97 protein-coding genes, 6 pseudogenes and 1 riboswitch are annotated in these 115,343 nt (G+C 58.6%); of the genes and pseudogenes, 43 read left to right on the top strand and 60 right to left on the bottom strand.

The window, feature by feature from the left end:
- Window positions 1–18 precede the first annotated feature (18 nt).
- The 5 genes and pseudogenes from IB244_RS14075 to IB244_RS32195 form a co-directional block, all read right to left on the bottom strand.
- Window positions 19–162 (bottom strand): annotated as a pseudogene (locus tag IB244_RS14075) (SPW repeat protein); the annotation flags it as partial.
- Between the two features lie 226 nt (window positions 163–388).
- A complete protein-coding gene (locus IB244_RS14070) occupies window positions 389–670 on the bottom strand; it encodes a hypothetical protein (RefSeq protein ID WP_060585934.1) in 282 nt (93 codons plus the stop codon).
- Between the two features lie 9 nt (window positions 671–679).
- On the bottom strand, window positions 680–979 hold the full coding sequence (locus IB244_RS14065) for a DUF982 domain-containing protein (protein ID WP_192304633.1): 300 nt from the start codon (window positions 977–979) through the stop codon (window positions 680–682).
- Between the two features lie 69 nt (window positions 980–1,048).
- Window positions 1,049–1,525, bottom strand: coding sequence for an Hsp20 family protein (locus IB244_RS14060; RefSeq protein WP_169680740.1), 477 nt, complete (start codon window positions 1,523–1,525; stop codon window positions 1,049–1,051).
- 150 nt (window positions 1,526–1,675) lie between these two features.
- Window positions 1,676–1,789 (bottom strand): annotated as a pseudogene (locus tag IB244_RS32195) (protein usg); the annotation flags it as partial.
- 86 nt (window positions 1,790–1,875) lie between these two features.
- Here IB244_RS32195 and gatC point away from each other — a divergent pair.
- The gene (gene gatC / locus IB244_RS14050; protein WP_060585941.1) at window positions 1,876–2,163 is read left to right on the top strand and encodes an Asp-tRNA(Asn)/Glu-tRNA(Gln) amidotransferase subunit GatC; all 288 of its coding nucleotides are present in this window, start codon (window positions 1,876–1,878) and stop codon (window positions 2,161–2,163) included.
- A 381-nt stretch (window positions 2,164–2,544) separates the two neighbouring features.
- On the opposite strand, the gene IB244_RS14045 is transcribed toward gatC, so the two are convergent.
- Window positions 2,545–2,907, bottom strand: coding sequence for an SPW repeat protein (locus tag IB244_RS14045; protein ID WP_169680742.1), 363 nt, complete (start codon window positions 2,905–2,907; stop codon window positions 2,545–2,547).
- A 402-nt stretch (window positions 2,908–3,309) separates the two neighbouring features.
- Between IB244_RS14045 and IB244_RS14040 the strand changes: the two genes are divergently transcribed.
- Window positions 3,310–3,612: a DUF982 domain-containing protein gene (locus IB244_RS14040; protein WP_169680744.1), complete on the top strand. Its 303-nt coding sequence runs from the start codon at window positions 3,310–3,312 to the stop codon at window positions 3,610–3,612.
- Window positions 3,613–3,693: 81 nt separating this feature from the next.
- On the opposite strand, the pseudogene IB244_RS32190 reads toward IB244_RS14040, so the two are convergent.
- Both IB244_RS32190 and IB244_RS14035 read right to left on the bottom strand, forming a co-directional pair.
- Window positions 3,694–3,895 (bottom strand): annotated as a pseudogene (locus tag IB244_RS32190) (hypothetical protein); the annotation flags it as partial.
- Between the two features lie 342 nt (window positions 3,896–4,237).
- Complete coding sequence (locus IB244_RS14035) at window positions 4,238–4,540, bottom strand: DUF982 domain-containing protein (protein ID WP_246733610.1); 303 nt, start codon at window positions 4,538–4,540, stop codon at window positions 4,238–4,240.
- 258 nt (window positions 4,541–4,798) lie between these two features.
- Here IB244_RS14035 and IB244_RS14030 point away from each other — a divergent pair.
- The 5 genes and pseudogenes from IB244_RS14030 to IB244_RS14010 all read left to right on the top strand — a co-directional run.
- Window positions 4,799–4,906 (top strand): annotated as a pseudogene (locus IB244_RS14030) (response regulator); the annotation flags it as partial.
- 23 nt (window positions 4,907–4,929) lie between these two features.
- Window positions 4,930–5,225, top strand: a pseudogene (locus IB244_RS32185) (ATP-binding protein); the annotation flags it as partial.
- Between the two features lie 1,033 nt (window positions 5,226–6,258).
- Window positions 6,259–6,693, top strand: coding sequence for an Hsp20/alpha crystallin family protein (locus tag IB244_RS14020; RefSeq protein ID WP_169680748.1), 435 nt, complete (start codon window positions 6,259–6,261; stop codon window positions 6,691–6,693).
- A gap of 10 nt (window positions 6,694–6,703) precedes the next feature.
- Complete coding sequence (locus tag IB244_RS14015) at window positions 6,704–7,108, top strand: Hsp20/alpha crystallin family protein (protein ID WP_169680751.1); 405 nt, start codon at window positions 6,704–6,706, stop codon at window positions 7,106–7,108.
- A 25-nt stretch (window positions 7,109–7,133) separates the two neighbouring features.
- The gene (locus tag IB244_RS14010) at window positions 7,134–7,634 is read left to right on the top strand and encodes an Hsp20/alpha crystallin family protein (RefSeq protein WP_169680753.1); all 501 of its coding nucleotides are present in this window, start codon (window positions 7,134–7,136) and stop codon (window positions 7,632–7,634) included.
- Between the two features lie 55 nt (window positions 7,635–7,689).
- Here IB244_RS14010 and IB244_RS14005 read toward each other — a convergent pair whose 3' ends face one another.
- From IB244_RS14005 to IB244_RS13995, 3 genes are all read right to left on the bottom strand, one after another.
- Window positions 7,690–7,953 carry a hypothetical protein gene (locus tag IB244_RS14005; RefSeq protein ID WP_113515276.1) on the bottom strand — a complete coding sequence of 88 codons (264 nt, stop codon included), beginning with the start codon at window positions 7,951–7,953 and terminating at the stop codon, window positions 7,690–7,692.
- Between the two features lie 234 nt (window positions 7,954–8,187).
- Window positions 8,188–8,337, bottom strand: a complete 150-nt coding sequence (locus IB244_RS14000) for a hypothetical protein (RefSeq protein ID WP_169680755.1) — start codon at window positions 8,335–8,337, stop codon at window positions 8,188–8,190.
- Window positions 8,338–8,661: 324 nt separating this feature from the next.
- Window positions 8,662–9,264, bottom strand: a complete 603-nt coding sequence (locus IB244_RS13995) for a recombinase family protein (protein WP_169680996.1) — start codon at window positions 9,262–9,264, stop codon at window positions 8,662–8,664.
- Between the two features lie 164 nt (window positions 9,265–9,428).
- Here IB244_RS13995 and IB244_RS13990 point away from each other — a divergent pair, with 164 nt between their 5' ends.
- The 3 genes from IB244_RS13990 to IB244_RS33090 all read left to right on the top strand — a co-directional run bounded on the left by IB244_RS13990 (window position 9,429) and on the right by IB244_RS33090 (window position 13,864).
- Entirely contained in the window at window positions 9,429–12,395 is a 2,967-nt protein-coding gene (locus tag IB244_RS13990) for a Tn3 family transposase (RefSeq protein ID WP_169680757.1), read from the top strand.
- A 225-nt stretch (window positions 12,396–12,620) separates the two neighbouring features.
- Complete coding sequence (locus IB244_RS13985) at window positions 12,621–13,016, top strand: hypothetical protein (RefSeq protein ID WP_192304631.1); 396 nt, start codon at window positions 12,621–12,623, stop codon at window positions 13,014–13,016.
- A gap of 740 nt (window positions 13,017–13,756) precedes the next feature.
- The gene (locus tag IB244_RS33090) at window positions 13,757–13,864 is read left to right on the top strand and encodes a GNAT family N-acetyltransferase (protein ID WP_409564065.1); all 108 of its coding nucleotides are present in this window, start codon (window positions 13,757–13,759) and stop codon (window positions 13,862–13,864) included.
- Between the two features lie 643 nt (window positions 13,865–14,507).
- On the opposite strand, the gene yghU is transcribed toward IB244_RS33090, so the two are convergent.
- Window positions 14,508–15,398 carry a glutathione-dependent disulfide-bond oxidoreductase gene (yghU, locus tag IB244_RS13975; RefSeq protein ID WP_169680763.1) on the bottom strand — a complete coding sequence of 297 codons (891 nt, stop codon included), beginning with the start codon at window positions 15,396–15,398 and terminating at the stop codon, window positions 14,508–14,510.
- An 894-nt stretch (window positions 15,399–16,292) separates the two neighbouring features.
- Between yghU and IB244_RS13970 the strand changes: the two genes are divergently transcribed.
- The gene (locus tag IB244_RS13970; RefSeq protein ID WP_246734412.1) at window positions 16,293–18,443 is read left to right on the top strand and encodes a glycosyltransferase; all 2,151 of its coding nucleotides are present in this window, start codon (window positions 16,293–16,295) and stop codon (window positions 18,441–18,443) included.
- A gap of 521 nt (window positions 18,444–18,964) precedes the next feature.
- On the opposite strand, the gene IB244_RS13965 is transcribed toward IB244_RS13970, so the two are convergent.
- The gene (locus tag IB244_RS13965; RefSeq protein ID WP_192304629.1) at window positions 18,965–21,109 is read right to left on the bottom strand and encodes a caspase family protein; all 2,145 of its coding nucleotides are present in this window, start codon (window positions 21,107–21,109) and stop codon (window positions 18,965–18,967) included.
- Between the two features lie 391 nt (window positions 21,110–21,500).
- Here IB244_RS13965 and IB244_RS13960 point away from each other — a divergent pair, with 391 nt between their 5' ends.
- The 3 genes from IB244_RS13960 to IB244_RS13950 are packed head-to-tail and all read left to right on the top strand — an operon-like array spanning window position 21,501 to window position 24,591.
- A complete protein-coding gene (locus tag IB244_RS13960) occupies window positions 21,501–23,807 on the top strand; it encodes a type VI secretion system Vgr family protein (RefSeq protein WP_192304627.1) in 2,307 nt (768 codons plus the stop codon).
- Between the two features lie 11 nt (window positions 23,808–23,818).
- Window positions 23,819–24,244 (top strand): DUF6484 domain-containing protein, encoded by a 426-nt coding sequence (locus tag IB244_RS13955; protein ID WP_025659198.1) that lies wholly within the window; start codon window positions 23,819–23,821, stop codon window positions 24,242–24,244.
- Window positions 24,244–24,591, top strand: coding sequence for a hypothetical protein (locus IB244_RS13950; RefSeq protein ID WP_192304625.1), 348 nt, complete (start codon window positions 24,244–24,246; stop codon window positions 24,589–24,591). Before IB244_RS13955 ends, IB244_RS13950 begins: the two co-directional genes overlap by 1 nt.
- 27 nt (window positions 24,592–24,618) lie before the next feature.
- Here the strand turns inward: IB244_RS13950 and IB244_RS13945 are convergent, their stop codons facing one another.
- The 18 genes from IB244_RS13945 to IB244_RS13860 all read right to left on the bottom strand — a co-directional run bounded on the left by IB244_RS13945 (window position 24,619) and on the right by IB244_RS13860 (window position 46,608).
- Window positions 24,619–25,551 (bottom strand): hypothetical protein, encoded by a 933-nt coding sequence (locus IB244_RS13945; protein WP_025659196.1) that lies wholly within the window; start codon window positions 25,549–25,551, stop codon window positions 24,619–24,621.
- Window positions 25,551–26,507, bottom strand: a complete 957-nt coding sequence (locus tag IB244_RS13940) for a DUF4150 domain-containing protein (RefSeq protein WP_025659195.1) — start codon at window positions 26,505–26,507, stop codon at window positions 25,551–25,553. The genes IB244_RS13945 and IB244_RS13940 overlap by 1 nt, the downstream gene beginning before the upstream one ends.
- Window positions 26,508–27,530: a 3-oxoacyl-ACP synthase gene (locus IB244_RS13935; protein ID WP_192240455.1), complete on the bottom strand. Its 1,023-nt coding sequence runs from the start codon at window positions 27,528–27,530 to the stop codon at window positions 26,508–26,510.
- Window positions 27,527–28,627, bottom strand: a complete 1,101-nt coding sequence (locus IB244_RS13930; protein WP_025659193.1) for a DUF2169 domain-containing protein — start codon at window positions 28,625–28,627, stop codon at window positions 27,527–27,529. Before IB244_RS13930 ends, IB244_RS13935 begins: the two co-directional genes overlap by 4 nt.
- Window positions 28,627–29,172: a type VI secretion system-associated protein TagF gene (gene tagF / locus IB244_RS13925; protein WP_192304623.1), complete on the bottom strand. Its 546-nt coding sequence runs from the start codon at window positions 29,170–29,172 to the stop codon at window positions 28,627–28,629. Before tagF ends, IB244_RS13930 begins: the two co-directional genes overlap by 1 nt.
- Window positions 29,154–32,681 carry a type VI secretion system membrane subunit TssM gene (gene tssM, locus IB244_RS13920; RefSeq protein WP_192304621.1) on the bottom strand — a complete coding sequence of 1,176 codons (3,528 nt, stop codon included), beginning with the start codon at window positions 32,679–32,681 and terminating at the stop codon, window positions 29,154–29,156. Before tssM ends, tagF begins: the two co-directional genes overlap by 19 nt.
- Before the next feature lies 1 nt (window position 32,682).
- On the bottom strand, window positions 32,683–34,005 hold the full coding sequence (gene icmH, locus IB244_RS13915; protein WP_025659190.1) for a type IVB secretion system protein IcmH/DotU: 1,323 nt from the start codon (window positions 34,003–34,005) through the stop codon (window positions 32,683–32,685).
- A gap of 4 nt (window positions 34,006–34,009) precedes the next feature.
- Complete coding sequence (gene tssK / locus IB244_RS13910) at window positions 34,010–35,344, bottom strand: type VI secretion system baseplate subunit TssK (RefSeq protein ID WP_169680781.1); 1,335 nt, start codon at window positions 35,342–35,344, stop codon at window positions 34,010–34,012.
- A 16-nt stretch (window positions 35,345–35,360) separates the two neighbouring features.
- Complete coding sequence (gene tssJ / locus IB244_RS13905) at window positions 35,361–35,822, bottom strand: type VI secretion system lipoprotein TssJ (RefSeq protein WP_192304619.1); 462 nt, start codon at window positions 35,820–35,822, stop codon at window positions 35,361–35,363.
- A complete protein-coding gene (tagH, locus tag IB244_RS13900) occupies window positions 35,822–37,084 on the bottom strand; it encodes a type VI secretion system-associated FHA domain protein TagH (RefSeq protein WP_192304617.1) in 1,263 nt (420 codons plus the stop codon). The genes tssJ and tagH overlap by 1 nt, the downstream gene beginning before the upstream one ends.
- Entirely contained in the window at window positions 37,081–38,142 is a 1,062-nt protein-coding gene (gene tssG / locus IB244_RS13895) for a type VI secretion system baseplate subunit TssG (protein ID WP_192304615.1), read from the bottom strand. Before tssG ends, tagH begins: the two co-directional genes overlap by 4 nt.
- Complete coding sequence (gene tssF, locus IB244_RS13890; protein WP_169680788.1) at window positions 38,106–39,980, bottom strand: type VI secretion system baseplate subunit TssF; 1,875 nt, start codon at window positions 39,978–39,980, stop codon at window positions 38,106–38,108. Before tssF ends, tssG begins: the two co-directional genes overlap by 37 nt.
- A gap of 2 nt (window positions 39,981–39,982) precedes the next feature.
- Window positions 39,983–40,744: a type VI secretion system baseplate subunit TssE gene (gene tssE / locus IB244_RS13885; RefSeq protein ID WP_192240531.1), complete on the bottom strand. Its 762-nt coding sequence runs from the start codon at window positions 40,742–40,744 to the stop codon at window positions 39,983–39,985.
- The gene (locus IB244_RS13880) at window positions 40,731–41,180 is read right to left on the bottom strand and encodes an Hcp family type VI secretion system effector (RefSeq protein WP_025659184.1); all 450 of its coding nucleotides are present in this window, start codon (window positions 41,178–41,180) and stop codon (window positions 40,731–40,733) included. The genes tssE and IB244_RS13880 overlap by 14 nt, the downstream gene beginning before the upstream one ends.
- Before the next feature lie 28 nt (window positions 41,181–41,208).
- On the bottom strand, window positions 41,209–42,717 hold the full coding sequence (gene tssC / locus IB244_RS13875; RefSeq protein ID WP_018856377.1) for a type VI secretion system contractile sheath large subunit: 1,509 nt from the start codon (window positions 42,715–42,717) through the stop codon (window positions 41,209–41,211).
- Window positions 42,718–42,720: 3 nt separating this feature from the next.
- Window positions 42,721–43,257 (bottom strand): type VI secretion system contractile sheath small subunit, encoded by a 537-nt coding sequence (gene tssB, locus IB244_RS13870; protein WP_018856378.1) that lies wholly within the window; start codon window positions 43,255–43,257, stop codon window positions 42,721–42,723.
- The gene (locus IB244_RS13865) at window positions 43,254–44,417 is read right to left on the bottom strand and encodes an ImpA family type VI secretion system protein (protein ID WP_025659183.1); all 1,164 of its coding nucleotides are present in this window, start codon (window positions 44,415–44,417) and stop codon (window positions 43,254–43,256) included. The genes tssB and IB244_RS13865 overlap by 4 nt, the downstream gene beginning before the upstream one ends.
- A 94-nt stretch (window positions 44,418–44,511) precedes the next feature.
- Window positions 44,512–46,608, bottom strand: a complete 2,097-nt coding sequence (locus IB244_RS13860; protein WP_192304612.1) for a serine/threonine protein kinase — start codon at window positions 46,606–46,608, stop codon at window positions 44,512–44,514.
- Between the two features lie 164 nt (window positions 46,609–46,772).
- Between IB244_RS13860 and tssH the strand changes: the two genes are divergently transcribed.
- Complete coding sequence (gene tssH, locus IB244_RS13855) at window positions 46,773–49,499, top strand: type VI secretion system ATPase TssH (protein WP_192304610.1); 2,727 nt, start codon at window positions 46,773–46,775, stop codon at window positions 49,497–49,499.
- A gap of 31 nt (window positions 49,500–49,530) precedes the next feature.
- On the opposite strand, the gene IB244_RS13850 is transcribed toward tssH, so the two are convergent.
- Window positions 49,531–50,289 (bottom strand): OmpA family protein, encoded by a 759-nt coding sequence (locus IB244_RS13850; protein WP_169680800.1) that lies wholly within the window; start codon window positions 50,287–50,289, stop codon window positions 49,531–49,533.
- Window positions 50,290–50,405: 116 nt separating this feature from the next.
- Here IB244_RS13850 and IB244_RS13845 point away from each other — a divergent pair, with 116 nt between their 5' ends.
- From IB244_RS13845 to IB244_RS13835, 3 genes are read left to right on the top strand one after another with little or no spacing between them, the layout of a single operon-like run.
- Complete coding sequence (locus IB244_RS13845; protein ID WP_025659179.1) at window positions 50,406–51,164, top strand: PP2C family protein-serine/threonine phosphatase; 759 nt, start codon at window positions 50,406–50,408, stop codon at window positions 51,162–51,164.
- Complete coding sequence (locus IB244_RS13840; RefSeq protein ID WP_025659178.1) at window positions 51,161–52,069, top strand: M15 family metallopeptidase; 909 nt, start codon at window positions 51,161–51,163, stop codon at window positions 52,067–52,069. The genes IB244_RS13845 and IB244_RS13840 overlap by 4 nt, the downstream gene beginning before the upstream one ends.
- Window positions 52,070–52,113: 44 nt before the next feature.
- On the top strand, window positions 52,114–54,618 hold the full coding sequence (locus IB244_RS13835) for an ImcF-related family protein (RefSeq protein WP_192304607.1): 2,505 nt from the start codon (window positions 52,114–52,116) through the stop codon (window positions 54,616–54,618).
- Window positions 54,619–54,733: 115 nt separating this feature from the next.
- Here IB244_RS13835 and IB244_RS13830 read toward each other — a convergent pair whose 3' ends face one another.
- Window positions 54,734–55,627, bottom strand: coding sequence for a helix-turn-helix domain-containing protein (locus IB244_RS13830; RefSeq protein WP_192304605.1), 894 nt, complete (start codon window positions 55,625–55,627; stop codon window positions 54,734–54,736).
- Window positions 55,628–55,728: 101 nt separating this feature from the next.
- On the opposite strand from IB244_RS13830, the gene IB244_RS13825 reads away from it, so the two are divergent.
- The 9 genes from IB244_RS13825 to IB244_RS13785 all read left to right on the top strand — a co-directional run bounded on the left by IB244_RS13825 (window position 55,729) and on the right by IB244_RS13785 (window position 65,380).
- Window positions 55,729–57,042: an alpha-glucosidase/alpha-galactosidase gene (locus IB244_RS13825; protein ID WP_192304603.1), complete on the top strand. Its 1,314-nt coding sequence runs from the start codon at window positions 55,729–55,731 to the stop codon at window positions 57,040–57,042.
- Window positions 57,043–57,187: 145 nt separating this feature from the next.
- Window positions 57,188–57,985 carry a DeoR/GlpR family DNA-binding transcription regulator gene (locus IB244_RS13820; protein WP_025659174.1) on the top strand — a complete coding sequence of 266 codons (798 nt, stop codon included), beginning with the start codon at window positions 57,188–57,190 and terminating at the stop codon, window positions 57,983–57,985.
- Entirely contained in the window at window positions 57,978–58,976 is a 999-nt protein-coding gene (locus tag IB244_RS13815) for an N-acetylglucosamine kinase (protein WP_192304601.1), read from the top strand. Before IB244_RS13820 ends, IB244_RS13815 begins: the two co-directional genes overlap by 8 nt.
- On the top strand, window positions 58,969–60,225 hold the full coding sequence (locus tag IB244_RS13810; protein ID WP_192240440.1) for an ABC transporter substrate-binding protein: 1,257 nt from the start codon (window positions 58,969–58,971) through the stop codon (window positions 60,223–60,225). The genes IB244_RS13815 and IB244_RS13810 overlap by 8 nt, the downstream gene beginning before the upstream one ends.
- Window positions 60,222–61,139, top strand: a complete 918-nt coding sequence (locus tag IB244_RS13805) for a carbohydrate ABC transporter permease (RefSeq protein WP_025659171.1) — start codon at window positions 60,222–60,224, stop codon at window positions 61,137–61,139. Before IB244_RS13810 ends, IB244_RS13805 begins: the two co-directional genes overlap by 4 nt.
- Window positions 61,139–61,996, top strand: coding sequence for a carbohydrate ABC transporter permease (locus tag IB244_RS13800; protein ID WP_037215255.1), 858 nt, complete (start codon window positions 61,139–61,141; stop codon window positions 61,994–61,996). Before IB244_RS13805 ends, IB244_RS13800 begins: the two co-directional genes overlap by 1 nt.
- A gap of 12 nt (window positions 61,997–62,008) precedes the next feature.
- Window positions 62,009–62,962 (top strand): SIS domain-containing protein, encoded by a 954-nt coding sequence (locus IB244_RS13795; protein WP_192304600.1) that lies wholly within the window; start codon window positions 62,009–62,011, stop codon window positions 62,960–62,962.
- The gene (locus tag IB244_RS13790) at window positions 62,959–64,251 is read left to right on the top strand and encodes a D-tagatose-bisphosphate aldolase, class II, non-catalytic subunit (RefSeq protein WP_192304598.1); all 1,293 of its coding nucleotides are present in this window, start codon (window positions 62,959–62,961) and stop codon (window positions 64,249–64,251) included. Before IB244_RS13795 ends, IB244_RS13790 begins: the two co-directional genes overlap by 4 nt.
- Before the next feature lie 61 nt (window positions 64,252–64,312).
- On the top strand, window positions 64,313–65,380 hold the full coding sequence (locus IB244_RS13785) for an ABC transporter ATP-binding protein (RefSeq protein WP_192304596.1): 1,068 nt from the start codon (window positions 64,313–64,315) through the stop codon (window positions 65,378–65,380).
- Window positions 65,381–65,589: 209 nt separating this feature from the next.
- On the opposite strand, the gene IB244_RS13780 is transcribed toward IB244_RS13785, so the two are convergent.
- From IB244_RS13780 to IB244_RS13740, 8 genes are all read right to left on the bottom strand, one after another.
- Window positions 65,590–66,603, bottom strand: a complete 1,014-nt coding sequence (locus tag IB244_RS13780) for a LacI family DNA-binding transcriptional regulator (protein WP_025659166.1) — start codon at window positions 66,601–66,603, stop codon at window positions 65,590–65,592.
- Between the two features lie 114 nt (window positions 66,604–66,717).
- Complete coding sequence (locus IB244_RS13775; RefSeq protein ID WP_025659165.1) at window positions 66,718–67,998, bottom strand: D-tagatose-bisphosphate aldolase, class II, non-catalytic subunit; 1,281 nt, start codon at window positions 67,996–67,998, stop codon at window positions 66,718–66,720.
- A gap of 1 nt (window position 67,999) precedes the next feature.
- Window positions 68,000–68,944: a sugar kinase gene (locus IB244_RS13770; RefSeq protein WP_192304594.1), complete on the bottom strand. Its 945-nt coding sequence runs from the start codon at window positions 68,942–68,944 to the stop codon at window positions 68,000–68,002.
- A gap of 19 nt (window positions 68,945–68,963) precedes the next feature.
- On the bottom strand, window positions 68,964–69,926 hold the full coding sequence (locus IB244_RS13765) for an ABC transporter permease (RefSeq protein WP_025659163.1): 963 nt from the start codon (window positions 69,924–69,926) through the stop codon (window positions 68,964–68,966).
- Window positions 69,923–71,440, bottom strand: a complete 1,518-nt coding sequence (locus IB244_RS13760; protein WP_192240528.1) for a sugar ABC transporter ATP-binding protein — start codon at window positions 71,438–71,440, stop codon at window positions 69,923–69,925. Before IB244_RS13760 ends, IB244_RS13765 begins: the two co-directional genes overlap by 4 nt.
- A 105-nt stretch (window positions 71,441–71,545) precedes the next feature.
- Entirely contained in the window at window positions 71,546–72,436 is an 891-nt protein-coding gene (locus IB244_RS13755; protein WP_169680818.1) for a substrate-binding domain-containing protein, read from the bottom strand.
- A gap of 579 nt (window positions 72,437–73,015) precedes the next feature.
- Window positions 73,016–74,305, bottom strand: a complete 1,290-nt coding sequence (locus tag IB244_RS13745; RefSeq protein ID WP_192304592.1) for a DUF882 domain-containing protein — start codon at window positions 74,303–74,305, stop codon at window positions 73,016–73,018.
- A gap of 167 nt (window positions 74,306–74,472) precedes the next feature.
- Window positions 74,473–75,186, bottom strand: a complete 714-nt coding sequence (locus tag IB244_RS13740; RefSeq protein WP_192304590.1) for a 3'-5' exonuclease — start codon at window positions 75,184–75,186, stop codon at window positions 74,473–74,475.
- A 330-nt stretch (window positions 75,187–75,516) separates the two neighbouring features.
- Between IB244_RS13740 and IB244_RS13735 the strand changes: the two genes are divergently transcribed.
- Window positions 75,517–76,140, top strand: coding sequence for an acyl-homoserine-lactone synthase (locus tag IB244_RS13735; protein ID WP_025659158.1), 624 nt, complete (start codon window positions 75,517–75,519; stop codon window positions 76,138–76,140).
- A gap of 120 nt (window positions 76,141–76,260) precedes the next feature.
- Here the strand turns inward: IB244_RS13735 and IB244_RS13730 are convergent, their stop codons facing one another.
- A complete protein-coding gene (locus tag IB244_RS13730) occupies window positions 76,261–76,977 on the bottom strand; it encodes an autoinducer binding domain-containing protein (protein ID WP_018856392.1) in 717 nt (238 codons plus the stop codon).
- 219 nt (window positions 76,978–77,196) lie between these two features.
- Window positions 77,197–77,829: a response regulator transcription factor gene (locus IB244_RS13725; RefSeq protein WP_192304588.1), complete on the bottom strand. Its 633-nt coding sequence runs from the start codon at window positions 77,827–77,829 to the stop codon at window positions 77,197–77,199.
- A gap of 791 nt (window positions 77,830–78,620) precedes the next feature.
- On the opposite strand from IB244_RS13725, the gene IB244_RS13720 reads away from it, so the two are divergent.
- Both IB244_RS13720 and IB244_RS13715 read left to right on the top strand, forming a co-directional pair.
- Window positions 78,621–79,319 (top strand): winged-helix domain-containing protein, encoded by a 699-nt coding sequence (locus IB244_RS13720; protein WP_192304586.1) that lies wholly within the window; start codon window positions 78,621–78,623, stop codon window positions 79,317–79,319.
- The gene (locus tag IB244_RS13715; protein WP_192304584.1) at window positions 79,301–80,671 is read left to right on the top strand and encodes an amidohydrolase family protein; all 1,371 of its coding nucleotides are present in this window, start codon (window positions 79,301–79,303) and stop codon (window positions 80,669–80,671) included. Before IB244_RS13720 ends, IB244_RS13715 begins: the two co-directional genes overlap by 19 nt.
- A gap of 66 nt (window positions 80,672–80,737) precedes the next feature.
- On the opposite strand, the gene IB244_RS13710 is transcribed toward IB244_RS13715, so the two are convergent.
- The 9 genes from IB244_RS13710 to IB244_RS13670 form a co-directional block, all read right to left on the bottom strand.
- Complete coding sequence (locus IB244_RS13710; RefSeq protein ID WP_192304582.1) at window positions 80,738–82,093, bottom strand: MmgE/PrpD family protein; 1,356 nt, start codon at window positions 82,091–82,093, stop codon at window positions 80,738–80,740.
- A gap of 18 nt (window positions 82,094–82,111) precedes the next feature.
- Window positions 82,112–83,194 (bottom strand): ornithine cyclodeaminase, encoded by a 1,083-nt coding sequence (locus tag IB244_RS13705; protein ID WP_192304580.1) that lies wholly within the window; start codon window positions 83,192–83,194, stop codon window positions 82,112–82,114.
- A gap of 111 nt (window positions 83,195–83,305) precedes the next feature.
- Window positions 83,306–84,160 (bottom strand): carbon-nitrogen hydrolase family protein, encoded by an 855-nt coding sequence (locus IB244_RS13700; RefSeq protein ID WP_192304578.1) that lies wholly within the window; start codon window positions 84,158–84,160, stop codon window positions 83,306–83,308.
- Window positions 84,157–84,810: an RraA family protein gene (locus IB244_RS13695; protein ID WP_025659150.1), complete on the bottom strand. Its 654-nt coding sequence runs from the start codon at window positions 84,808–84,810 to the stop codon at window positions 84,157–84,159. Before IB244_RS13695 ends, IB244_RS13700 begins: the two co-directional genes overlap by 4 nt.
- Window positions 84,811–84,832: 22 nt before the next feature.
- On the bottom strand, window positions 84,833–85,699 hold the full coding sequence (locus IB244_RS13690) for a TauD/TfdA dioxygenase family protein (RefSeq protein WP_192304576.1): 867 nt from the start codon (window positions 85,697–85,699) through the stop codon (window positions 84,833–84,835).
- Between the two features lie 115 nt (window positions 85,700–85,814).
- Complete coding sequence (locus IB244_RS13685; protein ID WP_192304574.1) at window positions 85,815–86,894, bottom strand: ABC transporter ATP-binding protein; 1,080 nt, start codon at window positions 86,892–86,894, stop codon at window positions 85,815–85,817.
- Window positions 86,891–87,694 (bottom strand): ABC transporter permease, encoded by an 804-nt coding sequence (locus IB244_RS13680; RefSeq protein WP_192304572.1) that lies wholly within the window; start codon window positions 87,692–87,694, stop codon window positions 86,891–86,893. The genes IB244_RS13685 and IB244_RS13680 overlap by 4 nt, the downstream gene beginning before the upstream one ends.
- Window positions 87,691–88,569, bottom strand: a complete 879-nt coding sequence (locus IB244_RS13675) for an ABC transporter permease (protein WP_246734418.1) — start codon at window positions 88,567–88,569, stop codon at window positions 87,691–87,693. Before IB244_RS13675 ends, IB244_RS13680 begins: the two co-directional genes overlap by 4 nt.
- A 29-nt stretch (window positions 88,570–88,598) precedes the next feature.
- Window positions 88,599–89,645 (bottom strand): ABC transporter substrate-binding protein, encoded by a 1,047-nt coding sequence (locus tag IB244_RS13670; RefSeq protein ID WP_192304568.1) that lies wholly within the window; start codon window positions 89,643–89,645, stop codon window positions 88,599–88,601.
- A gap of 376 nt (window positions 89,646–90,021) precedes the next feature.
- Between IB244_RS13670 and trbB the strand changes: the two genes are divergently transcribed.
- The 10 genes from trbB to trbI are packed head-to-tail and all read left to right on the top strand — an operon-like array spanning window position 90,022 to window position 99,369.
- Window positions 90,022–91,005 carry a P-type conjugative transfer ATPase TrbB gene (gene trbB, locus IB244_RS13665; RefSeq protein ID WP_192304566.1) on the top strand — a complete coding sequence of 328 codons (984 nt, stop codon included), beginning with the start codon at window positions 90,022–90,024 and terminating at the stop codon, window positions 91,003–91,005.
- A complete protein-coding gene (locus IB244_RS13660) occupies window positions 90,995–91,378 on the top strand; it encodes a TrbC/VirB2 family protein (protein WP_192304564.1) in 384 nt (127 codons plus the stop codon). The genes trbB and IB244_RS13660 overlap by 11 nt, the downstream gene beginning before the upstream one ends.
- Window positions 91,371–91,670 carry a conjugal transfer protein TrbD gene (locus IB244_RS13655; RefSeq protein WP_112646409.1) on the top strand — a complete coding sequence of 100 codons (300 nt, stop codon included), beginning with the start codon at window positions 91,371–91,373 and terminating at the stop codon, window positions 91,668–91,670. The genes IB244_RS13660 and IB244_RS13655 overlap by 8 nt, the downstream gene beginning before the upstream one ends.
- Window positions 91,671–91,681: 11 nt before the next feature.
- Complete coding sequence (locus IB244_RS13650; protein ID WP_192304562.1) at window positions 91,682–94,135, top strand: conjugal transfer protein TrbE; 2,454 nt, start codon at window positions 91,682–91,684, stop codon at window positions 94,133–94,135.
- On the top strand, window positions 94,107–94,910 hold the full coding sequence (gene trbJ / locus IB244_RS13645; protein WP_192304560.1) for a P-type conjugative transfer protein TrbJ: 804 nt from the start codon (window positions 94,107–94,109) through the stop codon (window positions 94,908–94,910). The genes IB244_RS13650 and trbJ overlap by 29 nt, the downstream gene beginning before the upstream one ends.
- A gap of 4 nt (window positions 94,911–94,914) precedes the next feature.
- Window positions 94,915–96,096, top strand: a complete 1,182-nt coding sequence (trbL, locus tag IB244_RS13640; RefSeq protein WP_192304558.1) for a P-type conjugative transfer protein TrbL — start codon at window positions 94,915–94,917, stop codon at window positions 96,094–96,096.
- A 19-nt stretch (window positions 96,097–96,115) separates the two neighbouring features.
- A complete protein-coding gene (locus tag IB244_RS13635; protein WP_192304556.1) occupies window positions 96,116–96,778 on the top strand; it encodes a conjugal transfer protein TrbF in 663 nt (220 codons plus the stop codon).
- An 18-nt stretch (window positions 96,779–96,796) separates the two neighbouring features.
- Window positions 96,797–97,609: a P-type conjugative transfer protein TrbG gene (gene trbG / locus IB244_RS13630; protein ID WP_192304554.1), complete on the top strand. Its 813-nt coding sequence runs from the start codon at window positions 96,797–96,799 to the stop codon at window positions 97,607–97,609.
- 3 nt (window positions 97,610–97,612) lie between these two features.
- A complete protein-coding gene (gene trbH, locus IB244_RS13625; RefSeq protein WP_192304552.1) occupies window positions 97,613–98,056 on the top strand; it encodes a conjugal transfer protein TrbH in 444 nt (147 codons plus the stop codon).
- Between the two features lie 11 nt (window positions 98,057–98,067).
- Entirely contained in the window at window positions 98,068–99,369 is a 1,302-nt protein-coding gene (gene trbI / locus IB244_RS13620) for an IncP-type conjugal transfer protein TrbI (RefSeq protein WP_192304550.1), read from the top strand.
- Window positions 99,370–99,766: 397 nt separating this feature from the next.
- Here the strand turns inward: trbI and IB244_RS13615 are convergent, their stop codons facing one another.
- From IB244_RS13615 to IB244_RS13605, 3 genes are all read right to left on the bottom strand, one after another.
- Entirely contained in the window at window positions 99,767–100,438 is a 672-nt protein-coding gene (locus tag IB244_RS13615; protein ID WP_192304548.1) for a DUF938 domain-containing protein, read from the bottom strand.
- Window positions 100,439–100,787: 349 nt separating this feature from the next.
- Window positions 100,788–101,162, bottom strand: coding sequence for a fluoride efflux transporter CrcB (gene crcB, locus IB244_RS13610; protein WP_192304546.1), 375 nt, complete (start codon window positions 101,160–101,162; stop codon window positions 100,788–100,790).
- 30 nt (window positions 101,163–101,192) lie between these two features.
- Window positions 101,193–101,253: riboswitch (Fluoride riboswitch) on the bottom strand.
- A 209-nt stretch (window positions 101,254–101,462) separates the two neighbouring features.
- Window positions 101,463–101,795 carry a hypothetical protein gene (locus IB244_RS13605; RefSeq protein ID WP_192304544.1) on the bottom strand — a complete coding sequence of 111 codons (333 nt, stop codon included), beginning with the start codon at window positions 101,793–101,795 and terminating at the stop codon, window positions 101,463–101,465.
- Between the two features lie 457 nt (window positions 101,796–102,252).
- On the opposite strand from IB244_RS13605, the gene IB244_RS13600 reads away from it, so the two are divergent.
- Genes IB244_RS13600 through IB244_RS13590 form a run of 3 tightly spaced genes read left to right on the top strand, consistent with a single transcriptional unit; the run spans window position 102,253 to window position 108,479 of the window.
- Complete coding sequence (locus IB244_RS13600) at window positions 102,253–104,019, top strand: peptide ABC transporter substrate-binding protein (RefSeq protein WP_192304542.1); 1,767 nt, start codon at window positions 102,253–102,255, stop codon at window positions 104,017–104,019.
- 17 nt (window positions 104,020–104,036) lie between these two features.
- On the top strand, window positions 104,037–105,764 hold the full coding sequence (locus IB244_RS13595) for a peptide ABC transporter substrate-binding protein (RefSeq protein ID WP_246734411.1): 1,728 nt from the start codon (window positions 104,037–104,039) through the stop codon (window positions 105,762–105,764).
- Window positions 105,765–105,782: 18 nt separating this feature from the next.
- Window positions 105,783–108,479, top strand: a complete 2,697-nt coding sequence (locus IB244_RS13590) for an adenylate/guanylate cyclase domain-containing protein (RefSeq protein WP_192304538.1) — start codon at window positions 105,783–105,785, stop codon at window positions 108,477–108,479.
- Window positions 108,480–108,871: 392 nt separating this feature from the next.
- Here IB244_RS13590 and IB244_RS13585 read toward each other — a convergent pair.
- From IB244_RS13585 to dinB, 5 genes and pseudogenes are all read right to left on the bottom strand, one after another.
- Window positions 108,872–109,236 (bottom strand): annotated as a pseudogene (locus tag IB244_RS13585) (DUF779 domain-containing protein).
- Between the two features lie 63 nt (window positions 109,237–109,299).
- On the bottom strand, window positions 109,300–110,817 hold the full coding sequence (gene adh, locus IB244_RS13580) for an aldehyde dehydrogenase (RefSeq protein ID WP_192304536.1): 1,518 nt from the start codon (window positions 110,815–110,817) through the stop codon (window positions 109,300–109,302).
- Between the two features lie 136 nt (window positions 110,818–110,953).
- Window positions 110,954–111,922 carry a helix-turn-helix domain-containing protein gene (locus IB244_RS13575; protein WP_192304534.1) on the bottom strand — a complete coding sequence of 323 codons (969 nt, stop codon included), beginning with the start codon at window positions 111,920–111,922 and terminating at the stop codon, window positions 110,954–110,956.
- A gap of 241 nt (window positions 111,923–112,163) precedes the next feature.
- Window positions 112,164–112,937 (bottom strand): SOS response-associated peptidase, encoded by a 774-nt coding sequence (locus tag IB244_RS13570; RefSeq protein WP_192304532.1) that lies wholly within the window; start codon window positions 112,935–112,937, stop codon window positions 112,164–112,166.
- A gap of 1,066 nt (window positions 112,938–114,003) precedes the next feature.
- Window positions 114,004–115,104, bottom strand: a complete 1,101-nt coding sequence (dinB, locus tag IB244_RS13565; protein WP_192304530.1) for a DNA polymerase IV — start codon at window positions 115,102–115,104, stop codon at window positions 114,004–114,006.
- Window positions 115,105–115,343 lie beyond the last annotated feature (239 nt).

The following is a 115,343-nucleotide window of genomic DNA, read 5'->3' as shown; positions in this document are numbered from 1 at the left end:
GTGCTCTCCTTTTCTCGATCATACATGTGCATGCGAGTTCCGCCGATAGTCCCAGAGTGCCCAGGCTGACACGGCGGTGACGAGCACGCCGAGGACCACATGGGTCCACATCGCGTTCATGTTCGCCGCGAATTGAAGCAGCCAGGGCGAGACCATCAGCCAGGAGAAGGTGCGGCTCAACCGCACCACAGCCTACCGCTCCTCCAGGCCTAAAAGCGGCCGCCGGAACAATAATGAAAAGCGAAAGCTGGCACCGTGCCGTCTGAAGAAGGCATTCTCTCAATGTGAACTGAATTCCCAGTCCGTATATCTTTGACGGGCCGCCTCATATGAGAACCGCCCGTCGGAAAGCTGGCAAGGCTTTGAAGCAGGCGCCCAGATAACTCCGTCAGATATCGTACCGCGAATCGAGCTCTCGCAGGGCAGACCGAACCTCATCGATTGAAACCGGCTCAGGCGTTCCTGGCATATGACGGAGAGCTGGCTTCGAATCTATCGCGTAAAAGTCCGAAGCCCACGCGGCGAGAATGGCCCGTTTATCATCGACAGAAAGTGCAGGAGCCTTCACCACATCCATTGGACGTCGAAACGGCGACCAGTGAGATGCTAGAACTTCCGGTCCGATGTTCACGGCAGTTGCGGCAATCTGCTTAAACATATCGTCCATCATCGGTTCACCTCAGCTTACGTGTGGATCCCGACTCCACCTCGGATAAGTCGCCGTTACCGGGTCAGTTTCCGGCGCCAGCAGATCGTGTTTTTCCGCGAAGGCGGCAAACAACCCACGTGCGGTCTCAGCTTCGATCTCGCCGCGCAAGGCGGCGCGGCACGCCTTGAGCGCAACCGAATGCGGACCATCCCTGAGTGATATCGGCCACTCGACCAGATGGCGGTAAGCGTCCATCACGTTTCTCACTTCCGTCGGAAATCCAAGGCCGACGAGAATACGCACAGGGTTCTCGAACATATCGGGTTTCATAACTCTCTCCTTTCCAACCCGCGATGTTGCAGCACGCCACTACAGCGTCGCCCTCCGGTGGAAACTTGCTCAAGCGGCGCTCTGGGCTTCGATCTGCGGCGCGGCGTCCGGCCGTCCGAGAGCGGAACCGCTTTGAATGCTGACCTTGCGCGGTTTCAATGCCTCCGGAATCTCCCGGACGAGATCGATGGTCAGCAGACCATTGTTCAATCCCGCTCCACTCACCCTGACATGGTCGGCAAGCTCGAAACGATGTTCGAACGGGCGGCCGGCGATGCCTCGGTGCAGGTAGGCTTCGGACGGAGAACCCTGCTTCTTGCCAATAACGGTGAGAAGATTGGTCTGGAACGTTATGTCGAGGTCGCCTTCGGCGAAGCCGGCAACCGCAATCGAGATGCGGTAGCTGTCGTCACCCGTCTTGACAATGTCATAGGGCGGCCAATCGCTGATCGAACGGTCGCGCTGGGCGTTTTCCAGAAGATTGAAGAGCCGGTCGAAGCCAACGCTCGATCGGAAGAGAGGTGTGTAGTCGTAAGATGTTGCCATAGCCATATCCTCCTGAAAGCAACATGGGTATGGAGCGCCGAAAGACGGCGCTTCCAGCATTGCCGGCCCTGTTGTCAGCGGCTGGCGGCAGATGATCTGGTATTTGTGAAATCCGGCTTCAAGTGCCGCCTTGGAGAATTTTCGCAAATCTCAGTGCAGCTTGAACTCACCTTCAATACGGCGCCATTCGTTCGGCCGGATCAGGCACTGATGCGTATAGCGAACGGAATGCAGCGGGCCGTCGAGATTGACTTGCCAGATTTCTGGTAGGCAGTCAGTGTTAGCGGCAGAAGGCTCAGATCGGCAAAATCTTGCGCAAGCGACGGAAGCCATCAAATCGGACGGAGCCTATGTCGATAGATATCGCGACCATTAGACGTATTGCCCGCCTTGCCCGTCTCGCACTCAGCGAAGACGAGGCTGAAAAAATGTGTGGCGAGCTGAACGAAATTCTGACCTTCATCGAGCAACTTTTGGAGGTTGATGTCGAAGGCATCCCTCCGATGACCTCGGTTGTGCCAACAACTATGAAAATGCGCCAGGACGTGGTGACCGAAGGCAATCATGCCGAAGAGATCGTGGCGAATGCACCTCTCAGTGAGCGCAACTTCTTCCTGGTCCCCAAGATTCTCGAGTAAGCACAGACAGCCTCGGGCCTTGGAGCATTTCACGGCCGGCGATCGCCAAACGATGCGCCCCTTTGCGTGGCGCGTGTTAGCGGCTTGAGATTTCCGGCCCACATCCGATGCTTCGAAAGCTTGCCGATCTCGTTTGTGATCGAATGATGTGTCATGGCGAAGGTCCTGTCGTTTTGCACTTAATCAGGTTCTTCCTCTGACCAGGGCCCCGAACCCAAGCCCCGCCTGAGCAAACGTCATGCGCCCCGCGACGACACATACAAGCCGCCGCAATCCACTCGACAGCGCAAACCCCAAAACAAAAACCCGCCGAAAATATCGACGGGTTTGTCAGCAGTCTGAGCCCGCCGCTGAGACGGCGGGCCGTACTCCAATTCTCGATCATGCGTGGGCATGCGGGTTCTGCCGATTGTCCCAAAGCGCCCAGGCCGACACGGCGGCGACGAACGCTCCAAGGACCACGTGGGTCCACATCGCGTTCATGTTCGCCGCGAATTGAAGCAGCCAGGGCGAGACGATCAGCCAAACCCCGAGCACCAGGCTCAACCACTCTTCCCACTCAGCAAACGCCGACAGAGCGGCGACCGCCAGAGCGGCGAGCAAGATTCCGACAATCCATGCGTTCCACGCCGGTATGGTTTCGCTGGCGAAGCCGAGCACCCAAGGTGAAACGAACAGGGCGACTGCGAGAACCAGATTGAGCCAATCCTGTGCTTTCTTGCTTTCCATCAGTCCATTTTCCATGACAACCTCCACGAATGAAGCTTGATCGACGGTGTTCTCGCGTGCTGTGCACGCTGCGCGAAACGATGTAATTTTGCGAAATACGATCTTCAAGAGCCCGATTATCTCCGTGGGCTGCAGCTACCACGACTAAGGCGATTGTGATCGACTGTCTCGGCAGATCGACGATCTTTGCGTAGGCGAATAGTGGCGGAACACCCTTGGAGGAAAGCCCGCGACGAAAGAGCGCGGCCATGCTCTCGAACCCGCGGTCCGCCCCGGACCTTTGAGTTTGCATATAAGCGTGGATGCATAATGCACGCTCCACCCCTTGAACTCGCCAAGCCGCGAGAATAAATCTTTGACGGGCGCCATCCAAAAGCGCTTTCCTTGTTGAAAACCAACGAATTCAGTGAGGTGGAAATGCACACGAAGATGTTTGACCGACCAGTTTACCTGCGTGAAAGGAAGGATCTGATCCTCGAAATCACAAACCTGGACGACGCGATCGATTTCCTCGAGGAGTGGTCCAAAGGAGATCGCGATATCATTCATGACGCGACGCTGAAGACCTGCTACCTGGCACATGACGGCCACAAACCAGTTCAGGTGGCGCGCGACGCGCTCCGCTCCTTTGCGCACAAGAAGGGCATCCTTGTGAAAGCTCCTGCGGTGTTGCCGTGGATGATCAAGGCCAAGCCGGGCGGCGGTCGAGTACACCCGTAAACCGGCTTTCTGGAGTGGGGGGCCGCGCTCGCGGCCTCTCTAGCTAAGCTAGCGCGGTAAGCAGCGCTTGTTGCGTGGTTTTCAAGGTAGGCTGGCGCGGGCGGCAGTGAGCCCGCCTCCGAAACCGCCTTCCTCCCGTGGAAGCCATCGATAGCGCAGAGCTTCAACCAGTAGCAGCAGCGCGAAGGCAGGCGATGCCAAGCGGCGGCTCGGATAGTAGAGGTGATCTCCAGGACGAGGGACACCAGTCCGCTAGTGCCTGGATCAACCGTCCTTTCTTCACGAGCGGACCCAGGTGGTCGCACGGCAGGCAGGTAGGCCGCACCCGTCGAGGGCGGCGTCGAAACGACGTATTTTTGCGGAAACTGATCTTCAAGAGCCCGATTGTCACTGTGATGGGGCAGCCAACCATGAGTGACGAGATCTACGCCCCGCACCCTCCGTCCGCACGGTGGCCCAGGGGCCGTAAAGGCGAACGTGGGCCTGACACGATCAACCGAAATGCCCGGACATCGCGTCTGGCGGCTCTATCAGAACGCTTTAAGGGTGATGGCGAATTGCTCCGGTGCGCCGGAGCGAATGCTCGAAAGGCTGGGGCACTAAGAAGTGCCCCAGCCCAGCCATTCTAGGTAAGCGAGCGTTGACCGCCGGTACCTGTTTTCGCCCCGGGCGGTCCATCCGCGCCTATCGACATGCCCGCGTCTCGGCAGGCGTCCATAAACGCTTCGCGCGCGATGGCGACTGGCGTCATTCGGTTTAGAGCACGGCGGCACGTTTGAACCGCCCGATTGTATTTTCTGCCGCGATAGATGGCCCAATCCCCTTCGAGGAAATCGAGCACGTCGTTGACAGAAGCGAAGACCTGGGACGCCCCGTCCTTCATGTGAACGGTGACGGGAGTCATCCAAACCAATTCCGGGTTGAGCATGATGTCCTCCTTTCGCATTCAAGCCGGATGAAAAGGAAGTAAAAAAATATCGGCGCAGACAGAGCAGATTTCAAGTCTTCCAACCCACCACTTGTCGACGTCGATTAACGATCCGAGCGAACAGATCGCCGTCTGCCCCCCTCAACACACCCGGTTCACGGTGTAGGCACGGGGTATCCTTGCCTGCGCCTTGACAGTCGACGATCTTCGCACAGAGGAACCGATCGGGACGAACCCTGACGAAGGAAGCCCACCATGGCCACCACGGACGATCAGCGCGAAATCCAACGTTGCTATGATCTTGGCGCAAACGTCTACATCACCAAGCCCGTCGACTACGACGGTTTCGCCCATGCGATCCGCTAGCTCGGCTTGTTCTTTTCGGTGATGCAGATTCCAAGGCCGTCTCGCTTGGTGTTGTTGTGACCGAACTTGTGACCAACGCATTCAAGTATGCCTACGAATCGCGAGCCGTTGGCGAAATCGGGTTCGCCTCGTTCGAAGGGAGGACATCGCCGTGCTGGTCGTCGAGGACGACGGGATAGGCTGGAATGGCGAAGGAGATGCGAAGGGGACCGGCCTGGGCAGCAAGATCGTTCGCGCGATGGCGACGAATCTTGGAAGCATCGTGCGCTACGAGCCCTTATCCGCTGGCACGCGCGCAAGCCTTGACTTTTCCCCGTGATTGATCTCGTTCCGGGGTAGGCTCGACCCCGGCACGCGTCTCGCTGACACGTCTTCACACGGCATGACGGCCATATTTGTTGGAGGCTGGCATCACGACAGGGAACCGGTCTTCAAGTGGACCGTCTGCTCTTCCAAGCCCCTCGCGGCTCCTGTGACTTTCGATGCCGTCATGGATGCGCTTCGCCGGCTCGATGAATTCTGCGCCCCAAGGCCTCGACCGGCCTCTTTCAAACGAGAAGGGTCGATAACGGAGCTGCTGACACAAAACGAGGAGACGAACCTTAGCCGGTTGAATTGCTGGCTGGCTGCGAACGCCAACCTTCCGATGAGGTTTCCCGCCAATCGGGCATCGCTGAGCGGGCGAATTTCGGCACGAATTTTCCGGCTTGGCGCTCCGTCATGACTTCGGCACGCGTCGGCAACCGAGGGTTGGTGTTTGAACGCACCCTTCATTGGTGGGCTACACAGGAGGGGATCATCATACGTCCAGGTCGAGCTTAAATTTCCCTGACGGGAGGCGCCCATAGCCTTCGCCGAGAGGCAAGAGCCCGAACTGCGCATCCACCAGAACTGCCTTGCCCGAGCGCTCGAACACGTCTCCGCGAGCCACGGAGAAGCTGGTCCAGGCACCGGCCAGGAAGCGATCAAAGCGCAAAAAGCCAGGCCGCTCGTTTCAGTGAGATCAGAGGCCGACCGAGCAAAGATTGATCCACTCTCAAGCAACGTCGGCCCTTGAAACGCGCGTTTTGCTCACCTACCTCATTCTTGCCGGATGCCCCTCTCGGATCCTGGCACGGGAACGATGGTCCACTCATGCGTTGGACCGGGTTCGGTTCATATCGCTTCGCAAGGAGGATATGGTCCGGCGTCTGCCCGACCCCCCACCTACTTGCGTAGCGCGCTGTGCGCTCGACCGTCTCGGTCTTCTCATCGTCTCGTCCCGACAGCCTCCGATCCATTCGGCCCCCGGCCTGCACGTGCTTGGCACGTCGCAAGCAACATCGCTGATTAGGAAACGAAGGAGGAAGCACATGCTGGTATCGGATTTTGGCCGCATCGGGTTCGACCCGTTTCTGGAAATGCGGCGCATGCAGCAGGAAATGAATCAGCGCTTGTCCGACATGACAGCCAAAGCCGCCCAGGAGTTTCCACCCGTCAACCTCTGGATGGGTGAGGACAGCGTGGCGGTGACTGCTGAATTGCCTGGGATCGCGCCTGACGATGTCGATCTCACGGTTCGCGAGAACACCTTGACATTGACGGGCGAACGCGGATCGCCGGCAGAGGACGAGAAATCCGTTTGGCACCGGCGCGAGCGAGTATACGGAAACTTCTCTCGAACGGTGCAATTGCCTTTCCGCGTCGATCCGGAACAGGTCGAGGCGCGTTTCGCCAACGGGCTACTCGAAGTTGAACTGCACCGGCCTGAGACGGATCGGCCGAAGAAGATCCAGATCAAAGGATAAGGAGGCAAACATGGCTCAGGAACTGAAAACGACCGAGCGCCGGGTCCCAAGCAAGCTTGACGGTGGCGAACCGACCCGTTCGCGCCCGGTGTTTGTCCCGCGCACCGATATCTATGAGACAGAGGACAATGTCGTTGTTCTCGTCGACATGCCCGGCGTCGCCTCGGAGGGTGTCGACATCACCCTCGAGAAGCGGACGCTGGCGATTCGCGGCTACGCGACGGACCAGCAGCATGACAACTATCGCCAAATTTACGCCGAATATGGCGCGGGCAATTATGAGCGCGTCTTCACGCTGTCCGAGGATATCGATCGGGACAGTATCGAGGCATCGCAGAAGAACGGCGTCCTGCGGCTGGTCCTCCCGAAGGCCGCGCCGGCCAAGGCGAGAAAGATCCAGTTGAAGATGGCGTAGTTCGTCCGGAGAAAGGAGGTTGACCATGCAGATTAGAGATCTGATCCCCTGGGGCAACAACAAGGGAAGCGAAATTGCGAAGTCAGACGATGGAAACCCCGTCTTTTCTTTGCAGCGCGATGTGAACCGTATCTTCGAGGACTTCTGGAAGCGGTTCGATCAACCGTTCGGCGCTTTCGGGCGCTGGGATACCGGTGGGCCGCGAACGGACATCGCCGAAACCGAGAGTGCGCTCGAGGTTTCGGTGGAACTTCCTGGAATCGATCAGAAGGACGTCGATGTCTCCCTGACGGACAGCGCGCTCACGATCAAGGGAGAAAAAAAGAGTGAGCAGGAAGAGAGCAAGAAGGGGTATCACTTGTTGGAACGCTCATACGGGTCGTTCTACCGCTCGATCCCGCTCCCGTCGGGCGTCGATACGGACAAGGCCGCCGCGCAATTCAAGAATGGTGTCCTGACTGTGACGCTCCCAAAAACGGAGGAAGCGCTGTCGCGCGTGAGGAAGATCGAGGTGAAGGCGACCTGACATCGACTTCACGGTCGTGAGATGCGGCGGACGAAATCCGTCGCATCTCTTACGATTACTGGATGCGTCTCGTCCGGGGATACGCCATGAGCGAAGCGCGGGCGCGGGCGAGATCTTCGCGGGCGACGGTCAGCATCGCGTCTGCCGTATCCAGAGCCGCGAAAGCAGCCGCAGTCGGATTGGGCCGTTCCGCAGTGATGCGAACCCAGGCGCGATCGATTTCAGCAAGAGCCGCGCGAACATTCGCGATCGCTCGTTCAATGGCATCGTAGAGAGCAATCTCCTCTTCGGAGACTATTCGCGAATTGTCCCCGGTCATCGATCTTTTTCCGGCCACACCGGTCCATTGTGCATGCTCGAATGGCAAAACTACCACCAAGAGCGCTCATTTTAAACAGTCAGCGTGGCAACGATAGGATCGAAAATGGGTGAGAAACGCCGAACCGGTGGGCGCCGATGGACGTGTGCTAGAGGCATCAAGGGTGATAGTCGCGGCCATGGAAACGGCTCATGAACGGTGGTTCACTGCCAATTCTCCCCTCTGCCTTCAACATCAGTTTTCCTGAACGGACACGCCATTCTGGTCAAGCGGGACTTCAACGCCGGCCGGCTTCGTTTCCTCGCGATAGAGGTAGACGCCGAGGACTATGACGGCGACAACCAGGCCGCCGATGATCAGGTCGAGGGTGTTGTTTTGCTGCATGAGAGCAATTTTGCCTCTAATAGGTGAAGGGAGGAGCGGTTAGCCGCCTGTGAGAACGGCCGAGTTTCGCAGTTCATAATTGCAGCTAACGGAATAATACCCGAAAAAACCAGCATGCGCGGGCATGAGACGCCTTAGCGGTAAGCCTACGCTGCGGCGTCAGTTCGGAGGTGCCGTCTCAGGGGATCCGCAAAAATAGCGCGATCGTTCTTCCGGCCCGGATCAGGCGACAGTCCGCTCCGGGTCATGCCCGGCAAATGGAGGCGGCAACATCGTCAGTTTTCCACCCTTCTGCGACGCTGCGCTCGCCGTGCTTGCCGAGGCTCACTCCACTTCTATTCTGCTCGCTCCATTTGTCTTCTGAATTTCACATAGTTTCTCGGCTTTGAGCGCTTCGTAGAGCGCTGTCTTGCCGATCTTTACGCGAGCGGCAGCTTCGCGAACATTGAGACCGGCCGCCAGATGCTGTTGGGCCTTTGCGAGTTTTTCCGGCGTTACCACCGCTTGTCGGCCGCCGCGCCGGCTCCGCTCCTCTGCGGCTTGAAGGCCGGCGCGGGTTCGTTCCCGGATCAGATCACGCTCGAACTGAGCCAGCGCCCCGAACAGATGGAAGACAAGGCGACCGCCGGATGTCGTGGTGTCGATATTCTCGGTGATGGATCGGAAACCGACGTCCTTGGCTTCCAGTTCGGTGATGATCTCGATGAGGTGCTTCATCGATCGGCCGAGGCGGTCGAGCTTCCAGACCGTGAGCGTATCGCCGTCCCGAACATAGCGAATCGCTTCGGCCAGCCCCGGACGGTCGGTCTTCACGCCCGACGCCCTGTCTTCGAACAGCTTCTCGCAACCAGCCTTGCGCAAAGCGTCGAGTTGCAGTGCCGTATCCTGATCCCCGGTTGAGACCCTCGCGTAGCCGATAGCGGTCATGTAGGTGATTTGTCCGTTTTGTCGTTGGATCCGGACAATGTCCGATTTGCCGTCGCAGAGCAAGGTTTGCGGACAAAATCTGTGGAAGCCGCGAAACGGTCGTTTGTCGGACATGCATTTTCCAGTTCGGTGCAGCTACCGCAACGAAATTGGAGGATCAAGGAATGGCACGAAGGGCACTGCTGAGCGAGGCATGGTGGCAACAAGCGACAACCATCCCGGATGACGAAAGGGAGATCGCCAAACATTACACGCTTGACCGGCAGGACCTCGATCTGATCATGCGACAGAACAAGGCATCCAACCGGCTGGGACTTGCCTGTGTTCTGGCCATGCTGCGATATCCGGGGCGACCGCTTGCGGATGGCGAAGTTCTGCCGCTTGGCCTCTCGCGTTTTCTGGCGCGGCAAATCGGCGTCGATCACCGCGAGATAGATCGCTATTTCGAGCGTCCGCAGACACGACGCGAGCATCTCACCCTGCTTTTCGACAGGATGAAGATTCGCCCGTTCGCGCCTTCGGATGTGCGGGCGCTGACCGGCTGGCTGACGCCTGCCGCCCAAACCCTGCGCCAGGCCGATGCGTTAGCGGACATGGTGGTGGAGGAATTACGACGCCGATGTATCCTTATGCCGGCGCGCGCGGCACTCGAAGCCATCACGCATGTGGCGATAAGGCGCGGTGTTCGCATCGCTCACCGGGCCCTGGCTGGCGGACTGTCAGAGGTCCAGAAGGTCGAACTGGATAAACTTCTCGACCCGCGTGAGGGGACGGGTGTGACAGTTCTTGCCTGGGCGAGGTCACCAGCATTGTCGCCAGCCGCCGTCAACCTCGACAGGATCGCCGAGCGCATTCGCCTTCTTCGGTCGTTGGCCCTGCCGGTGACGTTGATGGAGCGCATTCCGGTCAAGGTCTTCAATGAATTCGCCGCAGAGGGGATGCGGATGAGCGCGCAGCATCTGCGCGACCTCAACACCGAACGCCGGCATGCCGTCCTGGCCGCGACGGTGTTGCACCTTTCCCGCCATCTGACCGACTGCGCCATCGACATGTTCAAAAAACTCATAGGCATCCTGACTCGGCGAGCCGACAACCAGGCAGCCGCTCGCGTCACCCGATCTGTCCGGGAGGTGCAGAAGCCGCTGAAGGACGTCTCGAAAGCTTGCCATGCGATCATCGAGGCCAGGGAGAAAGGCGAAGATATCGCCAAAGCGCTTGAACAGGTCATTCAATGGCCGGTCTTCGCGACCAGTGTCCGGGCGGTCGATACGCTGATCGCGCCGGATGTCATCGACGGTAAAATCGAAATGCTCCAGCGCTATCCGACGATCCGGAAAATGGCGCCGGAATTTCTCTCGACCCTCGTGTTCCGCGGTCACGCCGTGGCGGCGAATCTCTTGCGGGCGCTCTCCGTGGTCGCGGATCTCTATCGTACCGGCAAACGGACGATACCGGACAACGCTCCCATTTCCTTCGCACCGAAAGGCTGGATGACCCTTGTTCTGCAGGATGGCAAGATCGATCGCAGGGCTTACGAACTCTGCCTGTTCAGCGAGCTGAAACGCCGGCTCGATGCCGGTGATGTCTGGGTCGAGGGAGCCAAGCGCTTCCAGTCCTTTGAAAGCTTCCTCATCCCCACGCCGACATTCGAGCTGATGCGCGAGGAAGGCCCGCTTCCGGTTGCCGTCGATACCGACGTGGAAACCTACCTCCACCAGCAACGGCAGATCCTGAACGACGGACTGAGCGACCTTTCCCGTCTGGCCACAGCCGGCGAACTTGACGATGTCGAATTGACCGGGGCGGGCTTCAGCGTCACGCCGCACAAGGCCATGTTTCCTGACATCGCGAAGTCACTGAAGCCGAAGGTGGAAAGCCGTCTGCCTGCGATCCGCATCACCGATCTGTTGCTTGAGGTGGACGCCCGCACGGGATTTTCCAACACCTTCACCCATCTGCGCAGCGGTCGGACGGTTGACAACAAGCTTGCGCTCCTCACCGCCATTCTGGCGGACGGCATCAATCTCGGCCTCACCAGAATGGCGGATGTTTCCCCCGGAATAACCATGCGCCAGCTCGCCTGGGCGCACGACTGGCATATTCGCGAGGAGGGTTACGCCGCCGCGCACGCCATTCTCGTCAACGCCCAGAGGCAATTGCCTCTCGCAAAGCTGTGGGGCGACGGAACCACGTCATCCTCCGACGGTCAGTATTTTCCGGCAGGAGGGCACGCCGAGGCGATCGGCGACCTCAACGCCCGCTATGGCCCCAATCCCGGAGCGAAATTCTATCGGTTCACCTCCGACCAGTATGGCGCTTTCTACATCATCGCCATGAACGCCAATGCGAGCGAGGCCATTTATGTCCTCGATGGTCTTCTCTATCATGGTAGCGATCTCGCCATCGAAACCCACTATGTCGATACCGGCGGGGTCAGCGATATGAGCTTCGCCCTCTGCCATCTCGTCGGCTTCCAGCTCGTGCCTCGGCTACGTGGTCTCAAGGATCGCAGGCTTTATCTCTTCCCAGGCGACACACCTCCCGAAAACTTGGCGTCGCTCGTCGGCGAACCCATCAATGTCGAGCGGATCAAGGCAAACTGGAATGACATCCTGCGCCTCGTCACGACGATCCGCTCCGGCCAGGTCCGGCCTTCGACCCTGCTGGCGAAGCTGTCCGCATTCCCGCGCCAGAACGGATTGGCGCTTGCGTTACGCGACATCGGGCGCATCAATCGGTCCATCTTCCTGCCCCAATGGTGGCAGAGCCCCGAAATGCGCAGGAACGCGACCGCCGGACTCAACAAGAGCGAAGCCCAGAACACCTTGGCCCGCGCGCTGTTCTTCAACCGTCTCGGAGAACTGCGGGACAGGACCTTCGAGAGCCAGTTCTATAGGGCGTCAGGACTGAACCTTCTGATCAATGCCATCGTCTACTGGAACACGCTTTATCTCGAACCGGCTTTCGCCGAGCTCAACCGGGAAGGCATCGCCACGCCGCCCGACATTATCAAACACATCACCCCGCTCGGGTGGCAGCATATCAGTCTCACCGGCGATTACATCTGGACCCCGACGGACAGCATCGATCTCAGGCCACTGCGGCGCGAAACATCCATCCTCGCAGCGTGATCACCGTATGTTCTCAAATGTCGGACAGATTCATCACTTTCGTGTCGTGATGCCTAAAAGCTTAGCACGCTGGAGAAGCCTCGACGGCATTGGCCGCCGATAAGTAGCGCACCGTAGTCCATCCGAGGCAGGCGCAATGATTTTTCATTCTCGACCCGCTCTGGCGTGGAACCGGATTTTGGGTCAGAGGCACACTTTGTCACGCTCTAGCGCTTGACGTGGCCGGTGGAGTTGCCGATCACCGTCGAACAGCACAGCATGAGGGATCGAATGCCGCATTATCTCGTGATGCACACGTCACTTGTCGAAGCCGAAAACGAGGAGGCCGCCGCTCGGAAAGCCTTGCTGACGATCAAAGAGAGCAAGGAGATTTCCTTTTCTGTGAAGTTTGATGAGGCCAGCGTGAGACGGGTCGTCGTTTCAACTGCCGATATTCCATGCGACCTGCGGCCATTAGCGGGCGATCCTGAAAAACAAGAAGAGGAGACACCCGTCGACAGTATCGACGGAGCGCCTCCCGAGGCGTCGTTCCATGCCTTCATTGATCGAACGAAGTTCGCAATCGCATTGATACTTTTCATCTCTGGCTTGTGCCTTGGGTTGGCATACCGCGTCATGTAATACGGTCCAGATCAGCGGGTCAGCGGAAATGAAACCCAAGCCTCAGCCTGGCGTCTGGCGACGGCCTCAGTGAGGCAGCCGCCGTAAGGGCGCGCGCATGAACCGGCCCGGTTGGGGAGCCGCCCATTGAAAATGGTTTGCAACTTGAAATGGATCTATATCCAGGCTGAGGTGTGGCCGAAAAGCCTGAATCTGTGAGGACCCCGCGAACGTCGTGGTTTTTTAAGGTTGACGGTCGATCTCAGCCGCAGAGCATAAACAACTTGTCCCGCTTGCATTTTAGTAGTTGCTTAATCTTTATATGTCAGATTTTCATTTGTCACGGGTAGGTTATCGTGGCGCAACATCACATGCTAAGGGCTCGCCGCAGGTATCTCGTGGCGAGCCTCTTTTGTTAGCGCGCTGCGGGGTTGCCGACACGGCGTTCTGCGTCAGTGACAGTACTTGCTGCATCACCCCCGAAACCATTGATCCCGTTGGCACAGGAGGTGATTGGCAGCCTCAACAAGCATGTGGCTATCAGAGCCGAAATGATCTCCATTTCCAACTTCTTCGGTTCCTTCGATTGTTGCTGCCTGGACGAGGCTAACGACGCTTCCGCCGGGCGTTGACGCTGGACTGTTGCTCGGTTGCCCCGACGCCGACCCGTCGGTAAGTTTGATGACGACAATTGCGTCGATAGGAGTGCGACGCATCGCAATCCAAGGACCGGAGATCGCTGGATCCTCGAGATCGAGGCGATGGGCGTTACGTGGTTCTGGTTCTGGGTCGAGCAGGAGTTTAGAGGATTGGGCGTTGCCACGAAGCTGATGTCCAAGGCTGTTGCGTATTTGAAAAGCCGCGGTTGAACGGGTATTGTGTTGCATTCGTCAAAAGCAGGTGAAGCGCTTTATCGCAGTCTTGGCCCGAGCCGGCACATGAAATGCGAATGACATTTGGCACCGATGATCTGAATGCCGCAAACATCTCATCAGAACGTGGAACATAGCTGCCTCATCGAGGTTGAGGAATTCGACAGCGGCCATTTTCATCGAGATGGAACGCCCTATCTCGCAGTCAAAGCGCTCGTAGGGTGCACTGAACGGTTTGTGAAGCAGAACGTTTCTCTTTTCTCGCGCAGACAAGAGCAGGTGAAAATCTATTCACCGGCGCGCGAGCATCCTGCGCTGCAACTGCTGTATGCACGATTAGATACCATCGGACGCGGCTCAGGAGTGCGAATGACACGACGCCCCTCGCGAGGAGAATGGAAATGACAGGGCACGGCAACAGAAAATCCTCGAGGTCGAGCAGGCAGCAACGGCTCGATGCTTTCGAAGAAACGACGCGCCTCGCTCGCCAGAGTGTGGAGGAAGAGCGCCGAGAGAGGGAAGAAAAAAGCGAGCGACTTCGAAGGGCACGGCTGGAAGCGCAGGAACAAGATCGGCAGGTTTGACGTGCGCCTGCAGCCGAAACCTTCGCAACCAACCGAGTAAGACGGCCCCTCTGCCTCTAGCCTACCTTATCCTGTGTTTGCGTTTCAAAGTCGGAGGCATCGTGTCGTTCATGGAGTTGTTCTGAAGGATCGCCATTGATCCGGTTGACCATGCGGCCGCGCTTGACCGCCGGCCGGCTTGCGATCTCAGCAGTCCAGCGCTGCAGATTCTTATAGTTCTCAACATCAAGGAAGGTTGCGGAGTCGCCGTATGCCTTTCCTTGCGCGAGGTTCCCGTACCAGGGCCAAATTGCGATATCCGCAATCGAGTATTCGTCGCCCGCCATGAACCGGTTGCCTTCAAGATGACGGTCCAACACGTCAAGCTGACGCTTCACCTCCATCGAAAAACGATCAATGGCATATTTGATATGCATTGGAGCGTAGGCGTAAAAATGACCGAAGCCGCCGCCAAGGTAGGGCGCCGAGGCCATTTGCCAGAACAGCCAATTCATCGTCTCCGTCTGCGCCTTGTGCTCTTGTGGTATCAGGGCGTCAAATTTCCTTGCCAGATAAAGAAGTATGGATCCGCTTTCGAACACCCGTGTCGGCTCAGGTGTAGAACGGTCCATCAGTGCTGGAATCTTCGAGTTTGGATTAACCTCCACAAAGCCGGAACCGAACTGGTCGCCATCGCCGATCCTAATCAGCCACGCATCGTATTCCGCTCCGCTGCGGCCGAGCGCAAGCAGTTCCTCCAGCATGATAGTGACCTTCACGCCATTCGGAGTTGCCAGAGAGTAGAGTTGCAGGGGATGCGTTCCGACAGGCAGAAGCTCATCGTGGGTGGGGCCGGCAATGGGCCTGTTAATGTTGGCAAACTGTCCGCCGTTGCCTTTTTCCCAATGCCATACCTTTGGCAGTTCGTACCCGGGAGGGAAATTATTGGCGGAGCTATTTTCAGTCATACTAGATCCTCTGTTGGGCAGTCATGGGCAGGCACATAGGCTTCAATTGTTATAAAGGAACCGCGACACGAGAGTGCCGCGCCCCGGCACTGCCATTCGCGACTGCGCTCCGGGCCGGTTTCGCCGGCCCTATAGGAACGATGTTTGACGGCGTTAATCGAGAAAGCTTGTGCCCGTAAGCTCGGAGCTACTGGAATAGTTTTCTCGTCGCAAAGGATGGCGCGTGGACGTCGGTGCGAATTGCGGAGCTTGTTATTTGGCGACAGTTATTCTACTCTTCCTTGTAGGTTTTTAGCCTAAATCCCGGATTGGAGCGTCTCGCATGCTGAAACGTGTTTCCGTCCTTTTCTCGGTCTTTTTGACGGCATGCGTGCCGTCCTGGACGTACCCACCCTTTGCGCCAACTAATGCCCGTAACTGTCAAAGTGCGCCGCCGAGTCGAGCTGAATCTGCCGATTGGCGACGGGCACAAAAGCTGAACACGCGTCAATCCTATCAGGCTTTCCTCGCAAAGCACCCTCGCAGTTGCTACGGCAACTTGGCGGTCGAAAGGATGAAGAAGGGGGTTCAACGGCAACCTGTTGCAGTACGGAAGTTGGACACCCAATCCGAACGGGGCTGGGGCCGCGGATCAGCCTATTAGCGCCCGTTCTGTTCTCTGCCTCGCGAGGCTGCGAGCAGTGCGGTGGAAATGTCTCGCTGCATCAGGGTATTTGAAACAGGGTTCAAGCTCATTTGAGGGTAGGGTATTCCGGGTGCAGCAGATAATCTCGGGGTTGGCTGATGCATTTTGACGTTGTTCATGCTGCCGACCCACGATTTCTTGGCGGTACGTCGAGCGCACTGAGAGCCGAGCTCAAGGCGGCGAGACAGTGGGAAGTGAGCTGTGGGCTATTGCCCTTCCTCGGACAGCGCACCCGCGAGTTAGGCGTCTTCGACACTCGCACGGCCGCCACAATTGAACAATCGAATGCCGTCTGGCTAACAGGGTCGGAAGAGGCAACGTGCGACATTCTTCTGGCTCACCATCCTGCGGTGTTCGAGCGTATGCCGAGTTCGCCAGTGCGCATAAGACCTCGCCGCGTCGTTTGCGTGGTTCATCATCCTCTGTTCGACGGCAATCGAGTTCCGCAATACGATCTGACGGTCGTGGGACGTGTCTTGGACAGGCTCTTTGGTGTGCCAGTCGCGTTCGCTCCTGTCGGGCCAAAGGTCCGGTCACAGTTCAACAGTATTGGGACCGAAAGCCCCCCGCTTCTCCGACACGATTTGTATAATATGGTCGACGCCGCTGAATGGGCGTTACCCGAGCGATCAGCTCCGGCAGGTATCGCGAGTTTGGGACGCCATACGAGGGGAGACCCGGCGAAATGGCCCAGTTCTGCAGATGACCTGCGCGCTGCTTACCCCGACGCACCCAATTTCGCCATCAAGGTGTTGGGCGGTGTCCCAGAGCCAATCCAGCCGTGGATCGGCTCGAACTGGCAGATCAGTCCATTCGCGCAAAACAGCGTCCCAGACTTTCTCAGACGCCTTGATTTCTATGTCTATTTTCACAGCCGGCAATGGGTGGAAGCCTTCGGGGTATGTATCGCAGAAGCAATGGCCAGCGGCTTGGTGACAGTGCTTGACCCTTCATTTGAAAGCCTGTTCGAAGATGGCGCGGTCTACTGCAACATTGCAGAAACGCGAAGCGTCATCGAGCGCCTCATTGCCTCTCCTTCGACCTATCTCCAACAATCAAATGCCGCCAAGGAGCTTGTCCGACGGAAATTTGCGATCGATCAATATCCGCAACGCATGGCACGCCTCTATGATGATCTTGAGCTTCGCAGACCTTCTTGGCTGGAAAACAGCCGGACCGTGGGCAGCGGTTGTTCACCTGGCAAGACTGCCGAAAGTGTGACGCCTGAATCCGCCCCGCGACGTGTAGGCAAGAAGCGCCGAGTGCTTCTTGTCGCGACAAACGGCATCGGGCTCGGTCATATCACACGACTGATGGCGATCGCAGAGCGGCTGCCCGATGATATGGATCCGATATTCTTTACTCGATCGGCCGGATCCGCGTTGGCCCATGCGCGAGGTCATGCTGTTGACTATACGCCTTCCGGTTTGGCAATCGGCGTAACGGATGAAAGCTGGAACAGGGCTTATGCGCAGGAGCTGGTGACGGCAGTCGAGGCGTTTGATGCCTCGGCGGTGGTGTTTGATGGAAACAGGCCGTTTCCAGGGTTAATTGCCGTTGCCGAATGCCGACGCGACCTCGCCTGGATCTGGATCCGGCGTGCGTTGTGGCGTCTTTCCCACAATTTCGAGCCGGGCGTCCAGGACATATTCGACATGGTGATCGAACCAGGCGAATTTGCGCATGACGAAGACCATGGTCCGACCCGCGATATGCCCGGGGCAGTTGCTGTTCCCCCTGTGCTTCTGTTGGATCCCGGTTCGGGCCTGCGCAGGAGAGAAGCTGCCGCCAAGCTTGGCGTCAACCCGGACCGGTTCACGGTTGCTGTACAACTGGGGTCGCAACGAAATTTCGACCTGGAGGATCTCCCCAGTCTGATCTTCGCCGATCTGGCCAGACGGAATGTGCAGACGGTACAGGTCCTCAATCCGTTGGCGCCACCTCCCAAGCAGGAATGGCCGAGCGTTTTGCGCACAAGCGTTTACCCCTTGGCTGAGTGCGCCAGCGCGATCGATCTTCTTGTCACAACCGCGGGGTACAACAGCTTCCATGAGAGCATCCTGGGAGGGATCCCCTCGATCTTCGTGCCCAACCAGGCGCCGGAAATGGACGATCAGCAACTTCGCGCCGTTTATGCCCAAACTGCGGGCCTGGGACTTTGCTTACGATACTCGGAGTCGGATCGTGTGACGACAACGCTCGACCTGGCGCTATCAGATGCCTTCCGCACCGAGGTTCGCCGGCGTCTGGGGCGCCTGAATTTCGTTAATGGAGCCGCCATGGCCGCAAAAGCGGTCGAGCAGCTTGTCTTCAGCATCCGCGCTGACCGACCCCTGCATGCCGCGATTGCTCGAATGTGAGCTCATGGAAACATCCGCGCCGAGCTGATCGGCAAGAAACTCCTCGATGGTCGATGAGATTGTGATTTCACTGGCGATATCCCATTTCGCAATGATCAATGACCACCGCCTGCGCGAGTATCTGCCATAGATTTCGGGGGAAAGTGATGGCAGGTGGCTGCGGGTTGGGACAAATTCCAAAGGGGCAGAACTTGCAGCAGTCAGGTCGGGACGCAGTTCTGACAGAACGATAACTGGAAATTCGCCATTAGCCCTGCAAGCTTCGACGGCAGTGTCAAGAATCTCGGCGAGATTAGCGGGCATGGCACCGAGGACGGAAATGAGGCTTCTGGGTTTGGCTTCGTCAACTGGGTCTCGCAGGACGTACTGAAGACTGTCCCCGGCGGCGGTGGGATCGACGATCCTGACGGCGCCCTTCGACCTCCCGAAACGCAAGAGCCGGCCAATTCTTTCGACAATCCAGCGCAATGCCATCCCCGCGTTCCGTGCAACTATGCCACTATGACCGTACCACCGTTCTCTCAAAGCCCATTCTGCTGAACGAAGAGTTCGACATCTTTCTCGATTTCCTCTCGTGAAGCAGCGTCCAGCTTCTCGCCCACCGAGGTCTTTGTCCGTTCCGCCTCTTCGACTTTGAAACGCGTGGCGAGTGTCGCGTTGAAATATGCCTTCCTCAAATCTGGCTTTCCGCGGGCAAAGCTGCCCGCAGCGTAACCCTTGGCGAGCTCGAGATAGGCGTCCTCGAAGCCTCGGCGTGCCGACAGTTCCAGCAGGGAAAGTGCGCGATTGGCATCGGGACGAACCTTGCCCTCGCCTTTGACGAGAATGCGAGCTGCATAGAGAGGCGCGTATTGGTTACCCATTTCCGTGGCGCGGATCATCAGATCAAAGCCCCGTTTGACATCCTTCTCGACGCCCAGGCCGCCGACATAGGCGCGGCCCAGATTGGTCATGGCGTCGATCTGGCCGGCATCTGCCGCCGCGGCATAAAGCCTTGTCGCTTCAACATCATCCTTCTTCACTCCGATGCCGCGCCGGAAGCTGTCGCCGAGCGCAGTGATTGCATTCGACCAGCCGCTGGATGCCGCTAGTCGGTACCACAGGATTCCCTCTTCGGGATTCTGTGGGACGCCTTGGCCGCGTATGTAAGCGGTTCCTACATTCGTCCTCGCTCTAAGATTTCCGAGCGGTGCCGCCTGCATGTAGAAATCGAGAGCCCGCTTGTAGTCGACCTCGCGGCCTATGCCGGCACGGGCCATGTATCCGAGATTGACGAGGGCAGCGCTGTATTGCTGCGTGGCGGCAAGTTGGTAGAAATGTTCCGCCCAGTCATAGCGCTTGGCTATTTCGAGGACGCGGGCCAACTGGAACTGCAGGCGTGGATTGTTGGGGTCGGCCGCCAGCGCGTAGCCGCAGGAGCGTAGCCCGTCGCGGATGTTCACCAGTCCGTTCGTGACGCCCGGTACCACGCGTTGAGGATCGTTCGGATCGGCTGCGTACAGGTCGCAATCCTTAACGAGAGACTTCATGCCGCTTTGTGTGTCAGGCATCTTGCGCGGCCAGATTCGAAAAGTCTCACTCACGGCGCGCTCGCCTGCCTGCTGAAAGACAAACTCCGCCCCAGCAGCTGCATTGGCCTCATTGGAGGGTGGCGGCTCGGTGGAAATCGGGGTGGCGGCAAGTGCGCCGCTGACGAACAGACCACGCTGCTGCAACTCGGCAACCTCAAGGCTGCTACGCTTGACCGCCTCCGCGGCTAGCGTGCTGTTCGGAAACGCCTTGGCAAAACGTTCGAAATCCGTTGGGTCCGCGCTGTCTTGAATGAAATACCAGAGAACCTGATCGATCGTCAGTGCCCCGTCACCGCCCGCAACCACGGGTGCGGGTTTCTCGCTGCCTGCCGGCTTCAGGACGAATTTGGTTTCGATCGATCCCGTGATCCACGGGATCTGCGATCCGTTGGTGGCCAGGCGCACGTCCCCCCGCACTGTTCTGAACGTGTCGTAGATGTCGAGACCCGGCTGCTGAAGTGCATTGGCGAGCGCCAAAGAATAAGGGCTGTTTGCGCCAGTGCCGTCATAGGCGACTTCGCCGGCGCCGGTAGCGAAGGCAATGAGAACCTGACCGGCGCCGGCCTCCATGTTGGCGAGGCCCTGTTGCAGTCCTTTTTCGGTGGTGAGCGGGTTGTTGCGGCAAGCGTCCAGAATGATCAGTTTGACGCCGACTGGATCGTTCTTGACGAGGTCTATGAGATCATTGAGGGCGATGGCGTCATCGATAACCTCCTTGGCAGACCCCGTCCGTACATCGACGGGTAGCAGCAAGCTTCGTCCCTCGTGCTGTAGCGCGTGTCCCGCATAATAGAGAATGGAAAGATCGGCACCGACCAGGTGGCTGCGGATTGCATTCTCGAGATCGCCGACGGCGGCTTTCTTGACGTCGTAGAAGAGCAGGACATCGAAGCCAAGCTCGGTAAGCGTTGCGGCAATCAGCTTGGAATCGTTTTTTGGATTCGATAAAGGCGCAAATTCGTATTCGCCGTTCCCGACCACGATAGCGGCTTTACGCTCCGCATGGGCCATCTGCGAGAACGCCGTTAAAAACAGCACCAACAGCGGGATCAAAAAAATCCATTGCGGCCGAAGGCACGAACTTCTTTGCGTCATGGCAGGTAAGCCCAGATTGTTGACTTCGTTGTCCTGATGAACGGCAAGAATACAGCGTCCATAGTAATGCAATTTTTGCGGCTTCGCCTAGGGAAAAGGATTAGGGCTGAAAGAGTGGCTTTATGGCGCCATGCGAGCTCGGGCCTACGTATGTCAAGACCGGATCCATGGAGGCACAAAGCACTCCGCCCAATTCCGATCCGTGCAAAAGCCTGGGTGATGATGGCCGATCGGTATCATCGCGTGACCGCGTAAAAAACCCAATCCCCGTCGGTACTTCGTCCGGAGAGTATGGCCTCGGCAACGCCGATGCGGCTTTCGAGGTGGCGGGTCTTTGTGCTAGGCTCATGATACAGGAATGCCAGCGTCACGAGACAGGGGCACTCTCCGAATGGCTGAAGAACGCAAGACAACCGTCCAGACGCCGCTTGGGCCCGCGACGCTGACATTTACGCACCTCATTGGCCATGACGAGATAAGCCGGTGTTTTGCCTTCACCGTCGGTTTCGTCAGTTCCGACGAAAACGTCGACGCGCTCAAACTGCTTGGAAAGCCAATTTCGGTTGAGGGCGAGGCCGGAGATCCCAAGCGGTGGTTCAGCGGGCTCGTTTCAGACTTCCGCCTGACGCGGATCGAGGAAGGCTTTGCTTATTACGAGGCGGAGCTGCGACCGTGGCTCTGGCTGCTCGCCAACACCACTGACTGCCGTATCTTTCAGAACATGAGTGTCGTGGAAATCGTCGAGCAGATATTCTCGAAATATAAGCCGGCGAAGTTTGAAAAGCGGCTGCAAGGATCCTATGAGGCGAGGGAATACTGCGTGCAGTATGACGAAACCGACCTGGACTTCGTGCAGCGCCTGCTCGAGCACGAAGGCATCATGTATTTTTTCGAGTATGGCGACGGAGAGCACACGCTCATCCTCGCCGACGCCATGAACAAGCTGAAGCCGGCGCCGGGCTATGCGACGGTCAAGTTCCGCGCGGAAGGCGACCCGGTGCGGCGGGACCAGGAATATATCACGCAATGGGTGGCAACCAGTTCCGTTCACCCGGGCGCCTACGCCCACACGGACTATGATTTTACCAAGCCGGGCGCCGACCTCATGGCGCAGTCGACACAGCCCTTTTCTCACGCAGAATCACAAGGAGAGCACTACCGACATCCAGGTGCCCATTTGAATGTGGGCCGCGGCGACGCTGTGGCCTTGGTAAGACGCGAGGAAATACAGGCGGCGCATCAGCGTATCACCGCCGCCGGTACTGTGCGGGGGCTGGCTTCAGGCTGCACCTTTAAACTGGAAAACTTCCGGCGCAAGGACCAGAACACGGAGCATGTTGTCCTGCGTGCCGAATATCGCCTGTTCGACCCCGGTTACCGCCCGGCTGGTTATGCAGGGGAGGAAACCTTCCACGCAGCACTTCAGGTCGCTCCAACCTCCATCATCTACCGGCCGCAGCGTATCACGCCTCGTCCAATCATGCGGGGGCCGCAAACCGCGACGGTGGTCGGTCCTTCAGGGGAGGAAATCTTCACCGACAAATATGCGCGGGTAAAGGTGCAGTTTCACTGGGATCGCCTCGGCAAAAAGGACCAGAACAGTTCCTGCTTCGTACGGGTTTCGCAAACCTGGGGCGGAGCCGGGTGGGGCTTCATCCAGATCCCGCGTATCGGCCAGGAAGTGATCGTGGACTTCCTCGAGGGGGATCCGGACCGGCCGATTATCACCGGCAGGGTTTATAACGGCAAGGAGATGCCACCCTACGAGCTGCCGGGAAATGCCACCCAATCGGGGTTGAAGACGAATTCGTCGCCGGGCGGCGGCGGTTGGAACGAAATGCGCTTCGAGGACAAGGCCGGATCGGAAGAGGTTTATTTCCAGGCGCAGAAGGACCACAACCTGCTGATCAAGAACGACCGCGGCAAGTTGGTCCAGCACGACCAGTCCGACCGCATCGACAATAATGCAAAGCATTCCGTCGGCGTGAACCTCGATGAGGACGTCGGCAACAACAAGACGACAAAGGTAGGCGTCGACCGCACGGTCAATATCGGTTCCAACGACACCGAGACGGTGGGCATCAATCGCTCACTTACCGTTGGCGCAGACGAGACGATTGGCATCGGCGCGAACTCCACCGAGACGATCGGCTCCAACCACACGCAGACAGTCGGCATCGTCCAGACGGTCGTCGTGGGTGCGGCGCGGATCGATACGGTCGGGGCCGCAGAGACCAGAACCGTGGGAGCCGCTCAGATGAACACCATCGGCGCGACCAGGTCGGTAAGCGTCGCTATCAGCCAAAGCCATGACATCGGAACTTCCGACAGCTGGGATGTCGGCACTGACCAGAGCATCGGCATTGGCGGTGGACAGACAAGCCAGATCGCCAAGACACGCACCGCGAAGATCGGGGAGGACGATGCTACGGAGATCAGCGGTGCCCGCGTTGTGAAAGTTGCGAAAGGCAGCGCGCTCGAGGTCGGTGAGGACGGGCTGATCAAGATCGGAAAAGATCTGCTGATTGACGCCGGTGACTCAGTCGTCATCAAGTGCGGCTCTGCGGCCATTTCAATGAAAAAGGATGGCACGATTACGATCGAAGGCAAGGATATTTCTGTCAACGCCAAAGGCAAGTTCAATGGCAAGGCTTCAAGCGAAGTCACATGGAAAGGCAGTAAGATCACTCACAATTGAGGGGCAGTCAGATGGCCGAGACTCGGGAACGTATAGAAGGGGTGGTGATCGGAGTGTTGTTGGGGTTCGATGCCGGCGTGCCGCTGGTCGTCTTTCCCGGCAACCCCCGTGACACCGCGTTGCCTGCGCGCAGCTTGGCCGACCTCACATCGGCAATGATCGGTGCTGAGGTGGCGCTGCTCTTTGAAGGCGGAGAGGCGATGCGGCCACTGATTGTCGGCCAGATCGTGGAGCCGGCGCGCAAGTCTTCGTCGCCACATGTCGTTCGCGACGGCGAGCGCGTGCGGATCACCGGCGAGGAGCGTATTGAGCTTCGTTGCGGCAAGGCCACGATCATCATGGAAAAGGACGGCCATATCACCATACGCGGCACCTATGTGACCAGCCACGCCAGCGCCGCCAACCGAATTCGTGGCGGATCGGTGAACCTCAACTGATGCCTGCCGCACCTGTTCTTCGCGAAATCGTCCGCCAGCATGCTGAAATGGCGGCATTCCTGTGGACGGTCTACGACTATCATCTGCTCCATCCGGACGAAAACCCCGAAATGGACGAGGAGCGGCTTGCGCGGCTGATCGAGAGGCTGGAAGCGCATATCGACGGCTTGCGAGTGGCAGGAGAGACCGGGCTGGAAATTGCCAAGGAGCGGTACGCCTCGTTTCACGAGGCCGGGGAGTTGTTTGTGGTGCGGATGCTATCTGGCTCACCGGACTTGCGGATTCGGGCACTCGATCTCGACAGGGTCAGACGCTACTTGAAAGTGACTCTGGAGACGTCCGCTTGAGCAGACGCCGAACGCCGCCAGCGCTCGTCAAATGAATTCGCGAGTCATGTCGATCCTACGAACAAAAAGGTTACCGTCATAACCAAACTCGATCCCTGACCACGCCTTTCCGTTAAACGTGAAGACTTCTTTCCAGCCCACCGCAACAAGATAGTCGTCGGTCGCATGCATCGCATAGACGAAGCCCAGTGATCTGAACGGCACGAGTTTCATTCCTTTTTGGACGTAAAGGCCGTACTCGTCATCTCCCCAGTACCGATTTCCAGCGAACTCGCATATCGAGCATATCTGTGTACCCGGTCCAGCTATCTCCGTTAATTCCTCATCCGCGTACCGGGCACAGAAGCCATTTTCGCAGCCGAGATATACGCTGCCGTCACGCGCAACCTGCAACGCAGAGATGCTGTGGTTGAATCCGAGAGGAACTGGGCGCCAACGAGTGCCATCGAGGCGCAGCAATGTCCCCTGATCGCCGGCCACGTGAATGAGCTTAAGTGTCGGACCATGCATGGCACGCAGGAAAGCCGAAGTCCGTGTCTCGATCGGCACCCATTGGGTGCCCTGCGCCAGGCAAACAGTTCCTTCGTCTCCATAAAGATAGGCAGTCCTTTGGTCGAGATGCCAGAGCTTGTTCGTGAACGCCTCCGGTCCTTCGCCAGTCGCAATGGTGCCGTTGCGAATGTGATGGGTGGTTCCACCGACCTGCAACGCGATATGTTCCTTCTCGGAGAGGCTGACATGCGAGAGAATGAGATCGTCGATGTCCAGCAGTACTTCTTGGCGAATCTGGTCGTCGAGCGACATCCGCAGCAGGAACGAGCGTCCCGCTTCGTCGTTCTTGTCGCTAAGTTGCACGGATACCGAGAAGAGATTTCTCCCCAGGTGGAAGGCGTTGATCGCCTCGATGTCGATCTCGTCAAGGGGGTAGTCGTCGAGACGCGGCTCTGGATCGTCCGTCATCACCTTCCTACCGTCATTGCATTCAGTTCGGTCTGTGTCTTCTTCGGTCGGACTACGTCCTGAAGATAGTTTATCATTACGAGCCGCAAGCATTCAATCATGTCGTCGGCATCCTTCTGCGGCGCGTTCTTAATCGCGGGTTCGTTCTTCCGTACAGCATCGAGTGACTTTTCCATCGCATTCTTCAGCGATGGCTTCCTGCGTCGCTTCTTTTCCTTTCGGAAGAATGCGGCTTCTTGGTTCGTTTTCAAGTTGTGGGGCGTTCCCTTCTTGCTGCCGTCGCCGCGCTGAAACCCGCCCCCTTTCTTGTGCTTTCGGGAACGCATGCAGATGCATGGGGCGGTCTGGTTGTCGTACTCCTTCCATCGCGTGAAAGACTTGTTCTGCTTGCGACTGCTCTGGAAGCACCCAACGCGAACGAAGTGTTCGGATTCGGACCCCGCAGGGCAGTCGGCCTTCGAATGCTGATGGAGCCGGATCTGATATTTGTTGAGCAGGGTTTCGCAGTCCTGGCCCCCGGCGCTCAATCCGGCCATATGGGGCCATGTAACCGTGTTGGGGCCTGGGGAGGAATGATTGTTGGTGGCGAGATCGGTGAAGCGGATGACCGGCTCCCCGTCAAATTTCACATCATTCGACCAGCTGTTGAAATACTCTTTGCCAGTGTTGTTCGATGTGATGATGCCCTTCTTGGTGGCACAGCCTGCTTCGGTGCCGGACGTTCTCGACAGGTCTGACTTGTTCTTGATATTGACGGTTTGCCCGCCGATTTTGACCGTGCCCGTGCCCTTCTCTGTGTCGCTGGCAAATCCGAAGCTGGGGTAGGGGATGGGCACGCCGGGCGGTGTTGCCGGGTTCTCAGGCGGGGTGAAGCATGTGTCCGGGAAGACCGCGATGGTTCTGGCGTTCACGGCCCTGCCAGAAATTTCAAGGCCGTTTGCGAAGACGTTGGACATTTAAGCTGCCCTCGTCGCCAGGATAGCAGCGCCGCAGGCGCCAGAATCGCTGGAGGCTTCGATTAAGACCGGATTGCCGGCGGCGTAGCCCTTGCGGGCGGCCATGAAGGCCATGCCGATCATGATGGGCACAGCGGCCGCGCCGACATTGCCGAGGCTTTCTCCGGGCGACCAGATGTCCTGGAAGTCGTGCCGGCCACGCAACAGACGCAGGCTCGCCAATGCCGATTGTTTGAACCAGTATTGCTCGCCGACAAGATCAGCGATGCGGTAGCCCACCCGGCTCATTTCAATGCCGGCTTCGTGAAGTGCGGCACGGTAGGCCGAGGTCATGCCGTCGCCCCGCAGCGGTAGATCCTCCGCATTGTAAATGAAGGCCCGCTCGCGGGTCAGACCGAGCCCGGCCAGACCAAGGGCGCCACTATGTGAACGGGTGCAAAGCACGGCTGCTGCTGCTTCCCCCGGGATAAAGCCATTTGGATTATCCGCAGTCAGCAGGCGTTCGCTGGCGAGATAATAGGAAAGGGTCTCTGCCGTCAGATAGCTGTCGACGCCAGCGATCATCACAAAGGGCGCTGCATCCGCCGCCAGTATGCGGCGGGCCTGTTCCAGGGCGACATGCCCCGACGGACGACCATAGGGTACAATTCTCGAGCGGCCATGCGGCGGACATTCCACGATCTCAGCTATGCGCTGGAGCAAACGGGCACCTTCGGGGGCGGGGCGGCCGTGCCTGTCCTCCTCGGCAAGGCAGAGGATAAGCGCAGTCTGGCCGCGGGCTTCAGGAGCGGCCTCGAAGGCCTCGCAAATGGCACCCGCGGCGAGACGGGCCATACGCGTTTCGCCAAGCCAGTTGCGCGGCAGAGGTACTGGAGCTCCGATCAGCCATTCTCTACCAGGTCCCAGAAAACGCGTTTCTTGAAAGCCGTCCAGGCGCGCTCTCATTGCCGCGCAGGCGGATTGTGTGTCGAGGCCGACGGCCGTTGCCATTCCAACCGAGACGATGTCGATCGGGGCGGTCACGCCTCTTCCTCCTGCGCCGCGGGCGCACTGCTCGCGCGCACGTAGGTGCGACCGGTGGCCCGCGCCCTCAGCATCGATTGGGTCGGCGGTCCGACCCAGCACTCGCTGAAGTCGAGGATCGTTCGGTGGATGCGTTGCGACATGCGCCAGACCAGCGAGAAGCGCCTGTTCTCCGGATCGAACAAGACAGTGTCGGGCGCCAAAGCGCTCTCGAAGACTTTCTCGCGCCCCTTGAACAACGTCATCGGTAGACTGGTCGCTGGAAGCCGGAAACTCTCGCGCCCGGCCGGTGTCAGATTGACCAACACCACGTCCTCCCCGCCCTTCGGATGTTCTATCTGCTGGTCGGGCGGCGACATCTGGAAGTAGCGCTCGTCGAAATCGGGCGGAAGGAACGGGAAGATGTTGTCGATCCAGTTCTGATCATACGTGCCGCCGAATTCAATGCGGCCCGGCCACCCCCGCCCGTATGGGCCAAAGCTCATTGGCCGGTAGTCGCCAAACGGCGAGCGGATTTCCTCGCCTATCGCCTGTGTGTTTGGAAGAGGTAGACCGGGGACCAGATGCTGGTTCTTCGGTCGCGCCCATCCCCTGCCGACGGGGTTGAGCGGATAGCTCGCCGGAAGCTTGTCCTCCGGGTCGAGGCGGTCCGTACCGCCCCACGCAGTGTCGTAGGAGAAAGGTTGCCGCAGGAAGGATTGCGCACTCGTGGCAACGAAGAGTGGGCCGCGGGCGCGCCACTCGCGATGGCCGAGGACATCAAAGACCTTCGACCAGTTGCCGACCTTGATCCCGACACTGACGCGGTCGACTGGACGCCCGCCGGGGGCATAGGCAAATCCGTTAGCGATGACGTCGCAGCGCGGCTTGCGAAAGGCGAAGTCGGTCTCCCAGAGGGTGGCCGAAAAACCGGGTGCACCCGTGTATGTGTCGGCCATCACCAGCGGTGTCTGCACGGATGATTTTTGCACGGGGGCACCTGGCGTCTCGGGAAAGTCGAAGGTTCCCTTGACGACGATGGCGATGTACTCGCGGCCCTCCTTGTCCATCCCCATCGTGAATTCGGTCGGGAAGCCTGTCTGGTTCCAGATCTGCATCAGCTCGTCTCCAGACTTTCGGGGAAGAGGTGGCGAAGCGCTGGTTCAGGTGCACCAGGATCAATCTCGATTGGCTCGCCAGGCTGCGTCCACAATGCCATGCCTCGGACCGCGCCGCCTGATATCTTGATCGCAGGATAGGGCAGGGTCGCAAGAAGGGCAGCGAGCCCATCGCCATCCATCGCGCCGTCGCGCGCAGATTTTCCCGCCGCTTCCAGTGCATCGAACCAGTCCGCGGCGGAGACGGCGATTTCGGTCGTCAAGGTCGGCGGCGCGGCCGCGATGGTCAAGGGAAACCGGCGGCCTGCGCGGTCGGAACTTGCCATCACGATGCCGGTCATGGGTCCAAAGGCCTCGGATCCGAGGATAAACCGCAACGCCGGATGAGAGGTCACCGAACCTTGAGAAAATCGATGAGCCAGATATCGGCTGATCCAGCGATCCCACGGGCCAACGAAAACTGCCGGCAGACCGCGCGTCACGAAATCCCCCATCGCTGGCAGCTTTCCAAAGAAGCCTGGCAGGATCAAAGCCTCGTCGGGCATGAGAACCTCGCAAACATTTTCAGATCGTAGGGATTGGCCACGCTCGCGGCCCGCAGCTCGAAATCGGCGTAATGGCCCTGAGCGGCAAGCCGCAACCTGTAGAGTTCGGGAAGTTCCGTTCCGCTCAGACGACCGGCACGCAACATTCGCAGGAAAGCCCAGCTTCCGGTTTCGCTGACCATCACTTCCGGTGAGCCGTCGAGCGGTTGGAAGGCAAGGGTAATCACACCGGTCCCGTCCTTGCCTGGCCAGGTCATTGGCTGCGGGCGTGTCGGGTTGTTGAAATAGGTGAGGCTCTGGCCATCGACGTTTAACGTCACACGGCCGACGGTCGGAGAGAGATCCTTCGGTTCGAGCGTAAAGGTTAGGATCGGTCCGGCGCCGCCAGGAAAGAGGTTGTCGCGGATCAGCCGGGCCTGCTCCAACGCTGCCAAAGACGATGAATCGAGGTGGATGTCCGCTCGCCATTTCCACGGGTGGCGGGTCACGTCAATGTAGTTGATCAGGTGATTGTTGATGAAGCTGTCAATCAGCCCGCCCGGGCCAAAGACGCGTGCAAAGTCGACGACGTTCACATCGATTGCGCTGTCAGCAATGAATGGATAGCGGTTCGCGAGCGCTGCCTGGCAGAAGGGCAACACATCAGCGCGCCAGATGGCGTTGAGTTCCGAGGTCACCGCTTTCGTCGCAATGCCGCTCGTATCGCCAGCGATGCCGGCCAGCCAGTCGTCCAGTGGATCAGGCAGGGTTATGGCCTGCTTTGCCACTGCCCCCGTGAGCTCGGCCAAACCGCCTTGTCGCTTTATGGCATCCTGGGCGTCGGGGCTGGCCGATACTGTCTGCAGCATGTTCGAAAGCGCGGTCATCGCGGCCACGGCATCATTGAGTGCCGGAGGCTGGCCATCGACCTCGGCAATTGCGCCCTTGATGGATTTGAAGTGCTCGGCGACCGGAGCGCCCGAAAGGTCCACTTCGGCTTTGGAGCCGGCGGGCATCAACTTCACGCCCGTCTTGGCAAGCTTGCCGATCTTGCCGAGCTTGGACAGGAGCTTGGAGGTTGCCGCAGGAGGGACTTTGCCGCCACCCTCATCTTCGGGACGGGTCAGTTCCGTCTCATGCACGACGGCGTCCAAGAGCCGTTTCATGGCTGAGTCTGCGCTGGAGAGATCCTTGAGATTTTCGCTTGCCGTCTGCAGGTCGGTCAGTGGAGCGAGCCTTACGTCGCGCAGGAAGCTGTCCCACTTAGCAATGTAATCGTCGTAGTAAAGCTTGAGGATGTCCTGGGACAGCGCGGCGACAGAAGGGGTGGCGCTTTCCGAGCAACCGCCGGCAAAAACAGAGCGGTCGAGCGCAGCCTGCGTGGCGACGTCTTCCAGCCGCGCAAGAACCACGTTGTGGAAGCCGTCATAGGTGAAGGTACCGCTGATGCCTACCCGAAGCGTCTTGTCCGAGCGCCGAGCGAGTACCTTGAGGCCATTCGGGCCGACATGATCTGCCGGGACCCATTCCTTGAGCGCCCTGACTTCCGGGTCGGACAGCAGTGCATTATAGGCACGCACTGGAAGTGGAATTGAACAGATGGCCCGCAAGGCTTCGCTCACCAGCGCCTCATCGGGTTGAATAAGGGCCTGCTCCGCCGCCATGTTGTCGATTGCCGCAAGTTGATGATCGGTGGCCATGTCGGTGCGGAAAGGAGGAACCGGTGCGAATTCGGGCAGCCGCTCGGTCCACCATTGCTTGGCGAATTCGGGATCCATCGGCGATAAGCCCGTCATCATGCGATATGTCTTCAGCGCTCCGAGCAGGTATTCGGGGTCGCGGATCTGACGCCACATGGTCGCTTCGAGCAGGGCGACCATGCGTGGTTCCAATATGTTGCGCAGCGAGCGATCGTAGGCGTCGGCCTGCGCCTGTCTGATCTCGGTTGCCGCGGAAGGGCCGATCAAGGCAGCCATGCCGCCTGGCGGCTCGGTACGGGCATTTAAGACTTCGGTTGCAGCTTCGAGCGCCACATCCAGATCGAGCGGTTCGAGTGGCGCCTGACGCGCAGCAATCGGAGTGAGCGGAATCTGCAGGGCTTCGAGCTGCTCGGCCTGTGCGGCCAGCGCGGCGCTGTTTTTCCGATAGGAGATCGTAAAGAACAGGCCGGCCACGAGAACCAACGCCGCCGCGGCCACTGCCGCACCGCGCCATATCCATATTCGCCGTTCCTCCGCCGCGGGATCAAACGTACCGAGACCTGCTTCCTTGAAGATCACTTTCGTGAGCAGGTCCTTCAGGAAGAAGCTGCGCGTTTCAACCCGAGGAATTGGGGTGGCGGGCTGTGCGGGCAGGCCGAAAGAAGAAGAAAGTGCTGCTGTCAGCCGGTCGATTGCGGTGCCTTCCTGAGTGGCGGAGGTCAGATAGATACCGCGCAGCCAGGCGCTCTCTGCATAGCGGCTTTCACCGAAAATGGTCTCTACCAGCACGCGAATAGGCTCGGAAAGGCTCTCGACCTGCGCCGGGAAGCGGAAGATCTCCGCACGGGCATTAAGGTTTTCTTCGCTTTCCAGACGGGGAATGAGGCGTCGTTCGAGCACGCCAGCCAATGCTTCGAGTTCCCGCGTGACTTCGCTGCCGTCGATGCGAGCGCCGGGTGAGAAGGTTGCTCCCCAGACCTGCTCGCGTCCCGCCGTCGACAGGCCTGCGAAGAAAGTCTCGAACCCCTTGATGAGATCGGCCTTGGTCAGCATCAGATAAACGGGCAGACGAATTTCCAGCCTCTCCTGCAGTTCGGTGAGCCGTTTGCGGATCTGGCGGCCATGTGCCCGAATGGCCGCGTCACCTTCCGCCAGCGTGTCAATTGCGAGTGCCACGATGACGCCGTTCAGGGCTCGGCGGCCCCGGTGCTTTTTCAGAAGATCGAGGAAGCCAAGCCATTCGGCTGCATCGACGTCGGGCTGGCTTTCCTGTTGAACGTAGCGGCCTGCAGTGTCGATCAGCACAGCCTCTTCAGTGAAGAACCAGTCGCAGTTGCGCGTCCCACCGACCCCATGCAAATCATCCGACAGATCAATGGGAAAACTCAGTCCAGACTGCCGCAGTGCGGTTGTCTTGCCGGTTGCCGGGGGCCCGATGATGACGTACCACGGCATCTCCCGTAGAAGTTTTCGGCCGCCGACTTTCTGGCGTTTCAGCTCCGCCATCACCTCTCGGAACTTTGCGCCGACAGAGGCGACCCCTTCTTCCGCCGGGCTTGGCGGCGCTTCCGGTGGGGGGGCGATCTCGGAAACGAAAATGCGATTGGCCTTGATCGCCCGGCGTTGCGCCGCGATCCACCAGATGAGAAAGAGGACGACGAGAAGGCCGATGACAACCAGTCGTACCGTCTCAGAAGCCAATGGCGCGCTTTCTGCGACACTGATGATTGGGCCGAAGATCCAGATGATCAGGGACAGCAGCACGAGCCCGATGAAGGTCCAGAGCCAGCGCGAGGTGAGGATTGCCCAGAAGAATCGGAAGACCGCCATCTCAGAGCCCCTTTTCGATCAAGAGCTCGATGCGGCGGTTAGCAGCCCGGCCTTCGCGACTGTCGTTTCCGGCCAGAGGCTGCGTTGCTGCACGTCCTTCCGACCTCAGGCGATCCGGCGGCAGGCCGCTGGCACGCAACAAGGCGGCAATCGTTGCAGCGCGCGCCTCCGAGAGGCGCTGATTGTTGGACAGGGGATTGGTGGCCTGGAGCGGAACATTGTCGGTGTGTCCGACGATCGTGACACTTCTGATCAGCTCGGCGTTGTCCTTGAGCACAGCCGCAATCGATGCGACGAGGGGTTCGAAGCTTTTTGTCAATTCGGCCCGGGCAGAAGGGAAGAGCTCCGGAGTGCTCGACTGAAGCAGGAGTGTGACCCGAGAGGCGTTTTCATTGCCTTTCAAAGCCGGAAGAAGCGCAGGAGGCGCGGCGGCACGGAACTCTGGTAAAAGCGCAAGGACGACGGGTTCGACTGGCGGCGCGCCCGGCGGCGGTGTGCGTTTCTCCGGGCGATAAATTTCGGCGCGCTCCGGCGGTGGTAGCGCCCGAACGAGCGTCGCAAGCTCTTCCGCCTTGGAGCCCAACCGCGTCGATAACAGCACGTAGATCGCAGTCGCGAGTGCGACCGCCACGACAGCGAGCACCCAGATCGGAATGGCAAAGCCGGAAGGCTCGTCTTTCGCCGTAACGCCCTCCCACCTCGGCGAAAGCGGCGCACCCTCGGCATCCACGTCCCGCAAGAAGCGCGCGGCTGCAGCGCGAACGGCGTTAATGGAGCGATCGCCGGCACGCCCCGGCACCCGATATTTGCCGCGGAACCCAAGCGCCAGGCACATATACTGCAGCTCCAGCAATTCACGATCGCGACCGGGATGGCGTTCCAGTTCCTCCAGCCTGGCGAAGAACTGCTCCCCGGCATCCACATCGCCGCGCAGCATGACGACCAGCGGCTGGCGCGGCCATGCGCTGGATCCACCCCAGGGTGTGTTCAGTGCCAGATCGTCGAGCAGTGCGGCGACAGCCCAGGCGGCCGCATCAGCGCGGGCCAGGCTTTCGCCAGACGCCACGGCCGCATCGCGTGCCGAAACGAGTTCCTCCATCAGCCTGGTTCGCAATGCTTCCGGATTGCCGGGTGGCAATGCATTCTCGAGTTCGGGGGCAAATTCGAACAACCTGGCGAAGGCATTGACCAATGGATTAGGATGGGATCGGGCGCGTCGAGCCAGTGTGCCGGTGGCAATGACCGGCATTGCGCCCGGGGGGACGGGGCGGATACGCGTACGACCTTGATCTTCCGATAGGCCGAATGGATCCTCGCTTGACATGGTACTACCTGTTTACCGAGTAGCAGTCGATCTGTGGTTCGTTGGGCAAAACACCGGAGACTCCAATCACAAAACCGGGCGAGCGTAGAAGCGACTCCCAGTGCTCGCTGCGTTGATCGAGTTCGAGGCAGAGGCGATCTCCGTCGTAGGGAATTTCGCGGGGCTGAGAGTGAAGCGGTTTGAGGCCGATACCGGGCAGTCGAGACTTCCACAGCGCCTCGAATTCGTCCGCAGCACCCACAGTAACCTGGTTGACGAAGATTTTGCGCAGCGCCTCGTCGGACATGTCGCATCCGACCCGCACGACAATGCGGCTGGCCGTCAGAAGTTCGGGATTGTCGATGCGGACCTTCCAGACATTGGTGGCGTGTTTCAAAACAGGCAGCGCCCGCGACTTCGGCTCGACATAGCGCAGGCTCAGGATCAGTGAGCGCAATGTGTCGGCGAGTGCAGCAAAAGCTGGTCCAGGCGCCATGTGCTCATAGATGGGAAGCTCGCTCAGTCGCCGAGAGCCCGACCCGTAGGTCGCCATCCGGCCAGCCAGACCGCTGAGCTCCAGAAAGAGCTCGGCCGGATGAAAAACCTCCTGAGGAAGCATATGCGCCAATCGGGCGCGGGCGCTGTTGGCAAGATCGAGCACCAGCAGATTTTCTACGCTGCGGCCGGGGCCGCCGAGCACCATCTTGCCATGGGCTTCAGCTATGCGGTCAAGCCCAGTGATGACCTCCTGCAGGAGTTGGCCATAAAACAGCACGGTACCGGTTGCGAGTGCGGGCGGCAGGAAGTTTTCGGAGATCGCCACCCTGCCATCGGAAAGGAGCCCGGTAACGTTGGTCACCGGCATTGCGGTGTAGCCACCGGTCGCCTGCGCCGGGGAAAGGAGCAGGGCTTGCGGACGGGCGATCTCGATCTCTTCGGGATCAGCGCCGCCATGCACGGCATCGCGAACCCACTCGATCCTTCCTCTATACCTCGCACCGGTGGGATCCCGGTGGGCGGGATCGAAGCTGGCACCTCCCGGAGGTTCGAGCGGCAGGGCGAGCTGAACAGCGCCGGCGCCCATGTCGTTGGTGATTGTCAACGGGGTGGGGGCGTCCATCGTTTCGGGTATTGCGAACGGGGTGCCATCCGGGAAAATGCCACGGGCCGACGTCACCGCTATCCGTCCGGTTTCCAACTGCGCGGCATCCAGCATCAGGGACTTGAAGCCGAAGGTCTGCAACCGTCCAGCCTGCAGCGAGCCGCGTATCAGCGCTTCGGTATAGCGGTCCTGCTGCTGGAAATGCTGCGTTCGCAGAAAGAGCCCCTCGGACCAAAGAACCTTGTTGGTATCGGTCATGCTAAACGCCCTCCATTCAGGCGAGCGCGAGCGTCATACCGCCGCGGCTGAGTACGACATTCGCCGTCACCGTCGATTCCGGCCTGATCGGAACACTCCTTCGCCACGTACGGCTGCCGGGTTCCCGGAACAGCGCGACAATCCCGAGGAAAGTGGCCTCCGGCGGGAACGCCACCGTCTTTGAGGCGGTTGCACCGGGAGCGACCGTCAATTGCTCGGATCCGACGAGGTCTGCGCCGAGCGTACCCGACGGATCTGACTGAAGGGCAAAAATGTCAGCCGAGTTGAATTTCCCGACATCCTTCAGCCGGAGAACGAGGAGGGTTACGGGACGCTCCCCGCCACCGGCGGCAGCATTCATTCCGGCCTGTCCCGTCGCCCTGACGATTACGGTCGAGGATTTGGGTGGACCGCCCATGCAAGCGGAAAGCAGGCCTGTCGCGCCGGTCACAATGAGAAAACCGCGTCGGTTAAACATCAATTGTCCTCCCTCTCTTCATAGCCATCCCGAAAGTCGCTCCCGATTTCGCCGAGGAAGCGCGTCGACGCGCTCTTGGCGATTTCGCGATAGCGGTTCTCATAGAGCTCCCAGAGTTTCGCCCGCCGTCCACCGGCAAACAGGGCATCCAACGCTGAGTGCGACTTCAGTTCGCTTTCGAGCGCCGCCGGGTCGAAGCGGTCTATCATCCTGGCGAGCGCTGCCTGGACGCCACGCCACGTTCGCACATGGTGGTGGGCGAGATCGCGGATGGAATTGCCGATGGCGGCCTGCGGTGAAAGAAAGCCTGCGTTGCGCTGAGCCAGGAAGGTTGCGATTACATCATCCACCGTGGGAAGGAATTTGAGAGGGTTGACCTCGGATGCGCCAACCACAGTCTGGGCGATTCTTGCTTCGCCCTTTTCTTCGGCTCGTTTGCGCAAGAGGTGCATCAGTCCTTCCAGCATCAGCCGGTATTCGCGACCGAAATTCTCCATCTGGGCAACCGGATCGGATGTGGCAAACTCTTCAGCGCCAAGCCCCAGTCCGCGCAGAAAGGCTTCGCGCAAGACGGTTTCGGATTGTCCGGTCTCTTTCGTCGTCGGCGTCGCCTGCGGTGCTGGGGAAGAACGAGGTTCGGGCGTGGGCTCGGAGACGGGCTGCGGTGGCGTGCTTGGCAAGGAAAAATCCCAGGCGGGTTTTCCCTGGTCTGACGCGGGCAGAGGATCGAGGCTGAAGGGATCGTCGAATATCGGTGCCCTCTTTGCTGTCTCGCCCCTGTCCGACGCGACAAACGCACCCGGGGCTGGCTGTTCGAACGGGTCAGGTAGTCCAACCGGCCGCGGGGTAGGAACTGTCGGCTCTTTGCGCTCGGCGAAGAAGTCGTCCCGCTCGAGCCCACCCTGTGGCTGAGGATCCGTCTGTTCGGAAGCTCGCTCCGACGGTGTTGCCTGGAACTCAACCCGGACGACGTAATTTCCAAGCTGCAGGCGCGCTCCGTCATGCAGCGGGGCGGAATTCCCCAGTCCAAGCGGCGTGCGCGAGCCGTCAATGAAAAGCCCACCGCTGGAGGTGTCAGTCACCACATACCGGCCGCGAACGAAACCGATGGTGCAGTGAGCGCGTGAGATATACATGTCGGGGTCGTCGATCCGCCAGCCAGCGTCTGCGCTGCGGCCGATGACGAGCTCGCCATCAACAAGCCGCATCTGGCGAACAGCCTGCGGTCGGGGTGAGTGTTCAAGGGTGAGGATCAGGCTCATGCCGCGGCCTCCGGCATTTTTGGCCGCCAGCCAATGATGGTGCGCATGCACAAGTCATCCGCGTCACCGCGGTCGTTCGGTCGAGCAAGCCATGCGATGTGTCCGATCCGCATGGCTCCGATCCTGGCCGCGGGAACGTCGTCCCTCTTGAGCACCAGCCTTACATCGACGTCGAGCCCGTCTCCCACCAGATCGCGGACAGCGGATTGCAAGGTTTCGCGCCGTTCACCGCCCGGCAGAAAAGCGACATAGTCGGTAAACGTCAGCGGGCCGATCGAGAGCTCTATCCTCTGCTGTCGCTGGAACGACCTCGGTCCAATCGTGGCGCTTCGTCCGAGTTGCCCATGCCCGCCGCCAATCCGTGACTGAAGCTCTGGCGGTATTGACGTCCAGGAGCCGACAAATTCGCGAAGCCGAACCGGCACTTTCAGCAGGTCGGCGAGAAACAGCGTAAGTCTCTCTGGTCCATCCACCTGATGGGCGAGGGCCGACGCGTGGGAGATCTTGGTGGCGTCGATTTCCGAGGGCTCGGGCCCCGTTCCGCACAAGCCGAGACCCGCCAGGGCTGCCGACATCGCGCGAATGCGGCCGCCGTCGTTGCGTGTGACCTGAACCGGCGGATGAGCGTCGGCCCAGGCCCGATAAAAGAGTGCGATCATGCGATGCTGAAGAATGTTCACGAAATCGACGAATGTTGTATCGGAGACCTCCCGCATGTCCGCCCTTGCGAACCACCGCTGCGAAAGTCGGTCCAGCACCCAGCGCGTCAGATGGAGGGGCATCGGGCCTTCTGGCCCGAGCAAGCCGATATTTGCCACCGTGACACGGGCCGGCGCGCTTTCCGTGGCCGGCTCGACCTTTGCGACATCCTGCACGGCAAAACCAAGCCGCACGTGCTGTCCGAGCCGGGCCGGCTCCCGGTCCGGTCGCCCGGCCTGGCCAAAGAGCTGTCCGTCGTCTTCGAGGTGTCGCAGGAGCTCGAAGAAGTCGAATGCCTCAAGGGATGGAGTGGCTTCCTTCGTCAGATCAGGAAGCGGTTGCCCGGCGCTATCGGCCATAGCACATCCTCCTGTTTCTGTATGATGCGCGTGCGGGTGCGCACGAATGCGTTGATTGCCGAATAGCGCGCAAAAAGCTTCGACAGCAGCGCTGGAAGCAACAAGGTGCTGTGCCCGGCAAGCACAGATTGATCGATGTGAAGCGTAACCTCAGTGCCGCGCGCAAAGCACATCGGCCCGGCAATTGCCAGGCGCTCGATCACGGGCCGAGCCTCGACGCGGGCGATCGCGCGAACGTGCCTGCTCAGGCTTGGATCCCCACGGTGCGCGTAAAGTTCAAGCAGCGCATGAAGCGGATCCACGCCGCGACCTTCTTCCGCCAGGCTAAGAAAGTTCAGCGAAAGTTGCGCGATGAGCCGCCAGGCGAGTTCATCGGCCCTCGAGCCTTCCACCGCTCCAGCCGGAAGCGTCGCTGGAATCGAAGGCCACGGCGGCCGCAGCGCCCCGAGGAGCTGGACGCTCTCGACCGGGTCGCCGCTTTCGAGCGAGAGGGACGGTGTGTCGTCCAGGATAGGCAGATCGCGATTGGTACAAAGCGCCGTAACCTCAATCCGCTTCAGTTGCCGGGCCGCTGTCGACTTGGCAGGGCGCGAAAGCGTGAGGAAGACATCGTCGCCGGTATAGGATGTCCGAGTTTGTCCTTGGCGCAATTCGTCCTCACCCGGCCGCCGCGGACGGCGCTCGGCGAAATAGACCCAGCCGTTTCCACGGTTCTGGCCCAAGCTAAAGAGTGCCGGTATTTCCGCATCAGGGCCTTCGGCGTCGGCGTCTTCGACGCCGATTGTGCGATAGATTTCGAAGTCTCGTGGGCGCGTGCGATCAGCGTGAAGTACTTGCCGGGTCCGGCGTGTATCGAGTTCAATGACGTTGCAGCTGCGCTCGAACAGATTGATGATTGGCGTTACGAAGAGTTCGAAATCCTTTGTCGTGATATTCGCAAGCTCTGGAACGGGACGCCGTAACAGAAAGACCAATTCCAAGCCGCTCCCGCAGCGCCGAACGACCGGTTTCAGGCTTCTCACGCGCGCATAGTGAAATCTTTCCGGCGCCATGAAGTATTCGCGCAAAAGCCTGTAGCCTTCGAATGTTTGGCGCGTGCGCGGCATAAGTGCTTCGTCGTCGCAAATCCCGACCATCTCTGGATCCGGAAGTGCGCTCAGAATGTTATCGCGCCCTTCAGGGCGGGCTCCGACGGCCGCGCAAGCGCCAAAGAGCGTATCGAAAAGCAGGGGCGCCTTGCTCTTGTCGCCAAAATGCAGATCCAGACAGTCGAGCGACAACTCGCTGAGCTTGCCTTTGCCGGTTCGATTGACGATGACGCTCAGCGCCGCCGAACCGCTTGCCCCTTCAATTGGGGCTATCCCGGCCGCTGCAAGCGCGCTTCGATCCTGAATATAGGAGACCGAGCTTATCGCGAGCGGCCAAAGGGTAACGTCCTGGGCCGTCGTATAAATGCACCGGGTGGGTACTCCAGGGCGGACGCTCGAGACCAGTCGGGTTCCTCGCTTTACCAGGTGCCCTGCGAGCATCGTCTGGACCTGTTGGCCCGGCTTCAGCAAAGCCATGGCGGTCGCGGGGGCAGGCGCGATCAGGTCCGGATAGAAATTTTCGAGCACGCTTCGTGCGAAACGCGAGCTCTCGGCATCGACCTTCTGGCGAGTGCGCGCAGCAAGATAGGCCACACCGTCAAGAAGGCGTTCGACGAAGGGGTCGGGACACGGGATCGTGTCCAGGGAGAGGTTGCGCGCGATCGAGGGGTGCATTCCCGCGAACTCGGAGGCGAGTGCCCGAATGTGGGTGAGTTCTTCCTCGTAATACTCCAGGAAGACCCGGTCCATGGTCAGGTGTCCTTCAGCTCAGTCCGCGCCGAACCGTTATCGAGGTTGAGTATTGTGCGCAGCAGCAGCCGCTCTGGTGCGGGGGAGGTAAGCAGCAGCGCGTCGATGTCGATCCTGAGACCGGCTGCCCTGTCGCCAAGACTGACGGTGACTTTCGTCGCGCTCTCCTTGAGCCGGGGTTCAAATGCAGCGAGCACGCTTCGGATCTCTTTGGCCAGTTCATCGCGGTCGAAGTCACGCGAGGAACGGCCGGAAAAAGGCGGGACGCCATAATTGATCACGCTGCGGCGCACCTCCGGGAAGTCCTCGAGCGATGGAGGGTCGTCTCCTGCCTGATCGGCTTCGAAGTCGGTCAAGAGTGGCGAGGATTCGAAGCGTTGCGCATTGAAAAGCGCCTCTATGTCGCGTCGCACTGCTTCGCGCAGCACATTGATCGAGACGACGACGCCACGGCTTTCCAGTTCCGTCTGCCGTCGCTCCAGAGAGAGCAGACGGTGGATGTTTTTCTTCTGCTCGGAACTGATATCCGTGGCAGCGTCGATCTGATGGAGGCCTCCCGCAATCAGCGCGTTGAGACGTTCCTCGTCCATTTCGTTCTGGATCGCCTGCCGGAGTTGATGGATTTCCGAACTGAGCCCCGGCAGGTCGTTCACAAGGCGATCCCACAGGGACGGCTGGATCGCTTCGCGAGTTGCCCGCGGGTGACCTCCGGGCGGTCTTGCCTCCCGTCCCAATCCTTTTTGCCAGCTGTCACTTGCCGACATAGACATCCATTTCGACCTCGTCCTTGTCGTCATAGTTGAACGTGATGTTCTTGTAGGCGAAACCGATCCGCTCTTCGAGCACGTCTGGTTCATCGGCACTTGGCTTCATGTGGTAGTTGGTCACCGAAGCTTCCTTCAGCGTGATGACCAGGTAGTCGCTCGTTTCGCCTTCGATCGTTCTGCGCGCCGAAAACTTGACCTCGTCCAGAGGCGTGTTGTCGAAGAGAGCCTTCTTCAGATAGGGCGAGGACTTGTCGTAATGCTTGATGAAGTTGACCATTCCCAAGCTGACGCGGCCTCTGCGCGACAATGAATTGGGGTCGAAGGGAGCCACCATCTCAAACTCCACTCCGTAGACCTCGATTTCTTCCTCGTGGCCATCGCGAACGCTGGGTCCCGTGATATCAGGTACTTTGAGAAATCCGTCAATTTTCATGAATAACCTCCCATCAGCTATCTGTTGCTCATGACTTCATGGACGGCAGCTCCGAAACCAGCCGGAGCGAAGCGTTGATACCTTCCAACTGGTAGTGGGGCCGCAGATAGAACCGGGCATTGTACCAGCCGGGACGGCCCTCAACACTGTCAACCTGGACCTCGGCAGCAGCAAGGGGACGTTTTGCGCGGGCCTTTTCGTCGGCAAAGACAGGGTTGGCGAGAACATAGCGGTTGATCCACTCCGTCAGCCAGATCTGCATGTCGGCACGTTCCTTGAACGAGCCGATCTTGTCCCGGGCGATCGCCTTCAGGTAATGGGCGAACCGCGAAACCGGGAACAGGTAAGGCAGGTTTGCACTCAATCTCTCGTTGGCCTGAGCGTCCGGGTCGACCAGCCGGCCGGCCCTCGTTTCGTCGTCCTGCAGTGAATGGGCGCCTATGAAGGCGGCAATATCGGTGTTCTTGCGATGGAGGATCGGCATCAGCCCCAGCTTGGCGAGCTCGGCCTCTCGCCGATCGTCAATGGCGACCTCGGTCGGGCATTTCATCGCCACCGTGCCGTCGTCGGTCGGGAAATTGTGGACAGGCAGATTGATCACGGCCCCGCCGTTCTCGACACCACGGATCTGCGTGCCCCAGCCGAACAGCTTGTGGCTGCGGTTGATGTTGACGCCCATCGGAAAGGCCGCGTTCATCCAGACATACTTATGATGATCGCCCTGGACTTCTTCCTCAAATGCAAAGCCCTTCACCGGAACGGTTTCTGCACCATAAGGCAGCCTTGCCAGCACGCGCGGCATCGTCAGGCCTATGTAACGGGCATCCTCGCTCTCGCGCAGCGACTGCCATGAGGCATAGGCCGGCGACGAGACGATCTGTTGGAGGTCTTGCGGGTTCGGCAATTCCTGCCAGCTTTCCATGCGGAAGAGACGAGGGGCGGCTGCTGCTATGAACGGTGTATGCGCCGAGGCGCAGATGCCGGACATGTTGCGAAGCAGACCGACATCCTTCGGGTGGTTCGAGAATTCATAGGCGCCGATCAGGCAGCCGAACGGATTACCCCCAAGCATCGAGTATTCGTCGGTGTAGACTTTTTTGAATATGGGACTTTGATCCCACATCTGACCTTCGTAATCCTCAAGCGTATCAGCCAGCTGCTCCTTCGAAATGTTCATGACGCGGATCTTCAGCTTCTGATCCGTCTCGGTATTGTTGACGAGGTACCACAGCCCGCGCCATGTCCCTTCCATCTGGAGCACTTCAGGCGCATGCAGAATTTCGTTGGTCTGTTCGGTCAGCAGCTTGTCGATGCCACCGATCAGGGACTTGATCGATTTGATCGCGTTCGATGAGATGACCGTCGATTCCGCGCGGGCGCGGGCAGCAAGCGCCAGGTTCCTGACCAAGGTTTGAAGCTTGTCGCTGTCATCCTTCTTGACCTTGAAGTCCTTCTCCAGAAGACCGCTGAATTCCTGAAGGTCGACTCCCTCGGCTTCCGCGACACCAGCGGTAGCGGCTTTTTCCTGTTCGGCCATGGCTCAGACCTCCGACTTGCTGCTATCGTCGAGCGCCTGGTCGGCGATCTTTGCTAGCAGGGGCTCATTGTTCAAAAGTTGCGCGATGCGTTTTTCAGCGTCGACGCGTCCATCCATGAAGCCGAGCAATTCTTCGAGTTGGCGGCGCATTCTCAAGAGTTCTGCAAGCTGCGGGACTTGTTCGGCCACACGATCGGGCGCGAAATCAGCCATGCTGGTAAAGGTCAGGTCGATTGCAAGCTCTTCATCGCGCTCTTCACCCTCGGGTTGGGGAAGGGTGTTCTTCACGCGAGCTTTCACACGTGGACTGAGCGCTTCCATGAAGCGGCCAAACCTGTTTGCGTCCGTTTCGACAAAGGCGCGGTCCCGGACGGACTTGCTGGCCTCCGGCGTCTGGGAGGCGCCTGCGAGATCGGCCATCACGCCCATTACAAACGGCAATTCAATGGTTGTCGGGCTGCCGTAGGTTTCGACTTCGTAAGCTATCTGGACGCGAGGCGCCCGGTTTCTTTCAATTACCTTGGCCTTAGTTTCGCTCATTGATGGTCACCTTTCGTCCCAGGGACAGGTTTCTTGCTTTCCGGCACCCCGGCCAGAAGCCGGAATTCCTTCAAACCGGAGGGCGCCAGGTCCTCCATGAGTTCCAGAAAATCCATCGGCACCATGCGTTTGATCCTCCGCGCCAGATGGGGGATGGGGCTCGACGGTTCAGTACGGTCGTAAAAGGCGATGATCAGGTCGATGCACTTTGTGACATCCTCGCGCGATGTAAGCCGTGACGGAAAGACTGCCGGTGCTCCGATGTAAGTCGGAGCGGCGGGGGCGGTGGCTATTGCGGGCGCACCCTCACGGTCGAGGCCTTCATCGTTTGCGGTTTCCTGCCTGGGGCTCGGCTTTACTCGTTCAAGCGTGGAAACCGCTCGCTGCAGGAACCGGCTCAAATCCGGCAATGTGACACGTACATCCTCCCCGATTTGCCGATTGAGCGATGTTTCAAGCGCCTCCATTGCAGCCGCCGCAGCCTTTGCGCTCTCGAAAAGCGCTATCGCCTCGTCGGGGGTTTGTTCTGCAAAGGCAGCGCAACCGATCCTTACACGGTTCAGCAACTGGTCATGGGCGCTTACAAGCGACGCCTTCTCGGCCTCGCTCAGTCCGGGTGCGGCCTCGCTGAGAACGGTTCGGGTGTCGATCGCCCCGCGATCCAGATCGCGCCCTGTGACAGGGCCGACGCCCCGCGGCGTAAAAAAGGTCATCTTGCGAAGATCGCCGAGCAAGCCATCCTTGTCGTTCTGAAGCTGTAGAAGAGCGTTGATCCGACGTAGGGCGGCGTCGCGGAGTGGCAAGCCCTCGCGAAGTTCCGGATGCATCGTTTTCCAATGCATGTCGAAGGTTCCAGTGATCAGGTTCAGCCCGTCAGCGAGCCCGGCAAGACCCTGTTCGTTGGCAAGCGCGCGCGTCACGATCACCAGGAGCCTCAGATCCCGTCCATGGGGGCGCAACTCTTCAGATTTTCGAAGGACTGTCGACCAGTCGACCGGGACCTCGGTCCGTGAAACGGGGTTATTGCGCTCGTCACGGCTAATTTCTATCTGCGGTTGCACGAGGCGCTCGAGCTCGTGAAACCGTCCGTCATTCCGCAAGCTTTCACCTGACGGGTTCACACCGTCCAGCGGACTTAACCAGAGAGCAGAGTCGAACAACCGAACCCCCGTTAACCGACTAGTATTCCCTTGCAATTTGCTTTTTACCACAACTTCCCGGTCTATACTAATGCCGTGTATGTCCGGCTTCTAATTAATTCCGGGTGTCGATCAGCCGGGTGCTCATCGAGAGAATTGACACATGCCCATTAGCTATCGCAGCGCGTAAATCTTCGGCAAACGACTTGGTCGACTCCGTCGTTGGGCGAAGCTGTGGGAAAAGTGGCTGGTCGGTCTGCATGACAATTATCAGACTTCTGCCGAACGTGGCGTCGACGGAAAAGGAGAGCTTGGAAGGATCGGCTGCCCCCTCTGCCGCAGGGTAGGCAACACGGATAGTGCGCATGCCACCCGACACGGACCCAATTTGGGCAAGGGCGTGATCGGGCCTCTTTATGTTCGGAAGAACATTGAAAAGATTGCCGGTGACGTCGGCGATAACGACCCACAGGTATCCCTTGTCGAGCGAGGCCGGCGCAATTACGTCAATGACCGGGTTATCGCCGACCGAATAGACGCCTGCCATGTTCGGTTCGGTCCTGTCGCCGTAGCCGAGAACGATCGACATTTGACCTTGCGGTGCATCTGGCAGCAGCTCTTGAACAACGCACAGTTGGCTGTTGAGCACTGTGGCGTCGAAGCGTAGCTCGCGATCTCCGACACGAGGGGCGAGCGTCTTTTTCAGGGCTTCGACGTCATCGCCGGACGCGACATTTCCACGGACGACCAGCGTCGAGCCGAGAGGAAAGCTGCCGCTCGCCGGAGGTTGAACGAGGAGCGGACCGCAGGTTTGAAGTGGCACGAGAAGAGGCTTCAACTGGTCCGGCGACAGGTCCCGCGGACCGGCCGCGATCCGGACGATACTCTGGTAACCGGTCGCTTTTGCCGCAGCGTCAAAGCGGGTGACCGCATCTTCGCGTGCAGCTTTGTCCGCCGCCAGACCGGTGAGGCGAGCTGTCCGATCAGCGACTTCGAGCTTCCACTCGACGAGTGGAGCGGCGGCTTTAAACAAGGTGTCAATGTCCTGCGCCCACCGTTCAGATGGAGCACCCTGTGCAAGCGTCAGAGCGCCATTGGGCGGAGGAAGCCCGACCGTTCGGTTGAAGGTCGACAGGATTGCCTGTTGCTGCTCAGCATCCGGAGCAAAACCCGCAAGCATGGGGCGGCTTTGGGCATCCACCCCGGCCGTGAGTTTGTAAGGGGTTGCGATCGGAAGCGCAGTCGGGGACAAATGCTCAAAAACCCCGAAAAACCAAAGCCCGGCGATTGCCGCCAGCGCCACCAGGGGCAGGATCGCGAGCCATGGCTGCCACCTGGGCCTTGCTTGATGCCCGGTCTCCCGCCGTGCCTTGGCGAGACCAGGCTGCAGCAATCTGCCGATTTCCTTGACGACTGCGGCAGCACTCGGAGGGCGTTGGGCAGGGTCCGGCCTGGTGAGATCGTCGATCAGCGACTTCAACGGTTCAGGAACACCCGAGGTATCAAGTCGCCGTTCCTTGTGACGGACAACCTCGCCGGGACTGGTTCCGACGTCAGGAATCCTTCCTCGAAATGTGGCAAGCAGCGAAGCGCCCAGCGCATAAAGGTCAGAGCGTGGCTCCGCCTGCCCATGCAACTGTTCCGGCGCCGCATATTCGTATTTGCCCGCAAATTCCTTGCCGACAATTGTACGAGCCCCTGTCTTGCTGTCCTTCGCGATACCGAAGTCGATGATAACGGCTTCCTCCGGCCTGCCGTCGCGCAGGATGATATTGTCAGGGGAAAGGTCGCGATGAACGATCTTGTGCTCGTGCGTCGCGACAAGGCCTTCGGCCACTCTGTGGGCCACGACCAGCAGATCCCGAGGCGACGCCCCGCCACGTTCGAGCCACTCGCTGAGAGGTGTTCCGGCGACGTAGTCCATCACCAGATAGACGTGGCCGTCTTCGGTCTGGCTGCAGTCGGTGTAGCGCACAACCGCATCGTGGGAGATGTTGCGCATCTCCTCCTCACGCTTCATAAGCTCCAGATACCCGGCGTTTCCCGATAGCTCGCGTTTCAGCGCCTTTAGCGCCACCACACGGCCTGTGATCCGGTTGCTTGCCCTGTAGACCTCACCTGTGCCGCCGCGGCCGAGGATACCCTCGATCTCGTAGGTGTTGTTAAGCACCTGAGCTTTGCGAAAGATGTCGCCAGGCAGCGGATCGATCATCTGGAGCCTCCCAGCGCACCCAGTGGAAATTACGCGAGACTGTTCACCAGGAACACGTGGCCCTGAATATTTGTCAAGAATACTCTAATGTGGCACGCTGTGACCAGCGATCAAAGACGAGGCTCGGGACCTCTTTAAGATCACCTGGGCAGGAGCCGATCGACATGGAGCAGAACATGTCTTCGCAGAGCTTCAAGCGCAAGGAACTGGTCGGAAAACTTAATCCCGTTTGCCTGCGCGCGTTCAAGGCGGCGGCCGACGCGGCCAAGCTTCGCGGCAATCCCTACGTCGAACTTGTTCACTGGGTCGAACAGCTGGCTCTGGTGGACCGTGCGGATTTTCAGCTTCTCTTTGCCGATGCCGGCATCGAACTTGGCCGGCTTGCTGCCGACATGGCAAGGGCAATAGACAAGCTGCCTTATGGCGCGACCTCTATCGAGGAGTTTTCCGATCACATATTTCATGCCATCCAGGAAGCCTGGAGCCTGGCAAGCCTGCAGTTTGGATCCGAAGAAGTCCGCGGGGCTTATGTGCTCCTGGCATGCAGAAAGGTTGCGGTGCTTGACGGCCTTCTGTTGAAGATCAGCGCCGAATTCGATCGGATCGAGGCGGATTCGATACTTCCACGGCTGGATGACCTGCTTGCCGGATCACTTGAAAATGCCGGCAAGGCCGAGATCCAAGAACAGGCCCGAAAAAAACGCCCGGCAGGCGGTGACTCCGCATTGGCGAAGTATGCGACGGACCTCACCCGTCGAGCGCGCGATGGGAAAATTGACCCGGTCGTCGGCCGCGATCCCGAGGTCCGCCAGATTGTCGACATTCTCATGCGACGGCGACAAAACAACCCGATCCTGACTGGTGAAGCCGGCGTAGGCAAGACAGCTGTGGTCGAGGGTTTTGCGCTTCGCCTTGCAGCAGAAGATGTCCCGCCTCCGCTGAAGGGCGTGGCGCTACACATGCTTGACATCGGATTGATGCAGGCGGGGGCAAGCGTCAAGGGTGAGTTCGAAAAGCGGCTAAAGATGGTCATCGACGAAGTTCAGGCATCGGAGACGCCGATCATCCTCTTCATCGACGAAGCTCATACCTTGATCGGGGCAGGCGGGGCAGCGGGAACGGGAGATGCTGCGAACCTTCTCAAGCCAGCCTTGGCACGTGGCGAGCTTCGCACAATCGCCGCAACGACATGGGCAGAGTACAAGCAGCATATCGAAAAAGACCCGGCGTTGACCCGCCGGTTCCAGGTGGTCAAGATTGAAGAGCCTGATGAGGAAGCTGCCATCCTGATGCTGCGTGGGGTGGCCGGTGTATTGGAGAAACACCATCAGGTGCAGATCCTGGACGAAGCGATCGAGACGGCCGTCGGCCTGTCACATCGCTACATTCCCGCCCGCCAACTTCCGGACAAGGCAGTCAGCCTGCTCGATACGGCCTGCGCGCGGGTGGCGGTATCGCAGCATGCGACGCCGGCTGAGGTTGAAGACCTTCTGAGGCGCAAGCAGTCCCTTGAGATCGAGCAGGGCATTATCGGGCGTGAAGCGGCAATCGGCATTGAAGTCGCCGAGCGCCAGTCCAAAGTTGAAGCCGCTCTCGCCGAAATAGAGTCCGCGTTGCTTGCTGCAAAGGCTCGCTGGGAAAGCGAACAGTCGATGGTCGACGAGATCCTTGGTCTGCGAGCTAGCCTGCGAGGAAGAGGAGTTGCGCTCGATGCCGCGCTTGCTGAAGCGGAGGCAGGCGGGGAATTGCCGGGTGCCGCCGACGTAGAGCGTGTCGGGCGGGAGGCCGCCGATGCATCGGATCAACGCGCCGAGCTTGAACGGCTCAAGGCCCGGACGGCGGAGCTTGCCGCGGTTCAGGGCGAGGCACCGCTGGTCCTCCTTTCCGTCGACAAGAACGCTGTTGCCTCTGTCGTAAAGGACTGGACGGGCATTCCTGTCGGTCGGATGCTGACCAGCCAGACCGAAAAGGCGCTAAAGCTTGCCGCGGTTCTGGGCGAGCGTGTCGTCGGCCAGGAGGACGCAATGGAATCGATCGCCCGGCGTGTGCAAACCAGCCGTGCGGGCCTGGCCTCTCCCGAAAAGCCGGTGGGCGTGTTCCTGCTATGCGGTCCGTCGGGCGTCGGCAAGACAGAAACGGCGCTGGCTCTCGCCGAAACCCTCTATGGCGGCGAGCAGAACCTGATCTCCATCAACATGTCGGAGTTCCAGGAGGCCCATACGGTCTCGACCCTTAAGGGCGCGCCTCCCGGCTATGTCGGCTATGGCAAGGGGGGCGTGCTGACCGAGGCCGTGCGCCGGCGGCCCTATTCCGTCATTTTGCTCGATGAAGTGGAGAAGGCGCATCCCGATGTGCACGAAATCTTCTTCCAGGTTTTCGACAAAGGAATGATGGACGACAGCGAGGGCCGGCGGATCGACTTCAGGAACAGTCTCATCCTGCTGACGTCGAATGTCGGTTCGGATGTTATCATGAAGCTTGCCGACGGCGGCAAGAGGCGGCCGCCGCCCGAGGAGCTCGAACGCGCACTACGTTCACCACTGTTGAAAGTGTTCCCGCCAGCCTTCCTCGGACGTGTGATTGTCGTTCCCTATTATCCGCTCTCGGATTCAATGATTGAGGCGATCACACAACATCATTTCGCGAAGATCGCGCGCCGGCTTCGCGCCAACCATGACGCCGAGCTGGTCATCGGAGACGGGGTCCTGGAGTTGATAAAGGCACGGTGTACCGAGGTCGAATCGGGGGGGCGCATGATAGACGCGATCCTGACCAATACACTTCTGCCGACCCTCAGCCAAGGTCTTCTGAACTGGTCCCTCGAGGGTAAACGCCTTACCAAGGCCAGGATCGGAACATCCCCGGAAGGCTTCACTTACGCATTCGAATAGGCAAAGACGTGGCTGTCGACGGGGAGCGCCGTTAGCTCACCGCCTGGAATTCCACGCGCCTGTTTTCGTCGGCCTTCGGGTTTTCCTGGTTGAGAAGAAACTGCTCGCCGACACCAACCGCTTCGAGCCGTTCGCGCGGGATATGGCAATCATCCGTGAAAAACCGCGCAACTTCCTTCGCCCGCAGAACCGACAGATGCTGGTTGTAGCTCGCGCCACCGACAGAATCCGTGTGACCGATGATACGGACGAGTTTGATGTCCATGTCCTTTACGACTTCGCAAAGCTGCCTCAGCATTGGTCTTTGCTCCGAAGCGATCGCCGCAGAGTCAAATGCAAAATTCACCCGGACGTTGATCTGGTCATCAGGCGGGAGCTTCCAGTATGTCTGTGGGTCTGTCGTCGCTGCGGCCGCGGACACTGCCGTTGCTGACGACGTCGCCGTCGGCTTCGGGGCAGATGGCTGAGCTGTATTGGGGGCCGCTGGAGCAGTCTGGGTGCCTTGGGACTCAACGGTTGCATGGGAAGAGGGCGCTGGAGCGGTCTTGGCCGGTTCAGTCTCGGGCGTTGCAATTGTCACCGGGACGGCTTGGGCGTTGGGCGCTGCGTTGCCGTTGTTAAGAACCAGGCCGCGCGTCGCTCCGAGGCGTGCCGCCTTGAACAAGTCGATCTGTCGCTGGAATCGTTCCTTGAGCGCGGAATCGTTCAGTTCCTGTGCACCCAAACCACCTTGTGTCACGAAGAACAGAGCGAGAAACACCGTCAGCTTTGTGGTCATCAGGCGCTTCATCTCAGGCTCCTTGGCAAAAAGGTTTCGCCCCCCTTGAAAATACTATAGGATCATTGTGGCTGCAACCGATCCGGCAGTTGCGCTCACGACGGATCGATCAATGGGGTTATCCGATCATGACCCCGGATTCTCGGGACAATCCTTCGACGCGCTGGCCGTCCAGGCCGCAAGGAGCGGGACTGAGCCATACCGGGCATGTGCGCACAAACAACGAAGACGCTATTCTCATTGACCCCTCAGGCGCACTTTGGGCGGTAACAGACGGGATGGGCGGATACGGCCACGGGGATGTCGCGGCAGACCTGGTCATCGAACAGCTCGCCCTCCTTCCGCATGCACCCATTTCCGGCGCTCATCTCGTCGCTGCACTGCAATCAGCCAATGCCGCCATCCGTCGTTGGGCGGCGTCGGCCAATGTTGCGCAGATGGGCGCAACAGTGGTGGTCGCACTCATTGATGGTGGAACAGCGACGATCGCGTGGGTGGGCGATAGCCGGGCCTACCGTTTGCGGGCAGGGGATTTGTTGCAGCTCACGCGCGATCATTCGGTCGTGCAGGAACTTGTCGATGATGGACGTTTGACGCCTGACGCTGTCTGGCAGCATCCGCAAGCGCACGTTGTTACCCGCGCGATCGGTGCCGCCGAACGGCTCGATGTCGACTCTGTCGAAGTCCCCCTCAAGCCGGGGGATTATTTGCTTCTTTGTTCCGACGGATTGACTGACTGTGTTGCCGAGCCAGAGATCATCGCACAGTTGAGCGCGCCAAACCCCGACGTCGCCTGCCAGCGACTGATAGCCGCCGCTCTCCATAATGGCGCTCCGGACAACGTCTCTGTGGTGGTCGTTCGGATTGACGGAGCTGCAGCGCCTTGAGGCCACTAGATCCGATTGCAGCCGTCGTCATTGGAATGAGCATCATTCTTGCGGCGGTCGCGTTCGCGTTGGTTGGAGACTTGCTGCGAAATACCGAGCTTGATCCGAATGAAGGAAGGATTGATCGGGCAACGCAACAGCTTGCCAAACAGGACGCGGAAATCCAGGACCTGCGCGCTGAACTGAACTCATTTAAGCGAAGGGTGACCGATCTAGAAGGAAAGGTGAAGGAACTGGCAGAGGCGCCTCGTCCCGAACCCGTCCCGCAAAGCTCTGCGGTTTCGCCGCCGCCCGGCGAACCTGTGAGCCCGCAGTCGTTTTCGATCGATCAGTTCGGTGGCATTGCGCCGCCGGAAGAAACCGAAAATATGACGGAGCCCATGCAATTGGCGAAGAAGCGCTTCAACGAGCGTGTCATACGCCCGACCCCGGCAGTGTTACGCGAGGTCCTTGGCGAGCCACGAAGTGTCTATTCCACAAGCTGCCAGCCGGTCACCAACCCAAAATTACTGAGAACCCTGGAAAGCCGAGACATAGGGCATTTCCGCCTGACGATGATCAGGCCTGCGCTCGATTCCTTGGGGCAGATCATGGAGCGTCTGCGAAAGGAAGAGCCAGACATCTACGCCGCGATCGGAACGGCCGGTGCGCTTTGCGCGCGTTATGTGCGCGGCTCCACGAAATCTGTCTCCTCGCACGCCTGGGGCGCGGCCGTCGACCTGACACTCAAGAAGAACCTCGACCGGATGGGCGATGACAACACGCAGTTCGGACTTGTTGTGCTTGCGGAGTTTTTCAACGATGCCGGCTGGTACTGGGGTGCCGGCTATAGTCGCGAAGATTCCATGCACTTTGAAGTCGGCGAGGCGCTGCTGCGCAAATGGGCTGCGGAGGGCAAGCTGTGAGCGACCATGGCCAACCGCCGGGTCGGGATTTCACGGGAGCGGACATGCTTCCCGCATTGGCGGAGCCGCTGCTGAGCCTCGCCAAGCGCGCCGAAAGCGAGAAGCGGCCCGATCCGCAGGAGCTGGCAGCGACTGCCCGCCTCCTTGTGGCCGAGTTCGAGAAAGAAGGACGCCGCAGGAACGTTCCCCCTGACTGGCTCCTGGATGCGCGCGACGCGCTCGTCGCGCTGCTTGACGTGCGGGCTCGCAGCAATCCGGCGCTGCCGGCCAAGCGATGGGAACGTGCTCTTGCAGCCGCCCTTCCAATTGGCCACATGATTGGCGCCGATGGGCTCGCAGAACGCGCTGCCCAGGCCGCGAAAGGAGGCTTGGCGCGGCGCGATCTGGCCCGCTTTCTCGGGCATTGCAATGAGGCAGTGCAAGCCGCGCAGTCGAAGGCGGAGCAGCATAGAACGCGGGCAGACCGTGGACTCGTCTTTCTTGCGATTGTCCTTTTTTTCGCGATGCTCGTCGGCTGGGCTGGATGGGCGGAATGGCGGTTTCGCGAGCGGTTGTTGGCGCAATTGCCAGCCGTTGGAAGCGTTGTAGAAGCTGGCAAGGCCGCTACGCCGGCTGCGCGGGCGGCCCAGCTCGATGCGTTCCTGGCGGCAGTCCAGCTTGTCGAGCAGGACGCGGGCCAGTCTCCGCTTGGCCTGATTCATCATATCGAGATGCTCGACCCGGCAGCGGCTGCACGTCGTCGCTATGGCGAGGCGGCCGAATCCCTTGTTGCCGAGCCACTCGCCGAGGCACTCGGTGTTGCGCTTGCCACCGAAGGCGAGGCCAATGCACTCTACGATTCCCTGCGCGCCTGGTCGATCCTGAAGGGCACTTCTGACTGGCAGCCTCGGTTTCTTGCCGGTTGGGTTGCCGACCGAGCCGAGGCCTTTCCCGAACTTGCCTTGCTGGCCGAGCATGTCGCCGCCATGTCCGGGCCACAGCCGAGACTTCCATCTCCGGATCCCGAAACGGTCGCCCAGGCACGGCAGTTCGCTGCTGAAGGCTCGGCAAGCGAGCGTGCATTGCTTGAACTGACCCGTGCCGAAAAGGCCGCAGCACTTCCTGCCTGGTCTCTTTCCCAGGCAGTGCCAGGTCTCGAGACGATCCTGATCCACCGGTCAGGCGTACCGATCGGGCGCGGTATCGCCGGCCTCTACACGGAGGCTGGATGGAGCTACGCGCGGTCGGACGGTGCAAGCGAGGCGATCCGCAGGGCAAGGTCCGAGGCCGCTACGCTTATTGCCTCCAATGGCACGACGACCGAAGACGCGGTGATGGATCTGCTTCAAAAGCGTACGCTTGACGTATGGACGGAGTATCTGGGCGAGCTACGCGTCAGGCCGTTCACCGACCAGCCAACGGCGGTCGTGATCAGCGGTGCGCTAAGCGCACGCAACTCGCCGCTCTCAGCACTTATCCGTGAGGCCTGGCGTCAGTCGGGCGGGACGGATCGTGGCCGAAGCCACGCCAATCAGCTTCGGATCGCGGCGGCGTTGGGGCCGGCGATCCAGTTCGTCGAGCAGGGGCGGATGTCGGAAATCTCGCAACTTTTCGTATCGTTGAACGTCGCTCTTGCTGTTCTCGATGCAGATACACAGATTGGCAAGAAATCCCTCATGGACGCACAGGAGCGTGCGAACTCCATCGTTGCCTTGCAGCAAGCACCTCTTCTGGTCGTGCAAATCGTCGAGGATGTGATTTCCCAGACGGCTGCCCCGAGGGCCGCCGAACCTACGTTGGATCAGGCGCCGGACGTTGCAACGGATCATGTTGCAAAGGAGGTGCCGCAGCCCCAGCCCCAGCCCCAGCCCCAGCCCCAGTCTCAGCCCCAGTCTCAGTCCCAGTCATCTTGGGGTTCGCAGATTTCAGCCGCCTGCCGGGCCGCCGTGAATGGCCATTATCCGTTCTTCGATGGCCCTGACGCGGACATGGCCGAGGTCGCACGGATCTTCGCGCCGGAGGGCACGATCGAAAAGTATTTTCGGGCGCAACTGGCACATTTGATGGACACGTCGACGACACCGTGGCGTTGGAGACCGGAGGCGCGGCTTTCCGGCTATACACCGGAAAGCGCAGCATTCTTGCAGCGGGCAGTGGCCCTTGGGCAGGCTCTGTTCCAACAGGGAACACCGCCCAATGTCCCGATCGTGCTGGAGGCGCTCGCCCAACGAGGAGCTGCGACCGTCTCAATCGGCGGCGCTCATGCTCCGGTGGTCACTTCGGGGGAGGCAGTGACCTTGAAATGGCCAGGAGCGTCACCAGCGCGCGGATTTGAGATATCCTTCGATAACGGCATTGCAGTCGACAAGAAGGGCGAAGCCGGACCATGGGGCCTCCTGCGGTTCCTGGACGGATCACGGTTGCGACCCCGCGACGCCGGCCGGCGGTTCCTGATCGATGTGCGCGCCAAGGGAGCGCGCGCCTATCTGCAGATGTCCTTCGCCGGGCCTGCCAATCCGGTGTCGGCGCGCTCGCTGATGCGCGGCCTGACCTGTCCGCTGGCATTGTGAATTTCACTATCCTATCTTTCGCATGCGGGCGAAGGCTCGTGCGATTTGGAAGAGTGTGACCCCGTCGGGCCCACGGCCACAGAATTCGTCTGGAAGATCCCTGAGCTCCCAGCGGTCAGAAGGATCGCGCCCGGACATTGCTCAAGCGATCAGAGGGACTTATCGGGGTCATCGATATTCGGAACTGACGGGGGGTCGTCCCAGTGCGCTCTTTGAAGGTTTCGTAAAACCGGCTGCTCGAGCCGAATCCGCAATCAAACGCAATTTGCAGAACTGACCGGTCCGTATCAGTGAGAAGTTGCATCGCCCGGGCGATGCGGTAACGGGTCAGATATTCGTTGACGGACATCCCGAGAACATCCCGAAACGCCCGGTTGGCGGTGGTCTCATGCATACCCGCGATCTTCGTGAGGTCCGGCACACTGACTGCATTTGAAAACTGCGAATTGATCAGGTCGCTCAGTATCTCAACGTGCCGGACCGCGTGTCCCTTCGTGGTAGTGCCGACAGTATGTCGGGTCGAAGTCGCCGCGTCCGTATTATCCAATATCAATCGCCGAATTCGGACTTTCACCTCGTCCACAATCAATCTTTGCCGAACAGCATCAGCATTTTGCCATTCACGTTCCCACCGCGGAAAGGCGATCGCATCTGACCCATCCGATAGCTGATCTGCGAGAAATCTCCCCTGCATGATCAATCGTCTGGCGTCCTTGTCTATTGGCAGAGCCAGAAAATCAACGAGCGGAAGATAAGCGCAAACAAGCGGCGCGTTATCGCTGACCAATATCGTCTGGTGCGGAATAGCGGCCCAGAAGAGAACCATTCTGCCGGCCTCAACCACTTCCTGTCGCCCATTGAAAAGGTAGGTCATTTGCCCTTCCAATAGCAGATTAATTTCCAAGTGGTCGTGCCAGTGAGCGGAGGCCATAGCGTCCGCGGTATGACGCTCCACCAAAAAGGCGCCTCTGGATCCTGTCCATTCCCCGCGCTCACCTCTGCGTTTCATAACGTCTTTCGCGCTCGATTCTCGGAGTAAATTGGTATTTCGGAGGAGGAAATCACTAATTTTAAAGCGCATTACGAAGCATGATCTGAAAGGAGATTGCAATGCCGAAGATCTGCCTCGTCGGTGCCGGCAGCACCGTTTTTGCTCAGAATATCCTTGGAGACGTGCTTTCATCGCAAGGCTGCAACTTCACGATCAGCCTGTTCGACATCGATCCAGAACGTTTAAAGACATCGGAAATTGTTGCGCGCCGTATTTGCGACGCCCTCAAACTCGTCGGGGTCAAAGTGGAGGCGACGCTAGACCGGCGAGCGGCGCTGAGCGGATCGGACTTCGTGATCCTGATGATGCAGGTTGGCGGCTACAGGCCAGCCACGGTTGCCGATTTCGAAATTCCAAAAAAATATGGACTAAGGCAGACGATCGCCGACACACTTGGAGTTGGTGGCATCTTCCGGGGGCTACGCACTATACCCGTGCTGGAAGCAATTTGCAGTGACATGCAAGAGGTCTGCCCGCAGGCAATCTTGATGCAATACGTAAATCCCATGGCCATCAATTGCTGGGCGATCAAGGAACTAGCCCCGGAAATCCGAAGTGTGGGTTTGTGCCATAGCGTCCAGCACACCGCCGGACACCTGGCGAAATGCCTCGGTGAAGATGTCGCAGACGTAAACTACGTTTCGGCCGGGATAAATCATGTCGCGTTCTTCCTGCGCTACGAGAAGGTTCATCAAGATGGGCGCCGAGAAGACTTATACCCGCGTCTCAAATCCCTGGCAGCTGAGGGGCGTGTTCCGGCGGATGACCGCGTTCGCTTCGACGTGCTCAAACGGCTCGGTCACTTCGTAACAGAGTCGAGCGAGCATTTTTCCGAATACACATCCTGGTACATCAAGGAAGGAAGGGGCGATCTGGTTGATCAACTCAACATCCCCCTCGACGAATACATCCGTCGTTGTGAAGTCCAAATAGCTGATTGGCACGCACTGCGCAGGGACCTTGAAGGCGACAAGCCGATCGAGGTTTGCCGGAGCAATGAGTATGCCGCAGGGATCATTCACGCGGTGACAACAGGCAGTCCAGCCCTGATATATGGAAACGTTCCAAACAACGGACTGATAGAGAACCTGCCGAACGAGTGCATTGTCGAAGTGCCTTGCCATGTGGATCGCAATGGAATTCAGCCGATCAGGATAGGGCGGATACCCTCGCAGCTTGCGGCCGTCATGAGCCTGAGCGTTTCCGTTCAAAAGCTCACCGTTGAAGCCGCGCTGACAAAAAATCGAGATCGCATCTACCAGGCGGCCCTGCTTGATCCCCACACCTCCGCGGAACTCTCTCCCGATCAGATCTGGAGTCTTGTCAACGACTTGATCGAGGCACACGGAGACCTCCTGCCGACATATCACTGAATGGGATTCCCGCTCAGCGGCTGACCGTGCGCAGTTCCCGCTGCTCTGCTTTTCATCGCAAAAACATCAGAAACGATCAAAATTATGATTGACTCTGATTAATTGCGGTGGGAGGGTGATTGATATTGTATCCTGGGAGATGTGAATGAGCCAACCAATCGGGGTTAAGGTCGATCGTCTGGATGCTATTCGCAGCCATTTGTATGCGAACGGATTTTCGACGATCCAGGCGCTGGCTGATGCAACCGGTTCATCGCTTGCGACCGTTCGGCGGGACCTCCAGATCCTTGAGGAAGAAGGTGCGATTGACAGGGTGCATGGGGGGGCCCGCATTGCCGAGGGATCGTCGGTAGAGATTGCATTTCAGGAGCGGGAAAAGCAGCACCTTTCGGCCAAGCGGGTCATCGCGACGGCCGCCTATGAATTGCTTCATCCGCGATCCGCAATCTTCCTCGATGCGGGCACTACCGTCCTTCAGCTTGCTCGCCTGATCCGCATTAACCCGCTGCCATTGAGGATCTTCACCAACGGCCTGACCGTCGCCCAGGAGTTCCTGAATATCCCGAACCTCGAAGTGGTCTTGCTTGGTGGCCAGTTGAGGAGTGAAAACGCTTCGCTCGTGGGCCCCCAGGCCGAGGCGATGCTGGACGGCATATGGTTCGATCAGCTCTTCCTTGGTGTCAGCGCCATTAGTCCTGATGGCGCGATCTACAGCGTTGATAGCGCCGAGGCGAGTTTGAACCGCCACATGCTCGCCAGATCGGCAAATCGCTTCGTCCTCGCCGATTCCTCAAAGTTCGGGACAATGGCCACCTACAAGGTCGCGCCGCTGAATGTCGCACAGGTTATCACTGACTCCGGACTAGCGGTTCATTGGCGAGACGACCTCGCTAAGCTCGGCGTCGCGACCACGATCGCGGAGTTGGGGGGAAGGAATGAGTGACGAGTTTGTCCTGGGAATCGATGGCGGGGGCAGCAAGGTCCTGGTCGCGTTAGCTGACAGGTCCGGACGTATCGTGCAGTCGTCTCGCGGTCGCGGCGTTAACCCGATGGATAATCCAAATTGGCTGCGGGAACTGGAAGAGCAACTTGGCCCGTTCCTCAATCACCAAAACGTGGCCGCAGTGGCCGCGGCCCTGCCTGCGTTCGGGGAAGTTGCTCGCCTGTCGGAACTGCAGCAGCAGGCCATTGAGCGCCTGTTTCCCAACGCGCGCCGACACATCCTCAACGATGTCGATGCTGCCCACCTTGGTGCGTTCGCCGGAAAGCCCGGTATCCTTATCCTCTCGGGAACGGGGTCAATGGCTTGGGCGCGCAACGCCTCTGGCCAATCTGCACGGATCGGCGGATGGGGCGATCAAATCGGAGACGAAGGTAGCAGTTACTGGATTGGCAGGAGCGCGCTGAGTGTAATCAGCAAGAGCCTGGATGGTCGCGCTCCCCCGACAGCACTTTCCAAGATTCTATTCGATGAATTGCAGATCGAAGCGGACGATCCGATGAATGCGCTGGGTGACTGGGTCACCCTGCTACCCAATCGAAGAGCAGGTATCGCATCGATTTCAACATTGGTGGATAGGGCTGCTCGTTGTGGCGACGAGGTGGCGATCGGGCTGATCGAACGGGCCGCTGACGAGCTCGCCAGGCATCACAGTGCAATCTCTGGACATTGTGACAACGACGCATCGTGGACCTATGCCGGAGGCAGTTTCAATAGTGCCCTGCTCTTGGAATCTCTGGCGCGGCGAATAGGAAAGTCCCCGGTCCCCTCGAAGCTTCCTCCCATTGGTGGTGCGCTACTTGCCGCCGCCCAACTTCTCGACTGGTTCCCCGATGAGAGCTGGTTCGGGCAAGTCGCTGCCACCGCCGACAGCGTTGGCACGTCTGCGAATAAACTGAGCATTAAGAACAATGAAGGATGGGAACATGCATAAGTTTATCTTGCCATTACTCGCCTCGGCAGCCCTGGCGATCGTAACGCCAGCTCATGCCGATGACGCCAAGCCACTCGCCGGCCAGTCGATTACGGTTTTGATGCCCTCTCCGCAGGGCCCGAACATCGCGGCAGACTTCGAGGCTGAAACCGGAATCCATGTCGATCTCCAGACACTTTCGTGGGACGACATTCGACCGAAGCTTGTCACTGCTTTGGTGGCGGGTACTGCGCCTGCTGACGTGACGGAATTCGACTGGTCGTGGACGGGGCAGTTCAGCGCTGCTGGCTGGTTCCTGCCTCTGAACGACGTGATTGATGCAGATACCGTGAAGGATATCGGCGTCGCAAAAATCTTCACGGTCGACGGAAACCTTCTTGGCGTTCCTTATACCAACGACTTCCGCGTCATGCTTGTCAACAAGAAGCACTTCGCCGATGCGGGCATTACGGAAATGCCGAAGACGCTTGACGCATTGGTTTCGGTCGCCCGGAAAATCAAGGAGAAGGGCATCTCCGAATATCCAATCGGCCTTCCCGTCTCCGCGACGGAGGGCGCCTCGACGAGCTGGTACCTGTTGACGAAGGCCTTTGGTGGCGAACTCTTCGACAAGGATTTCACTCCACTTTTCACGAAGCCGGATTCGGCTGGCTACAAGGCGCTTGCCTTCGAATTGATGCTTCTGAAGGAAGGGCTGGTTGATCCGGCGTCGACCGGTCTGAAAGACAGCCAGATCAACGAAAGCATGTTCTCGCAGGGTCTCACCAGTATCATGATTTCCGGCGAGCCCGGTCGTCTCGGGCAAATGAATGATCCGAAGCAGTCGAAGGTTGCCGGTCAGGTAGAAGCAATTCTGGTACCCACTGCAAGTGGTGAGACACGCAGTTTCGGTCTGCCGGAGGCGCTTGCCATACCCAACGTCTCTGCCAACAAGGATGCCGCCATCGCCTTCGTAAAGTGGTTTACCAGCAAGGACTTCCAAAAGAAGAATGTCGTGAATGGGTTTCTGCCAACACGCACTTCGGCCCTGTCGGAACTTAACGATGCTGGAAAGCTGAACAGCGGAGCTGCACTTGTTGCGCAATCCAAGACAGTTGAGCCGCTGTTCCCGCAGGGAACGCCTCCATGGTACCCGCAGTTCTCCAGCGGCGTAAATACCGCGATCAATAGCGCAGCAAAGGGCCAGATGACTGTCGATCAAGCGGTGGCGGCGATCGCCGATGCCGCCAAGCAGGCCATGGCGCAATGACCGCTTTTGCATCGCAAGATGTGACCAGCAAGCGTGGGGTCGGCTTTAACGCCGACACCACACTCGGCCTGTTACTGGTGGCTCCGATTGCAATCACGATGGCCGCGCTGGTTTTCTACCCGATGGGTCGCACCGTGTGGGATAGCCTGCACAGGGTCAACCCCATGCAAGCCGGAACTCCGTTCGTGGGGTTGGAGAACTACACGCGGATGTTGTCAGACGCGCAGCTCGGAACGACGTGGGCCAACACGCTCATGTACGTCGTCCTCGCGGTGGCGGCGGAAACTGTTTTCGGCGTCCTTGCCGCAGCGCTGATCAACCAGGTGAAGGTGGGGCGCCAGTGGGTGCTAGCGGCCGTCATTCTTCCCTGGGCACTTCCCGGTGTCGTGAACTCGGTAATATGGCTTTGGATCTATCAGCCTGGTGCAGGCCTGCTCAACGGCATTCTGTCAGCCCTTGGCCTTCCGTTCGAAAATCATGTCTGGTTCAACGATCGCACAAGTGCCATCATCGCCGTGACCGTCGTTCACGTGTGGCGCATGATGCCATTGACGGTCGTGATTGTTCTTGCCGCGATGCAGAGCATACCCGCTCATCTTTACGAAGCTGCGCGCATCGACGGGGCCACTCGCTTACAAATGTTTGGATTGGTCACGCTTCCGCTTGTTCGAAGCGCAATCGCCGTTGCCATGACCAACGCCACCGTTAACGCCTTCAATCTCTTCGATGAGGCTTGGGTACTCGCCGGTGCCAGCCTGGAAACCAGGCCGATTCTCGTCCAGATCTACCTCGAGACCTTTCAGAACCTGCGCTTCTCATACGGCATGGCACTTTCTGTGGTGATCACGCTTGTATCACTGCTCATCTCCCTCGTTTACGTCCTTCGGGTCTATCGCAACACACGGTTCGACTGATGAAGCCCACAATTCAGTACCGCATCATGATTTGGGTCGGCGTTGCAGCGCTGTTGCTCTGGTCCCTCGGACCGATTTACTGGACAGTTGCGAGTTCTGTGACGCCAACCGAAGACTTTTCGACCCGGCCGATCCGCTTCTTTCCACAGCACTTCACCCTCGATCACTATTCGAGGCTTCTCGGTATTAATATTGCCCGGATCGGTGGGGTCGAGGTCTTCAAACAATTCCGAGCCGCATTGATCAACAGCGTGGTGACGTCGGTGGCTGCCACCTTGCTCTGCGTGGCGGTGTCGGCGCTCGGAGCCTACGCGTTCACACGACTACAGTTTCCCGGTCGCAAAGTTCTCTTTGTGGCGGTTGTTGCGACCCTGGCGGTCCCTGCCTATGCCGTTCTGATCCCGCTTTACCAGATCATGATCAAACTGCATCTGGTTGATACATATGTCGGGGTTTCTTTGATCTATGTGTCTGCCTTTCTGCCCCTGTCGTTGTGGCTCCTTCGCAGTGTCTTCGAAGCCCTTCCGATTGCGCTTGAAGAAGCAGCCCAACTCGATGGGGCAGGGCGACTCTACATTTTCTTCAACATCGTGCTGCCCCTTGCCGGCCCTGGATTGACGGCAGCGGCAATTTTGACCTTCCTTGGCGCGTGGGGACAGTATTTGGTGCCGCTGATCTTCTCGCCGCAGGCAACGAAGCCAATGACGGTGCTCATTCCCGAGTTCGTCACCAAGAACTTCATCGACTACGGCCTCATCACAGCAAGCGGATCGATTGCAATCGTCATCCCCGCTCTCGTCGTCATTTTCCTGAATCGTTACCTGGTCAGCGGCCTGCTGGCCGGCTCAGTCAAATAAATCGGAGTCCACATGAACACGACCGAGAAGGTTATATTCGAACAGTTCCCCTACTGGGAAAAGGCTATTGGCGCCAACACATCCGTTGAGGGTGCCGAGTTGTTGGTGTTCGTTGGCTGCGGCACGTCTTATAATCTCGCGCTCTCGCTCGCGGCGTATGCCAACATGTCAGGTCGCAAAGCTATAGCCGTGCCCGGCGCGGAATGGCAGAGCCGACCGTCCGCCTTCTGGTCGGATTGGCAAGCGACACACGTCATCGCGCTATCGCGCAGTGGCGAGACAACCGAGACCGTCGCAGCCGCAAAGGCAAGCCGCAAAGCTGGCGCCTTCGTGACGGCTATAACCGTAGAGGCTGAAAGTTCGCTCGCAAGGAACTGCGATCGGTTGGTGACATCCGAGACTCATCCGCAGGAGGGGATCGTCATGACGGTTTCGGCAAGTCTAATGGTCCTCCTCGGTATGCAGGCAATTGGGCAGCCAATCCCCGGCTCCATTGGCGCTTCCGCCCGCAAGCTCGCCAATGCACTCGATGCAGTCCTTCCGACAATTATTGCAGACCGATCGCATTTCGTCTTTCTCGGCGGCGGACCGTTGTTTGGTGTCGCTCTGGAAGGTGCGCTCAAACTCATGGAAATGAGCCAGACGATGACACAAGCGTTTCATCCGCTGGAGTATCGCCATGGCCCAATCAGTCTCGTCGACGAAAAGACCGCGGTGGTCATGCTTTACAGCTCAGACCAGAAGGAGGCTGAGGTGAAGCTGGTCGAGGAATTGAGGGAAAAGGGCGCGGCTGTCATCGGAATTGGCGGACCAGGAGACGTTGGGCTGCCCATTGACGTCGACCTTTCGCTGACGGGACTGCTTGTTCTTCCAGCGTTGCAGATCCTCGGCGAGCGTGTCGCTCAGGCTCGCCAAATCGATACCGTTTCTCCCAGACACCTGACCAAAGTCGTGAAGCTCGCATGACACGGATCGAAGAAAACCGGCAGACCGCACTTGGAAAGCTCTTCGGAGCAAGATCGCTTCCTATTCCCCGCGGCATCACTTCGGTTTGCTCGGCGCATCCACTTGTCATCGAGGCCGCGCTTCGGCGCGCCGGGACCGAAGAGCAACCAGTTCTCATAGAAGCCACGTGCAATCAGGTAAACCAGGAGGGCGGCTATACCGGAATGACACCGGCGGGCTTTCGTCGATTTATCGAGGGCATCGCTACGGAACTGGATTTCCCGACTGAACGGATCATCCTTGGCGGCGATCATCTCGGCCCAAACCCCTGGAAATTCCTGGCGGCCGAAGAAGCCATGGCGCGCGCCGAGGCGATGGTCGTCGCTTATGTAGAGGCCGGGTTTGAGAAGATTCATCTAGACACATCGATGGGTTGCGCGGGTGAACCAATCGCTCTTCACGACGAGTTAACAGCTGCACGCGCCGCGCGGCTGGCCAAGGCAGCCGAGGAAGCTGCTCTTCGTTCAAATCGTCGTCCGCCGGTTTACATCATCGGAACTGAGGTACCACCACCCGGTGGAGCAACCCATGAAATCGCGGACATCGACATCACACGTTGTGACGCCGCTCTTAAGACTTTGAAGGTCCATCAGGAGTCCTTTGCGCAAGCAGGAATAGCTACGGCGATCGCTCGCGTTATCGGCATCGTGGTCCAACCCGGTGTCGAATTCGGCAATTCAAATGTTGTGCTCTACAAACCCGAACGAGCAAAGAGCCTGATTTCGGCCCTGGATGAAATGCCCGGGTTGCTGTTCGAAGCACATTCCACCGACTACCAGACAACCGAGGGCCTGGCTGCCCTTGTTGACGGCGGGTTTGCTATCCTCAAGGTTGGGCCTGGTCTCACCTTTGCCCTTCGGGAGGCGTTGTATGGCCTCGATGCCATTGCCTCTATTACTTGCGGAGACCGCGAAACGACACTGGTCGAATCCATGGAATCCATCATGTTGGATCGGCCTTTGAATTGGGCGGGGCACTACGGTGGAACCGCCGAAGAAATAAAGCTTCAACGTCACTTCAGTTACAGCGATCGAATCCGCTATTACTGGCCAGATCCGCGAGCGAGCGCCGCGGTAGACGAGTTGTTCAGCCGTTTTCACGGCGATATCCCGCAGACCTTGATCAGCCAATACCTCGGCCGGGTCTACTCCGATGTCGTTTCAGAGCGGATCGGTGCGAGCGCTCGCGATTTGTGCCTGGCAGCGATCGATGCAGCGCTTGCCCCTTACTCAATGGCAACGAGCAGGTAACGATCAGTACCGACCCTCGAACGAGACGACTATCGAACAGAGATAACTGCCGGAGAACATGATGGCGTCAGTAACAGTCGCGAATGCCCGAAAGAGCTATGGTCATTTTGAAGTGCTGCACGGGGTGGATATTGATATCCAGGATGGCGAGTTCGTTATTCTTGTCGGTCCGTCCGGCTGCGGCAAATCAACCCTCCTGCGAATGATTGCAGGGCTTGAAGAGATCTCGGGCGGTAGGATCTCCATAGGCAGCAAGATCGTGAACAATGTCGCACCGAAAGAGCGCGATATCGCAATGGTGTTCCAATCCTATGCGCTTTACCCGCACTTGACCGTTGAAGCCAACATGGGGTTTTCGCTCAGGCTTGCGAAGGCCCCGAAGGAAGAAACAAGGAGACGTGTTCGGGAAGCGGCACAAATACTTGGTCTCGAGTCACTTCTGGAAAGATACCCTCGAAATCTCTCGGGTGGACAGCGGCAGCGTGTAGCGATGGGCCGCGCGATCGTGAGAAACCCGCAAGTCTTTCTGTTTGATGAGCCGTTGTCGAACTTGGACGCGAAGCTGCGCGTGCAGATGCGCTCCGAAATCAAGCAACTGCATCAGCGGCTAAAGACAACGACTATTTACGTGACCCACGATCAGATTGAAGCCATGACCATGGCCGACCGGATTGTGGTCATGCGCGACGGATCTGTTGAACAGATTGGCTCGCCACTCGATCTTTACGACTGCCCCGCAAACTTGTTCGTAGCCGGATTTATCGGCTCCCCGGGGATGAATTTTATTCACGGCAAAGTTAATTCATCGGGTCCGCTTGAGTTCATCGCTCGTGGTGGTGCGAGGCTGCCTTTGCCCGAAAATATCAGTGTGAAGCCTGGATCCGACATCATTTACGGGGTTCGGCCCGAGCACCTCTCGATCGGTGCCGGTTCCGCTGCAAAGGTTATCCTGACTGAACCCACAGGGGCCGAAACGCAGCTCACGGCCAAGCTCGGTTCCGACAATGTCATCGTATCGGTAAGGGATCGACTTGACGTCCGTCCGGGCGATTCACTGCTGCTGGCACCAGACCTGGACAAGATCCATCTATTCGACGCCAGAACGGAAAAGCGCTTGCACTCAAACTAGACGGCGCTCTGCCGTTGGTATCGCGGACACCAAAAGGGAATAGCTGCATCCTGATCGGTGACGCTATCTTCACATTTCGATCGATTGTTGTTGCGTATTTGCCGGACATCGACAGGGGTGATGGTCGCGCCGTGTGATCATTTGAGCTCAATCGGACAGAAAACTGGGACAGTCCTATCGGACGCTCGCAGCTGAACGGGGCCGAGGCGTTAGGCGGAGCTCCGCAAGATGAGATCCGCATTGAGGAGTACCCGCTCTTTGTCAGAGGTGGCTGCGACTTCGCCGTCGAGGTCAATCATCTCGAACAAAAGCTTCGTTGCCAGTCTGCCGATCTCGTTAAAATTCTGGGCGACGGTCGTGATCGGTGGACACGCGTAGCGTGAAAGGGGATGATCGTCGTGGCCGGCGATTCTGAGATCGCTGTCTGCCGTTCGGCCGACCTTCAGTCCGCGCTGATAGGCAGCGGCTATAGCGCCAAAGGCGATGCGATCGTTTGCGCAAAGCACGGTCTTGGTTGGAAAACCGCCCCCGTCAATCCAGCGTAGCGCCTCCTCAAAACCGATGCGCTCGAAGTCCCAATCCGCCTTCTCGGAAAGGGGCAGGACGACGGGCTCCATCTGCAACTCGCGCATCGCTTCCACGTAGGCCGCTGCACGAGTTCGGGCATTGGTGTTGACTGGCGGCATTCCGAGGTAGCATGGGGGCTCCCCGGACCGACAAAGATAGTCGACGATAAGCTGAAAGCTCTTGCGGTTGTTGGTGCCGACAAAGGGCGAAATGTCATCAAGTGGAGAGTCGACGAAAACCAGTGGGATCGCGGCTGCAAGGGTCAGCAGTGTTTCCTGATGAGACTGAACACCAAGTGGCGCAATGATGGCACCGGCCACGTTCATCGACTTCAACGTCTCAATTGCCCGAGCTTCCAGCTCCGGGTTGCCGTCAGAGGAGAGAATGAAGGCCAGAAAGCCGCTGGCATTTGCGATAAATTCCACGCGCCGCGTCAAAGCCATGTAGAAGGGATCGGTTGAGTCCGGGATGATGATCCCGATGATGTTGCTGCGGCGACGGTTCAGATTGACAGCGAAGATGTTCGGGCGAAACCCGCTTTCCTTCAACGCCGCTTCGATGATGTTGCGGGTCTTGATGCGGACCGAGCTTGGATCGTTGAAATATTTGGATACCGTCGGGCGGGACAACCCGACATATTCGGAGAAATCCTCCATGGTCCTGATCGGTTTGCTTGTCAAAGCCGGTCCCACCCTCGTTCATGCTTAATCGATTTAAACTATAGGAACACTTCAAGCAGATGTCTGCCCGTCGCGCAACCGTCGCACTGGCTAGGCGCGGCAGGCCTCGAAGTAGTCATCCAGCACGTGATCGATTGCGGCGATAGTCAGATCTTGCGCCCGTGGCTTGACCTTGCCTGCGCGCACCCCAGCGTAGCTTGCCTGAAGGTACTGGCTGATCAGAGTCTCCGGAATATCAACGCCGTCGAGGAGCGTGAACATTGCAGTCACTGCGGCGTCGATCTCGGAATGGGGCCAGTAATAGCGGACGCGGTCCGAATAGCTGAAATGGCGCTGAATATGCCGGTCGGCCTCGGAGCCATGATAGTATTTTTCCCAGTTCTTCGGCTCGGCTGTGAGGACGCGCTCGATGGTGGCCACGAGCGTTTCCTTGCGCTTGCCGGCAAACAGGAACTCGGCGATCCGGTCCAGCCCGTAATAAGCTTCGCGCAGTGCAAAGGTCAGCCCCGGCCCGACCTTCAAGATGGCAAAGCCATCAAGCACGAGGCGACGCAGAGCATCTTGCGTCTGGTAGTCGGTCGAATGCGCCTCGAATACCAGACCCGGAAGATCGGATAGGGCGGCGCTAAGAGCTGCGGCTCGTTCCGGAACATAGGAAATGACGTTCTCGTTGCCAAACTCGACGCCAGGCTGCACGACTGCGCCGACAACACGGGAGAAGGCGTCCGGGACACCGGCCGCCTCAAAGGCATCCCGATGGACGCTGATCGTCTCGCGCGCAGCTTCCGGCTTCGTCACGTCCAGTACATCAAGCTCCTCCATCGCACCGCCAGGAATTGGAACCTCGGTGCCGACGATGTAGACCGGCTTGATGCCGTTGATGCCGTCCAATGCCTCTTCGGCAACGGCGGCAAGTCGGGCAGCGCGAGAAGCCGTGATTGCGTCGGGGAGGGCCACTGGCTCGCCGGCGCAGCCCATGCTGGTGTCCAGGTGCAGCTTGGTGAAGCCGGCCTTCGCATAGGCTTCGATCATCGTGCATGCCTTTGCCATTGCTTCGTCGGCTGGCAGATGTTTCCACGGATTGGGTCCGAGATGGTCGCCGCCGAGGATCAGCCTTCCAAGATCAAAGCCCGTTTTAGCGGCAATATTCTCGACGAAAGCGCGAAAGTTGGCGGGCGTCATTCCTGTATAACCGCCGTCCTGGTTTACCTGGTTGCAGGTCGCTTCGACAAGCAGATGCACGCCGCGGCGCCGCGCATGCAGCATCGAGGCCTCGATGACGGCAGGATGGGCAGAACATACAGAGGGAATGCCCTTGACGCCGTCGCGTCCGCGCCACTTTGCGATATCGGATAGGTAGCTTTTCTGCATGTTACGGATTCCCTTGCGATTGGATGAGCGCGTCCAGTTCTGCGCGGGTCGAGGCGCCCTCCATCGGGCCTGCCTTGGTCACGGCGCGTGCACCGGACGCATTGGCGTAGCGCAGGACTGCTGCGGGTTCCAAGCCGGCGAGCCAGAAGGTCACGAAAGCTGCGCCGAAGCAGTCGCCGGCGCCGGTCGGATCGACCTCCTCGACCTTGTAGCCCGACTGATCGAGCCACGTATCCTTGTCGAAATAGCTGGCCCCCTTGTCACCGCGCTTTATGACGATCGCCTTGATGCCCTTGGCAAGCAGTTCGGCCACGGCCTCCTTCTCTGTCTTGGCCTCGGCAAAAAGGAACAGCTCCTCGCCGCTCGGCATGAAGAGGTCGGTCTTTGCGAGCACGGCTTGCAGCGCCTCGCGCATGCCAGGCGCATCAAGTATTTCGGGCCGCAGGTTTGGATCGAAGGATACCGTTCCGCCAAGGGCCTTGACCCTTTCGGTCGCCGTCAGGATGCTCTTGACGACGCTCGGAGCATAGAGCGCCGTCCCCATCACATGCATGTGGGTGCAGGTATCGATGAGGGCGAGCGTGTTGTCCGACAACTCGATGGTGCCGCAGGCGCTGTGACGGATGTTGAAAACGAACGCCCGGCTCCCGTCCTCGCGATAGCGCACGAAAGCACTGCCTGTCGTGCCCTGCGGCACGATCTCGATACCGGAGATGTCGACGCCGTCTGCCTCTAGCCGGTCGATGTTGACCCAGCCGAAGTCGTCATCGCCGACGCGGGAAATGATCGCGCATTCCTGGCCGAGCTTACCGACCTGGTCGATGAAGATCGCTGGTGCGCCGGACGGAAAAGGTCCGATGAGTGGAACAGCCTCGCGGAAGCCATCGCCGCGTTGCGTAGCGATGATCTCGACGAGAATTTCGCCAATGGTAAGTATCTTGGACATGCCGGGTGCTTCCCTTTTCTTATTGCTTCGCCCGCTTCGCGCGCACGTCGAGATAGACGGCCACGAGAATGACCAGGCCCTTGACGATGAGCTGGTAGAAGTAGGGAACCGATAGCATGTTCATACCGTTGTTGAGCACTCCGATGATGAGCGCGCCAATCAGCGTGCCGATCATGGTGCCGACCCCACCCGACAGGCTTGTGCCGCCAAGAACAGCCGCTGCGATTGCATCAAGCTCGTAGCTCATGCCTGCATTCGTCTGGGCAGAGAACAGGCGGGAGGAAAGCAGGATGCCACTGATCGCCGCCATGATCCCCGAGATCATAAAGATGACAATCTTCAGCCGGTCCACCTTGATGCCGGAATAAAGGGCCGCTTCGCGGTTACCGCCGGTCAAATAGGCACGGCGCCCGAAGGTCGTCTTCGACAAAAGGATGTGGTTGAAGACGAAAAGCACGGCAACGAACCAGATGACAAGGGGAATGCCGAGAAGGCTCTGGGTGCCAATCGCAGTCCAGCTCGGATCCATGATCATGGCTGGCGCGCCATTAGTCGGCAGGCTGACGAGGCCGCGATAGATGCCCATGGTCGCGACGGTCACGATGAAGGACGGCAAAAGAAATTTCGCCGTCAGCACGCCGTTCACGAAACCGAGAAACGCGCCGGCGAACAGCGTTAGCAAGACCGCTGGCACGAAGCCGAGGCCGAATAGAAAACATTGCGCGCCGACCATCCCGGCAACCGCGATGATGGAACCGATCGAAAGATCGATCTCGCCGAGAAGGATCACCCAGGTCATGCCGAAGGCCGCAATGGCGATCACAGCGACCTGCTGCAGCACATTCAGGAAGTTCGCCAGCGACATGAAGCGCTGGTTTGTGATCGAGAAGATCACGCAGAGAACGATCAGCGACAGGAAGATGCCGCCATATTGTTTCATTACGCGCATGAAGGCGGCGTTGGCCGCGAGCTTGTCATTCATGATAGGAATCCCGTCGCAAAGCTCATGATCTGTTCCGGCGTCATCTGGCTTTTGTCTGCGATCGCCGTCATGCGGCCTTCACTCATGACCACGGTTCGGTCGCTCATGCCGATGACTTCGGAAAGCTCGGAGGAGACAAGCAAGATTGCTGTGCCCTCCGCCGCCAGCTGGCGGATGATCTTGTAGATTTCAAATTTGGCACCGACGTCGACGCCGCGTGTTGGTTCATCAAGGATGAGAATTCTCGGCTTGGTCAAAAGCCACTTGGCGAGCACAATCTTTTGCTGGTTGCCGCCCGAAAGTGAGCCAGTTGTCGTCTCAAGCGAGGTGGTCTTGATCGCGAGCCTGCCGATTTCGCTGGCAGCGGCAAGCCGCTCTCGCCGGCGCGCTAGGAAGCCGAGCCGACCAGCAAACTCATCGAGCGCCGCCATCGATATGTTGCTTTCAACGCTGTGGCTGAGAACCAGGCCTTCCTCCTTGCGGTTCTCGGTGACGAAGCCGATGTGCCTGTTGATCGCGTCGACAGGCGAGGCAATTTTCACCTCCGCACCGTCAATGGCGATCGAGCCTGCCGATGAATGGTGCACGCCAAACAGCGTGTTCATCACCTCGGATCGTCCGGAGCCGATCAGGCCGAAGAAACCAAGAATCTCGCCGGGTCTGACATCGAAGGAAATGTCCTGAAACTCACCCTCGCGCGACAGACCCTTGACCGCAAGCACCGGCTTCACGTCGATTGCGGGCGCTGGCACGGCGCGGGGCGGATAGATCTCGTTCATGTCGCGACCGACCATCAGCGCGATCAGCTCGTCGATCGTCGTCTCGGTCTTGTCGCGGGTGGTGATATAGCTGCCGTCGCGAACAACCGTTATGTCGTCGCTCAACCGCATGATTTCCTCCATGCGGTGGGAGATGTAGATGATGGCGACGCCCTGCGACTTCAGGCGCGCGATGATCTCAAACAGGATCTCAGCCTCGCTGTCGCTGAGTGATGAGGTCGGTTCATCGAGAATGACGACCTTGGCGTTGATGCTGAGGCCCTTGGCGATCTCGACCAGCTGGCGTTGGGCGATCGACAGGTCCCCGACCTTATCGGTAACGGAGACCGGCAAGCCAAGTTCATTTACGAGCTCGGCGGCTTTGCGCACGAGCGCCTTGTCGTTGATGAAGCCGGCGCGTGTGGGCTCGCGCGTGGCGAGGATGTTTTCCGCGACAGTCAGGTTGTTGCAAAGGCTAAGTTCCTGAAAGACGATGGTTAGGCCGGCATGGGCCGCATCCTGGGGATTGGCGGGATGATAGGGCGCACCGTCGAGGACAATCGTACCCGACGTCGGCTGGTAAACCCCGGCAAGGATCTTCATCAACGTCGATTTGCCGGCTCCATTCTCGCCGAGGATGGTGTGTACGCGGCCGCGTCGCACGCTGAGCTGCATGTCCTTCAACGCCAAGACGGCGCCGAACACCTTGGTCACACCCTTGATTTCGAGGATTGTACTACCGCATGCGGCGTCCATGACGTCATCCTTCAGGTCGAGCGTTACGATGGCCCACGGCAAGGCGTGGGCCATCGGAAGTGAGCGGTCCTTTTCTCTGGAAAAGCCGTCTCGGGAGGAGGAGTGTTACTTCTTGACGTAGACGCCCGGGACGATCGGTTGGCTTTCCGGAACGGTTTCGCCGGCCTTCAATTTTACCGCGGTATCGACCGCGAGCTTGCCCATCTGGTCCGGGAACTGCTGGATCACGCCGACCATATCGGGATCGCTGTCGACCGCCTTGATTGCCTCAGGCATGCCATCAAAGCCGATCACCTTCACCTTGCCGGTCAGGCCTGCCGACTTGACAGCAACAGAAGCGGCAAGTGCCGCATCGTCGCCAAAGCCGAAAATGCCGTTGATGTCGGGATTGGCCTGAAGCATGTTCTGTGCGACGGCCAGCGCTTCTGCGCGGGTAATGCCGGTCTGAATTGAAACGATCTTGATGTCGGGATGCTTGGCAATGGCGTCCTTGAAACCGTTAACGCGATTCACGACAGACTGCACGAGCGGGTAGTCAATGATCGCGACATTGCCCTTGCCGCCCAGCTGCTCGGCCATGAGTTCGCCGGCCTTGACGCCGCCAGCATAGTTATCGGTGCCAATGTAGGAGGCGACCGTGGCGCCTTCGACGGGAACGTCGACAGTGACAACCTTGATGCCCGAGGTCTGCGCACGCATGACAGCGGCCAAAGCGCCCTTGCTGTCGACCGGCGACATGATGATTGTGTCGACACCCTTGACTATAAAGTCTTCGATGTCCGCCAGCTGTTTGTTGAGATCCTGGTTGGCGATGGCGATTTCGGCGTTGACGTTTTTCTCCTTGGCTTCGGCGGTAATCGCCTTTGCCAGCTCGTTGTAAAACGGATGCTGCTGCGTCAGCAGTGACACACCAATTCCGTCAGCATGCGCAGATGCGGCCGCAAGGGCAAAGGTTGCGCCGGCAAGCAGGGATTTTGCGAAAGAAGAAAGAGACATGATCCTCCCCAATGTAACGAAGGCCGTTGAGCCACATCCGCGAGACGGGCCTCCTGTCGTCAGCGGATGGCGGGAGAGATACTTTCAAAATTAACGCGCGTCAACTTTAAAAGATACGCGCGATAAAATATGTACAGAGCTGCTCTCCTTGACAGCTTTCGGCGACATCACCTTGGCAACCACTTCGCGCCAATACATGGGATATCCATGAGTTGCAGCGGCACCGTCGCGTCACACGGTACTCGGGAGTTCGACATGCAGATATTGACGGCTTGTCAAACATGGAATGCTGACGATCCCGGACTTATTCTTCGCACGAGCCTCGCGCTGGAAATAAAGGCTGGTCAATACGCCTGGCGAAGTCGCCGAGGCATTGCCGGCCGCCTGGCCAATCGACGATGGTGAAGACTACATCGCCGCCGTCAGGGCATGTCTGACATCAACGGAAATGCGTCCGCTTGCGATGCGCGCGCAGCACTCATCCAGACGGGCGACGGACTGGGGATCTATGATGACCGTCGTTCGCTAAAGCTGCCGAAAATGCTTTGCAGCCAGACGTTTGGGACCATCACTTTCAAACTAAGGTGAAGTCGCAAGAGAGGCGCTGTATGGACCACGATCCGAGCCGAGAATGATCAGGCGTCGATGACCATACGGTGCAGAAAGGCGCGGCGCCCTGTCCGGCAAATGCAGAGCCCAACTTAAAAGCCGCCTTGCCGAAACGCTCCCAATACCAGCTTGAAGTTCGGACGATCCGGACATCGGCAACGAGGCAGCTGACCGTGCGGACAGCGTGAAGCCAGACGGACCTTCCCTGAGCATAGGGAGGAACTTTCGTGTATTTTGCTCCGGTTCCGCGGCACCGATAGATGCCGTCTGAGTTGGATCAATCGCTGCACCCACCGCCTCTTCCGGAGGCCGGAAATTCGGGATCGGAACGGCATACAAGGAAAGATCCGCGATTGGCGCCTGGCCGTTCGCCCGGGCAGTGACCGAATTTGGGCCTGCCTGGTGGGCAAGGGCCCTCTCGGCGCGGCTGGATGGGACTGGAACGAGTGCGACCTCGATGGGGCCTGCCGAAGGGCTCGCCTGGCCGGGTTCGACAGCATCTTCCTCATCGGCTGTTGCAGCATTCTCGATCGAACCCGATTGAATGCGCTTGTTGTGGTTGGCGACAGCCTGGGCGTAGCCCGGAAGGGGTCTGCCGTCAGCCGGAACATGCATGGTGCGGCCATTCGGGAATAGGCTTGCGAGTTCCTGCCGCGACATCCGCGGCCACGCCCTTACTCGACCGACGTCAAGGTGCACGAAGGGGGACCCGGAACGGGGATAGTATCCAACACCGCCGATCTGCAACTGCATGGCAAGCGCCCGCAATGTCTGCAGTTTCACACCAGGGATGTAGAAGTCCATCGCTTTGCCAAGCATATGCTGGCTTGTCTTTGCAACGCCGGAGCTTCGAGAACGCGAGCGCAGCATCTTGTTCGTCGTCGGAGATCTGTAAGCTGATACAACGTGGATATAGTCACGCGCACCGCTGCGATGATAAACCTCCCAGACGAGATCGAGCAGACGCGGATCCATCCGCGTGGGTTCGTTTTTCCGCCAGTCACGCAAAAAGCGATTGATCTGCGCGAGCCCTCTCGGATCAAATCTTCCGTCGCGTTTGAACGTGATCGTGGTTCGCTCTCCGGTGTGCGTAAAAAAGAGCTTCAAGGCACGATCCTCTGCCTCGGCGGTCATTCCTGATAGGAGAACGGCGAGTGTTGCGATCGCCGCTTGCCGAGCGCGTCTGGCGATCGACCATAGTGCTCTGCCGACAGCACCGAAGATGCACGGCGTCAACCGCCTTTCCGGATCATCAGACATGGCCAACCTCAACCCTTTGGCCCGGCAGGCGTGCAGACGGTTTGCAAAGCCAGGCATGCGAGAGGCAATTATGGTCAACAATGTCCTAACAACCTGTTGACGTATCCTGGGGGATTCGCATTTTGCTGCATGCCTGGCGGGTAGAGGAAGTGACCAGGCGTAGAAGCTTACGCCTTATACCTTTCCAGCGCAGTCAGGTGCTGGACCGGCGGGTCGGCATCGTCCCAACGGTATATTTCAGTTCGCAGGAAGTGAAGTTCGTCTGCCAGAAGATCCTCGTCGACTTCGATCCACCAGGACTTCGGACGACCGTCGCTCCCGTCAGACCAACGATATCCCCGTGCTTTGAGGTGATCCTTCATGTCGAAAGGACTGTGTTCGGCAAACAGACGAGCGCGCGATCGCTCGGAGGCCCTGAGCAGTTCGGCGAAAGGCTTCTCAGCTTCCGCTTTCTGATGGTCGAGGACTTCCAGCAACGCGAAGCAATCGTCAACGGCGCGATGGCCAACGTGGAAATAGCCTGCCTGACCGACAAGGTAGCCGAGCTTTGTGCCCGCGAAACCGCGCGCGCTCCAGTCGATCTCAGAGACCGAACACGCCCAGGCCGCACCGATCTCGATGATCTCGTTCTTGCGGTGATCAAGGCCGGTCGTCTCGGTGTCGATGAGAACGCCCAGGCGTCCAAATTCCGGTCGGCGACGTGTGGGAGCGGAACGGGGAGCAAGCCTGCGTAACACGCGGTAGTCCCCGGTTGCCTCCAGGCATTCAACCATTTCCTCTGCACTCCAACCGATCGATTTCCGATCGGTTCGGCGAATACGCTCGATTTGCAGTTCGCTGGCCGCCAGCGTCGAAGCAAACATATCGAGTTGTTTTGTCATTCAGTCCTTCGTTCAGCTCAGCCGCATTTTAGAACGTGGCGCCGTCCCACATTACATCAATGCAAAGCCAGGTGTTTCTCGATGACGGACAGTATCCCCACCTTTTCTGCATGGAACGGGGTCACCTCCAGGGGGCACCGGGGCCTGTCCAATGGGATCGCGCTTGCGAATTCCCGTACTCATCGTATGCAACCAGCTCGGTCCGTCCTTGAGCGACATTCTCCCGTCTCGGCGCAGGCGTTTGTCTCGACCCGCAAATCTGCGAGTTCAAATCTTTGTCACCTCCGTTCACGCTGATTGCGTAACCCAAATTGCGGAGGATTTTGATCCATGCAGGCAGTCGCACTCAGTCAACCCCGAACATCCCGTGACCTAGGTCTCCTTGAACAAATGTATCGGCTGCGCGCCCGTGTCTTTGCGCAACGCTTAGGCTGGGTCGCGTGTAAGGGCGAGCGCGAGTGCGACGAATTCGACGCGCTTGAGCCGACCTACATTCTGGCAATCGATGAGCAAAGCAATGTCGTTGGCTGCGCGCGCCTTCTTCCTGCCTGTGGCCCAACGATGCTGCAAACTCTATTTTCATGCTTGCTTGGGGGTGGTGACACGTTCCGCCCTCATGCGTCCATGATCGAAAGCTCGCGCTTCTGTGTCGACATCGACCATTGTCACGGAATGGAGGGGCGTCCGCTGCATCTGGCGACCCGGACCATGTTTGCCGCAATTGCGGAATGGTCCTTTCTCAACGGCTACAACGAGATCGTCACAGTAACCGATGTCCGGCTCGAGCGACTTCTCAATCGCTCCGGTTGGCCGATGAGACGTCTGGGAGAACCTCGCCTCATCAACGAAACGCCAAGTGTTGCGGGTGTTCTCGCCGCCGACCAGGCAACCTTCGAGCGGATCTGTCCCGCCGACTACCATTCTGAATTCGTCGAAAGGGTGAAGGTGGCGTAAGGCAGACATTGGATCGGCGTCCGGCGCATCCGCACTTGAGGGATGTATTCATCTCGCCATCGAGAGACGCCAAAGGACTGTTCGGCCGCGGTGGCCGAACAGGTTCTTCGATAGGAACTGTCAGATCAAACCCAGTTGCAGCGCCAGGGAAAGTGCCTGTTTCAGGTTCTTTACGTTGAGTTTCGCGCGGATGTTGTCGAGATCCCAGCGAACGGTGTGGTAGTTCAAGCCAAGGATCTCGGCGATGTCCTGCATCGACTTCCCCGCGGCTATCCATCCCAAGCACAGCGCCTCGCGGTCGGACAAACCGGGCTGGCGCTGGGTTGTCGGACAATTCGTCGAGACGAGACGCGAATGCAGAAACGTTGCCGAGGTTGCGGCGACGGCGCATTCGGTTTCGCAGAATTCTCTTGGACGCAAATTTTGAGAGGAAGCCAGGGTCAGCATTGCAACCTGCCCGTAGCATACGCGTATCGGCACAGTCACCCCTGCGCGAATGCCGAACTGCGACGCCGCGTCCCAGAAACCGCGCTCGTCTTTCGTCGCCCGTCGTCGTTGCTCATCGACGCACCACTGAAACGCCCGCATCATCCGTTTGCCCATAGTGACGACGGGATCCAGCGCCATGTATGAGCGGCCGAAATACATCGCCTGCCAGTCCTGCGGATAGTTCGATACGGCAAAGCTCCTGGCGCTTACGGCGTCGAGATTGAGATATGCGAAGCGCTCGAAACCATGCTTGGTGGTGATCCTCGCAACGGCGGCGCGAAGCGAATCCTCCGTGGACGTTGTCGCGGTCGAATCGATCATTTCGTGAAAAAGAGTACGCATATTCATAGCCGATAAGCTCCCCCAGGATGCGCAAAGCTCCATGTGGACGCTGATGTCGACGACCACCCTTGCGCAATTCAATGAACCCCGTCGTCGCCTGCGCGACGCCAACCCAGCTTTCAGCCCGTCCATGACGATCAGGCGTGCATACGATTAGTTGCATGGTTCTCGCGCATCAATTGGAACGGTGTCCGGAAACAAAACTTAATAGTTCGCGGACATGGCCTAGCCCGCCATCACGTCGGCCGTGAAAACATATCCTCCAAGTCTCACTGTCTTGAGCAGGCGAGGGTTCGGCGGATCGTGTTCTATCTTTTGACGCAGACGGCTGATGTGGACGTCGATGCTGCGCGTCACGGGTCCTGCAACACCGGCATGCGTCGATGTCAGCAACTCTTCGCGTCGCATCAGCCTTCCCGGGTTCCGGCACAGTGCCAGCAGCAGATCGAATTCTGCAGAGGTGAGATCAACGATCTGGCAGTCCGGACCCCAAAGCTGGCGTTCAAGAACGCTGAGACGAAAGCCGGCGAAGGTGAATGCTAGCGGTTGCCGATGTGTGGGAATGCGGGCGTGTGAGGCACGTCTCAGAAGGTTGTTGATCCTGGCGACAAATTCAGGGATCGAGACGGGAGGTGACATGCAATCATCGGCCCCGGCTTCTAGCGCCAACACGATCAGATCCGCCTTGAAGGGCTCCACAACAAGGAAGATCGGGATGGCGCTGCTGGTCCTGATTTGCCGACAGAAGTCGATTGCTTCGTTTGGCGATGAAACGGCATCGACGATCACCGCGTCATATTGCGATCGATAGAGATGCCTTCGCAGTTGAAGGATGGAGTGTACCACCGACACAGCCATCGCCTCCTTTTCGATTGCAGCAATGATTGGATGAGCATCCGTGCCGCCGTTATCCGCAAAGATGATCTTCGCTTGAATGAGTTCTCTCCGCCTGCCCTTATGGATTGAATGCCACGTCGGAAGCGTATGACAGGTCCGACGATAATCCCTCTAAGGTTGCGGTCAATATTTACTCTTGCCAACTCGCATAATTGCTAATCCCGCCTTCTCAGGCATTTCGATTAATCTTTAAAGGCGACTTACAACCTCTGCGTGTTACTTATGTCGAGAAGACTAAACTCAAGATGATCGGCACTATCACTCGATGGGCTCATTCGTTGGGGCCGTGCCGTTGCCGGCGCCGTCCAGCTGCGGCTGAGCCTTGCGTCCTTTACAGGAGAGGTTGCGACAGGTCAGGCAGGGTAGGGGTTTTGCTGCCACATGGGGATCATTGCAGTGCTCCTCATCCTCCAGTCTGCTTTCTTCCAACGACGCGTTCGACATTTCCAAAGGGGTACACATCTAGTTCTCCGGAGGGGACGAGGTGAGAACAAAATTATGCAGCCGTTCCTTTGCAGCCTCCAATTTCACGACAAATCAATTCATTGGCCATTCATATCAATGGAAAACCAGCACTTGGGGATACCAAGGCGTAATGTCCGACAGGTGCCGTCTGCTTCGTCCCGTTCTTAGATGTCGTGTGAACATCGTAGAAATATTTCTTAATCGAGCGTTGGACATCAATGTTTGAAGCGCACCCTCTATCGTGAGATTGTACGGGTGCCAAAACACAACAACAGCGACAGTATGCCATGAGACCGACGATTGTTATCGGCTCAGGGGACGGCGATCTGTGCTTCATTGCCCGCCACCTTCTAGAGCATTCCGGCTTTGCGACGAGCCTGCAGTCAGAAGCCAATGACATCGTTATCGCCGCGCGCCAAGACAGCGTCTGTGCGCTTCTGATTGACGGCCGGGTCAGGGACGCAGTTTCGGCCTGTGCGCAGATTTGCGATCTTCGAGCAGGCAGCGCGATCATCATTGTCGCCCTGGTTGACCCGGGGGCGCATGGCCAGGGTCTCGCCTTCCTCAACGCGGGCGCCGATGAAGTCTTTACCCGACCGGTTCCGCCCAGTCATCTGCTTCGTGCATTGATGATGCAAGGCACGACACAGCGCCTGAGATATGACGACATCGAGATGGACGTGGCGGCGCGGCGCGTGTGGCGTGCCGATTGCCCCGTCTACCTTCCACGGATCGAGTTTGCCATCCTGCGCTACTTCCTTCTTCAGCCCGACAGGATTTCCGACCGCAGGGAGATCATCAGGCAGTGCTGGCCAAGTGGAATATACGTCGATTGCAAGACGGTGAACGTCCACATCGGGCGACTGCGCAGGTGTCTGAGGATTGAGGGAGCCCCTGACCCCATTCGTACGGTGCGCGGCATCGGCTATGGCATCGGCTCCGTCTCCCTGCCCGAAAGGAGAGCGCGATGGCGTACGAAACCTTGATCCTCAATGGCCGCGTTGTCACGGGAGATGGATCAACAGTTCACACCCGCGGTTCCGTCCGTGTTCGCGGCAGAACGATTGTCCAGGTCGCGGAGGGTCAGCTTGCGGCCGCCGCGGGATCGCTTGTCATCGACGCCGACGGCTACACGATCATTCCCGGCATTATCAACGCGCATGCGCATGGGTGTGTGCACGGCCCCTCGATGCCGAGCGGGTCCAAGCCCTTTCGGTCGAGCGACGTCGATTACTTTCGCAACCGACACCTGCTTTCCGGCACCTCTACTCTCCTGAATGTCTGCGGCCTCGCACTGGCCGATGAAATCGACGATGGGCGAAACAACCATCCTCTCGACATACATATCACGAGCGCGCATACGCCGAGCAACCTTCGCGCCGCACTTGCAATTGACGGCGCCGGTCTCAGCGACCGTCATCATGCAGAGACCATCGAGACGATGATTGGTGCTGGGGTGCGAGCGCTTGGCGAAGCCGGCGGTGGTCAAACGCTTGGGGGAGGGGCCCAGGACTATCGCTTCATACCGGACGCGATATTTGCATTGTCGGGCATCAGGCTCTCCCCGAAATGGGCGCGAAGTCTCAAAGAAGCCGTCCTTGGACGCACCCTCGACGGTAAGGACGCAGCTCCAACTGAACTGATCGAAGCACTTCTCGCCGAATGCGGTCTGTTATCGATCATGTCCGCCCAGAAACTTGTGGAGCTGATAACGAAAACCGTCATGCCCCCTGTCGCGCTCTCCTTGAGAGGACTGGAGGAGATTGCCGCAGCCAGTGCGCACTATGGCCTGCCAGGCATATTCCACCACGCGCTCCCAACAGCACGAACATTATTGAACCTGGCAGTGCGATATCCATCAGCCCGCATTGTGGCGGCTCACGCCAACCATCCCTCGTTTCGTCCGGATGAATGTGTTGCCTCCGCACGCGAACTCAAGAAGCGTGGCGTCGTCATCGACGTTTCAACACTCGACTGCATTACAACCCGTTGGCGCAACGACGCGACCAACATCGACCTCCTGGTCCGTGAGGGGCTTGTCGATACCTTGTCTACCGATTTTGCCGGCGGCGATTGGGACAGCATCCTTGCAGCGATCAACCGCATGGTGCAACGAGAGCAGACGACGTTGCCTTGCGCGATAGCGCTTGCAACCGGCAACGTTGCTCGGATTTTCCCCGAGTTTGCGGGAGACAGGGGCATTCTCGCTCCTGGAAAGCGTGCCGATGTTGCGATTGTCGAAAGCCACAATCTTGCTCGCGTGCGGCACCTGATGATCAATGGCCGATTTGCCGTTTGGAACGGTGCGAGAAGCGACAAAATCCCCAAGCACCCATGAAGCGTCCGGTTCCAGCATAAGGACGTAGTGTGCCCACATGACGCGCTCACATTGCGATGAACCCTGTCAATCCTCGTGCATGTCCAAATACTGTGGCATTTCCGTAAATAGCGGTCCTGCCTCGCCCTGCGCCAGTGCCAGCACGCCGTCGACAATGGCTTGTCGCTTCCCCGGCGTAAGCCTGGCGGCTGTCAATCGACAGAACTTCTCCTCTATACCGTGCCACAGCAGCGGCAAGCCGGGATCTCCGAGTGGGCCACCCAAGTCGGAAACAAACTTGCCATTTTTTGTTTGAACAGTGACGCGTGCCAGGGTTTCGGCCGGAAAGAGGCGGTCGCTCTGATGATGAACCACGAGCTGAACCTTCTTTGCAGCAGCAACGAGATCCGGGCGTGCAAGGCACTTGGTTGTTATCGGCAACAATCCGGAGGAGCCGTCAACAAGGGCAATCGCGAGACAGTAGGGAAGACTATACTGGACATCGACGAGGTTCTCCGGCGAGGTGCGATTTGCAAGCCGGAGCGCCCAGCCGAACGTCTCGACATCGATCGAGATGAGGGTCTCTGACGTCAGACCATAGCGTTCAACAAGCTCAAGAAGCCGATCGAGAGCCGGATGTATGTAGCGGCAGCACGCATAGGGTTTGAAGTAAGTGCCGAGGATCTCCCAACGGTGACCGAGTTCTCCGAGTAGCAGGCGTGGGTCGTAGTAGTCAGGGTGATCAAACAGATCAGAAGGACCCGTAAAACCGCGACGCGCAAGCTCGAGAGCCATAAGCCCCGTGGCACTACTCCACGGGATGCCTTCCTTGACGTCGTTGCCGGTCATCTTCGAGTAACCAGAGCTACCATTTGCCTGCTGGTTCGGGGCAAGCACGCCGGCAATGGCAAGCGCCTGAGCAGTCACCCCTGGTGAAGCCTTGAGCAAGACCGCCGCGGTTGCGGCGGATGCGATGGCAGCCCAGCGTCCCGACTGCCGCGTGGAAATAGTTTGCGGGTTCTGTGCCGCTGCCGTCCTCACTCCAATGTCGTAGCCTGCGACAATTGCAGCGATGATGTCGTCGCCGCCAAGCTGTTGCATCGAGCCGATGGTAAGGGCAGTCGTTACCACTGAGGCTCCGGGATGGCCTCGTGCTGCCCGGTGACCGTCGTCGATATCAAGGGCGCAGGCCGCTGCTGCGTTACAGAAAAGGGCGCCGACAGCGGCCAATTCCTGTCCCGAAAACCATATCGGCGTATCGCCTTTGCCAAAGAGGGTAGCTGCGGATCGGCGCGCTGCCGTTGCACTGTCGGAGGAATGACCGACGATGGCAGCACCGATAAGATCAAGAACACACCGGATTGCCATGTTGCGCGTCTCGGCAAGGGGAGGTCGAGCGGCGACAGCCGAGATATGTTCGGCGAGTATTTCGGAAAGGTACAATGAACCGCCTCCCTTCCATCAAGTCCGGGTTGCCAGCATGTGATCGTTGTACGCACGGTATTTTTTGTAGGTCGCCTGTGCGACATAGAGATCGAGCATCGGGAGGCCAACGCAGGTGACGCAGGTCGGACCTTCCTGCTCGACGTGCAAATCACCGGAGCCCGAAAGCTCTGCAACTCCAATCAACGGGCCGATCTGCTCGAGGGAAAGGCCGCGCCTGGAGAAATGCAGCGCAATACTTTGCGAATTCCGGCGAGAGACGGTCGCTACGTCATCGCAGACGACAAGACCCGATCGAAGTGCTCGCTGGAGGTAGGTCTCTGGGACCTCATCTCCACCGAGATGCAGCGATATGGCGCGTCGATGAAGGGCGCAATCGTCAAACAGAGGTGTTCTGGCATTCGTGGCCGTGATCACAAACCGGCAGAACGGTAGGCGTGTGGTGTCGCTTGCAGGGATGACTGGGATCGTCGTGCAACCCGCGATGTCTGCCATCAGTGCCTCAAGGCCTTCCCTGCTACGCCCACGCACCACGATCTCTTCGATCCTGTCTGCGAAACGGAAATCAAGGCACTCAATCACGCTGCGGGCGATTGGGCCCGACCCGAACAAAAAGACTGATAGCTTATCCGTTGGATTCGTGAACATGCCCAGAACCGTCGTTGCATAGGTGCCCGTGCGCCGGGCGGACATTGCGGTTCCTTCCAGAACCGTCACGAGGCGCAGGGTTCGCTTCTCCAGCAGCAGTACGGTCGAGGTCGATCGCGGAAAGCCGAGATTGCGGTTGAACGCGTTGGCACCGATGATCTTGACGCCGCCGAATTGATCATTGACGCTGTAGAGGCACGACAATTTCCATCCCAACCGATCGTTCTCAAACTGGGACTTGAATGGAGCGACGCTTTCGACCTCCCAGAAGGCTTCCTCTGGCAGCGACAGCACGGACTTGCCACCAAACGATTTTCCTGACCGGATGTCCCGCCAAGCCGCATCTGTTGCGTCCAGAAGCTCCTGCGTGGTCAGGTCGGCGCCTGCGGCGCGGATCTCTTCACAATTGAGAAATTTCACGTCGCGACTAGCTTGAATGTTCTGTTCCTGCATGGACGGTTTCTCCTTCTCGCCAATTCGGAAGAACCTAGCGATCCAGAGGAAACGGCAGGATGAAACTTGGATAAATTCCTGGGAAAGCAAAGCGCTTGCGAAACGCCGTCGCTACATGCGTTCCGGCTTGATGTGGAGGTGCTTGCCATCAAGGAGCACCCGATGCTCTGACATCGGAATCAGGCGCCGTACTTCGGCAAGGCGATGCGGATCGATTTCGACCTGGAGAACTGCCGGAAAGTGGCCGGCTTTGCCAATCACCGTTCCCCAGGGGTCGCAAACAAGAGAACGGCCTAACGTTTCCCGGCGCGGGCCGCCGGGAGTTGGGTAACTGCCACATTGACCACATGCGACGAAGTAAGCCTGATACTCGATCGCCCGCGCCCTGCATAGCACCTCAAAGTGCGCGCGTCCGGTTTGGCGGTTGAACGCAGCAGGGAGAATGAAGATATCGACCATCTCGCCGGCCAGCCGATCGAACAGGCGCGAGAAACGAAGATCGTAGCAGATCACGCATGCGATCCTGTATCCATTCAACTCGTAGATAAGAAGATCATCGCCCGGCGTCACAACCGACGATTCCGCGTATGTCATCCCGTTCGGCGCCGTTATGTCGAACATATGAATCTTCCGATAGCGGCCGACCTCCTCGCCGCGCGCATTAAACACGATCGTCGTATTGTGCACGGGTCCGTCGTTGCGCTGCCGTTCCAGCAAGCTGCCGGCATGTATCCAGACTGAATTGTCCTTCGCAAAACGCTCGATGAAACCGTAGGCCTCGCCCCCGGGGACGCGATCGGCGGCGCTCCGTTTGTCTTCTGCGGTACCTCCCATCCAATCGAAGTGCTCAGGGAGAACAATCAGGTCGGGAGTTCCGCGCATCGCTTCGTTCATCAGCCGCTCGGCCTGAACCAGGTTCCGGCGGCGGTCCGGTTGCGAGTTCATTTGAATCAACGCGATTTTCACGATCCGGTCTCCGGCTGGAATTCAAAAATCGATCTGCCTGCCGCCAGATGCGTTCGCACGGCGACCGATCTTTGCTGGCGTTGCCTTGCTGCTTCAGCGATTTGGCGCATCCGGTTGGCATCGGCGACGAATACTCCGGAGCGGTCGGCAAGTACGGCCTGGCCAGGCAACACGGCGGTACGTCCGCAGGCGACGGGAACATTCAAGGAACCACCGATGCTGAATTGACGATTGGTGGTCTTGGAGGACACACCCCGGCACCAGACCGGCAGCCCAACTTCCACGATCTCCTCGACATCAGTACATGGACCGTCCACGACGATGCCAACGGCACCCTTCGCCATGGCAGCCATTGCCACCCCGCCTCCCACGCAGGCGATGTCATCGCCGTCGACACGGGAGATCACAAGCATATCGCCGGGCATGAGCTGGTCGATCGCCTTGTAGATGATAGAACCGTCGCGGCCAGGGGCCGCGACGGTTACGGCAACTCCGGCCGCATGAGCCGGGAACAGCGGAAGGACCTGACTTCCCACAAATCCCACATGCTCCACGTGGCCAATCGTCGCCGTCTCTACCGATGACAATAGTTCGATCAGGTCAGGATTCAGGGGTGGATGGCGATCCATCAATTGATAGAACATTGTCACGGATAGCTCTTCGTTTTGGGGATCAGACTGGCCGTTCGCCTGAGGTCGTCGTACGGTGCATGATCCGGATGAAGGCCGGATCAAATGAATCGCGACGATGCATCGTGCATCGATTGTCCCACATCATGATGTCTCCTTCGTCCCACTGCTGCACAAAGACTTGCTTGGTGCTGGTCGTGTGATCCCACAGCTCCGCCAACAGCGCGTCACTCTCGTCGCGGCTCATTCCGACGATCCATGCGCCGTCAATTGTTCCGCCGAGATAAAGCGCCTTGCGACCCGTCTCGCCATGAGTGCGAACAAGTGGGTGCACGACGCCGCTCCACTCGCGATAGTCCTGGCTCTTCGGGGTCGATTTTCCCAGCCGCAGCTTACCCGTTTTGTCATAGACGTTCTGGAAGAAGATCTGCCGTCCATCGACGGCTGCTTTCAGTGTCGCCGGCAGTGTTTCGTAGGCAAGATAGGTCGACAGGAAGTAGGTATCACCGCCTGAGGGAGGGACTTGAACTGCACGCAAAATTGCCCCAGCCGGAGGCTTCTCGTAGAACCATGTGTCCGTATGCCAGGTGGCCTCACTGTTTCCCATGGCTCCACTGGGCTTTCCGTCGGTCATTGCGTTGCTGATGACAAGAATTTCCCTGTGCGTTGGATGTCCCCCTTCCTGCAACTGCTTGGGGTGGATGACAAACTCGCCGAAATGCCGGGAGAATGCCACCTGCTGCGCGTCTGTGATGCGGGTCTGCTTGAACCGTATTACCCCATACTGCAGCCAGTACCTTCGGATCGCCTCGATGTCGCGGCTGTCGTATCGGTCGAAATCAAAACCCTCGATATCAGCACACACGTTGCTGGAATGCTGAATGGCCTTAAGCCGCTCCTTTGTAAGCATTTTCATCTCCTATAGTGACCTTCTCGATTAGGTCACGGTGATCCTAGAGCGGGCCCCTGGGAGATCTCCAATATGAACCCCGAGGCATTGATGCGGCTGCTTTATCGATCGCTGCTCAGTCGGCCAGGAGTTTCAATGCACAGGCAGGAATGCCGAGCTTCAGCTGTTGCCCAGGGGCCGGCATTGCGTCCGACCCTGCGGAAGGAACCAGAACGCTGACGTGAATTTCGGGCGCGAGTTCAACGCTCATCTCGAGCGATGCCCCAAGATTTATCACTCTTCGCAACATACCTCTAAGCACGTTGAAATCCTCCGGAACCGGAGCGTCGTCGACAAGCGGCTGGATGTCTTGGGGTCGAATGACACAATAGCGGGCATCTCCCTTTCCGCGCGTCGCGCGAAGTCTTATGTCGCACCTGTCGATTGCAGCATCCCATGCGGTTCCAGTCGACGTTACCTCCCTCAATGTCAGAATATTGGACTTCCCGATGAAATCGGCGACAAAGGTCGATTGTGGATCGCCATAGATGGAACCGGGATCCCCTTGCTGCGCGACGGCCCCCTTCCACATGACGACGATGCGATCGGACATTGCCATCGCTTCTTCCTGGTCATGAGTGACGTAGATGAAGGTCATACCCAGTTCCTGCTGCATCTCCTTCAATTCCGCACGCATTGCTTCGCGCAGTTTCAGGTCAAGATTGGATAACGGCTCGTCGAGCAAAAGAACCGAGGGTCGTGGCGCAAGCGCCCGCGCCAGGGCGACGCGTTGCTGTTGTCCGCCCGACAGCGCTCTGGGATAGCGGTCTGCCAGTGTGTCGAGATGAACCCTGCGAAGCGAGGACTGAACGATTGATCCGATTTCGTTCTTTGGCGTGCCTTTCATACGCAGGCCGAACCCAACATTTTCGGCGACGGTCATGTGTGGAAAAAGTGCATAGTTCTGAAAAACGAGGCCGATGTTTCGGCGTTCGGGAGGAACATCAACCTGGCTGCGGCCGCGAATACGGATGTCGCCGCCGGACGGTGCGCTAAACCCGGCGATCATGTTAAGGGTTGTGGTCTTCCCGCACCCGGACGGTCCGAGAATACTGACGAATTCTCCCTTCGGAATCTTAAGATCAATGTTTGTGACGACCGATATCGGACCGAAGGATTTGCTGACGGAGATCAGTTCCACGTCGATTGCACTCATTTGCTACCACCATGCAGTTGGGCGGAAAAACCGCCGAGTTTTTCGAAGCTGAAAATCACGATCAGAATGAAGGCCATGGATGCGACGTTGACCGCAGCCATGACGGGGTCGAGGCTGTATTCGAGATAGTTTATGACGGTGATCGGCAGCGTGGTTTCTCCCGGTCGCACCAGAAACACCGAGAGCGGAATATTGTTGAACGAGATGATGAATGCGAATGTCACCCCTGACAGAATACCCGGTTTGATCGCAGGCAGGAGGATGAACCTGATCCGCTGCCATTGATTTGCCCCGAGAATCTGGCCTGCTCGGAAGAGGTTGCAGTCAAAGTTTGCAATCGACGTGGCAACCATGCGAACCACGAAGGGAAGCGCAAGCACGCAGTGACCGGCAATGAGAGCCGGCGTTCCGAGCAACGGCTGTAGTCCGATCACGGACAAAAACAGAACCACCGCCACGCCCTTTACGATCTGCGGCACGGAAAGCGGCGAAAGGAGTGCGGCCATGACGATCTCGCTTCCTGCAAACTTCTCGTAAGCGACGACATAGGCAGCAACGGTCCCGATCGCGCCACTTACGACAGAAACGACAACGGCAATTTTGACGCTTAGCCAAAACGGTCCAAGCCACCGCTCCGACGCAAGATCGAAGTACCATTTGACCGTCCACTCCCACGGTCGAAATGTCACGTCGCCGGTTGGACTGAGGGACGCTGCAAAAACCACCACAATTGGCAGCGCGATGAAGGCGATTACCAGTGCAAGAGCACACCAAAACAGCGCGGATATCACTCTGTTCATTTCATACCTCCTGCGACGCTCTGATACTTTTGGCGACAACCCGCCTCGAAACGAATCCCGGCGTATGAGATCACGAGCATGAGGATCAGCAGCGCATTCGCCATGACAGCTGCGAAGGACCAATCGATATAGAAGAGGACCTGCTCGGAAATCATGGTCGCCAGGACCTTGAAGCCGGCTCCGCCGAGCAGCGCGGGCGTCGCATAGGCGCTAGCAGACATTGTAAAGGAAAGAAGGAATGAGCTTATGAGACCCGGAACCGACAGAGGAAGCAGGATGTGCCAGACAACGGCATGACGCGGCGCTCCCAATATCTGGGCTGCGCGTTCGAGGTTGTCATCTATGCCTTGGATACTTGTCGTCAAGGACAGGATTGCGAAAGGCAACACGACATGGGTCAGACCGATGACAACCGCAAACAAGTTCTTCGACAAGGGAAGCGGGGACGAAATCAGCCCCGCGTGAATTAGGACATCGTTGATGAAACCCCTGTCTTCCAGGATGATGAGCCAGCCATAGGTTCGCAGAACGACACCCGCAAGCTCGGGCGCGAGCGCGATGGCAAACACGATTGAACGCCACCGCCCTCTCGAACGCGCCAGATAGTAGGCAACTGGATAGGCGAGCAAGGTTGCCGAAATCGCAACCAGACTCGACATGAGAGTTGTTCTCCAAAAGCCGAGGAGTGACAGACCGTCGGTAAAAAAACGCGAATAGCTAACAAGGCTCATTCCCTGCGATGATGGATTGTGAAAGCTCATTCCGATCATCATTCCCATCGGCAGAGCAAAGAAAAATACAAGCAGACAGGTCGCTGGTGACAATCCCAGAAACCTGATCCAACCCCTGGCAAACACTCGCCGTTTGCCAGGCATCTCCAAGGCGATAATAGTCATGGGACCCCTCAATTTGCGTGCGCGACAACGTCGCGTTCCCACTGTTCCGCCCATTTGGGCAGGCGTTCTGCGACAGTGGTCAGGTTCGGCAAATGAAGGGAATTCAAGTCTGCATCTGCGGTGATCTGGCGTGCTTTTACCGCGGCCGGAACATCGATGTCGGTGCGGGCGCTTCCCACCTTGTAACCGCCCACCCACGCTTCCTGACTGGTTTTCTCCAGGAAAAAGTCAATGAACTTTCTCGCAGCATCCTTATGCTCGGCGCCGATTGGAATGTTCAGCGTGGCCACGAGCGGAATGGTGCCCTCCTTTGGCTTGATGTAATCCACAGACAAGCCGCTATCGACAAGCAACTGCGCCCGGCCGCTCCAGAAAGGCATCGCCCAGACCGTTCCATCCTTTATGTAGCTCTCGAGAATTGCCGAACTCTGTTCGAAGCCGATCGATTGCTTGGCGATTGCGGCCACCGCCCTGAACCCAGGAGCGAGATTGTCGACGAGGTCGCCGCCATTCATCAGTGAGAACATTTCGACAAGGTATATGGCCATGGTGTTTTGAAATGTCGGCAGGACGACCCGACCCGCGAGGTCGCTTGAGGCAAGTGCTGACCAAGATACCGGCGGCGTTGCCAACTTGTCCGTTCGATAAAGCAACGACATGTACTGGACCTCGTGCACAGCACCGCAGGGACCGGCCGCTTCCGTCAGTCTTCGCGAGAGCTTCGCAAGGTTCGGGATGCTATTTGCGTCAAGCTTTTCCAGAACGCCGTCTTTACAGCCCTGCAGCGATTGAGAGGCGGTCATGACGACCACGTCAAAGCCGGGCCGGCCCCTGGTCGCCTTGATCTTCGCATAATCCTGCGAGGCTGAGCCGACGGGGTCATAGATGACATCTATCCCAGTTCGCTGCTCGAATGGCTCGATGATTGCCTTGCGGATGATGGCTTCGTAAGGTCCTCCATAGCTATTGACGACAAGCGTTTCCGCGCGCAGCGGCGTGGCAATAGCTGCGACCCCGAAGGCCGACACAGTGAAAATTAGTCTTGTTCTTCCCATGACATGATCTCGCTTCCTGGCGTTGTTCCCATGGGAATGGTCTTCAGCGGACCGCCAGTGGTCCAATATCGGATTTCAACGATTCATGTGCTGCGGAGATGAATTGGCCTTCCATAGGACCCCGAACGGGTCGAGCGCTTCTGCCGTCATTTGCTTCTGAAATGGATCGGAACCAGTCGTTTGGTCGCCAGCGTCGCGCTCCGACTTCGGCCAAGTTCCGCCCACGGACCGCGGGTTAACGAAATGTCATCGACGACGAGAAATCACTAACAAGTTTGCGAGTGGATCATCGGATCGCAAGTGGGCAATTTCACCTCCAACCGCACTTTCCCGGTGCGAACCAGCAGAACGAAATTGCACTCCAACCGAAGGTCGCATGGTGACAATGCAACATCCTGCTCAAGTTCGTTTGATCAGCAAATTGCGTCATGCCCTGGGCGACCGCCTGTGTGCCGCAATTGATGACCCGAGTGTCGTTGAAATCGTCTTGAACCCCGATGGCAAGGTCTTTGTCCAACGGCTAGGCCAAGGGTTTTCACCGCACGGCCAAGTGGGCTCAGCGGCAGCGGAAATCGTCATTGGTACGGTCGCTCACGCGCTGCAGTGCGCTGTCGACACCGACCACCCCATCATCTCGGGTGAGCTCCCGATTGGCGGCCACCGCTTTGAGGGGTTGCTGCCTCCGGTGGTCGCAAAGCCGACATTCACGATACGCCGAAGGGCGTCCTCTCTGATCCCGTTGGACGAGTATGTCAGCTCGGGAACCATGACAGAAGTGCAGGCCGCGACCATCCGAAATGCGGTCAGCTCGCGTTTGAATATCATCATTTCGGGCGGAACTGGTTCGGGAAAGACGACACTTGCGAACGCTGTCATCGACGAGATCGTCAAGTGCGCTCCTGAGGATCGCCTCGTTGTGCTCGAAGACACCGCCGAGATCCAGTGCGTAGCCGACAATGCGGTTCTGCTGCACACCAGCGACGCTGTTGACATGGCCCGGCTGTTGAAGAGCACGATGCGCCTGCGCCCCGACCGTATCGTTGTTGGTGAAGTCAGAGACGGTGCTGCGCTCACATTGCTGAAGGCATGGAACACCGGTCATCCTGGGGGGGTGGCCACGATCCACTCGAATACAGCAGTCTCGGCGCTACGCCGCCTGGAGCAACTTACCGCTGAGGCAAGCATGCAGCCAATGGAGGCAGTCATCGGGGAGGCAGTCGATCTGATTGTCTCTATTGAACGCACTCCGCGGGGCCGACGTGTGCGCGACGTCATTCGGGTCACACGTTTCGTCAATGGCCAATACGAAATCCAATCCGACCAACCAACCGAAGAGCAGGAGCGTCGCCGTGCCACATAGGAAAATTCCGCTTGCTACCGCTTTTTTCAGTGCAACACTCCTTTTCGTGACAGTGATGCCCGCGCTCGCCAGTACCGGCGGCGGGCTTCCCTGGGAGGGCCCGCTCCAACGGATCCAGCAATCGATCACGGGCCCCGTCGCCGGTTACATTGCGCTGGCTGCCGTCGCGATTGCAGGGGGGATGCTGATTTTCGGCGGCGAACTCAACGATTTCGCGCGACGTATGGTGTACGTGGTCCTTGTGGCCGGTATCCTCCTTGGCGCTACCCGGATTGTCGCTCTATTCGACGCAACAGGCGCATCGATCGGATGGATCGATGATCAACGCTCATCATCGAAGGTGTTGGAACGAGAGGAGAAAGCAAATGGCTGAATCCCTGTCCGGCTTGCAACGAAACCGCATCCATCGGGCATTGTCTCGCCCAAATCTTCTGATGGGCGCTGACCGCGAACTGGTGCTGATTACTGGCTTGGCAGCAGCCATTCTCATCTTCGTGGTCTTGACTGTGTACTCCGTAGTGTTCGGCGTCGCGGTGTGGATTGTCGTCATCGGCCTGCTACGCATGTTGGCGAAGTCGGATCCGCTCATGCGTCAGGTCTATATCAGGCACATTTCATACAAGCCTTTCTACAAACCAACCACCTCGCCGTGGCGCAAATACTGAGGAGGTGGGCCATGGTTGCTTTGAGAGCATTCAGGATCACGGATCCCTCCTTTGCAGATCTTGTTCCCTATGCAGGCCTTGTCGACAACGGCGTGCTACTCCTCAAGGACGGGAGCCTTATGGCTGGCTGGTACTTTGCCGGACCTGATTCAGAAAGTGCGACCGATCTCGAGCGCAATGAGCTTTCGCGACAGATCAACGCAGTTCTGTCGCGACTTGGCAGTGGGTGGATGATCCAGGTCGAAGCGATCCGTGTTCCGACCGTCGACTACCCCTCCGAGGACCGCTGCCATTTTCCCGACGCTGTCACGCGAGCAATCGATGCCGAGCGCCGCGCGCATTTCGTACGGGAACAGGGGCATTTTGAAAGCAAGCACGCAGTGATCCTGACCCATCGGCCACTTGAGGCTAAGAAGTCTGCGCTCAGCAGGTACATCTACTCTGACGAAGAAAGCCGCAAGAGGTCTTACGCGGATACAGTGCTCGCCATTTTCAAGAATGCGGTGCGAGAGGTCGAACAGTATCTTGCCAACACGCTCTCTATCCGACGCATGGAAACACGTGAGACAAGCGACCGGGGTGGGACGACGGTTGCCCGATACGACGAACTTCTGCAATTCATCCGCTTCTGCATCACGGGTGACAATTATCCCGTCCGCTTGCCGGATGTGCCCATGTATCTTGACTGGCTTGTAACGGCACAGCTTGAACATGGACTGACGCCGAAGGTTGAAAACCGATTTCTCGGTGTGGTTGCGATCGACGGTTTGCCCGCCGAAAGCTGGCCGGGGATCTTGAACTCCCTCGATCTGATGCCGCTGACCTACAGGTGGTCATCGCGCTTCATTGTCCTGGACGCGGAAGAAGCACGCCAGAAGCTCGAGCGCACGCGGAAGAAATGGCAACAGAAGGTACGACCCTTTTTCGATCAGCTGTTTCAGACGCAAAGCCGCTCCATAGATCAGGATGCTATGGCCATGGTGGCCGAAACGGAGGACGCGATCGCACATGCCTCATCCCGACTTGTCGCTTACGGATACTACACGCCGGTTGTCGTCCTCTTCGACGGAAACAGCGAAGCGTTGCAAGAAAAGGCCGAGGCAATCCGCCGGCTCGTGCAGGCCGAGGGCTTTGGAGCGAGGATCGAAACGCTGAATGCAACGGACGCCTATCTCGGCAGCCTACCCGGCAACTGGTACTGCAACATCCGTGAACCGCTTATCAACACCAGTAATCTCGCAGATCTCATTCCTCTTAACTCCGTGTGGTCTGGCAACCCGACGGCACCGTGCCCGTTCTACGCACAAAACTCTCCACCGCTGATGCAAGTCGCCAGCGGCTCGACGTCCTTTCGGCTGAACCTTCATGTCGACGATGTCGGTCACACGCTGATCTTCGGTCCAACAGGCTCAGGCAAGTCGACGCTACTCGCACTCATTGCTGCTCAGTTCCGGCGTTACAACGGTGCACAGGTCTTTGCCTTTGATAAAGGTTGTTCTCTGCTTCCACTGACGCTTGCCTGTGGTGGCGATCATTACGAGATCGGCGATAGCGAAATGCAAAAACCGGCGCTTGCGTTCTGCCCTCTTTCTGATCTCGGCACGGACGGTGATAGGGCCTGGGCAATCGAATGGATCGAGATGCTCGTCGCACTTCAGGGGGTTACCGTCACCCCGGATCTTCGCAACGCGATTTCCCGTCAGATTGGCCTCATGGCGACTGCTCCCGGCCGATCGCTTTCGGATTTCGTGTCTGGCGTTCAAGTCCGTGAAATCAAGGATGCCCTTCATCCCTACACGGTCGACGGACCCATGGGTCAATTGCTCGATGCCGAAGAGGACGGGCTGGCAATTGGTGGATTCCAGTGCTTCGAGATCGAACCTCTGATGAACCGCGGCAAGCGCAATCTTGTCCCTGTTCTCAGCTACCTTTTTCGACGGATCGAGAAGTGTCTCGATGGCTCGCCAAGTCTGATCCTCCTTGACGAGGCGTGGCTGATGCTTGGCCATCCCGTTTTCCGGGACAAGATTCGCGAATGGCTGAAGGTTCTCCGAAAAGCGAATTGCGCTGTCGTTCTCGCCACGCAATCCATTTCTGATGCCGAGCGCTCTGGAATCATCGACGTTCTGAAGGAATCCTGTCCGACAAAGATCTGCCTTCCGAACGGTGCCGCCCGTGAACCGGGCACGCGCGAGTTCTATGAGAGAATTGGATTCAACGAACGCCAGATCGAGATCGTCGCGAGCGCGATCCCGAAGCGGGAATATTACGTCGCAACACCGGAAGGGCGGCGTCTGTTCGACATGTCGCTCGGTCCCGTTGCTCTTAGTTTCGTTGGGGTTTCAGGCAAGGAAGACCTCAAGCGCATCCGCGTATTGAAGTCCAATCATGGTGAGGACTGGCCAGTCCGTTGGCTTGAGTCGAGAGGAGTCCACGATGCCGCATCGCTATTCAATATCGCATAAGAGGCTTGCCGGACTAATCGCCTGCACGCTCATCTTGGGTTCGGCTGCAACCGCTTCTGCAGGTTCGGTCACTGGCGCGGCTACTGAATGGACACAGCTAGCCAACAACGCCCAGCTCATCGATCTTCTGAAAAGCTCGGGCCTTCAGGTCGACAATCAACTGAGGCAGATCAGCCAGTTGGCAGAGCAAATTCAAAACCAACTGAATATCTACACGAACATGCTGCAAAACACCGCATCGCTTCCCGATCACATCTGGGGGCGGGTGGAAGACGACCTCAACCAGCTCCGCGGCATCGTTGACCAGGGGCAAGGCATCGCTTTTTCGATGGGCAGCGCGGACGATGTGCTGAAGCAGCGGTTCAAGAGTTATGCTGAGCTTCAGGGCAATCTTTCGAAGGGCGAGGATCTTTCTTCAACATACCAGACCTGGTCCGACACCAACCGGGACACAATTGCCGGCACATTAAAGGCGGCCAGTTTGACCGCCGACCAGTTCGACGGCGAAGAGAGCACGATGCGCTCGCTTCGCAGCATGTCGGAGACGGCGGACGGGCAAATGAAAGCCCTGCAGATCGGCCACGAGATTGCCGCGCAACAAGTCGCCCAGATGCAGAAACTGCGCGGCCTCGTTTCACAACAGATGACCATGGTGGGGACCTGGCTTCAATCAGAACAGACCGAGAATGACCTGGCGCAGAAGTTGCATGAGGAATTCTTCCATTCAATCGCTCCGCCTACATCCGGTGGCGAGAAGATGAAGGTGGAATGGTGATCCCATGAACCAGGCGCTTGCCCAAATCAGAACCGCTGCAGCACTCGCGGCCTTCACAATCTTGCTGGTGCATCCCGCGCTTGCCCAAGAGGGGGCTGCCCTGACTTCACTTCAGATTCAAATCACCTCCGCTGCCAAGGGATGGGAAACGAAGGTCATGGACGCCGCTCGCTCGCTCTTCTGGATTTTGGCGACTATTGAGATCGGACTTGCCTCCATATGGCTCGCGCTACAAGCGGCTTCACTGGACGCCTGGTTCGCTGAACTCGTTCGGCGGATCATGTTCGTCGGCTTCTTTGCATTCGTCCTCGCCCAAGGACCAACATTTGCAAAAGCCGTCGTCGACAGCCTCTTTCAGATTGGAGCCGGGGGCGAGGCGGCCTCGCCCGCAGACGTGTTCAATACCGGACTCGCCGTCGCGACCAAGATGGCGGAAAAAGTTCGCTTCGGGCCGTTCCACGAGACCGCGCTTGCCATCTCAGCGGCTTTTGCGATGGTGGTGAGCGTCATTGCTTTCTCTTTGGTCGCTGCGATATTTGTGTCCGTGATGGTTGAGATGTACCTCGGCTTGCTCGCAGGCATGATCATGCTCGGTCTTGGAGGGTCATCCTTCACCAAAGACTTCGCCATACGATATCTCGTATACGCGTTCTCTGTCGGGATGAAACTCATGGCACTTGTCATGATCTCGCACATCGGGTCCGAGGTCTTGATCGGACTGGCCGATGACCCGGACTTTGGCAATCACTTCCAAACTGCGCTCGCGATCGCCGGCATAGCTGTCGTTGTCTTCATTATCGCAATGTACGTGCCGAACATCATACAGGGTGTCGTGCAGGGAGCCTCGGTTACGGGCGGTATGGAGGTCATTCGACACGGCGGTCAGGCTGCTTCGGTCGCCTTGGCAGGCTTCTTTCTAGGTACGGGCGCTATCATCGCAGGCTTTGCTGCTGCAAAGGAAGCTCGCGCCGCCGGGTCCTCGCTTGCCGGGGCTGCCGCGCGCGGCATCGGTGCTGGCATCAGCTCCGCCGGCAAAGCAGTCGCATCGGCAGCGAAGGAAAAGGCGATCGGCTCGCCCGGTGCCTATGCCGGCTCGATCCTCGGCCTTGCCAATGCCAAACTCGATGCCAGCTTGAGCGGTCGCGCTGGCCTTAAGCCACCTCCCGAACGCAGCGATAAACCGTGATCCTTAGGAGAGAAATCGAATGGCAGCAAACCGGCCTTCCGAAAACCCGTACCTTGTCGCCAGGCAGGAATGGTCCGAGCGCTACGGCTCTTACGTCAAGGCCGCTGCTGCATGGCGGACCGTCGGGATCCTCGCTCTCGCCATGGCAGTGACGGGCTTTGGGTATGCTTTGTACCTCAGCACCCAGGTCAGGCTGGTCCCTTACATCGTCGAGGTGGATAAACTTGGCACCTCGGTCACGGCAGGTTTCCCGGAGCAGATCGAGTATGCCGACGCACGCGTGGTCAGGGCGGCACTTGGCAATTTTGTAACCAGCTTCCGGTCGATTACGCCGGATGCCGTGGTGCAGAAGCAGTATATCGATCGCACCTATGCCCTTCTACGGACTTCCGACCCCTCGACGCAGAAGGTAAATGCTTGGTTTCGCGGCAATTCGCCGTTCGAGAAGGCCAAGACATCGACGGTTGCCATCGAGGTGAACAACATCGTGGCACTCTCGCAGCAAACCTATCAGATCGACTGGACGGAGTACGAGAGGGACCGCAAGGGCAAAGAAACCGGCACGCGCCGTTTTCGCGGGATCGCAACGGTCGCACTGACCGCGCCACAGGATGAGGCAATCATCCGCGTTAACCCGATCGGCCTTTACGTTCGGGATTTCGACTGGACGGCACAGCTTTAAGGGCAGGGGAGTTTCCGAATGTACAAAACAGAACTGATGGCAGCCTTCGGCTGCATGGTCGGACTCGTCTTCGCAGGCGCTTCGCTTGCGCAAGGCATGACGCCAAATGAGGTCAAGGCGACGGACGTCTCGAGGAAGTGGCGAGGAACGCCGGCCCTTGTTGCAACGGGTCCGGACGGGAAGGTCATGTTTCTCTTTGGCGAAGCCCAGCCCTCGGTCGTCTGTTCTCCACTGCAGGTTTGCGACATCGAGCTTCAGGGGGGCGAAATCGTACGCGACGTCCTCGTCGGCGATACTGTCCGATGGAAAGTCGAGCCTGCGACATCAGGTGCAACCAGTGGGCAGGCGATCCATCTTGTCGTCAAGCCGTCGGAGCCTGGCCTGTTGACGTCGATGGTCGTCACGACGTCCCGCCGGACCTATCATATCCAGCTCAAATCGCACCCAAGCCAGTATATGGCGCGCGTCGGTTTCGAGTATCCGGAAGACGTATCGACCAAGCTCGCCGACATCAATGCGCGACTGCAAACCGGAAACAACCTTGGCGCAGCCCCTGAGAGGCTGAGTTTTTCCTATTCGCTCAGCGGTTCGGCGGCGTGGAAACCAATGCGCGTTTATTCCGACGGAACCAAGACCTACATCCAGTTTCCAAAGTCGATCGCGGGTCAAGACGCCCCTGTACTCTTTGTCGTTTCCGGTGGGCAGAACCGGATCGTCAATTATCGCATGAAGAACGACATCATGGTCGTCGATTACGCGCTCGACGAAGCAATCCTTGTATCGGGCGTCGGTTGGCACCAGCAGAGAATTACTATTCGGCGCGGAGGCTGATCAATGCACAAATTGGCCCCCTGCTTGCTTATCACGTGCAGCCTCTTTTCTGGATGCCAGGCGGCTGGCGGACCGATTGACACCCATTCGGCATCGGGAGCCGCCGTCGGGCCAGTCGCCGCGAATGCCATCGCAGGCGATATGGCAAGCCAGTTTGCCGAGCAGATCGACAGACCGGTGAGGACACCCATCAAGATGGATGCGGACGGCTCGGACTATGCAAGCGCGCTTGAGGCAGCACTGAGGGGATGGGGTTTTGTCGTCATCACGGACGGGAGAGTCGGCAAGAACCAAAAGCCAATCCAACTCACCTACTCGATCGATAGCCTCAATGGTGAGGTCCTTGCACGCCTGATGACACCGTCGATCGCGCTTGGCCGCGCTTATGCGACGACACCCGCGGGCGCCACGCCCGTAAGTCCGCTCTCCATCATGCAACGACAGTAAGAGAGACAACAATGGTCCAGTCGCTTCAGCTTGGCGTCACGAGCCACGCGGTCGATCAGCGAGCTATGCGCCGCCTCAATCGCCTGCCGATCGTCATTGCCATTGTCATCACCATGCTGTTCCTCGGTGTCGTGGTGGTCGGACTTTCCTGGCGTGGGGCAACATTCAATGGTGGGAGTGATTTCGACACCACGTCGAACACGCCGGCAACAAATTTCGGAGACCAGCTGAAGAAAGGTATTTCCGACGGCATCATCGGCGAGCCGGAAAGGCAGGAAATATTCCAGCCAACGCCGCGGGCAATCGAGAAGGAGCCCGTCAAGCAGCCGGTTGCCGAACATGAACCGATTGACCGACAAGAGCGGCGACCTCGACTTGAATCTGAGGAGGAGTGGAGGACGCGGCTAAAGCGTGAACAGGACGAACAGTTCTTGCGCGAGGCACAAAGACAGCGCATGGCACGCCTCCAGGCTCGCGTGACCGCCTATGACTCTCCGTTGAAAGTGGATATTTCCGATGCTGGGCAGACCTCCACAGGCACCAAAAACGGTGATCCTCAGAACCTTAACGACGGCACAAGTGGCGCATCCGATCTTTACGCGGCGGCGATGAAGTCGGGCCTGATCAGCCAGAATTTTGATCCGAGTGGTCAGGTCTCGAAGGAGGCTTTTTTCAATCAGGACATCAAGGACCTTGGTTACCTCTCAAAGCAGGTCGTGCCGCAGTTCTCGCCATATGAGCTGAAGCGCGGTTCTGTGATACCGGCAACTCTCATCACCGGCCTCAATTCCGACCTGCCCGGGAGGGCAATTGCTCAGGTCAGCGCAAATGTCTACGACAGTGCAACCGGTTACCGCCTTCTCATCCCGCAAGGCGCCAAGCTGTTCGGACGCTACGATTCCAAGGTCTCGTTCGGCCAGCAACGCGTCCTCGTTGTGTGGACCGACATCAGTTTTCCGAATGGGTCAACGCTGCAGCTCGGCGGCATGGCGGGCACGGACGCGGAGGGATACGGCGGGTTCAAAGACAAAACCGATCGTCACCTATGGCCTACCTTTGGGTCAGCGGTTCTTATCGCTCTGCTAGGGACCGGGATCGATATGGCGATACCCGAGAGTTCAACGCTTGCGACACAGGACACTGCCTCAGATGCTGTGCGACGAAACTTTGCGGAAACCTTCGGTCGGGTGGCCGAGCAAACCATTTCCAAGAATCTGAACGTTCAGCCGACGGTTCGGATCAGGCCTGGCTACAAATTCAATGTTCTGGTCGATCAGGACATTATCTTTCCCTCGCAGTACGTTGAAAACTAGCCTTTGCCTCGGCAACCGACGTTTTTTGAGTGTGGAGAATGGAGACGTGTGGCGACGTTTTGGGCAGTTGGACGCCCACTGACAATATTGAGCATCGAGCAGCAGCGAGTTGTATCCGACGTTGTGATTTCTAGCTGCAGTGCCTCGAGCGTGGCAGCAAATCCCGGAAACTGTTACCGCTTCAGTGGTGACGTTGAATAAACTCTGCGATTGCCGCTTGGAGGATGCAGCCTCCTGTGAGCCTGTAGCGCCATCGGGGGGGCTCAAGGGATGCACGCAGCACACTATTCTTGCTGAAGAGGAGCGTGGACATGACGCGTCCTCCCATTTTGTCGCAGGGGCAGCACCGTTGGCACCTTTGTGGTCCGGCCATCTCCGGGTCTGTGACGATTGTCGTTCAGGCACTGCCGGTGGAGAAAACCAGCAACATATTGTTGGTCGGCATCTCGATCGTCTCGCGGAGATTAAGTCCGGCGGCCTCACCCACGTGTTCAAGATCAGCGATATCACGCACACCCCAGGATGGGTTTCGCTCCTTTAGAGCCACGTCGAAAGCAGCATTCGAGGGGGCGTTGTGTGCGCCGTCGCGCATGAATGGGCCGTAGAGAACAAGAAGCCCACCAGCGCGAAGCAAGCGGCCAGCTCCTGCGAACAATCCCAAGCTTGCCGCCCATGGCGCGATATGGATCATATTGATCGACACGATGGCGTCAAAATGTCCCGTTTGTTCGACGCCCCATTGTCCTGAGCACACATCAATATCCCGCGGTGCCAGCACATTCTTCAGCCCTGCGAATTTGATCCAGCTGGACGTGCTGGCGCGGGCGTCGGCATCCGGATCGCTCGGCTGCCAGGTGAGGTTGGGCATTGCTCCCGCAAAACACACAGCGTGCTCGCCGGTCCCGCAACCAATCTCCAGCACGGTGCCATGTGTTGGAAGGACACGTTTTAGGACCGCGAGGATCGGCGCCGAATTTCGCGCAACGGAAGGCGAGAACATCCGCTGGTCGGCGCTTACGTCGCGCTGTTCCAGCGCAACAGGCGGACGGCCCTCCTTCTCTGTGGGCATGGGTCATGAATCCCCTTTGAGTGATGTCTCCCATTTTATAGCTGAAATGATGGGACTGAAACCAAAGATTTCGAACTTCCGAAGGGAGGCGTCGGCTCGTGCGTTCGGCCGAGTGCGGCCGAACGTCCAGCATGCGCCGGATTACCCGCCCGCCCGGCTCAAGGTGAAGCGAGGCGACCCGACGCGCTGGCCAACACTCATCAGGACATAGAATGGTCCTTGGCAAAGTGCCGAATTTCCTCAAAGTATTTCCCGACATCGGGCTGCCGGCGCCCGCCTCGTGCCCTCTACCTCAACCCACGCGCCATCCCGCGCAGCGGGTTCGTTCATTGGCCCCAAAGGCCGACCTTCATAGATGTCGCCGGACGACCATCATGGTCAGTATCAGAGCCATAAGCGATACAATGACACTTGCCACGACATACGCCGCAGCAGCCAAATGCTGGCCGCGCTCCCACAGGACCGCTGCATCAAGTGAGAACGTCGAAAACGTGGTGAAACCACCAATGACGCCAGTGGTCAAAAACAACTTGGTGTCCTGCGACGTTAAGTTGGACGTTGTGAAAACACCTACGACAATGCCCATGAGGGCAGGGCCCAAAACATTTATGCCGAGCGTTCCGTACGGAAAATTCGTCCCGAAGACACGAATTGAAAGCATACCCACTGCGTAGCGAAGCATGCCGCCGAGCCCTGATCCGATAAATACGATGAGATATCCCACGCACGCCTCCTGCTCGCCCAAATGGGGCGTTGATCAGCAGGCGTCATCAGCAACAGCGCGGTTATAGGGAGACACCATTCCCGTATCGGCTTCTATGCCAGCAACATGCTTCCAGATCAACATGGTCTACACGTGGCGCAAAAGCCGTCACGACTGGAACAATGATTTAACAGTGACAGCGCTGACGTTCATTTCTATAGGATCCATCGCTCCGCTTGCGAGTGAGGGAAACGCACCATCGGCGAAGACGCGGGGGTCGAGGTCAATTTCCAAGTAGCAACGAATTTTCACTCGGCGGGATTAGTATTTGGCCTTTCGCCAACCAGCTTCACGCGCTTCTTGCTCGGAACAGAACCAGCGCTCGCCATATTGCGGCGATATCTTTGTGGCCTCGTAATAGTGTTGGCCCGGTACGTGATAGATGCGGTCGCCAGATTCGATGCTAACGTTGCCCTTGATGTTGCAGGCCGTGCCTCGTTGCACGATCACTCCGTTGTCTATGATCATCGGCTGAGTCGGTGCAGCAAACGAACGCTGGATCGGAGCGGTCACAAATTTGGGCAACACGGCGTAGCCGCCGGTTCCCAAGAATGCCGCTGCCGAACTCAAAGCTACCACCATTGGAAACTTCATGTCTCACTCCTAAATTCTTCCAGAGTTTAACACGCTAGGGTTTATCTGTTCGTATGTCAGATTGCTAAAATGCGCGGTATTGGCGACGTGGTGTCTGGCGCGACCTGGGCATGGCGGTTGGAGCGCCGGAACGACACGTCACGCATTGACCGCTCTCAGGCCCGTTGCAGACACTGCGCCCGGGGCCGCGCGGATCGCAGAAGTCTTTGCCTGCCTCAGCTAGGATAAGGCGAAGCCTCTGTCAGCCTGGCAATCCTGTTCGTCGAGTAATGTCGAAAAGCGTCCAATTTCGACAGGCTTTGGGCTTTCTCGCTCTACCACCCTGGGTATTGCCAACTGTTCATGATGAGATCAACATGGATTTGCCGAGACGCATGCAAGGAATTTGATGGACTTCTAGGATACTGACGCGCAGCGGTCCTGCCGCCGTCGGGCAATACCATCGTGGGGGAGTGCGATGCGGAGAGAAGCTCGGTGCCGGTTGCAACGCGGAGCGTTCCTGGAGACAGCGCGCTTCCTTTTGCTGACTATTCTCTTCCTGTCGATCGTGATTGTCCCACGACACGCCATGTCGGCCGACAAGACGTTGAAATTGCTGTTATGGCAGGCTCCAAGCACGCTCAATCCTCACTTGGCTCCGGGCATCAAGGACCAGACAGCCAGCCGGATCGTCTATGAGCCTCTCGCCAGCTTCGACCGCGAGGGACATCTCGTTCCCTTCCTCGCCGCAGACATTCCGACGCTCGAGAATGGCGGCGTGAGTGCCGACGGCCGTTCAGTCGTCTGGAAGCTCAAGCACGGTCTCAAATGGTCCGACGGCCAGCCCTTCACAGCCAAAGATGTGCTCTTCACCTACAATTATATCACAAACCCGGATGTCGGCTCGGCGAGTGTCGGCTCTTACAAGACAATCGACAAGGTCGTTGCGGTCGACGACGACACCGTGCGGATCACGTTCAAGGACGTCAATCCGGCCTGGGCGCTGCCGTTTGTCGGCGTGCAGGGTATGATCCTGCCCGAGCATGTGTTTGCCCCTTACAACAACAAGGATGCGGTGACGGCAGCCGTGAACCTGGCCCCCATAGGCACAGGCCCGTACCGCCTGAAGGCGTTTCAGACAGAGGATGTGCTTGTCATAGGTGAGGATGTCGTCAACACCGTGAAGGCCATCTTCGAGCGCAATCCGTATTATCGCAACGCGGATGAGCTGACCTTCGATGCGGTGACGCTCCAGGGCGGCGGCGACGCTTCGGTCGCGGCCAAGGCGGTGCTGAAGGAAGGCGTGGTCGACTATGCCTGGAACCTCCAGGTCGACGATGTCGTGCTCAAGGAGCTCGAAAAGGACGGCGTCGGCAAGGCGACGGTCTCCTGGGGCTCCTATGTCGAGCGCATCATGCTGAACTTCACCGACCCCAACCGAGAAACCGCCGACGGGGAACGGTCGAGTCTGCAATATCCGCATCCCACATTGTCCGACAGCAATGTACGCGCCGCACTCGCACTTGCTATCGACCGACAGAAGATCGCGGCGCTCTATGGCCGCACGGGCCGTGCGACCAGCAACATTCTGGTCGCCCCGGCAATCTTCAATTCGCCGAATAGCGAATGGGCGTTCGATCCCGACAAGGCCAAGTCGATCCTCGAGTCGGCAGGGTGGAAAGACAGCGACGGCGACGGTGTGCGCGACAAGAACGGCGTGCCGCTGCGTTTCCTGTTTCAGACAACCGTCAATTCCGTTCGCCAGCAGACCCAGGAGATCGTCAAGGCAGACCTGGAGGCGATCGGGGTCAAGGTCGAAAACAAGATGATCGACTCCAGCATCTTTCTGGGCTCCGGGCCCGACAGCACCAACTCTCGGCGGCATTTCTACGCCGACATGGAAGAATATGCCTACGGCAACAAGAGCCCCGATCCCGGCAGCTATATGATCGGTTGGACCTGCGGCGAAGCGGCGCAAAAGGCCAATAACTGGTCCGGGTCAAACTGGGCCCGCTACTGCAACAAGGATTACGACACGCTCTATCGGGCGTCGGCCGTCGAGGTCGATCCGGCCAAGCGCCGGCAGATCTTCGTGAAGATGGACGATCTGCTCGTTTCGGATTTCGCGGCAATTCCTCTGGTTCACTGGGCCGATGTCAGCGGAATAAGCAACTCCCTTGAGGGCTTCGACCCGACGCCTTGGGATTCCGAAACATGGAACATCGCCGGTTGGCATCGCAAATGACGGAGGCACGTGCAAATATGGGTAGAGCGCAACGCTTTTTCGTTCTGGTGATAACCCTGCTGTTTGCGGTTGTCTCACACCCTGCCCATTCGGCTGATCGCACACTGAGGCTCCTCTTCTGGCAGGCACCCAGCATCCTCAACCCGCATCTTGCCCCCGGCGTGAAGGATCAGACTGCGAGCCGCGTGGTCTATGAACCGCTGGCGAGTTTCGACGCCGAGGGACATCTGGTACCGTTTCTAGCTGAGGAAATTCCCTCCTTGACGAACGGCCAGGTCGCGGGCGACGGGCGGTCGGTCACCTGGAAGCTGAAGCCGAACGTCAAATGGTCGGACGGCGTCCCCTTCACCGCCAAGGACGTTGTGTTCACCTATGCCTACATCACCAATCCGGATGTGGGCTCCTCAAGTATCGGAACCTACAAGTCGGTCGACAAGGTCGAAGCACTCGACGACCTGACCGTCAAGGTAACGTTCAAGGATGTCGATCCCGCCTGGGCGCTCCCCTTCGTCGGTATACAGGGAACAATCCTGCCAGAGCATATATTCGCTCCCTACAACAACAAGGCCGCGGTCGATGCGCCTCCCAACCTGGCCCCCGTCGGGACCGGGCCGTATCGCCTCAAGGAGTTCCGTACGGAGGACGTCCTGCTGATCGGCGACGATGTCGTCAACACCGTCAAGATCATCTACGAGCCTAATCCTGAATACCGCGACCGGGCGCGTTTGGGATTTGACGAAGTGACCTTGCAGGGTGGCGGCGATGCGAAGACGGCCGCCAAGGCCGTGCTCGGCACCGGAGTCGTCGACTACGCGTGGAACCTGCAGATCGGCGATGCCGAATTGCAGGAGCTTGAGGCGAAGCAGATAGGCAAGGTGGCGCTCTACTTTAGCTCCTACGTCGAGCGCCTCATGCTGAATTTCACCGATCCGAACCGTGAGACATCGGATGGCGAGCGCGCGAGCCTGCAGTTCCCCAACCGGATCCTTGCCGATGCCAAGGTGAGGCTCGCCTTGGCGAAAGCTGTCGACCGCAACAAGATCGCCGCGCTTTACGGGAGGACTGGCCGGCCAACGGCAAACCTCCTGGTCGCCCCCGTTCTCTATAATTCTCCCAACACCACCTGGGAATTCGATCCCGACAAGGCTCGCGCGCTTTTGGACGAGGCAGGCTGGCGCGACACGAACGGCGACGGCATCCGCGACAGGAACGGCGTTCCCTTGACCCTTCTTTTCCAGACCTCGGTCAACCCGGTCCGCCAGAAGACCCAGGCGATCATCGGCGCCGATCTGGCGGCGATCGGCATCAGGGTCGAGGACAAGCAGATCGATTCGAGTGTCTTCTTCTCGCCTTCACCGGATATCCTTAATACCAGCCAGCATTTTTACGCGGATCTTGAGGAATTCGCGACCGGCAACAAGAGCCCCGATCCGGGAAGCTATATGGTCAAGTGGACCTGCGCGCAGGCCGCTCAGAAAAGCAACAACTGGTCGGGGCTGAACGAATCCCGCTATTGCAGCGACAAGTACGATGCGCTGTTCCACGCATCGGAAACGGAGATCGATCCCGAAAAGCGGATTGGCCTGTTCGTGGCGATGAACGACTTGCTGATTGCTCACTCCGCGGTCATTCCCATTGTCGAGTGGGCAAACGTCCCCGGCCTTCGCAACGATATCGTCGGATTCAATCCCACGCCATGGGATTCCGAGACGTGGAACATCGCGGACTGGCGGCGCAAGCCATGAGGGGCCGAAGCTGAAGGCATGGAGCACGAGGAGCCTGTGGTCGCAAGAAATCGCCCATTCTATGTCGCCCCACTGTATGCGCTCGTCCGCGCAGCTTCACCCGTTCTCAGAAACCTGAACATCGGCGGCAAGCTCACAGTCGGATTTGGCATTCTGGCGGCGCTGACGCTGCTCGTTGTCGGCTTGAACTATCTGGGCAGCCTCGATGCAGTCAGAAGCATCAACAGAACGACCAACCTGAGCGCCCCGAGCGCGGTCGCCTCGGCGCGGGCACAAGCCGACTTGCTACGGATGCTGAGCGCCGTTCGCGGCTATCTTGCGCTCGGCGAGGAGAGCTACCGCGACAATTACGCTTCGGCGAAAGCCGCATTTCTCGGGGACATGCAGTCGCTTGAACGTCTGCTCCAGGAGAGAACAGCTCCGCGGCCAGACCCGGCCGCAGACGTCGAACAGCGGATGGGGGAGCTCCACGAAAAGCTTGCCTCCTGGCAGCCGCTGACGGATCAGCTCTTCGAGTTACGCAATGACCAGCTTCGACGCGAACCCGCCCTCAAGCTGCTGGTGACGGATGCAAACCCGATGATCGCCACGATTGTCGGGACGGCAACGGCGCTGATCCTGGCGCAGCAGAAGCGAGACGCGACGCCCGAGAACATGGCCTATCTGGCCGACCTCGCGTCCTTCCAGAGCTCCTTCTATGCGATGGTTGCAGGGCTGCGGGGCTATGTGACCACCAGGCGAGACGGCTTCAAATACGAATACGAGGCTAACCTCACCATCAACGATGCAGCTTGGAAGAGCATCACCGACGCAACCGTCGCGCTGACGCCGAACCAGGAAATATTGATCGACAAGCTGTCGAAGACTCGGGCAGTCTTCCTGCAGTTTCCCGCGCAGATGTTTACAGCAGTCGAAGGCGAACACGCACGTGAGGATCTCTATATCTTCCGCACGCAGGCCGTCCCCCTTGCCGAAGGCATGCTTGGAATTCTGGACGAGATCGCCAATGAGGAGCAACAACGGCTGCAGGCGGATCTCGGTGGCGGCCGCGACCAGCTCCAGAAGGCCCAGCGCATTATCCTCCTGGGCGGTGTGGCCGCCGCCATTCTCGGCCTGATCCTGGGGTTGATCTTCCGGGAAAGCATCGCCGGGCCGATCCAGCGCTTGACGGGCGTTGCCGACCGGGTTCGCCAAGGCGATCTTGCCGCGCGCGCGAAGGTGGAATCGGGCGATGAGATCGGCACGCTGGCGACAACGTTCAACGACATGACGGCGCAGTTGGGCTCCAATCTCGGCGACCTCGAGAACCGCCGCAGGGAACAGGAGCAGCTGGCATTGCAGTTTCGCCGGCAGAGCGAATATCTGGGCGCCCTTCACGATACGTCGCTCGGCCTGATTGCGAGATTGGACCTGACCGGACTCCTGTCGGATTTGACGATGCGCGCCGCAGGTCTGCTCGGCACGCAACATGGATACGTCTATCTTGTCGACGAAGCCGGAGAGACGCTTCAGCGCATGGTCGGCGTCGGTGTCTATGCGGGACAGGCCGCGGGTCAGCAACTGGAGAGCAAGGAAGGCGTGGCGGGGACGGTCTGGCATACGCGCGAGGCGCTTGTCATCAACGAATACCCGACCTGGCCGGGGAGGGCGGCGGCCGCCGCCCAGCTCGATGTGACAATCAGGGCGATCATGGCCGTGCCACTCAAATCCGACAACAGGGTGGTCGGTGTCCTCGGCATCGCCTACGACGACGCCTCGGCTCTCGAGTTCGGCACCGAAGAGGTCGAGCTTCTCAAGCGTTTCGGGCAACTTGCCTCGATTGCGCTGGAAAACGCGCGGCTGCACACGGCCACGGAAGCTGCCAAGAGCGAAGCGGAGGAAGCGAGCAGACGGATCGGCGAGCAGAACCGGGCGCTGGAAGCGGTCTCGAGCAAGCTGTCGAAATATCTCTCGCCACAGGTCTTCGCCTCGATCTTCTCCGGTAAGCAGAACGTCGAGATTTCGTCCACCCGCAAGAAGCTGACAGTCTTCTTCTCCGACATCGCCGACTTCACGGCGACGACCGACAAGCTCGAGTCCGAAGAACTGACTGATCTGCTCAATCACTATCTGACCGAGATGGCGAAGCTGGCTCTGACATACGGCGCGACAATCGACAAGTTCATCGGCGATGCAATCCTGGTGTTCTTCGGCGATCCCGAAACCAGGGGCACCAGGGAAGACGCTGTCGCCTGCGTCAGAATGGCGATCGCCATGCAGAACAGGATGCAGGAGTTGCGCGGGGAATGGGCAGGAGCCGGCTTTGCCCTGCCGTTCCATCTGCGCATCGGCATCAATACAGGCTATTGCACCGTGGGCAATTTCGGCAGCGAGGATCGGATGGACTATACCATCATCGGCGGCGAGGTGAACCTCGCTTCGAGACTGCAGAGCCATGCCGACCTCGGCGGCATATTGCTGGCGGGCGAGACCTACGCTTTGGTCAAGGACGAAATCGAGGCCGAGGAACTGCCTCCGTTGACCGTCAAGGGCTTCGCCTATCCCATCAAGACCTACCGTGTGATCGGCGCTCGAACCGCCCAAGAAGCAACGAAGGATGTGTTTTCGAACAGCGAGGGCGACCTGCAGTGGGATATCGGCTCGGCGCTGAAAGGCGCGGACCGCGACAAGGCGATCAAGGCACTCGAGCACTATCTGGCGACTCTGCGAAAATAGGATCCGCGCCGATCGAAACCGCTCAAATGCGAACAGAATGCCAACCGAACGAAACGCCGCCAATGCTCTGCTATTGCCTTCGACAGGCATTGGCGACGTTTCCGCCCATTTGGGCACATGCAGGTTATGGGACATTCCTAAAAAAGGAAAAGCAAACGCTCGCCATTCTCCTGCAGCAGACGGTGTTCGCGCGCCAGTGTGGCAATTGTTCCACATCGAGGTCGTCGATTGGCCAGCTCCTTCTTCAAGAACGACTTCAATCGTAACCTGCACGTGTGATCGCCCTGGCGCACCACTGTGTTGCCGCCCCGCGGAAGCCTACCTGCCATTTGTCCGGTGATGCCTTGATCCGGCTCAGCAGCTGAAGCATCGCAATTCGGAGCCCGTGGTCTCTACGGAAGCGGTTGGGATGACACCTTGCAAATCGCGGAGCGGATCAGAAAGCGCTGCTCGCGGCCATTGTCGAGGGAGAACATCCCGCCCCGGCCGGGACGACGTCGATGGTCAATTCAGTGTGCTTCCAGGCCTCGTATTGGGATGCGCTGATGTAGACCGGCGTGTCACCAACGGTGCCGAGAAGGACATCGTGATCGCCGACCATGAAATCATCGCGGGGATAACACATGGGCGAAGACCCGTCGCAACAGCCACCTGACTGGTGAAACAGGACCGGTCCATGGTCGGTGATGATTTCGTCCAGAAGCGTTATCGCCGCTGGCGTCGCCCTTACTCTTCCGAGAAAGACTTTGTCCTGCATGGTGACCTCCGGGGATGGGGCGGTGTGGCCGGGATGGCCACACCGCATGCGCTTGGGAGGTTATCAGAAGAAGCCAAGCTTTTTCTGGCTGTAGCTCACCAACATGTTCTTCGTCTGCTGGTAGTGGTCGAGCATCATCTTATGGGTCTCGCGCCCGATGCCGGACTGTTTGTAGCCGCCGAAGGCCGCGTGCGCGGGATAGGCATGATAGCAATTGGTCCAGACGCGGCCTGCCTGGATTGCGCGGCCAAACCGATAGGCGCGCGTGCCGTCTCGGGTCCACACGCCGGCACCGAGGCCGTACAAGGTGTCGTTTGCGATTGAAAGCGCCTCGGTATCGTCCTTGAACGTTGCGACGGAAACCACGGGCCCGAAGATCTCCTCCTGAAAGACGCGCATTTTGTTCGTGCCCCTGAAGACAGTCGGTTTGACGTAGAAACCGCCGGCGAGGTCTCCGGCGAGTTCGTTGCGCTCACCCCCGATCAGGACCTCAGCGCCTTCCTTCTTTCCGATGTCGAGGTAGGCGAGAATTTTCTCCAACTGCTCGCTGGAGGCCTGGGCTCCGATCATTGTCGCAGGGTCGAGCGGATCACCTTGAACAATCGCTTCGACCCTTTTCAATGCCCTTTCCATGAAGCGGTCATAAATCTTCTCGTGAACCAAGGCGCGGCTGGGGCACGTGCAGACCTCGCCCTGATTAAGGGCGAACATGACGAAGCCTTCAATTGCCTTATCGAAGAAATCGTCGTCTTCGTCTGCCACATCCGAGAAGAAGATGTTCGGGCTCTTCCCGCCGAGCTCCAGCGTGACGGGGATCAGGTTCTGCGAGGCGTACTGCATGATCAAGCGTCCGGTGGTCGTCTCCCCGGTAAACGCAATCTTGGCGATCCTCGGGTTCGAGGCGAGCGGCTTGCCTGCCTCGAGGCCAAATCCATTGACGACGTTGAGAACACCTGGTGGCAGGATGTCGCTGATCAGTTCGAGCAGCACATGGATCGATGCCGGCGTCTGTTCGGCAGGTTTGAGCACGACGCAATTGCCAGCAGCCAGTGCAGGTGCCAGCTTCCACACAGCCATCAGGATCGGAAAGTTCCAGGGAATGATCTGGCCGACGACCCCCAGAGGCTCGTGGAAATGGTAGGCGACCGTATCGTCGTCGATCTGGGCGATTGAACCTTCCTGCGCGCGGATGGCTCCGGCGAAATAGCGGAAATGATCGATGGCGAGCGGAATGTCGGCCGCGGTTGACTCACGGATCGGCTTGCCGTTGTCCCAGGTTTCCGCGAGCGCCAGTATGCCGAGGTTCTCTTCCATTTTGTCGGCTATGCGGTTGAGCAGCCGCGCCCGCTCTGCGGCGCTGGTTTTGCCCCAGGCGTCCTTGGCGCCATGGGCCGCGTCAAGAGCGGCCTCGACATCCACAGCTTCCGAACGGGCGATCTCGCAAAGGACCCGGCCGTTGACCGGAGAGGTGTTGTCGAAGTACCTGCCTGATTTCGCGGGCGTCCACTTGCCGCCGATGAAATTGTCGTACTTCTTGGCAAACGGCACCTTGGCCGTGCGATGGAATTCGACCTTGTTCATGCTTTCCTCCCAAAACGCGCCGCCCTGCGCGACGCTTGAGGGAGTGTTTTTCGCTTTCGACGGAATGTCAGCCCGCGCGCGGCAGTTCGGCAGGGCACAGTGTCTCAAGGTTGAGACACTGTGCCCTGCAAAATTCCTATTGGGCGCCCCGCAGACCAAACTTGCCGAGCTTTCGGTAAAGCGTGGCCCGTGAAATCCCGAGGATTTCGGCCGCCGCCGTTACATTGCCGCCGGTATTGGCGAGCGTGCGCTCCAGGACGGTGCGCTCGGCCTGCCGCAAATTTCCGGCATAGCCAGGTTCATCTCCCAGAAGATCAGCGGCTGGAAGGGACCTCATCAGCGATTCCGACGTGATCCCGAATGCGATGCGCGCAGATCGGGTCGCGCCGATCACCAAATCATTGCTGTCGACGGCGAGAAGAGGGTTTGGCATCTTTTCGTTTGTCGAAGCGACAATGATGCGTGCTTCAGGAAAGGCGATACGGAAGTTCTCCGCCTCGATCCTTCGCGCCGCGTCGCCAACGGCCATTGTGATTAAATTGACGAAGCCCTCCGTCAAATCCGCGCGGCAAGAGGACACGTCCAACGCGGCGGCGAGCTTGCCCTCGTGATCGAAAATCGGCGCGGTCGTGCAGGACAGAAGCGTATTGCGGGAGTAAAAATGTTGATCTCGGTGGATGGTCAAAGCGCGCTGCTCTACCAAGCACGTGCCGATTCCGTTTGTCCCCTCGCTATCTTCGCTCCAGACCGTTCCCGTCCAAAGCCCCCATTCCCTGAATGTCTCGTCGTCGGCGACGGCGCCACGCCGCTCAACCGGGATGCCGTCGCGGTCGGCGAGAAGAACACAGCAGCCAATGCCCCCAACCGCGCGGTACAGTCGATCAAGGCTAGTGCAGGCAGCCCGGACCAGCGGTTCGATTTTCTGGCGAGCAAAGCGCAACTCCGAATCCGTCAGTCGTTTCGTGCGATTGCTTTCGGCGGGGTCGAGCCGGTGAAGGTCTGCCGATCTGCACCAGGATGCGACAAGTGCCGACCTGGCCGCAGCGTTCGAGCCGATCGCCTCTTGGATTAAGTTGGCATGCCGCGCAAATGCTGATGCACTCATCGGCTCCTCCCAGAGCGTTAGTATTCTCGTCGGCAGTGTGTTGCCGACGACAACTTATCGAGATCGATGTCCGCGTGTCCGCTCCCTAGCGCACGGACCAGGTTGGTATTCCTGCTCCATTTTCGGCGCGGGACAATTAGACGTTGGTTCTACTTCCGAACCTAACTTGCGCAGCACCTGCATATGAGACGCGCTCCAACACTTTATGAAGTGGTCACTGTCTCCCGAGATCGGAGTTCTTCTAAAGCACCATCGGTTCGGGAAGCGGCTCGCCAGCCTTGTTTACAATCGTGGACCCGTAGGGCTCCCGTGACGTGATGGCGATGCGGTCGTTTGGTAGCGGCCGGGCCAGGTGTCTGGCTTCCTCCCAGTGTGCGCGCATCCAGATTTCAATCTCCTCAGCAGTCTGCAGAAGGACCGGCATCGCCTTCTCGTGCACATTCCGGACGATGTCGTTCGGCTCCGTTGTCAGAATTGCGTAGAGATCATCAGTCGTCAGCCCATCCTTGACCTTGCGGACGCTCTTCCATTGTCTCACCCAGAGGCCAGCGAAGAACATGACCGCCTTGTCGGGTCTTGCAGAAAACCACGCGTTTGGTGTCCTGCCGCCTTCTTCCTTGCTTGCCGGGTCTGGCTCAGCAAAGGCCGTCACGGGCACGAGACATCGGTGTTCAAGGCCGAACCATCGTTTCCAATGGGGCAAAGTCAAGTTGCGAATGTTGGTAACGCCGCCGTCCGGCTCCATCCGTAGGAGTTCGTCCATGTCCACTGGAAGGCCCTTATTTCGAAGCTTTTCAGCGCGGGTTTCGGCTGCCTTCCTCTGCAAGTAGCTCGGAGAGGGCAGGCCCCATCGGCAGTTCGCGAGCTGCTTCCTACCGTCGGAGGTGTTTCGGATGACGGGTGCCCATTGATCCGGGTTGATCTGATAGGCGGGCATCAGGTTGATCAGGCTCTCAACGTCCTGCGCCCATTTGTTGACCCAGTCGCGATCATCCATGCGGTAGAGATTACACATGCGCTAGTCGCCTCCCTTTTCTGGGACCGAAGGTCAGCCATTTGGCTCGGACTTTCAAGGCACCACGAAGCGGCTAGGCGTCGAAACGAAGTTGTGTCGGACAAAGGTCCGGTCATTAAGGCGCCGAACTCAGCGAAACGGAACGACCAATGGAGGAACAGCGCGGAGGTACCGGCGCGGTTTGCTGCAAGTATCCACATTTGCATGGCTGCATTGCACAAAAAATGTTTTCCAATTGGTCAAAAAACGATCATAACGGTGACAGCTGATGCATATAGCGGCTTCTCCTCCCAGTTCCGCGCAGCAGCTGTTCCCCTCTGGAGGTTTTCGACCTTCACAACTTATGGGCCACGGTATTTTTGCGTGGCCCCTTTTTTTCTTTTCGATTTGATGAGCGCGATGAAACTCCACTCGAGGGAGGCGTCAGGGCCTTTCCAGCCTGCGTAGCGAGAGGGGGCCAAATTCGTTCAGCGTCCGCATTGTGGTTGGATGCGCGCTGCTTACACATGACTGACTATAAGTCGATCTGCCGCTGAAAGCATCCCTTAGCTGGCTAAGCTCCATCAATCGGCATTGGTGAACGATGGAAACAGCAACCAATCTCAAAAGAGACATCGAGATCGCACTAGGCGAGGGCTCGCTCTACCCTTCGCCTGTAGTGAAACGAAGTGCCCACAGACGCCGCGACCGTGGTGTGGACGATGAGCAGGGCGCTAGACGATTTTAAATCGATTTTAAAAAATCGAGCGAAAAAACTAATCGATTTTAATTTTATTACTAAACATTTCATGTTGCGGAGCGAAAGAAACCAAGTCCTAAATGGCGCCCGAAACGTGCCGTATGGAGGAATTTGGATGACTTTTTCGTTTCCGCTTACTGAGAAGCGTAATGTTGTGGAATTGCTGAAACACCTTGCCCAGCATAAGCTTAGCTACCCGGGGAACTGCGTTGTGACGGTGAAACCGCACGTCGCCCACGTACAGTCGATGAATTCGTTCGCGTTGGGTACGGCTCGTACCGCGTGGTAGCGCCGCGGGGGCGAAACTGATTTTCAAGCCGCTGCCCATCATAGACGCAGGGCCAGCTGTTCAACGCACGTGTCGGCCAGATGCTCGAGCGAGGAGATTGTCACGCCGAGCAGCCGTATTCCCTTCCTGATAGGAAAGACGGCTCCCAGCAGCACGCAAATGGATTCCTCGATTTCCTCTTTCGATCGGAAACCATGGCCAATCGTCCTTGCGCGGGTGATCTGCATGAAGTCGGCGTACTTAACCTTGAGCGTCACGGTCTTGCCGGTAATCCGATTTGCCTCGCAGTAGTGCCAGACCTTCGCAATCAGGGGCTTCAATCCTTCCAGGGCAGGCTCGTAAGTGTGAATATCCACAGTGAACGTGTCTTCCGCTCCGATAGATTTTCGGACCCTATTTGGCTTTACCTGACGATCATCGATCCCACGCGCGATGCCGTAAAAATACGGCCCGGACTTGCCGAAATGCCGAACCAGAAACTCGAGATCCCTCTCTCTTAGATCGGCTCCAGTTTCGATACCGAAACGATGCATCTTCTCCGCAGTCGCTGGGCCGATGCCGTGAAACTTCTCGACAGGGAGCGCAGCCACAAAGGCTGGTCCATTCTTCGGCGTAATGACGGCCTGGCCATTTGGTTTGTTGAGGTCGCTCGCCATTTTGGCCAGGAACTTGTTGTAGGAGATTCCTGCAGATGAGTTGAGGTTGGTCATCGCCTTGATCTTGGCCCTGATTTCAAGCGCTATCTCCGTCGCGATCTCCATGCCCTTCAGGTTCTCCGTAACATCGAGATAGGCCTCGTCGAGCGACAGCGGTTCGATCATTGGGGTGTATTCGGCAAAGATTTCCCTGATCTGAGCTGAAACAGCCTTGTAGACGTCAAAGCGCGGCTTCACGAAGATCAGGTTGGGGCATTTGCGCTTTGCCGTCACTGAAGGCATTGCCGAATGGACGCCGAACTTACGCGCCTCGTAACTGGCGGCCGCCACCACGCCGCGCGCCTCCGAACCGCCGACTGCGACCGGTCGTCCACGAAGCTCCGGGTTATCGCGCTGCTCGACGGACGCGTAGAAGGCGTCCATGTCGATATGGACGATCTTGCGGTGGCGCTCGATTGATAGATTTGCGGCGGGATCATTCATCGAGTGTTTCCATAACAGGAGCTAAACAGGGAAACCGAGCCTGACAACGGTCGACGCCATCCGCGCCGTTCAGTCGCAAACAGCCAACAGTCAGCCGCCGTCGAAGTTGCCGGAAAGGACAGGCTGGCCCCGCACTGTCTGACAAGGGCCTTCCAGCCGAGAGTGGTCGCTCGCTGACAGACATCGCATGCGATAACGATGATGGCTCCTCGATAGTCACGCAGAGTCGGCTCACAGCA

The sequence above is a fragment of the Rhizobium sp. RHZ02 genome (genome assembly GCF_014851575.1).
GTDB classification, from domain to species: Bacteria; Pseudomonadota; Alphaproteobacteria; order Rhizobiales; family Rhizobiaceae; genus Rhizobium; species Rhizobium altiplani.
This window is presented reverse-complemented; position numbering and strand designations above follow the sequence as displayed.

Bases quoted from the DNA above. Each gene is read 5' to 3' on its own strand.
- IB244_RS14070 (WP_060585934.1), bottom strand. From the start codon at position 670: ATGATGGACGATATGTTTAAGCAGATTGCCGCAACTGCCGTGAACATC.
- IB244_RS14065 (WP_192304633.1), bottom strand. From the start codon at position 979: ATGAAACCCGATATGTTCGAGAACCCTGTGCGTATTCTCGTCGGCCTT.
- IB244_RS14060 (WP_169680740.1), bottom strand. From the start codon at position 1,525: ATGGCAACATCTTACGACTACACACCTCTCTTCCGATCGAGCGTTGGC.
- gatC (WP_060585941.1), top strand. From the start codon at position 1,876: ATGTCGATAGATATCGCGACCATTAGACGTATTGCCCGCCTTGCCCGT.
- IB244_RS14045 (WP_169680742.1), bottom strand. From the start codon at position 2,907: ATGGAAAATGGACTGATGGAAAGCAAGAAAGCACAGGATTGGCTCAAT.
- IB244_RS14040 (WP_169680744.1), top strand. From the start codon at position 3,310: ATGCACACGAAGATGTTTGACCGACCAGTTTACCTGCGTGAAAGGAAG.
- IB244_RS14035 (WP_246733610.1), bottom strand. From the start codon at position 4,540: ATGCTCAACCCGGAATTGGTTTGGATGACTCCCGTCACCGTTCACATG.
- IB244_RS14020 (WP_169680748.1), top strand. From the start codon at position 6,259: ATGCTGGTATCGGATTTTGGCCGCATCGGGTTCGACCCGTTTCTGGAA.
- IB244_RS14015 (WP_169680751.1), top strand. From the start codon at position 6,704: ATGGCTCAGGAACTGAAAACGACCGAGCGCCGGGTCCCAAGCAAGCTT.
- IB244_RS14010 (WP_169680753.1), top strand. From the start codon at position 7,134: ATGCAGATTAGAGATCTGATCCCCTGGGGCAACAACAAGGGAAGCGAA.
- IB244_RS14005 (WP_113515276.1), bottom strand. From the start codon at position 7,953: ATGACCGGGGACAATTCGCGAATAGTCTCCGAAGAGGAGATTGCTCTC.
- IB244_RS14000 (WP_169680755.1), bottom strand. From the start codon at position 8,337: ATGCAGCAAAACAACACCCTCGACCTGATCATCGGCGGCCTGGTTGTC.
- IB244_RS13995 (WP_169680996.1), bottom strand. From the start codon at position 9,264: ATGACCGCTATCGGCTACGCGAGGGTCTCAACCGGGGATCAGGATACG.
- IB244_RS13990 (WP_169680757.1), top strand. From the start codon at position 9,429: ATGGCACGAAGGGCACTGCTGAGCGAGGCATGGTGGCAACAAGCGACA.
- IB244_RS33090 (WP_409564065.1), top strand. From the start codon at position 13,757: ATGGGCGTTACGTGGTTCTGGTTCTGGGTCGAGCAGGAGTTTAGAGGA.
- yghU (WP_169680763.1), bottom strand. From the start codon at position 15,398: ATGACTGAAAATAGCTCCGCCAATAATTTCCCTCCCGGGTACGAACTG.
- IB244_RS13965 (WP_192304629.1), bottom strand. From the start codon at position 21,109: ATGACGCAAAGAAGTTCGTGCCTTCGGCCGCAATGGATTTTTTTGATC.
- IB244_RS13960 (WP_192304627.1), top strand. From the start codon at position 21,501: ATGGCTGAAGAACGCAAGACAACCGTCCAGACGCCGCTTGGGCCCGCG.
- IB244_RS13955 (WP_025659198.1), top strand. From the start codon at position 23,819: ATGGCCGAGACTCGGGAACGTATAGAAGGGGTGGTGATCGGAGTGTTG.
- IB244_RS13950 (WP_192304625.1), top strand. From the start codon at position 24,244: ATGCCTGCCGCACCTGTTCTTCGCGAAATCGTCCGCCAGCATGCTGAA.
- IB244_RS13945 (WP_025659196.1), bottom strand. From the start codon at position 25,551: ATGACGGACGATCCAGAGCCGCGTCTCGACGACTACCCCCTTGACGAG.
- IB244_RS13940 (WP_025659195.1), bottom strand. From the start codon at position 26,507: ATGTCCAACGTCTTCGCAAACGGCCTTGAAATTTCTGGCAGGGCCGTG.
- IB244_RS13930 (WP_025659193.1), bottom strand. From the start codon at position 28,627: ATGCAGATCTGGAACCAGACAGGCTTCCCGACCGAATTCACGATGGGG.
- tagF (WP_192304623.1), bottom strand. From the start codon at position 29,172: ATGCCCGACGAGGCTTTGATCCTGCCAGGCTTCTTTGGAAAGCTGCCA.
- tssM (WP_192304621.1), bottom strand. From the start codon at position 32,681: ATGGCGGTCTTCCGATTCTTCTGGGCAATCCTCACCTCGCGCTGGCTC.
- icmH (WP_025659190.1), bottom strand. From the start codon at position 34,005: ATGTCAAGCGAGGATCCATTCGGCCTATCGGAAGATCAAGGTCGTACG.
- tssK (WP_169680781.1), bottom strand. From the start codon at position 35,344: ATGACCGATACCAACAAGGTTCTTTGGTCCGAGGGGCTCTTTCTGCGA.
- tssJ (WP_192304619.1), bottom strand. From the start codon at position 35,822: ATGTTTAACCGACGCGGTTTTCTCATTGTGACCGGCGCGACAGGCCTG.
- tagH (WP_192304617.1), bottom strand. From the start codon at position 37,084: ATGAGCCTGATCCTCACCCTTGAACACTCACCCCGACCGCAGGCTGTT.
- tssG (WP_192304615.1), bottom strand. From the start codon at position 38,142: ATGGCCGATAGCGCCGGGCAACCGCTTCCTGATCTGACGAAGGAAGCC.
- tssF (WP_169680788.1), bottom strand. From the start codon at position 39,980: ATGGACCGGGTCTTCCTGGAGTATTACGAGGAAGAACTCACCCACATT.
- tssE (WP_192240531.1), bottom strand. From the start codon at position 40,744: ATGTCGGCAAGTGACAGCTGGCAAAAAGGATTGGGACGGGAGGCAAGA.
- IB244_RS13880 (WP_025659184.1), bottom strand. From the start codon at position 41,180: ATGAAAATTGACGGATTTCTCAAAGTACCTGATATCACGGGACCCAGC.
- tssC (WP_018856377.1), bottom strand. From the start codon at position 42,717: ATGGCCGAACAGGAAAAAGCCGCTACCGCTGGTGTCGCGGAAGCCGAG.
- tssB (WP_018856378.1), bottom strand. From the start codon at position 43,257: ATGAGCGAAACTAAGGCCAAGGTAATTGAAAGAAACCGGGCGCCTCGC.
- IB244_RS13860 (WP_192304612.1), bottom strand. From the start codon at position 46,608: ATGATCGATCCGCTGCCTGGCGACATCTTTCGCAAAGCTCAGGTGCTT.
- tssH (WP_192304610.1), top strand. From the start codon at position 46,773: ATGGAGCAGAACATGTCTTCGCAGAGCTTCAAGCGCAAGGAACTGGTC.
- IB244_RS13850 (WP_169680800.1), bottom strand. From the start codon at position 50,289: ATGAAGCGCCTGATGACCACAAAGCTGACGGTGTTTCTCGCTCTGTTC.
- IB244_RS13845 (WP_025659179.1), top strand. From the start codon at position 50,406: ATGACCCCGGATTCTCGGGACAATCCTTCGACGCGCTGGCCGTCCAGG.
- IB244_RS13835 (WP_192304607.1), top strand. From the start codon at position 52,114: ATGCTTCCCGCATTGGCGGAGCCGCTGCTGAGCCTCGCCAAGCGCGCC.
- IB244_RS13830 (WP_192304605.1), bottom strand. From the start codon at position 55,627: ATGAAACGCAGAGGTGAGCGCGGGGAATGGACAGGATCCAGAGGCGCC.
- IB244_RS13825 (WP_192304603.1), top strand. From the start codon at position 55,729: ATGCCGAAGATCTGCCTCGTCGGTGCCGGCAGCACCGTTTTTGCTCAG.
- IB244_RS13820 (WP_025659174.1), top strand. From the start codon at position 57,188: ATGAGCCAACCAATCGGGGTTAAGGTCGATCGTCTGGATGCTATTCGC.
- IB244_RS13815 (WP_192304601.1), top strand. From the start codon at position 57,978: ATGAGTGACGAGTTTGTCCTGGGAATCGATGGCGGGGGCAGCAAGGTC.
- IB244_RS13810 (WP_192240440.1), top strand. From the start codon at position 58,969: ATGCATAAGTTTATCTTGCCATTACTCGCCTCGGCAGCCCTGGCGATC.
- IB244_RS13805 (WP_025659171.1), top strand. From the start codon at position 60,222: ATGACCGCTTTTGCATCGCAAGATGTGACCAGCAAGCGTGGGGTCGGC.
- IB244_RS13800 (WP_037215255.1), top strand. From the start codon at position 61,139: ATGAAGCCCACAATTCAGTACCGCATCATGATTTGGGTCGGCGTTGCA.
- IB244_RS13795 (WP_192304600.1), top strand. From the start codon at position 62,009: ATGAACACGACCGAGAAGGTTATATTCGAACAGTTCCCCTACTGGGAA.
- IB244_RS13790 (WP_192304598.1), top strand. From the start codon at position 62,959: ATGACACGGATCGAAGAAAACCGGCAGACCGCACTTGGAAAGCTCTTC.
- IB244_RS13785 (WP_192304596.1), top strand. From the start codon at position 64,313: ATGGCGTCAGTAACAGTCGCGAATGCCCGAAAGAGCTATGGTCATTTT.
- IB244_RS13780 (WP_025659166.1), bottom strand. From the start codon at position 66,603: ATGGAGGATTTCTCCGAATATGTCGGGTTGTCCCGCCCGACGGTATCC.
- IB244_RS13775 (WP_025659165.1), bottom strand. From the start codon at position 67,998: ATGCAGAAAAGCTACCTATCCGATATCGCAAAGTGGCGCGGACGCGAC.
- IB244_RS13770 (WP_192304594.1), bottom strand. From the start codon at position 68,944: ATGTCCAAGATACTTACCATTGGCGAAATTCTCGTCGAGATCATCGCT.
- IB244_RS13765 (WP_025659163.1), bottom strand. From the start codon at position 69,926: ATGAATGACAAGCTCGCGGCCAACGCCGCCTTCATGCGCGTAATGAAA.
- IB244_RS13760 (WP_192240528.1), bottom strand. From the start codon at position 71,440: ATGGACGCCGCATGCGGTAGTACAATCCTCGAAATCAAGGGTGTGACC.
- IB244_RS13755 (WP_169680818.1), bottom strand. From the start codon at position 72,436: ATGTCTCTTTCTTCTTTCGCAAAATCCCTGCTTGCCGGCGCAACCTTT.
- IB244_RS13745 (WP_192304592.1), bottom strand. From the start codon at position 74,305: ATGTCTGATGATCCGGAAAGGCGGTTGACGCCGTGCATCTTCGGTGCT.
- IB244_RS13740 (WP_192304590.1), bottom strand. From the start codon at position 75,186: ATGACAAAACAACTCGATATGTTTGCTTCGACGCTGGCGGCCAGCGAA.
- IB244_RS13735 (WP_025659158.1), top strand. From the start codon at position 75,517: ATGCAGGCAGTCGCACTCAGTCAACCCCGAACATCCCGTGACCTAGGT.
- IB244_RS13730 (WP_018856392.1), bottom strand. From the start codon at position 76,977: ATGAATATGCGTACTCTTTTTCACGAAATGATCGATTCGACCGCGACA.
- IB244_RS13725 (WP_192304588.1), bottom strand. From the start codon at position 77,829: ATGGCTGTGTCGGTGGTACACTCCATCCTTCAACTGCGAAGGCATCTC.
- IB244_RS13720 (WP_192304586.1), top strand. From the start codon at position 78,621: ATGAGACCGACGATTGTTATCGGCTCAGGGGACGGCGATCTGTGCTTC.
- IB244_RS13715 (WP_192304584.1), top strand. From the start codon at position 79,301: ATGGCGTACGAAACCTTGATCCTCAATGGCCGCGTTGTCACGGGAGAT.
- IB244_RS13705 (WP_192304580.1), bottom strand. From the start codon at position 83,194: ATGCAGGAACAGAACATTCAAGCTAGTCGCGACGTGAAATTTCTCAAT.
- IB244_RS13690 (WP_192304576.1), bottom strand. From the start codon at position 85,699: ATGCTTACAAAGGAGCGGCTTAAGGCCATTCAGCATTCCAGCAACGTG.
- IB244_RS13685 (WP_192304574.1), bottom strand. From the start codon at position 86,894: ATGAGTGCAATCGACGTGGAACTGATCTCCGTCAGCAAATCCTTCGGT.
- IB244_RS13680 (WP_192304572.1), bottom strand. From the start codon at position 87,694: ATGAACAGAGTGATATCCGCGCTGTTTTGGTGTGCTCTTGCACTGGTA.
- IB244_RS13675 (WP_246734418.1), bottom strand. From the start codon at position 88,569: ATGCCTGGCAAACGGCGAGTGTTTGCCAGGGGTTGGATCAGGTTTCTG.
- IB244_RS13670 (WP_192304568.1), bottom strand. From the start codon at position 89,645: ATGGGAAGAACAAGACTAATTTTCACTGTGTCGGCCTTCGGGGTCGCA.
- trbB (WP_192304566.1), top strand. From the start codon at position 90,022: ATGGTGACAATGCAACATCCTGCTCAAGTTCGTTTGATCAGCAAATTG.
- IB244_RS13655 (WP_112646409.1), top strand. From the start codon at position 91,371: ATGGCTGAATCCCTGTCCGGCTTGCAACGAAACCGCATCCATCGGGCA.
- IB244_RS13650 (WP_192304562.1), top strand. From the start codon at position 91,682: ATGGTTGCTTTGAGAGCATTCAGGATCACGGATCCCTCCTTTGCAGAT.
- trbJ (WP_192304560.1), top strand. From the start codon at position 94,107: ATGCCGCATCGCTATTCAATATCGCATAAGAGGCTTGCCGGACTAATC.
- trbL (WP_192304558.1), top strand. From the start codon at position 94,915: ATGAACCAGGCGCTTGCCCAAATCAGAACCGCTGCAGCACTCGCGGCC.
- IB244_RS13635 (WP_192304556.1), top strand. From the start codon at position 96,116: ATGGCAGCAAACCGGCCTTCCGAAAACCCGTACCTTGTCGCCAGGCAG.
- trbG (WP_192304554.1), top strand. From the start codon at position 96,797: ATGTACAAAACAGAACTGATGGCAGCCTTCGGCTGCATGGTCGGACTC.
- trbH (WP_192304552.1), top strand. From the start codon at position 97,613: ATGCACAAATTGGCCCCCTGCTTGCTTATCACGTGCAGCCTCTTTTCT.
- trbI (WP_192304550.1), top strand. From the start codon at position 98,068: ATGGTCCAGTCGCTTCAGCTTGGCGTCACGAGCCACGCGGTCGATCAG.
- IB244_RS13615 (WP_192304548.1), bottom strand. From the start codon at position 100,438: ATGCCCACAGAGAAGGAGGGCCGTCCGCCTGTTGCGCTGGAACAGCGC.
- IB244_RS13605 (WP_192304544.1), bottom strand. From the start codon at position 101,795: ATGAAGTTTCCAATGGTGGTAGCTTTGAGTTCGGCAGCGGCATTCTTG.
- IB244_RS13600 (WP_192304542.1), top strand. From the start codon at position 102,253: ATGCGGAGAGAAGCTCGGTGCCGGTTGCAACGCGGAGCGTTCCTGGAG.
- IB244_RS13595 (WP_246734411.1), top strand. From the start codon at position 104,037: ATGGGTAGAGCGCAACGCTTTTTCGTTCTGGTGATAACCCTGCTGTTT.
- IB244_RS13590 (WP_192304538.1), top strand. From the start codon at position 105,783: ATGGAGCACGAGGAGCCTGTGGTCGCAAGAAATCGCCCATTCTATGTC.
- adh (WP_192304536.1), bottom strand. From the start codon at position 110,817: ATGAACAAGGTCGAATTCCATCGCACGGCCAAGGTGCCGTTTGCCAAG.
- IB244_RS13575 (WP_192304534.1), bottom strand. From the start codon at position 111,922: ATGAGTGCATCAGCATTTGCGCGGCATGCCAACTTAATCCAAGAGGCG.
- IB244_RS13570 (WP_192304532.1), bottom strand. From the start codon at position 112,937: ATGTGTAATCTCTACCGCATGGATGATCGCGACTGGGTCAACAAATGG.
- dinB (WP_192304530.1), bottom strand. From the start codon at position 115,104: ATGAATGATCCCGCCGCAAATCTATCAATCGAGCGCCACCGCAAGATC.